This is a genomic window from Bradyrhizobium sp. CIR18 (assembly GCF_014198295.1).
Lineage (GTDB): Bacteria > Pseudomonadota > Alphaproteobacteria > Rhizobiales > Xanthobacteraceae > Bradyrhizobium.
Genome location: NZ_JACIHF010000009.1, coordinates 1 through 113,035, shown reverse-complemented (window position 1 = coordinate 113,035; position 113,035 = coordinate 1). Strand labels below are relative to the sequence as shown.

Annotated in this window: 112 protein-coding genes, 1 tRNA gene and 9 pseudogenes; 92 read left to right on the top strand and 30 right to left on the bottom strand. The window is 63.4% G+C overall.

The genetic code is table 11. The annotated features are described in order from the left end of the window. Positions 1-93 precede the first annotated feature (93 nt). From GGD65_RS25805 to GGD65_RS40310, 13 genes and pseudogenes are all read left to right on the top strand, one after another. Complete coding sequence (locus GGD65_RS25805; protein WP_183237007.1) at positions 94-1,296, top strand: cytochrome P450; 1,203 nt, start codon at positions 94-96, stop codon at positions 1,294-1,296. A 95-nt stretch (positions 1,297-1,391) separates the two neighbouring features. Further along, positions 1,392-2,990, top strand: coding sequence for a cytochrome P450 (locus GGD65_RS25800; protein ID WP_183237006.1), 1,599 nt, complete (start codon positions 1,392-1,394; stop codon positions 2,988-2,990). Next, entirely contained in the window at positions 2,977-3,822 is an 846-nt protein-coding gene (locus tag GGD65_RS25795) for an SDR family oxidoreductase (RefSeq protein WP_179734504.1), read from the top strand. The genes GGD65_RS25800 and GGD65_RS25795 overlap by 14 nt, the downstream gene beginning before the upstream one ends. Then, positions 3,822-5,165 (top strand): cytochrome P450, encoded by a 1,344-nt coding sequence (locus GGD65_RS25790; protein WP_183237005.1) that lies wholly within the window; start codon positions 3,822-3,824, stop codon positions 5,163-5,165. Before GGD65_RS25795 ends, GGD65_RS25790 begins: the two co-directional genes overlap by 1 nt. A 134-nt stretch (positions 5,166-5,299) precedes the next feature. Further along, positions 5,300-6,292, top strand: a complete 993-nt coding sequence (locus GGD65_RS25785) for a polyprenyl synthetase family protein (protein WP_183237135.1) — start codon at positions 5,300-5,302, stop codon at positions 6,290-6,292. A gap of 232 nt (positions 6,293-6,524) precedes the next feature. Then, positions 6,525-8,072 (top strand): hypothetical protein, encoded by a 1,548-nt coding sequence (locus GGD65_RS25780; RefSeq protein ID WP_183237004.1) that lies wholly within the window; start codon positions 6,525-6,527, stop codon positions 8,070-8,072. Beyond that, a complete protein-coding gene (locus GGD65_RS25775) occupies positions 8,069-8,971 on the top strand; it encodes a terpene synthase family protein (protein ID WP_183237003.1) in 903 nt (300 codons plus the stop codon). Before GGD65_RS25780 ends, GGD65_RS25775 begins: the two co-directional genes overlap by 4 nt. Further along, positions 8,958-9,383 (top strand): annotated as a pseudogene (locus tag GGD65_RS25770) (type 2 isopentenyl-diphosphate Delta-isomerase); the annotation flags it as partial. The gene GGD65_RS25775 and the pseudogene GGD65_RS25770, both read left to right, overlap by 14 nt. 912 nt (positions 9,384-10,295) lie before the next feature. Next, positions 10,296-10,544, top strand: coding sequence for a hypothetical protein (locus tag GGD65_RS25765; protein ID WP_179734497.1), 249 nt, complete (start codon positions 10,296-10,298; stop codon positions 10,542-10,544). Then, positions 10,544-11,044, top strand: a complete 501-nt coding sequence (locus GGD65_RS25760; RefSeq protein WP_183237002.1) for a hypothetical protein — start codon at positions 10,544-10,546, stop codon at positions 11,042-11,044. Before GGD65_RS25765 ends, GGD65_RS25760 begins: the two co-directional genes overlap by 1 nt. Positions 11,045-13,170: 2,126 nt before the next feature. Further along, positions 13,171-13,632, top strand: coding sequence for a hypothetical protein (locus tag GGD65_RS25755; RefSeq protein ID WP_183237001.1), 462 nt, complete (start codon positions 13,171-13,173; stop codon positions 13,630-13,632). A 5-nt stretch (positions 13,633-13,637) separates the two neighbouring features. Continuing rightward, a complete protein-coding gene (locus GGD65_RS25750; protein WP_179734490.1) occupies positions 13,638-13,793 on the top strand; it encodes a hypothetical protein in 156 nt (51 codons plus the stop codon). A 1,660-nt stretch (positions 13,794-15,453) separates the two neighbouring features. Further along, positions 15,454-15,751, top strand: a pseudogene (locus GGD65_RS40310) (IS3 family transposase); the annotation flags it as partial. Here the strand turns inward: GGD65_RS40310 and GGD65_RS25740 are convergent. After that, positions 15,748-16,307 (bottom strand): annotated as a pseudogene (locus GGD65_RS25740) (transposase); the annotation flags it as partial. The pseudogenes GGD65_RS40310 and GGD65_RS25740 sit on opposite strands and share 4 nt — an antisense overlap. 164 nt (positions 16,308-16,471) lie before the next feature. Here GGD65_RS25740 and GGD65_RS25735 point away from each other — a divergent pair. The 5 genes and pseudogenes from GGD65_RS25735 to GGD65_RS39970 all read left to right on the top strand — a co-directional run. Then, positions 16,472-16,606, top strand: a pseudogene (locus GGD65_RS25735) (DDE-type integrase/transposase/recombinase); the annotation flags it as partial. Positions 16,607-16,620: 14 nt separating this feature from the next. Then, a pseudogene (locus GGD65_RS25730) lies at positions 16,621-17,388 on the top strand (IS30 family transposase); the annotation flags it as partial. Between the two features lie 40 nt (positions 17,389-17,428). Beyond that, positions 17,429-17,699 (top strand): annotated as a pseudogene (locus GGD65_RS25725) (IS3 family transposase); the annotation flags it as partial. Positions 17,700-18,383: 684 nt separating this feature from the next. Next, positions 18,384-18,980, top strand: coding sequence for a hypothetical protein (locus tag GGD65_RS25720; RefSeq protein ID WP_183236999.1), 597 nt, complete (start codon positions 18,384-18,386; stop codon positions 18,978-18,980). 208 nt (positions 18,981-19,188) lie between these two features. Further along, on the top strand, positions 19,189-19,395 hold the full coding sequence (locus tag GGD65_RS39970) for a hypothetical protein (RefSeq protein WP_210317252.1): 207 nt from the start codon (positions 19,189-19,191) through the stop codon (positions 19,393-19,395). Positions 19,396-19,755: 360 nt separating this feature from the next. Here GGD65_RS39970 and GGD65_RS25715 read toward each other — a convergent pair whose 3' ends face one another. Beyond that, positions 19,756-20,163 (bottom strand): hypothetical protein, encoded by a 408-nt coding sequence (locus tag GGD65_RS25715; RefSeq protein WP_210317286.1) that lies wholly within the window; start codon positions 20,161-20,163, stop codon positions 19,756-19,758. Positions 20,164-21,442: 1,279 nt separating this feature from the next. Between GGD65_RS25715 and GGD65_RS25710 the strand changes: the two genes are divergently transcribed. The 7 genes and pseudogenes from GGD65_RS25710 to GGD65_RS25685 all read left to right on the top strand — a co-directional run bounded on the left by GGD65_RS25710 (position 21,443) and on the right by GGD65_RS25685 (position 26,559). Beyond that, the gene (locus GGD65_RS25710) at positions 21,443-21,832 is read left to right on the top strand and encodes a hypothetical protein (RefSeq protein WP_183236998.1); all 390 of its coding nucleotides are present in this window, start codon (positions 21,443-21,445) and stop codon (positions 21,830-21,832) included. A gap of 1,649 nt (positions 21,833-23,481) precedes the next feature. Further along, entirely contained in the window at positions 23,482-24,000 is a 519-nt protein-coding gene (locus GGD65_RS25705) for a hypothetical protein (protein WP_183236997.1), read from the top strand. Next, a complete protein-coding gene (locus tag GGD65_RS25700; RefSeq protein ID WP_183236996.1) occupies positions 24,000-24,587 on the top strand; it encodes a hypothetical protein in 588 nt (195 codons plus the stop codon). Before GGD65_RS25705 ends, GGD65_RS25700 begins: the two co-directional genes overlap by 1 nt. 134 nt (positions 24,588-24,721) lie before the next feature. Continuing rightward, positions 24,722-25,377: pseudogene (locus GGD65_RS41160) on the top strand (HK97 family phage prohead protease). Positions 25,378-25,432: 55 nt separating this feature from the next. Then, complete coding sequence (locus tag GGD65_RS40795) at positions 25,433-25,561, top strand: hypothetical protein (protein WP_283813703.1); 129 nt, start codon at positions 25,433-25,435, stop codon at positions 25,559-25,561. A gap of 309 nt (positions 25,562-25,870) precedes the next feature. Further along, complete coding sequence (locus tag GGD65_RS25690) at positions 25,871-26,179, top strand: hypothetical protein (RefSeq protein WP_183236994.1); 309 nt, start codon at positions 25,871-25,873, stop codon at positions 26,177-26,179. 176 nt (positions 26,180-26,355) lie between these two features. After that, on the top strand, positions 26,356-26,559 hold the full coding sequence (locus GGD65_RS25685; RefSeq protein ID WP_028182460.1) for a cold-shock protein: 204 nt from the start codon (positions 26,356-26,358) through the stop codon (positions 26,557-26,559). Between the two features lie 16 nt (positions 26,560-26,575). Here the strand turns inward: GGD65_RS25685 and GGD65_RS25680 are convergent, their stop codons facing one another. Together GGD65_RS25680 and GGD65_RS25675 are read right to left on the bottom strand one after the other, a co-directional pair. Further along, on the bottom strand, positions 26,576-26,938 hold the full coding sequence (locus GGD65_RS25680) for a hypothetical protein (RefSeq protein WP_183236993.1): 363 nt from the start codon (positions 26,936-26,938) through the stop codon (positions 26,576-26,578). Positions 26,939-27,175: 237 nt separating this feature from the next. Then, positions 27,176-27,358, bottom strand: coding sequence for a hypothetical protein (locus GGD65_RS25675; protein ID WP_183236992.1), 183 nt, complete (start codon positions 27,356-27,358; stop codon positions 27,176-27,178). 254 nt (positions 27,359-27,612) lie between these two features. On the opposite strand from GGD65_RS25675, the gene GGD65_RS25670 reads away from it, so the two are divergent. The 3 genes from GGD65_RS25670 (at position 27,613) to GGD65_RS25660 (ending at position 29,882) form a co-directional block, all read left to right on the top strand. Beyond that, entirely contained in the window at positions 27,613-28,788 is a 1,176-nt protein-coding gene (locus tag GGD65_RS25670; protein WP_183236991.1) for a hypothetical protein, read from the top strand. A 348-nt stretch (positions 28,789-29,136) separates the two neighbouring features. After that, positions 29,137-29,610, top strand: a complete 474-nt coding sequence (locus GGD65_RS25665) for a hypothetical protein (protein WP_183236990.1) — start codon at positions 29,137-29,139, stop codon at positions 29,608-29,610. A gap of 14 nt (positions 29,611-29,624) precedes the next feature. Next, on the top strand, positions 29,625-29,882 hold the full coding sequence (locus tag GGD65_RS25660) for a hypothetical protein (protein ID WP_183236989.1): 258 nt from the start codon (positions 29,625-29,627) through the stop codon (positions 29,880-29,882). 813 nt (positions 29,883-30,695) lie between these two features. Here the strand turns inward: GGD65_RS25660 and GGD65_RS25655 are convergent. The 5 genes from GGD65_RS25655 to GGD65_RS40305 all read right to left on the bottom strand — a co-directional run bounded on the left by GGD65_RS25655 (position 30,696) and on the right by GGD65_RS40305 (position 33,755). After that, positions 30,696-30,869 carry a hypothetical protein gene (locus tag GGD65_RS25655; protein ID WP_183236988.1) on the bottom strand — a complete coding sequence of 58 codons (174 nt, stop codon included), beginning with the start codon at positions 30,867-30,869 and terminating at the stop codon, positions 30,696-30,698. Between the two features lie 18 nt (positions 30,870-30,887). Then, a complete protein-coding gene (locus tag GGD65_RS25650; protein WP_183236987.1) occupies positions 30,888-31,220 on the bottom strand; it encodes a hypothetical protein in 333 nt (110 codons plus the stop codon). 39 nt (positions 31,221-31,259) lie between these two features. After that, positions 31,260-32,357, bottom strand: a complete 1,098-nt coding sequence (locus tag GGD65_RS25645) for a hypothetical protein (RefSeq protein WP_183236986.1) — start codon at positions 32,355-32,357, stop codon at positions 31,260-31,262. Between the two features lie 301 nt (positions 32,358-32,658). Further along, positions 32,659-32,877: a DUF6894 family protein gene (locus GGD65_RS25640; RefSeq protein WP_179739362.1), complete on the bottom strand. Its 219-nt coding sequence runs from the start codon at positions 32,875-32,877 to the stop codon at positions 32,659-32,661. 410 nt (positions 32,878-33,287) lie between these two features. Further along, the gene (locus tag GGD65_RS40305) at positions 33,288-33,755 is read right to left on the bottom strand and encodes a hypothetical protein (RefSeq protein WP_312017730.1); all 468 of its coding nucleotides are present in this window, start codon (positions 33,753-33,755) and stop codon (positions 33,288-33,290) included. Between GGD65_RS40305 and GGD65_RS40300 the strand changes: the two are divergent. Next, positions 33,708-33,940, top strand: a pseudogene (locus GGD65_RS40300) (IS630 family transposase); the annotation flags it as partial. The gene GGD65_RS40305 and the pseudogene GGD65_RS40300 sit on opposite strands and share 48 nt — an antisense overlap. Positions 33,941-34,446: 506 nt before the next feature. Here the strand turns inward: GGD65_RS40300 and GGD65_RS40295 are convergent. From GGD65_RS40295 to GGD65_RS25605, 3 genes and pseudogenes are all read right to left on the bottom strand, one after another. Then, positions 34,447-35,256: an effector protein NopP gene (locus GGD65_RS40295; protein WP_283813702.1), complete on the bottom strand. Its 810-nt coding sequence runs from the start codon at positions 35,254-35,256 to the stop codon at positions 34,447-34,449. A gap of 754 nt (positions 35,257-36,010) precedes the next feature. Then, a pseudogene (locus GGD65_RS25610) lies at positions 36,011-36,357 on the bottom strand (IS630 family transposase); the annotation flags it as partial. Between the two features lie 334 nt (positions 36,358-36,691). Further along, complete coding sequence (locus GGD65_RS25605) at positions 36,692-36,943, bottom strand: ImmA/IrrE family metallo-endopeptidase (RefSeq protein ID WP_183236984.1); 252 nt, start codon at positions 36,941-36,943, stop codon at positions 36,692-36,694. On the opposite strand from GGD65_RS25605, the gene GGD65_RS41000 reads away from it, so the two are divergent. Continuing rightward, complete coding sequence (locus GGD65_RS41000) at positions 36,884-37,228, top strand: transposase (protein WP_183236983.1); 345 nt, start codon at positions 36,884-36,886, stop codon at positions 37,226-37,228. The genes GGD65_RS25605 and GGD65_RS41000 overlap by 60 nt on opposite strands. A 147-nt stretch (positions 37,229-37,375) precedes the next feature. Here the strand turns inward: GGD65_RS41000 and GGD65_RS25595 are convergent, their stop codons facing one another. Together GGD65_RS25595 and GGD65_RS25590 are read right to left on the bottom strand one after the other, a co-directional pair. Then, positions 37,376-37,807, bottom strand: coding sequence for a hypothetical protein (locus GGD65_RS25595; protein WP_183236982.1), 432 nt, complete (start codon positions 37,805-37,807; stop codon positions 37,376-37,378). A 262-nt stretch (positions 37,808-38,069) separates the two neighbouring features. Next, positions 38,070-38,138, bottom strand: a tRNA-Ser gene (locus GGD65_RS25590). A gap of 488 nt (positions 38,139-38,626) precedes the next feature. Between GGD65_RS25590 and GGD65_RS25585 the strand changes: the two genes are divergently transcribed. The 4 genes from GGD65_RS25585 (at position 38,627) to GGD65_RS40995 (ending at position 39,921) form a co-directional block, all read left to right on the top strand. Further along, positions 38,627-38,926, top strand: a complete 300-nt coding sequence (locus GGD65_RS25585; RefSeq protein WP_183236981.1) for a hypothetical protein — start codon at positions 38,627-38,629, stop codon at positions 38,924-38,926. 161 nt (positions 38,927-39,087) lie between these two features. Continuing rightward, on the top strand, positions 39,088-39,249 hold the full coding sequence (locus GGD65_RS25580) for a DUF2934 domain-containing protein (protein WP_018318410.1): 162 nt from the start codon (positions 39,088-39,090) through the stop codon (positions 39,247-39,249). Further along, a complete protein-coding gene (locus tag GGD65_RS25575) occupies positions 39,246-39,431 on the top strand; it encodes a hypothetical protein (protein ID WP_020508686.1) in 186 nt (61 codons plus the stop codon). Before GGD65_RS25580 ends, GGD65_RS25575 begins: the two co-directional genes overlap by 4 nt. Before the next feature lie 211 nt (positions 39,432-39,642). Beyond that, a complete protein-coding gene (locus tag GGD65_RS40995; protein ID WP_183236980.1) occupies positions 39,643-39,921 on the top strand; it encodes a DUF2934 domain-containing protein in 279 nt (92 codons plus the stop codon). A 1,419-nt stretch (positions 39,922-41,340) separates the two neighbouring features. Here GGD65_RS40995 and GGD65_RS25565 read toward each other — a convergent pair. Then, entirely contained in the window at positions 41,341-43,128 is a 1,788-nt protein-coding gene (locus GGD65_RS25565) for a peptide ABC transporter substrate-binding protein (protein WP_026202016.1), read from the bottom strand. A gap of 326 nt (positions 43,129-43,454) precedes the next feature. Between GGD65_RS25565 and GGD65_RS25560 the strand changes: the two genes are divergently transcribed. The 8 genes from GGD65_RS25560 (at position 43,455) to GGD65_RS25525 (ending at position 51,349) form a co-directional block, all read left to right on the top strand. After that, on the top strand, positions 43,455-44,249 hold the full coding sequence (locus GGD65_RS25560) for a MetQ/NlpA family ABC transporter substrate-binding protein (protein WP_183236979.1): 795 nt from the start codon (positions 43,455-43,457) through the stop codon (positions 44,247-44,249). A gap of 152 nt (positions 44,250-44,401) precedes the next feature. Then, a complete protein-coding gene (locus GGD65_RS25555; protein WP_183236978.1) occupies positions 44,402-45,436 on the top strand; it encodes a putative FMN-dependent luciferase-like monooxygenase in 1,035 nt (344 codons plus the stop codon). Between the two features lie 35 nt (positions 45,437-45,471). Further along, positions 45,472-46,074: a CMD domain protein gene (locus GGD65_RS25550; RefSeq protein WP_018318415.1), complete on the top strand. Its 603-nt coding sequence runs from the start codon at positions 45,472-45,474 to the stop codon at positions 46,072-46,074. Positions 46,075-46,089: 15 nt separating this feature from the next. Further along, on the top strand, positions 46,090-46,668 hold the full coding sequence (locus tag GGD65_RS25545; protein ID WP_179739297.1) for an alkylhydroperoxidase domain protein: 579 nt from the start codon (positions 46,090-46,092) through the stop codon (positions 46,666-46,668). A 59-nt stretch (positions 46,669-46,727) separates the two neighbouring features. Further along, entirely contained in the window at positions 46,728-47,885 is a 1,158-nt protein-coding gene (locus GGD65_RS25540) for an ABC transporter substrate-binding protein (RefSeq protein ID WP_183236977.1), read from the top strand. 55 nt (positions 47,886-47,940) lie between these two features. After that, the gene (locus GGD65_RS25535; RefSeq protein WP_092253800.1) at positions 47,941-49,764 is read left to right on the top strand and encodes an ABC transporter permease; all 1,824 of its coding nucleotides are present in this window, start codon (positions 47,941-47,943) and stop codon (positions 49,762-49,764) included. Further along, positions 49,764-50,612 (top strand): ABC transporter ATP-binding protein, encoded by an 849-nt coding sequence (locus GGD65_RS25530; protein WP_183236976.1) that lies wholly within the window; start codon positions 49,764-49,766, stop codon positions 50,610-50,612. The genes GGD65_RS25535 and GGD65_RS25530 overlap by 1 nt, the downstream gene beginning before the upstream one ends. Beyond that, the gene (locus GGD65_RS25525) at positions 50,609-51,349 is read left to right on the top strand and encodes an ABC transporter ATP-binding protein (RefSeq protein WP_038950176.1); all 741 of its coding nucleotides are present in this window, start codon (positions 50,609-50,611) and stop codon (positions 51,347-51,349) included. The genes GGD65_RS25530 and GGD65_RS25525 overlap by 4 nt, the downstream gene beginning before the upstream one ends. A gap of 4 nt (positions 51,350-51,353) precedes the next feature. Here the strand turns inward: GGD65_RS25525 and GGD65_RS25520 are convergent, their stop codons facing one another. Both GGD65_RS25520 and GGD65_RS25515 read right to left on the bottom strand, forming a co-directional pair. Next, on the bottom strand, positions 51,354-52,868 hold the full coding sequence (locus tag GGD65_RS25520) for an ATP-binding protein (RefSeq protein WP_183236975.1): 1,515 nt from the start codon (positions 52,866-52,868) through the stop codon (positions 51,354-51,356). A 103-nt stretch (positions 52,869-52,971) separates the two neighbouring features. Then, complete coding sequence (locus GGD65_RS25515) at positions 52,972-53,790, bottom strand: YkgJ family cysteine cluster protein (RefSeq protein WP_183236974.1); 819 nt, start codon at positions 53,788-53,790, stop codon at positions 52,972-52,974. A 258-nt stretch (positions 53,791-54,048) separates the two neighbouring features. On the opposite strand from GGD65_RS25515, the gene GGD65_RS25510 reads away from it, so the two are divergent. Beyond that, positions 54,049-54,633, top strand: coding sequence for a LysE family translocator (locus GGD65_RS25510; protein WP_183236973.1), 585 nt, complete (start codon positions 54,049-54,051; stop codon positions 54,631-54,633). Positions 54,634-54,660: 27 nt separating this feature from the next. Here GGD65_RS25510 and GGD65_RS25505 read toward each other — a convergent pair whose 3' ends face one another. Next, entirely contained in the window at positions 54,661-55,725 is a 1,065-nt protein-coding gene (locus tag GGD65_RS25505) for a ketopantoate reductase family protein (protein ID WP_183236972.1), read from the bottom strand. A 375-nt stretch (positions 55,726-56,100) separates the two neighbouring features. Here GGD65_RS25505 and GGD65_RS25500 point away from each other — a divergent pair, with 375 nt between their 5' ends. Together GGD65_RS25500 and GGD65_RS25495 are read left to right on the top strand one after the other, a co-directional pair. Continuing rightward, positions 56,101-56,373: a hypothetical protein gene (locus GGD65_RS25500; RefSeq protein ID WP_157644278.1), complete on the top strand. Its 273-nt coding sequence runs from the start codon at positions 56,101-56,103 to the stop codon at positions 56,371-56,373. A 220-nt stretch (positions 56,374-56,593) separates the two neighbouring features. Beyond that, the gene (locus GGD65_RS25495; RefSeq protein WP_183236971.1) at positions 56,594-57,676 is read left to right on the top strand and encodes an alpha/beta hydrolase; all 1,083 of its coding nucleotides are present in this window, start codon (positions 56,594-56,596) and stop codon (positions 57,674-57,676) included. A 75-nt stretch (positions 57,677-57,751) separates the two neighbouring features. Here GGD65_RS25495 and GGD65_RS25490 read toward each other — a convergent pair whose 3' ends face one another. Next, complete coding sequence (locus tag GGD65_RS25490) at positions 57,752-58,231, bottom strand: MarR family winged helix-turn-helix transcriptional regulator (RefSeq protein WP_018318426.1); 480 nt, start codon at positions 58,229-58,231, stop codon at positions 57,752-57,754. Between the two features lie 510 nt (positions 58,232-58,741). Here GGD65_RS25490 and GGD65_RS25485 point away from each other — a divergent pair. Further along, on the top strand, positions 58,742-60,313 hold the full coding sequence (locus tag GGD65_RS25485) for a porin (RefSeq protein ID WP_018318427.1): 1,572 nt from the start codon (positions 58,742-58,744) through the stop codon (positions 60,311-60,313). 589 nt (positions 60,314-60,902) lie between these two features. Here GGD65_RS25485 and GGD65_RS25480 read toward each other — a convergent pair. The 4 genes from GGD65_RS25480 to GGD65_RS25465 all read right to left on the bottom strand — a co-directional run bounded on the left by GGD65_RS25480 (position 60,903) and on the right by GGD65_RS25465 (position 65,279). Next, positions 60,903-61,538 carry a MarR family winged helix-turn-helix transcriptional regulator gene (locus tag GGD65_RS25480; protein WP_183236970.1) on the bottom strand — a complete coding sequence of 212 codons (636 nt, stop codon included), beginning with the start codon at positions 61,536-61,538 and terminating at the stop codon, positions 60,903-60,905. 855 nt (positions 61,539-62,393) lie between these two features. After that, positions 62,394-63,719: a flagellar protein export ATPase FliI gene (gene fliI / locus GGD65_RS25475; RefSeq protein ID WP_179739275.1), complete on the bottom strand. Its 1,326-nt coding sequence runs from the start codon at positions 63,717-63,719 to the stop codon at positions 62,394-62,396. 42 nt (positions 63,720-63,761) lie between these two features. Then, positions 63,762-64,490, bottom strand: a complete 729-nt coding sequence (flgF, locus tag GGD65_RS25470) for a flagellar basal-body rod protein FlgF (protein ID WP_018318430.1) — start codon at positions 64,488-64,490, stop codon at positions 63,762-63,764. Positions 64,491-64,493: 3 nt separating this feature from the next. Continuing rightward, positions 64,494-65,279, bottom strand: coding sequence for a DUF1217 domain-containing protein (locus GGD65_RS25465; RefSeq protein WP_018318431.1), 786 nt, complete (start codon positions 65,277-65,279; stop codon positions 64,494-64,496). Between the two features lie 143 nt (positions 65,280-65,422). On the opposite strand from GGD65_RS25465, the gene motA reads away from it, so the two are divergent. The 37 genes from motA (at position 65,423) to GGD65_RS25280 (ending at position 96,093) form a co-directional block, all read left to right on the top strand. Then, positions 65,423-66,319 (top strand): flagellar motor stator protein MotA, encoded by an 897-nt coding sequence (gene motA, locus GGD65_RS25460; RefSeq protein ID WP_028145751.1) that lies wholly within the window; start codon positions 65,423-65,425, stop codon positions 66,317-66,319. Next, the gene (locus GGD65_RS25455) at positions 66,316-67,257 is read left to right on the top strand and encodes a flagellar motor switch protein FliM (RefSeq protein WP_092253785.1); all 942 of its coding nucleotides are present in this window, start codon (positions 66,316-66,318) and stop codon (positions 67,255-67,257) included. Before motA ends, GGD65_RS25455 begins: the two co-directional genes overlap by 4 nt. Beyond that, positions 67,238-67,552: a hypothetical protein gene (locus GGD65_RS25450; protein ID WP_018318434.1), complete on the top strand. Its 315-nt coding sequence runs from the start codon at positions 67,238-67,240 to the stop codon at positions 67,550-67,552. The genes GGD65_RS25455 and GGD65_RS25450 overlap by 20 nt, the downstream gene beginning before the upstream one ends. Before the next feature lie 76 nt (positions 67,553-67,628). Next, positions 67,629-68,018, top strand: coding sequence for a flagellar motor switch protein FliN (fliN, locus tag GGD65_RS25445; protein WP_018318435.1), 390 nt, complete (start codon positions 67,629-67,631; stop codon positions 68,016-68,018). A gap of 2 nt (positions 68,019-68,020) precedes the next feature. Further along, on the top strand, positions 68,021-69,061 hold the full coding sequence (locus tag GGD65_RS25440; RefSeq protein ID WP_018318436.1) for a flagellar motor switch protein FliG: 1,041 nt from the start codon (positions 68,021-68,023) through the stop codon (positions 69,059-69,061). Between the two features lie 13 nt (positions 69,062-69,074). Further along, a complete protein-coding gene (flhB, locus tag GGD65_RS25435) occupies positions 69,075-70,160 on the top strand; it encodes a flagellar biosynthesis protein FlhB (protein WP_179739269.1) in 1,086 nt (361 codons plus the stop codon). Between the two features lie 64 nt (positions 70,161-70,224). Next, positions 70,225-70,626, top strand: a complete 402-nt coding sequence (gene flgB / locus GGD65_RS25430) for a flagellar basal body rod protein FlgB (RefSeq protein WP_183236969.1) — start codon at positions 70,225-70,227, stop codon at positions 70,624-70,626. An 11-nt stretch (positions 70,627-70,637) separates the two neighbouring features. Next, positions 70,638-71,054 carry a flagellar basal body rod protein FlgC gene (flgC, locus tag GGD65_RS25425; protein ID WP_028145745.1) on the top strand — a complete coding sequence of 139 codons (417 nt, stop codon included), beginning with the start codon at positions 70,638-70,640 and terminating at the stop codon, positions 71,052-71,054. A 2-nt stretch (positions 71,055-71,056) separates the two neighbouring features. Further along, the gene (locus tag GGD65_RS25420) at positions 71,057-71,386 is read left to right on the top strand and encodes a flagellar hook-basal body complex protein FliE (RefSeq protein ID WP_183236968.1); all 330 of its coding nucleotides are present in this window, start codon (positions 71,057-71,059) and stop codon (positions 71,384-71,386) included. 17 nt (positions 71,387-71,403) lie between these two features. Beyond that, positions 71,404-72,192: a flagellar basal-body rod protein FlgG gene (gene flgG, locus GGD65_RS25415; protein ID WP_018318441.1), complete on the top strand. Its 789-nt coding sequence runs from the start codon at positions 71,404-71,406 to the stop codon at positions 72,190-72,192. A 13-nt stretch (positions 72,193-72,205) separates the two neighbouring features. Further along, the gene (gene flgA / locus GGD65_RS25410) at positions 72,206-72,682 is read left to right on the top strand and encodes a flagellar basal body P-ring formation chaperone FlgA (protein ID WP_018318442.1); all 477 of its coding nucleotides are present in this window, start codon (positions 72,206-72,208) and stop codon (positions 72,680-72,682) included. Beyond that, positions 72,679-73,809 (top strand): flagellar basal body P-ring protein FlgI, encoded by a 1,131-nt coding sequence (gene flgI / locus GGD65_RS25405; RefSeq protein WP_038950160.1) that lies wholly within the window; start codon positions 72,679-72,681, stop codon positions 73,807-73,809. Before flgA ends, flgI begins: the two co-directional genes overlap by 4 nt. Before the next feature lie 67 nt (positions 73,810-73,876). After that, positions 73,877-74,644, top strand: coding sequence for a MotE family protein (locus GGD65_RS25400; protein ID WP_183236967.1), 768 nt, complete (start codon positions 73,877-73,879; stop codon positions 74,642-74,644). Beyond that, the gene (gene flgH / locus GGD65_RS25395; protein ID WP_183236966.1) at positions 74,645-75,352 is read left to right on the top strand and encodes a flagellar basal body L-ring protein FlgH; all 708 of its coding nucleotides are present in this window, start codon (positions 74,645-74,647) and stop codon (positions 75,350-75,352) included. Positions 75,353-75,394: 42 nt separating this feature from the next. Next, positions 75,395-75,838 (top strand): flagellar basal body-associated FliL family protein, encoded by a 444-nt coding sequence (locus GGD65_RS25390; RefSeq protein WP_183236965.1) that lies wholly within the window; start codon positions 75,395-75,397, stop codon positions 75,836-75,838. Further along, positions 75,835-76,575, top strand: coding sequence for a flagellar type III secretion system pore protein FliP (gene fliP, locus GGD65_RS25385; protein ID WP_018318447.1), 741 nt, complete (start codon positions 75,835-75,837; stop codon positions 76,573-76,575). The genes GGD65_RS25390 and fliP overlap by 4 nt, the downstream gene beginning before the upstream one ends. Positions 76,576-76,816: 241 nt before the next feature. After that, complete coding sequence (locus GGD65_RS25380) at positions 76,817-77,722, top strand: flagellin (RefSeq protein WP_028145737.1); 906 nt, start codon at positions 76,817-76,819, stop codon at positions 77,720-77,722. A 263-nt stretch (positions 77,723-77,985) separates the two neighbouring features. Then, complete coding sequence (locus GGD65_RS25375) at positions 77,986-78,897, top strand: flagellin (RefSeq protein WP_018318449.1); 912 nt, start codon at positions 77,986-77,988, stop codon at positions 78,895-78,897. A 318-nt stretch (positions 78,898-79,215) separates the two neighbouring features. Continuing rightward, entirely contained in the window at positions 79,216-80,841 is a 1,626-nt protein-coding gene (gene fliF, locus GGD65_RS25370; RefSeq protein WP_018318450.1) for a flagellar basal-body MS-ring/collar protein FliF, read from the top strand. After that, a complete protein-coding gene (locus GGD65_RS25365; protein ID WP_183236964.1) occupies positions 80,838-81,530 on the top strand; it encodes a hypothetical protein in 693 nt (230 codons plus the stop codon). The genes fliF and GGD65_RS25365 overlap by 4 nt, the downstream gene beginning before the upstream one ends. A gap of 6 nt (positions 81,531-81,536) precedes the next feature. Next, positions 81,537-82,850 (top strand): MotB family protein, encoded by a 1,314-nt coding sequence (locus GGD65_RS25360; RefSeq protein ID WP_183236963.1) that lies wholly within the window; start codon positions 81,537-81,539, stop codon positions 82,848-82,850. Then, positions 82,847-84,025 carry a chemotaxis protein gene (locus tag GGD65_RS25355; RefSeq protein ID WP_183236962.1) on the top strand — a complete coding sequence of 393 codons (1,179 nt, stop codon included), beginning with the start codon at positions 82,847-82,849 and terminating at the stop codon, positions 84,023-84,025. Before GGD65_RS25360 ends, GGD65_RS25355 begins: the two co-directional genes overlap by 4 nt. Continuing rightward, positions 84,022-85,347, top strand: coding sequence for a flagellar hook-length control protein FliK (locus tag GGD65_RS25350; RefSeq protein WP_183236961.1), 1,326 nt, complete (start codon positions 84,022-84,024; stop codon positions 85,345-85,347). Before GGD65_RS25355 ends, GGD65_RS25350 begins: the two co-directional genes overlap by 4 nt. Then, positions 85,298-85,879 carry a transglycosylase SLT domain-containing protein gene (locus GGD65_RS25345; protein ID WP_183236960.1) on the top strand — a complete coding sequence of 194 codons (582 nt, stop codon included), beginning with the start codon at positions 85,298-85,300 and terminating at the stop codon, positions 85,877-85,879. The genes GGD65_RS25350 and GGD65_RS25345 overlap by 50 nt, the downstream gene beginning before the upstream one ends. A gap of 90 nt (positions 85,880-85,969) precedes the next feature. Further along, positions 85,970-87,202, top strand: coding sequence for a flagellar hook protein FlgE (locus GGD65_RS25340; RefSeq protein WP_018318456.1), 1,233 nt, complete (start codon positions 85,970-85,972; stop codon positions 87,200-87,202). A gap of 34 nt (positions 87,203-87,236) precedes the next feature. Further along, positions 87,237-88,715, top strand: a complete 1,479-nt coding sequence (flgK, locus tag GGD65_RS25335) for a flagellar hook-associated protein FlgK (RefSeq protein ID WP_018318457.1) — start codon at positions 87,237-87,239, stop codon at positions 88,713-88,715. Between the two features lie 3 nt (positions 88,716-88,718). Then, complete coding sequence (locus GGD65_RS25330) at positions 88,719-89,765, top strand: flagellar hook-associated family protein (protein ID WP_018318458.1); 1,047 nt, start codon at positions 88,719-88,721, stop codon at positions 89,763-89,765. A gap of 55 nt (positions 89,766-89,820) precedes the next feature. Then, the gene (flaF, locus tag GGD65_RS25325) at positions 89,821-90,165 is read left to right on the top strand and encodes a flagellar biosynthesis regulator FlaF (RefSeq protein WP_026202022.1); all 345 of its coding nucleotides are present in this window, start codon (positions 89,821-89,823) and stop codon (positions 90,163-90,165) included. Then, positions 90,165-90,575, top strand: a complete 411-nt coding sequence (gene flbT / locus GGD65_RS25320) for a flagellar biosynthesis repressor FlbT (protein WP_018318460.1) — start codon at positions 90,165-90,167, stop codon at positions 90,573-90,575. The genes flaF and flbT overlap by 1 nt, the downstream gene beginning before the upstream one ends. A 14-nt stretch (positions 90,576-90,589) precedes the next feature. Beyond that, entirely contained in the window at positions 90,590-91,012 is a 423-nt protein-coding gene (gene flgD, locus GGD65_RS25315; protein WP_183236959.1) for a flagellar hook assembly protein FlgD, read from the top strand. Further along, complete coding sequence (gene fliQ / locus GGD65_RS25310; RefSeq protein ID WP_183236958.1) at positions 91,009-91,275, top strand: flagellar biosynthesis protein FliQ; 267 nt, start codon at positions 91,009-91,011, stop codon at positions 91,273-91,275. The genes flgD and fliQ overlap by 4 nt, the downstream gene beginning before the upstream one ends. 77 nt (positions 91,276-91,352) lie before the next feature. Further along, a complete protein-coding gene (gene flhA, locus GGD65_RS25305) occupies positions 91,353-93,434 on the top strand; it encodes a flagellar biosynthesis protein FlhA (RefSeq protein ID WP_018318463.1) in 2,082 nt (693 codons plus the stop codon). Next, positions 93,431-94,183, top strand: coding sequence for a flagellar biosynthesis protein FliR (fliR, locus tag GGD65_RS25300; RefSeq protein ID WP_018318464.1), 753 nt, complete (start codon positions 93,431-93,433; stop codon positions 94,181-94,183). Before flhA ends, fliR begins: the two co-directional genes overlap by 4 nt. Positions 94,184-94,190: 7 nt before the next feature. Next, positions 94,191-94,610 (top strand): hypothetical protein, encoded by a 420-nt coding sequence (locus GGD65_RS25295; protein ID WP_179739212.1) that lies wholly within the window; start codon positions 94,191-94,193, stop codon positions 94,608-94,610. Further along, the gene (locus GGD65_RS25290) at positions 94,607-95,083 is read left to right on the top strand and encodes a rod-binding protein (RefSeq protein WP_026202024.1); all 477 of its coding nucleotides are present in this window, start codon (positions 94,607-94,609) and stop codon (positions 95,081-95,083) included. Before GGD65_RS25295 ends, GGD65_RS25290 begins: the two co-directional genes overlap by 4 nt. 42 nt (positions 95,084-95,125) lie before the next feature. Continuing rightward, positions 95,126-95,638, top strand: coding sequence for a flagellar biosynthesis protein FlgN (locus GGD65_RS25285; protein ID WP_183236957.1), 513 nt, complete (start codon positions 95,126-95,128; stop codon positions 95,636-95,638). Continuing rightward, a complete protein-coding gene (locus tag GGD65_RS25280) occupies positions 95,635-96,093 on the top strand; it encodes a hypothetical protein (RefSeq protein ID WP_018318468.1) in 459 nt (152 codons plus the stop codon). Before GGD65_RS25285 ends, GGD65_RS25280 begins: the two co-directional genes overlap by 4 nt. 365 nt (positions 96,094-96,458) lie before the next feature. Here the strand turns inward: GGD65_RS25280 and GGD65_RS25275 are convergent, their stop codons facing one another. Next, positions 96,459-97,229: a response regulator transcription factor gene (locus tag GGD65_RS25275; RefSeq protein ID WP_183236956.1), complete on the bottom strand. Its 771-nt coding sequence runs from the start codon at positions 97,227-97,229 to the stop codon at positions 96,459-96,461. A gap of 820 nt (positions 97,230-98,049) precedes the next feature. Here GGD65_RS25275 and GGD65_RS25270 point away from each other — a divergent pair. Next, complete coding sequence (locus GGD65_RS25270) at positions 98,050-99,006, top strand: hypothetical protein (RefSeq protein WP_183236955.1); 957 nt, start codon at positions 98,050-98,052, stop codon at positions 99,004-99,006. Positions 99,007-99,020: 14 nt separating this feature from the next. Here the strand turns inward: GGD65_RS25270 and GGD65_RS25265 are convergent, their stop codons facing one another. Further along, complete coding sequence (locus GGD65_RS25265) at positions 99,021-99,599, bottom strand: MarR family winged helix-turn-helix transcriptional regulator (RefSeq protein ID WP_018318472.1); 579 nt, start codon at positions 99,597-99,599, stop codon at positions 99,021-99,023. 658 nt (positions 99,600-100,257) lie between these two features. On the opposite strand from GGD65_RS25265, the gene GGD65_RS25260 reads away from it, so the two are divergent. Further along, positions 100,258-101,145 (top strand): dienelactone hydrolase family protein, encoded by an 888-nt coding sequence (locus tag GGD65_RS25260; protein ID WP_179739200.1) that lies wholly within the window; start codon positions 100,258-100,260, stop codon positions 101,143-101,145. A gap of 64 nt (positions 101,146-101,209) precedes the next feature. Here GGD65_RS25260 and GGD65_RS25255 read toward each other — a convergent pair whose 3' ends face one another. Then, positions 101,210-102,478 (bottom strand): serine hydrolase, encoded by a 1,269-nt coding sequence (locus GGD65_RS25255; RefSeq protein WP_183236954.1) that lies wholly within the window; start codon positions 102,476-102,478, stop codon positions 101,210-101,212. 120 nt (positions 102,479-102,598) lie between these two features. Further along, positions 102,599-103,447 (bottom strand): SDR family oxidoreductase, encoded by an 849-nt coding sequence (locus GGD65_RS25250; RefSeq protein ID WP_183236953.1) that lies wholly within the window; start codon positions 103,445-103,447, stop codon positions 102,599-102,601. A 146-nt stretch (positions 103,448-103,593) separates the two neighbouring features. Between GGD65_RS25250 and GGD65_RS25245 the strand changes: the two genes are divergently transcribed. Continuing rightward, positions 103,594-104,343, top strand: a complete 750-nt coding sequence (locus tag GGD65_RS25245) for an HAD family hydrolase (RefSeq protein WP_183236952.1) — start codon at positions 103,594-103,596, stop codon at positions 104,341-104,343. A 24-nt stretch (positions 104,344-104,367) separates the two neighbouring features. Here GGD65_RS25245 and GGD65_RS25240 read toward each other — a convergent pair whose 3' ends face one another. Then, the gene (locus GGD65_RS25240) at positions 104,368-104,775 is read right to left on the bottom strand and encodes a nuclear transport factor 2 family protein (protein WP_018318475.1); all 408 of its coding nucleotides are present in this window, start codon (positions 104,773-104,775) and stop codon (positions 104,368-104,370) included. A gap of 98 nt (positions 104,776-104,873) precedes the next feature. After that, on the bottom strand, positions 104,874-106,358 hold the full coding sequence (locus GGD65_RS25235; protein WP_183236951.1) for a mannitol dehydrogenase family protein: 1,485 nt from the start codon (positions 106,356-106,358) through the stop codon (positions 104,874-104,876). Positions 106,359-106,502: 144 nt separating this feature from the next. On the opposite strand from GGD65_RS25235, the gene GGD65_RS25230 reads away from it, so the two are divergent. The 6 genes from GGD65_RS25230 to uxuA all read left to right on the top strand — a co-directional run bounded on the left by GGD65_RS25230 (position 106,503) and on the right by uxuA (position 112,794). Beyond that, entirely contained in the window at positions 106,503-107,315 is an 813-nt protein-coding gene (locus GGD65_RS25230; protein ID WP_179739185.1) for a FadR/GntR family transcriptional regulator, read from the top strand. Between the two features lie 70 nt (positions 107,316-107,385). Then, positions 107,386-108,363 (top strand): sialic acid TRAP transporter substrate-binding protein SiaP, encoded by a 978-nt coding sequence (locus GGD65_RS25225; RefSeq protein ID WP_183236950.1) that lies wholly within the window; start codon positions 107,386-107,388, stop codon positions 108,361-108,363. A gap of 132 nt (positions 108,364-108,495) precedes the next feature. Beyond that, positions 108,496-109,074: a TRAP transporter small permease gene (locus GGD65_RS25220; protein WP_183236949.1), complete on the top strand. Its 579-nt coding sequence runs from the start codon at positions 108,496-108,498 to the stop codon at positions 109,072-109,074. A gap of 4 nt (positions 109,075-109,078) precedes the next feature. Further along, complete coding sequence (locus GGD65_RS25215) at positions 109,079-110,485, top strand: TRAP transporter large permease (protein ID WP_018318480.1); 1,407 nt, start codon at positions 109,079-109,081, stop codon at positions 110,483-110,485. Further along, entirely contained in the window at positions 110,482-111,531 is a 1,050-nt protein-coding gene (locus GGD65_RS25210; protein WP_179739182.1) for an L-idonate 5-dehydrogenase, read from the top strand. Before GGD65_RS25215 ends, GGD65_RS25210 begins: the two co-directional genes overlap by 4 nt. Before the next feature lie 72 nt (positions 111,532-111,603). Further along, a complete protein-coding gene (uxuA, locus tag GGD65_RS25205) occupies positions 111,604-112,794 on the top strand; it encodes a mannonate dehydratase (protein ID WP_183236948.1) in 1,191 nt (396 codons plus the stop codon). A 31-nt stretch (positions 112,795-112,825) separates the two neighbouring features. Here the strand turns inward: uxuA and GGD65_RS25200 are convergent. After that, positions 112,826-113,035 (bottom strand): transposase (locus GGD65_RS25200; protein ID WP_183236947.1); only part of this gene is annotated, 210 nt, incomplete at its 5' end.

The following is a 113,035-nucleotide window of genomic DNA, read 5'->3' as shown; positions in this document are numbered from 1 at the left end:
AACAGAAGTGAACGCAAGCGCACGTGAAGCCGCTGCCCGCAGCGCCTGCGGGCAGCTTCCGCCCTTTCATCGCTTAGAGAGTGAAGTGCCACCGTGTCCGAACAACCCCCACCCACGCTGCCGATGTGGCGCGTCGATCACATTGAGCCCTCGCCCGAGATGTTGGCGATACGCGCCAACGGTCCGATCCACCGCGTGCGTTTCCCGTCAGGGCATGAAGGCTGGTGGGTGACTGGCTACGACGAGGCCAAGGCGGCGCTGTCCGACGCAGCGTTCCGGCCGGCGGGAATGCCGCCGACGGCGTTCACCCCGGATTCGGTAATTCTCGGTTCGCCGGGGTGGCTGGTCTCGCACGAGGGGGGCGAGCATGCCCGGTTACGCACGCTCGTGGCGCCGGCCTTCAGCAGCCGCAGGGTGAAGCTGCTGGCGCCGCATGTCGAGGCGATCGCTGCGCAGTTGTTCGACAACCTGGCGGCCCAGCGCCAGCCCGCCGACTTGCGGCGCCACCTCTCCTTTCCGCTTCCGGCCATGGTCATCAGCGCGCTGATGGGCGTGCTCTACGAGGATCACGCCTTTTTCGCCCGGCTGTCCGATGAGGTGATGACGCACCAGCATGAAAGCGGCCCGCGCAGCGCATCGCGCTTGGCCTGGGAAGAACTGCGCGCCTACATTCGCTGCAAGATGCGGGACAAGCGCCAGGATCCGGGCGACAACCTGCTGACGGATCTGCTCGCGGCGGTCGACCAGCGCGAGGCGACCGAGGAAGAAGCGATCGGCCTGGCGGCCGGCATGCTGGTGGCGGGGCACGAGAGCACCGTCGCGCAGATCGAATGCGGCCTGCTGGCCATGTTCCGCCATCCGCAACAGCGCGAACGCTTGGTCGGCGATCCGTCCCTGGTGGACAAGGCGGTGGAGGAAATCCTTCGCATGTACCCGCCGGGCGCGGGCTGGGACGGCATCATGCGCTATCCGAGGACCGACGTGACCGTCGCGGGCGTGCATATTCCCGCGGAGAGCAAGGTGCTCATCGGCCTGCCGGCAACGTCGTTCGATCCGCGCCATTTCGACGACCCGGAAATCTTCGACATCGGACGCCAGGAAAAGCCGCACCTGGCGTTCTCCTACGGGCCGCACTCCTGCATCGGCGGGCCGCTGGCCAGGCTGGAACTCAAGGCGGTGTTCGGTTCGATCTTCCAGCGCTTTCCCGCGCTGCGCCTGGCCGTGGCGCCCGAAAAACTGAAGTTGCGCAAGGAGATCATCACTGGCGGGTTCGAGGAGTTCCCGGTGCTCTGGTGAGGTGCGGACGCCGCTGGGGGATCGCGATCGTCTCCGCGATTTGCCGGCGCGCCTGCCGCGCACCGGTCAGATCAGCCAGCCAACAGGTAACCAAGATGGACGTGCAAGAAACAACGGCAGCATGCCGGGACGCCTTCGCCGAACTGGCGTCGCCGGCGTGCATCCACGACCCGTATCCGTTCATGCGGTGGTTGCGCGAGCACGATCCGGTGCATCGCGCGGCGTCGGGCCTCTTTCTGTTGACCCGCCACACCGACATCTACTGGGCGCTCAAGGCCACGGGCGATGCGTTTCGGGGACCGGCGCCAGGCGAACTGGCGCGCTATTTTCCGCATGCGGCGACCAGCCTGTCGCTCGATCTGCTGGCCTCCACGCTAGCGATGAAGGACCCACCAACGCATACGCGTCTGCGTCGGCTGATCTCGCGCGATTTCACCATGCGCCAGATCGACAATCTGCGGCCGAGCATCGTGCGCATCGTCGAGGCACGCCTTGACGGCATGGCACCCGCGCTGGAGCGCGGGGAGGCCGTGGACCTGCATCGGGAATTCGCGCTGGCCTTGCCCATGCTGGTCTTCGCCGAACTGTTTGGCATGCCCCAGGACGACATGTTCGGGCTCGCCGCCGGCATCGGCGCCATTCTGGAAGGCCTGAGCCCGCACGCCAGCGATCCCGAGCTCGCCGCAGCGGACGCGGCCAGTGCCAGAGTGAAGGCCTACTTCGGCGATCTCATACTGCGCAAGCGCACCGATGCCCGCCACGACATTGTGTCAATGCTGGTCGGCGCACACGACGATGATGCCGACACGCTGTCGGACGCGGAGTTGATCAGCATGTTGTGGGGCATGCTGCTGGGCGGCTTCGCCACTACGGCTGCGACCATCGACCATGCGGTCCTGGCGATGCTTGCGTATCCCGAACAGCGGCACTGGCTGCAGGGAGACGCCATGGAGGTGAAGGCATTCGTCGAAGAAGTCCTGCGCTGCGACGCGCCCGCAATGTTCAGCTCCATTCCGCGTATCGCGCAGCGCGACATCGAATTGGGCGGCGTGGTGATCCCGAAGAACGCGGACGTGCGCGTGCTGATCGCGTCCGGCAATCGCGACCCCGACGCCTTCGCCGATCCCGACCGCTTCGATCCCGCGCGGTTCTACGGCACCAGTCCTGGCATGTCGACCGACGGGAAGATCATGCTGAGCTTCGGCCACGGCATCCACTTCTGCCTCGGTGCGCAACTGGCCCGGGTACAGTTGGCCGAGAGCTTGCCGCGGATTCAGGCGCGCTTCCCCACCCTGGCATTGGCCGAGCAGCCGACCCGGGAGCCCTCCGCGTTCCTTAGGACGTTCCGCGCGCTGCCGGTGCGGCTGCGTGCGCAGAGGGCTGAGATGTGCGTCGTGGTCGACCAGGATCTGTGCGGGACCAGCGGGCAGTGCGTGCTGACGCTACCGGGCACCTTTCGCCAGCGCAAACCGGACGGCGTGGCCGAAGTGTGCGGGGCGACAGTCCCGCAGGCGCTGCACGCCGCCGTGCGGCTCGCGGCCAGGCAGTGCCCGGTCGCCGCCATCCGGGTCATCGAAAGCGAAGCTAGCGATGACGAGCGCGCCAGCGCCGACAGTGCGCCTTCTCAGGCGGAGGCGGAGCAGCATGCCGCGAGAGACCAACGCAATCCAGGAGGACATCATGGGACGGTTTGAGGGCAAGGTGGCCGTGGTGACCGGCGCCGGGGCCGGTATCGGCAAGGCATGCGCCCTCGCCATCGCGCGCGAGGGCGGCAGAGTGGTGGTCGCCGACATCGATGGCTCGGCGGCCATGGCCTGCACCGCGCAAATCGCGGCCGAGGCGGGCCACGCGCTGACCCTGGCCATCGACATCGCCGAGGCGCAGGCGGTGGCAGCGCTGTTCGAGACGGCGGAGCGGCACTTCAGTGCGGTCGACCTGCTCGTGAACAACGCGGGCGCCATGCATCTGACTCCGCGCGACCGCGCGATCCTCGACCTGGACCTGGCGGTCTGGGACCAGACCATGGCAACCAATCTGCGCGGCACGTTGCTCTGCTGCCGGCAGGCCATTCCACGGATGATCGCCCGCGGCGGTGGCGCGATCGTCAACATGTCGTCGTGCCAGGGGCTCAGCGGTGACACCGCGCTGACGTCCTACGCCAGCTCGAAGGCGGCGATGAACATGCTATCGGCCTCGCTCGCCACCCAGTACGGTCATGCGCAGATCCGCTGCAACGCGGTTGCGCCGGGTCTCATCATGACCGAGCGTCTCCTCGCCAAGCTGGACGAGTGCATGCAACGGCATCTGCGCCGGCACCAGCTCCTGCCGCGCGTCGGCCGCCCCGAGGACGTGGCCGCGCTGGTGGCGTTCCTGCTCTCCGACGATGCAGCGTTCATCACCGGCCAGGTCGTGTGCATCGACGGCGGCATGCTGGCGCATGTGCCGACGTACGCCGACGGTGGCAACAGCCGCGCCGCGCGGCCTTCCGGCGAGACCGCCGAAGCGGCCGCGTCGGCGCGATGCTAATGGGCATGCTGCTCAACCCGCTGAACCGTCGGCATCGGCTGCGGTACGACATCCCGGTCGTGCCCGGCGCTTTCCCCTTGGTCGGGCATCTTCCCGCCGTCGTCTGCGACCTGCCGCGCCTGCTGCGGCGCGCGGAACGGACGCTGGGCCGCCAGTTCTGGCTGGACTTCGGCCCTGCCGGACACATGGTGACCAGTCTGGATCCGGATGCGTTCGCACTGCTCCGGCACAAGGACGTGTCCTCAGCGCTGATCGAAGAGATCGCGCCCGAATTGTTTGGCGGAACGTTGGTCGCCCAGGATGGCGGCGCGCACCGGCAGGCGCGCGATGCGATCCAGGCGGCGTTCCTGCCTATGGGGCTGACCCAGGCCGGCATCGGCGAGCTGTTCGCGCCCGTCATCCGGGCGCGGGTGCAGAGGTGGCGCGACCGCGGCGACATAACCATCCTGCGCGAAACCGGCGATCTGATGCTCAAGCTCATCTTCAGCCTCATGGGAATCCCCGCGCAGGACCTGCCGGAATGGCATCGCAAGTACCGGCAACTGCTGCAGTTGATCGTCGCGCCCCCGGTCGACCTGCCCGGACTGCCTTTGCGGCGCGGCCGCTCCGCCCGCGACTGGATCGATGCGCGGTTGCGCGAGTTCGTCCGCGATGCGCGTGAACATGCCGCGCGCACCGGGTTGATCAACGACATGGTGAGCGCCTTCGATTGCAGCGACGATGCGCTCGCCGATGAGGTCCTGGTCGCCAATATCCGCTTGCTGCTGCTTGGTGGCCACGACACCACCGCCTCAACGATGGCCTGGATGGTGATCGAGCTGGCGCGGCAGCCTGGGCTGTGGGACGCCCTGGTCGAGGAGGCGCAACGCGTGGGCGCGGTGCCGACCCGGCACGCGGACCTGGCGCAGTGTCCGGTCGCCGAGGCGCTGTTCCGCGAGACGCTGCGCGTGCATCCACCGACGCCGCTCCTGGTGCGTCGCGCACTTGGTGAATTGCGACTCGGCCAACGGCGCATTCCTGCGGGCACCGATCTGTGCATCCCGCTGCTTCATTTCTCCACCTCGGCGCTGCTGCACGACGCGCCTGATCAGTTTCGCCTGGCGCGGTGGTTGCAACGCACCGAGCCGATCCGGCCGGCGGACATGCTGCAGTTCGGTACCGGCCCACACGTCTGCATCGGCTACCACCTGGCATGCCTGGAACTGGTGCAGTTCTGCATCGCCTTGGCGCTGACCATGCACGAGGCCGGGGCGCGGCCGCGGTTGCTGAGCGGCGTCGAAAGAGGCCAGCGCTATTACCCGACCGCACATCCGTCCATGACTATCCGCATCGGATTCTCCTGAGCTGGCATCGCATGCCCCTGTGACGAGGCAGCGGCGCCGGCGACGCGCGGCATTGCTGCACTCGGCCCGCGCGCACGGTGCGACGCCGACAACACCGCGGCGGCTCGCCTGTCGGGGACAAGGACATGAAGAACATGCAGACCGGTTCCACGCCACAGAACGACAGAACTGGTGATTCCGCGCTAGGCGAATTGGGCGCTCAGGCGCGCGGCGCATCCGGCGGGCTGCTGCCCGAGATCTGGATGCAGGACGGCGCAAAGCGGGTCGAACACGTGCTGGCGCGTCTTCTCCGCGCCGAACATGAGGCCGAGCTGATGGCGGCGATGCGCTACGCCACGTTGCATGGCGGGAAGCGCAACCGCGCCTTGCTCTGTCTGGCTGCCGGCGCACTGGCCGACACGCCGGCGCACATGCTTGACGACGTGGGCGCCGCCATCGAGATGATGCACGCCTGTACCCTGGTCCACGACGATCTGCCCGCGATGGACGACGACGTGCTTCGCCGCGGCCTTCCGACCGTGCACGTCAAGTTCGGCGAAGCTACTGCGATCCTGGTCGGCGATGCGCTGCAGGCGCACGCCTTCCTGACCTTGGCGAGCCTGGATGCGCCGGGCGACAACCGTATCGCGCTCGTGCGCGAACTGGCACAGGCAGTGTCAGCCGAGGGTGCCGCAGGCGGGCAGGCCATGGATCTGTCGCTGGTTGGAAAGCACGTCGAGCTGGACAAGATCGTGGAGATGCACCGGATGAAGAGCGGAGCGTTAGTGCGCGCGTCCGTTCGCATGGGCGCGCTATGCGTTATCGCGGAGGATGCCGCGCACGCTGCGCTGTACTGTGCGCTCGATCACTACAGCGCCTGTTTCGGCTTGGCGTTGCAGGTGATCGACGACATTCTCGACGTGACAGCGGATACCGCAACGCTGGGCAAGACCCCCGGCAAGGACGCGGCGGCGCAGAAGCCGACCTGCGCGTCGATCATGGGAGTGCAGGCAGCACGTCAGTTCGCGCTGGATCTGTTGCGCAATGCCGGGGAGGCCATCGCGCCGCTGGGGCCGCGTACGGAACGGTTGGCGCAACTCCTACAGCGGGCCAACGCGTATCTGTTCAGGCACGCGCCATGCGCATGAGCGCGCCGGTGTCACCCTGTGCCGCTGCGATGAGTCCGCGGCGTTTATTGCAGCGGTTGCCTGCCGCGGCGCGCTGTGCGCAAGCCTATGCGGCGGACCGGCGCCAGCATCGGGTCGCCGCGCCGAAGCACGGTGGCCGTCCGGCGCTGCCTATGCGACGGGCCTGCGGCGGCATGCGCGGCGTCTGCCCAATTTTGGTTCTCGTCGACCGTGTGCAAAAGGAACATCCCGCGTGAACGCGCTGTCCGAACAGATCCTTTCCGACTTGCGCGGCCTGCTGAGCGAAATGAGCGATGGCGGCAGCGTCGGTCCGTCTGTCTACGACACGGCGCAAGCGCTGCGCTTCCACGGCAACGTCGCCGGTCGGCAGGACGCATACGCGTGGCTCATCGCGCAGCAACAGGCCGACGGCGGGTGGGGAAGCGCGGACTTCCCGCTGTTCCGCCATGCGCCCACGTGGGCGGCGTTACTGGCATTGCAGCGTGATCCTGTTCCTGGTGCTGCCGACGCGGTCCAAGCTGCAACGCAGTTCCTCCAGCGCCAACCCGATCCCTACGCGCATGCGGTGCCGGAAGACGCGCCCATCGGCGCGGAGCTGATCCTGCCACAATTTTGCGGTGAGGCCGCATCCTTGCTGGGTGGCTTAGCGCTTCCGCGCCATCCAGCGCTGTTGCCGTTGCGTCAAGCGCGCCTGGTCAAGCTAGGGGCGGTGGCGATGTTGCCGAGCGGCCATCCGTTGCTGCACTCCTGGGAAGCCTGGGGGACGTCGCCGACCACCGCATGCCCGGATGACGACGGCAGCATCGGCATCAGTCCGGCGGCCACTGCCGCCTGGCGTGCGCATGCCATGACACGGGGGCGCACGCCGCAGATATGGCGCGTCGACGCGTATCTGGAGATGGCATCACGGGCGACGCGCAGCGGCATCGAAGGTGTCGTCCCCAACGTCTGGCCGATCAATGTGTTCGAGCCATGTTGGTCGCTGTACACCCTGCATCTGGCCGGGCTGTTCGCGCATCCCGCGCTCGCCGAGGCGGTCCGCGTGATCGTCGCGCAGCTCGACGCCCGTCTGGGCGTGCGCGGCCTGGGCCCCGCCTTGCACTTCGCGGCCGATGCGGACGACACCGCCGTTGCGTTGTGCGTCCTTCACCTTGCAGGCCGCGCCCCGGCGGTCGATGCGTTGCGCAGTTTCGAAATCGGCGAGCTGTTCGTCACCTTCCCCGGCGAGCGCAATGCCTCGGTGTCGACCAACATCCATGCCCTGCATGCGTTGCGACTCTTGGGAAAGCCCGCCGCGGGCACCAGCGCGTACGTCGAGGCCAATCGCAACCCGCACGGTCTATGGGACAACGAAAAATGGCACGTTTCGTGGCTGTATCCCACCGCGCATGCGGTCGCTGCGCTGGCGCAAGGCAAGCCCCAGTGGCGCGACGAGCGTGCGCTGTCGGCGCTGCTGCAGGCGCAGCGTGACGACGGCGGCTGGGGCGCCGGTCGCGCGTCCACGTTCGAGGAAACCGCTTATGCGCTGTTCGCGTTACACGTGATGGACTGGAGCGAAGAGGCGACAGAGCGCCGGCGCATCGCGCAGGTGGTGGCGCGTGCGCTGGAGTGGATGCTCGCCCGCCATGCGGCGCATGCATTGCCGCAGACGCCGCTGTGGATCGGCAAGGAACTGTATTGCCCCACTCGGGTCGTGCGCGTGGCCGAACTCGCCGGGTTGTGGCTGGCGCATCGTTGGGGGCGGCGCGTCCTGGCCGAGGGAGCAGGAGCGGCGCCGTGATCCAGACCGAACGCGCGCTGCAGCAGGTGCTGGAGTGGGGGCGTTCCCTGACCGGGTTCGCCGACGATCATGCCGTGGAAGCGGTCAGGGGCGGCCAGTACATCCTGCAGCGCATCCACCCGAGCCTGCGCGACACCAGCGCCCGCACCGGTCGCGATCCGCAGGACGAAACGCTGATCGTGGCGTTCTATCGCGAACTGGCGCTGCTGTTCTGGCTCGACGATTGCAACGACCTTGGCCTGATCGCGCCGGAGCAGGTCGCCGCGGTGGAACAGGCGCTGGGGCAGGGCGAGCCGTGCGCGCTCCCCGGATTCGAGGGCTGCGCTGTGCTGCGCGCCTCCCTGGCCGCGCTCGCCTACGATCGTCGCGACTATGCTCAGCTTCTCGAGGATACCCGGTGCTACTGCGCGGCGCTGCGCGCCGGACACGCGCAGGCGGTAGGGGCGGAACGCTGGTCCTACGCCGAGTACCTGCACAACGGCATCGATTCGATCGCCTACGCGAACGTGTTCTGTTGCCTGTCGTTGCTGTGGGGGCTGGACATGGCGACCTTGCGCGCGCGTCCGGCCTTTCGCCAGGTCCTGCGGCTCATCTCCGCGATAGGGCGCCTGCAGAACGATCTGCATGGACGCGACAAGGACAGGTGGGCCGGCGAGGCCGACAACGCGGCGATCCTGCTGCTGCAGCGCTATCCAGCTATGCCTGTGGTAGAGTTCCTCAACGACGAGCTGGCCGGCTATACGCGCATGCTGCACCGGGTGATGGCGGAAGAACGCTTTCCGGCGCCGTGGGGACCGTTGATCGAGGCCATGGCGGCCATCCGCGCGCAGTACTACCAGACCTCGGCCAGCCGCTACCGCAGCGACCCTGCGGGGGGAGGCCAGCATGCGCCGGCCTGAACGCGCGGGAGGCGGCGGCGTGCGCGCTGCCGCGGTCCGATCCGACGCAACGCCGTCGTCCGATGGGATGGAGCGAGCAGGAGCGACACCGCCCTGGGCCGGCGCAAGGAGTGCTGGATCGGCGAGTGGCCCCGGCCACGGTCGCAGCCGGCTGGGAGCACTGCGCATTGCCCGGGTGGACCTGACGCAAATCGACCTGCGCGCCTCGCTGCTGGGCAAGACCATGCGCCCGCCGCTGCTGATCAGCTCCATGACCGGCGGCATGCCACGCGCTGAGGCCATCAACCGGCATCTGAGCGAGGCAGCGCAAGCCTTGGGGATCGCCATGGGCGTCGGTTCGCAGCGCGTGAGCTTGCAATCCCGCAACTCCCAGGGGTTAACGCGCACGCTGCGCCGCCTGGCCCCAGACGTGCAACAGCCTTCGCAGCCGTTGGGCGAGGACTATACCCGCACGCGAGCCGCGCGCTGGGCCGCTACGATGGCATTCTGCAACGACAATCGTCGACTCGAAATAGACCGCGCGGGTATGGCTCTCGCGCGTCGTTCATCGCAGCTCGGAGTAATGCTGGCCTTGCACCTTTACTGAGCCTTGTCCAGGATGGGGTTGCCCCAGGCGCCGAGTTCATGGGTTATCGTCAGCACCGCAATGCGACCGCGACGCCGCGCTCATTCGTTGGCCCTGCGAGCGGCCATGAATACGCGCTTGTCGCGGCGATGGACGCGCCGCACGTTGCTGCTGCCCTGGGAGAGCATCGCGAAGTGTTGGAAGCCAGCTTAGACCGTTTGACAGCACGCGAGATTGCCGCCGACCGCCGGGGCCTTCCGAAAGCAGGCCGAACGGGCGGTCGCCGCGCAGGATGCTGCACTGGCTGCGCTATCGGCCATGGAGGAAAGGCACGCGGCGTGGCATCACCACGGTCCGGCCCAATTTTGGATCAATACCTCCATAGCGCTATATTGGGGAGCGGCGAGACGTGGTGAGCGAGCGGAAAAGCAACGTTTGCACCGGACAGATCTTGATTGATGGTAGCCCGCTGCGCTGCAAGGTCCGCCACCTCACCGCGTCCTCGGCGGTCGTCCAGACTCCTAACGCGCCTTTCGTGCCCGCAGCCTTCGGCCTGCGCGTTCCAAGCGCGGACGTCGATACGATATGCACGGTAGTTTGGCGTGATGCACACCGCCTTGGTGTGACATTCTGAACTAACCGCCAACTTTCTTTCTGGACACGCGTCCCCGCGCGCCGGTGGGACCGTATTTATGTGCTTATCTCGACGTGACGTGCAAAACTTTGGCGCGCCGGCCACCCAACCGGCGTCGCCACCTCTTGAGCCGTGAAGCCGCCAATCGGCTTATTATTTCCACCAACATTCGCAACTTGACATTTATGGAGGATGGCCAATTGGCCACGCTAGATAGCGTGCTCGACGCATCGAGCGAACCATTGGCTTTCGCCGATCGCGCGGCTATAGCGTCGCTCGGCGGCTGCAAGAAGCCGATCTGCTACCACTCGGTGGTCCTGGCTACGCACCAGAACTTGCTCAACGCGACGCCGGCCCCCTGCTTGCCACGCTGATGTCGGCTCCGAAATTGCACGAGGCGGCGGAGCACGCACGCGCCTATTCCGCCATGACGCCAGGCGGCGCGGTCTTGTCGACCGATGCACCCGACAGCATTCCGCGCTCGGCGCTCGAATTTCTGGATTTGAAATCCGAGATCGCCGTCGGCCGGGCGCCCGAAGCCGTCGACGACATCCGCGGCCATCGTTTCGAGTTCGTGCATGGCTGGCGCGAGCTTTCAGCACATAGGCCGGAAGACAGTGTAACACGTTTCGTGTTGCCCGGCGCACTCGCGTCGCATCAACAGGCCCCGTATAGCATCGCTGGCCTCGTCAAGGGTGAGGTTTTTGCAAATCTCATAAGGATCTATTTTAATGGCAATTTTGAAAAAGAAACCCGCCGACGCATTTGTCTTCCCGACGCTTCTGGACTCGAGCCGGATACGCGGCGCTCTTTGCCAAACAGGCTGAACTCAGCGCCCTTCTTTCCGGCCTCCGAAAGGAAGCTGACGATCTAGACAAGAGGTTCGCCGAGCAGCCGAAGTCACCGCCTCTGCTGGAGTTCCGCGTCTCCTTGGGGATCCGGAGGATGCTGCGCCCCACCTCCGAATGCGCCGGGCAGAAGTTTCGGGCGAAATCACCAACGCCGAAACGGCGCTTGTGCATCGTGTGCACATCACGCCTGAGGCAGTGGTGCTATTCCGGAGGGGTATAGAACTGCAGCGCGGCCCGCACGACCCGTACGAACTGAGCAACCTAAAGAACGCCCTGGCTGCTGCGCTGGGCCGCAGCAAGTTTGCCGCCAGTCCGCTAGATCGTCAGCCACGATTGAGGCTGCGACCGTGAACCGATGGAGGTCGTGCTCGAACTGCAGGCGCAACTCCGAAAGAAGAGTCGGACATGACGACTAGCAATAACGTCGTCGACACCCGCCGGCCAGTTCTGCATGTCGTGATGCCACGCGCCGAGGTCGCGCGCGAGACGCGCTGCCGCGCGAGACCGTGACAGCCTTCCTGCGCCGCTCTGATTGGGCTACGCGTGGCCGCAAGTATGGCTGGCAGTTCAAGAAAGGTTTTCCGACCATCCTTGAGATGAACGGCGAGGCGGTGCTGCGTCGTGATTGGCGAAGTCGGGAGGCAACGGCGGTGCGAAGCAGGCTATTGGGCTGGTTGCGCTTGTCGCGGTAGCGGCGTTGCTCGTCCGTTGGGCGGTGCAATTGCGAGCGCGCTTGCCCTCCCAGCCATAGCCGGCACGGTTATCGGCGCGGGCATCGCCATTGGCGGTTCGTTCCATGTGAGTGCCGCACGGACAGTCAACTTTCAATTCAAGGAGTTTGATAATGTCGGCAGCTAACCTCATCGTCGCCTCAGACGGTGCGCATCTCGTTTCAGACGCGCTAGTCTGGAATACGGCAGATCAAACGATTACCGCGATCTGCAACAGGGCGATCTTGCTCCCTCAGTTTCGGGCTGCGGCGACGGTTCGAGCGGAGGCGTTCGTCGTTTTCCAGGCGGTCGGGCTCGCTCTATCGACGATGACCGCAGGCGGGTTTGCCGAGTTTAAGCAGACGGTTGGTCCAACGCTAATGGAGCTGAACGACCGGATGGACGCAATGGGCGCGGCGAGTCCATTCGAGGTGTCGGTCGCGGGAATTTCGGAACAGCATGGCCCGTCCGGTTTTCGGATTACGTCACTGGAGGCCGGTAGCGAGCACCTGGAGCCATGGCGAGCATTTGAGTTTCTGCGCGGCTTTAGTCCGTGCCCCAGCAATACCGAGGCGGACGAGCAAAAGATACGATCGGCATTGGCCACCGCACCGGCAAAACTTGAGGGACACGCCATCACCGTGTTGGAAACTCAGCGTGATATCGCCGGGCGAGACTACGTTGCCGCAAGCGGCATCAGCACGCGGATCATTCATCGGTGGCATGAAGATGTCGTTGGGCCCGCCACCGGACGAACGCGGCTGGATTGCCTTCCAACCATCCACCGGCAAAGTCAGGTGGAAAATCGATGGCAAATGGCTCCCATAGAGCAGCAAGGAATTTACATTGACGGCACTTTCAGAGCGGTGCGCCGGCAAAGGGCTATGGCGGAACGTCGACCTCGCCACGCACGATCGGCACGGGGAGTAAGGATCTCGCCAGCCAGGCCGGTCTGGCCTATCAGATCGGCGCGCGCGTTCGGGCGACGTCGAATGGCGATACAACCAAGTGGACGGAAGGCGTTGCGACCTACTATGATGGTGCGTCGCCATCAATGTCGACAAGATCAGCGGCAGTGGCACGCTGGTAGATTGGGATTTCAATGTTGCCGGTCAGTTCGGGGCCGGCGATCTGACGAGCGCGAACAACCTGTCTGAACTAACTGCAACAGCGGCGACGGCGCGCAGCAATCTCGGTATCAAACAAACCGTCCAGTTAGGCGCGTCGCAAGATTTCAATGCCGTTGTTGCTCCCGGCACTTATTATTCATCGGACTCGACCGGAACAAACACCCCGGCCGCAAGTGACTTCTGGTATCTGACGGTAGAAGCGTTCGGAGCAAGCACATACATCAAGCATTGGCCACGCGTGTTAATCTCCCGGCGAAACATATGTGCGCGTTTGCGTCGCAGGCACATGGGGGCTCATGGCGCCGCGTTATGACCGGCGACAACAACCTATCGGAAGTAGCGAACGCAGCAACGGCGAGGGACAATCTCGGCGTGCCGCAGACCTATGGACAGTGCCGATTGACACTGTCCGGCGGAAACCTGGTGCTGGCGCCTTGGAATGGAAATCTTCTAACGATCGCAGGCGCTCCGCAGATCGTTCCAGAGGCGGGCGTTTCGCTTGCGGCAACCGGCCTGATGCCGGGCACGACTTATCTCATTTGCGCTTATATGAATTCCGGCACGATGACGCTTGAAGCGTCAACGCCCGCTCACGCGACATCGACGAGGGCCGGCAACAAAGGCACCGAGATCAAGAGCGGCGATGGTACGCGGTCGCTGGTCGGCATGGCGCGCGTCATCACTGGCCCAGCATTTGCGGACACAGCGGCGCAAACCGCTCGTTGCCTCGTGGTTCAACCGGCGGCTGCCGGGGCGTCACGGGTGCGATAGACGGAGTGTCCACGGACACCGGAGCGGGCGCCTACACTGAGAAGACAGTCTTCAAGGCTGAGTTCGTCGCTTTGGCCGATGAGGTCATTGACGCTAAAATCACCGGGACAGTGACAAAACTCTACAAATGCGGGCGCGTGCGGTTTCGCGATCTTCTTTGACGGCGCGGTCGGAGATAACTGGGACGTCAATCCTCAAGGAGCGATGTACCGCATCCCAGCCTCTGGCCTCGCGACCCAGAAGGCGGGAACGGACGGCTACCATCATGTGTCGTTCGGCTTGCGCACCATAGGGGGCGGCGCAGCCTCGGCCGTCTATGGGCTGAAAGTATTGGCAACGGTTGGGTAGGGGCCGCGCGGGAAGACCAATGCCCAACAACGACTCCAACCGGCAGATCAGCCAGCTGCCGATGCCATCCCTTGGGGCGTTACCTCCAGCCCGATCCGGTCATCGGCTCAATACCAGCGGTTAGCAACAGTGTTTTGACAAATCCATGGTTTGTTCACAAAACATATTACGTGAGATTCTGAGCAGGCCCGCAGCGTGACGGCCATCTATAGCCGCCCGTCTTGTCAGCTTTCGGAAAGGTAGTCCGCGTAAAACGCCTTTGAAGTTAGTGGCGAGTGGCAGGGACAGCGCAATGCACCAGAACGGTCAGCGCCGAGTCATGTTCCCGCTAACTTCAAATGGTAGTGCGGGCGGGGCAGGGACAGCGTCTGATCCAACGCAACCGAACAGCGCCGAGTCTCGCCCGCAAGGCCTGCCACCTGAGACTGATCGCCAAGTCACCGCCTTGTTTTGGTAGTTGCTCTAGGGCATTCGTCCTGAGAATACACCCCTGTCAGCTTCTTGCCCCCGCTTGAAGCTGATAAGTTAGCGGCACGTGGCAGGGACAGCGCTTTATCGGTCCACTTCAAAGCGCCGAGTCACGTGGCCGCTAACGTTCCCAAATGCGTCCGCTACACGGTTAAGTAAAGCGGGTGGCGTTGCGGGAAAATCTGTCCCCATCTCGCGCCTGAGCGCCTGAGCGCCTGAGCGCCTCGAACTCGGATAAGGTCGAGAGAGAGCAATCCGCCACCGCGTCCATTTTTGAGCCGATAACTTCAACCTGGGATCGCCAATCGGCCAGCTGTTCTTCAGTTCGCTGTGGCCCGTACGTGTCTTCCGGTGTATGGCTTGGCCCACGGGACGTAGTCCGTGAATGCTTGGATTGCCGCTACCACTTCGGTCCTAGGCACGGCGGTTACTGGTATGAAGAGCCAGCTCGAACAGTCGCAGGTCGAGGGTTTTACTATGAGAGGCACGCGGGGATGCGGCAACCCACCGGTGCTGGTAGGTGCTTTCCGGTAGGTCTCACGATACTCCTTGATCGCACCCCTTGAGAATTTGAGCCTCTCGGGAGCAAAGGTGGCCAGCCTCAGTCTTCGAGGACGGGCTGGCCACCGAAGTTTGTGGCGCAAACCCATAGAGCAGTACGGGCCAACGGATGCACATATTCGAGCGGCACATCACGTCCCTGCGGTCGCAAGCGCTTGCGGTGCTTGCAGCCAATCAGGCCCGCGCGGCCGATCAGTCTCTGAGCCCATTAGACCGCGAAGCCGCCACATCTAATGTCGCCGAGGCTCAGGCAATGGTGGACATACTCGTTGCGTGAAACCCAATCTCGGGCCGAAGGAGGCCCGGAAAATCGCTGCACGCATACGCGCTCTTTTAGGGGCGCCGCGTGAGTGCAACCGGTTCGGGTGGGATGCCTGTGAGACTTTCGCTAGCGCGCCGCGCCCGCACTGCTCCCGGTGTGAGACTGGGATCATCACGCGGACGGCCGGCTATTACGCTTGGCGCGAACGCCCGGAGAGCACCCGCGCAACCTCCAATTCTGCGCTGCTGGCCGAGATCCAGCAGGTCCATCGCGAGAGCGGCGAGCGCTACGGCAGTCCCCGGGTCCATGCTCTCCTGCGGACGCAGGGACGTGGTGCCAGCCGCGGCCGGATCGAAAGGTTGATGCGGCGGCATGGCATTCGGGCGATCATGGCGCCGCCACGTCGGGTCCGCACCACAGTGTCGTCAGAATCTGCCGATCGCGCCGAACCTGATCGCACGCGACTTCACCGCCGCAGCCTTGGCCCATCGTCGATCCTTTCGCCGGCACATGCCGGCGGCCGTTCCACCGAACGGCGGGGCCCGGAATATAAGCTCCGCTCGGGGCTACAACGCCGCCGGCAAGTCTCTCCGCCACATAAGCGCGCAAGGTTGCGTTGAGCGCAAGCTTGGTCGACTTGGGCCGGCGGGCAGATCGGTCTGCATGCCATTGGGCAGTTGTGGCCCGATAATCCAACCCGCCGCCGCGGGTGGCCGCGTTCCGCCGCAATTCACCGGGAGACCGTCGAAGCAGCCCGTCCCAAGCGGCGCCTAATCTCCCGTATGGAACGGCCCTGCACCTTTAGAAGGGCGATTTCCTCGCGTTCAGCCAATGAAAGGTAGCGCCCGGAGAGAGGTTTGGCCGAAGATCTGAACATCGCTGGTGGCATGCCGCCTGCCTTTCGGAACAATCTGCTTCCGACAGGTTGCGATAAGCCGGCCTCAAGTGCAGCATCTTCGCTGCTCTGCCCCGTGGCAATCGCCTTCCAAAATCTATTCTGTTCATCGCGTCCGGCCACAGACGGCCGGCCTGGCAATGGCGCTCGCGCCTGACCGCGCCGAACGTCGAATTACAACTTTCATCGCAACCTCCAACTTCGCGGTGTTGCGACGACCGTTTAAATCCGCCTTGCACACCGCGATCGGAGTGGTGGATCAATCCGGCCTGCGGCCGTTGCTGCTGGATGGCCATCGCCAGTGCCCGAACCGGGTCTGGCTCGCCGATATCACCTACATCCCGACCGCTGAGGGTTCGTTGTATCTGGCGGCCGTCATGGATCTCTTCAGCCGGAAGATCGTCGGCTCGGCCATGCGCGATCATATGCAGGTCGAACTCGCATCCGCGGCATAGCATGGAGCCCTGAGCAGATTGCCCGACGCTTGCCGATCGACTTCCCGGACGACAAGACGATGCGCATCAGCCACGAAGCCATCTATCAGGCTCTCTTCGTACAGGGCCGCGGTGTACTACGCAGCGAGCTGACGGCCTGCTTGCGAACCGGGCGCGTGTTGCGCGTGCCCAGGGCGCGCGTACGCAGGCGAGGCAAGAACTTCGTCTCGCCGGCGATCATGATCAGTGACCGCCCCGCTGAAGCGGCCGATCGAGCAGCGCCGGGACATTGGGAGGAAGACCTCATTCTCGGTCTTGGCAGCTCGGCGATCGGCACGTTGGTCGAACGCACGACGCGCTTCACAATGCTATTGCACCTTCGCCGATTAGCGGGGCATGGCGGAAGCTCCACGCAAGAAGAACGGACTTGCGCTTACGGGACACGGGGCGGAAGCCGTGCGTGACGCGATCTCGCGCACCATCATCACTTTGCCCGAAGAACTATGTCGCACGCTGACTTGGGATCAAGGAGCCGAAATGGCTCAGCAGACCGCCTCAAGATCGATGCGGGCATCCAAGTCTACTTCTTCGACCCGCAAAGCCATTGGCAGCGCGGCACTAACGAGAACACCAACGGGTTGCTGCGGCAGTACTTTCCGAAAGGCACAGACCTGAGCATCCACAGCGCCGACGAGATATCCGCTGTAGCGGCGGCCCTCAACGCCCGACCTAGAAAGACACTGGGCTGGAAAACGCCGGCAGAAGCGCTTGACGAATTACTGTCATGAGTGAAAACAATTGGTGTTGCGACGACCGTTTGAATCCGCCCAATATGCCTTACACGCCTATCGCAATGCTCTCACGGGCGCCGGCATCACCCCATCGATGAGCCGCAAGGCCGATTGCTAACGACAACGCCCCGATGGAAAGCTTCTTCCATACCTTGAAGACCGAGCTCGTCCATCATCGCGATTACAAGACCCGCGCCGAGGCCCAGCGCGATATCTTCGCCTTCATCGAGGGCTTCTACAACCGAACCAGGCTCTATTCCGCCCTCGGGTATATCGCCCCGATCGAGATGGAGCTAAAAGCCGCCTAAACCCGTCTACGTTTTCGGGGGAAGATCATACTTTTCAATTTGGGACAATATTTCTTTGCGAGTGTCGATCGACAGCGCGGAGTCTTTCGCCAAAGAATTGGCGCGAATAACAGCGCCCGTCTCTTGAAGCATTTCAAGTACGACTTCGTATAATACCTGAACTGCCTTGTCTGTCGGTTTTTCCGCCACCCGGCTGAGCCTTTATAGTCTTTGCATTCAAGCCGACCAGAGCCGCGAAAGCAACCCGGTCACTCTGTCGCCCCGACTCAGGCGCGCACTTCTGCAGCGCAATTCTGCGCTTAGGAGAGGGTGCAATGGGTTTGAAGAATCCAGACGGGTTTATGGCCCGCCTCGAAGCTGGCTTCTCCCTGGCGGCGACCATCAACGGCAGGAACACTCCAGACGGGAAGAGGCGTCGCGGCCTTGGGACGGAGAGGGATCGTTTGTTGTCGTGAATTCCCCGAGTGGGGACAGAAAGCGCAGGCGCTTATTGTGCAGAATCCTAAGGCCGCTCAGAGGCGCAAGGGAGGCGCCAGAGGCGCCGATCAATCGTGCGGTCAGATCGTGATTCTAACCAGCCAGCGCGGCGCATCCCAGCCCATCGGGGAGTGCACCGAACTCGGAAGCATGTTCGGAGACTCGTTGAACGGGACTGGATCACCAACTCTGAGCAAGAGGCTCTTCATGAATATGCTCGTCTCGTCAGCAGCCATCGCCGCAGCGCCAGCCGTTGCCGCACCGCAGGAGTCGGCGCCGAGGACGTCGGAGATTGCGACCGATCACAAGGCGGTCTTGGAACGTATGGAGCAAGTTGTCGACGTGCTCCGAACACGCCATATCCGGCCGGGCTGGACCTTGAGTGCAGATCGCGCTGCGGCCTACTTTCGTCGGCATGTCCGGGGGCCTAGTTTTAGAGACGAAGATGAGGACACGGAAGAATTTCACCACGCTGCGAAATTCTTACATGCCCATGGCCAGTCGATCTATTGGGTCCTGTTCGGCGACCCAAGTTTTTTGATCTGTGGGCTCGCGGCGTCATGTTGCCCGGCGGAACATCCTATTCGTCGAAAGCGGCGGCAGACCCGATCATCGACGCTATCGAGGCTCATAAAGAAAGCGAGTGCAGACTACTCGGCAGCAATTCGCGACCTGGTGCCGGGGACACTCGATCCCGATCCGGAGAAGGAAGAAACGTTCAGCGATCGAGAAGCCGAAGTCAGGCACGAACTCGCCACAAGCGTGCCGACGACGTTGGCCGGGCTGCTCGCTGTCCTCACATAAGTCGAAGAGGTCTCTACCGGAAAACACTCGGAAGCGGCCGGCCGACAATGCTTTTGATAGGGACGACCTGATGAACTTGCTCGTCAGCGCCCAAGATTGCGTTCGGACGAACTCCCAACAGTCGGTTTAGCTAAAGCGCCAATCGCCCGCCGGTGAGGGGCGGCGGGAGAGCGCTCACGCGACAGATCAAGAAGCGCCGTGAGCGTCCGTGTTGCGTCAACTAGACGGGACAGAGCGGGACAGCCTGGAATTCAAGGGTTTTCGTCAGCATCAGGCGCAACATGCATTTCAGCAGCGAGAAACCGTGATGCTGTTGAAATTGCTGGCGATCCCAGCAGGACTGATAGAAATCAAGCAATTCAACAGCTTGATGCCAAGGTTAGGCAGTTTTCCAGCCTTTGTTTCCCATAGGTAAATTCGGTGATTGCCTAACCGGGCTGGGCGCGGCTGGGGCGGTCCCTCGGGTCCAAGACACAATCGCACAACCAAATAAATCGCCTTTAAGTTGTGTATCCCCGTAGTTCTCCGGATAAGAACACCCGTGGAAATTAAATAGGTCAGCATTTGTTCCCCAAGCGTGTATTTATAAGCGGAACACGTAGAAGTAAGGCCGCCTGAGTTGGGCGGCCTCAATCCCGCGGACAGCCCAGGAACGACCGGCAAGCGACTGGATTGGTGCTGTGCTCCGGCTCCATGCCCCCCGTGGCCCGGAGTAGTCCCAACGGTCCCAGTCGCTGCCAAGACGGCTGGGGCCGTTTTTTTCGAGATGGATTTGTTATTTGGGACCGAAAAGGCTGAGGAGCCCGATCGCGACGGGTATCAGGGCGACGCAGGCCCACAAAGCCGGCGCGCCAGAGTTTAGGCCGGCAATGAAGATCCCGATGCCAAAGCCGACGATAAAGGCCGAGATCGCATAGGCAGCTACTGTGTCCATCGGTCGACCCACAAGCAACTGGATCGATATCTCAAGGACGCGCCGCGGCAACAAACGTTCCAGCGCGCCGTCCTTTACCGGGCCAGGCTTGGCTTCCTGGCTCCAGCAGATTTTGGGGTGCCCGTTTAGCAAACGGGTCCGCGGAAGCCCACTAGTCATCACCGGTTCAACCACCAACCTGGGGAGACCTTCATGGGCAATCGCGCCGCTCGTCGTGCTTGGGCATCTCGCGTTCAGTCGGATGCTCACCTAACGGATCTGGACAAAAGGCTAGCGATGACGATCGCAGACATGGACAGACGTGGCTTTTCGCTATGTCGGATGGGCGACGATTTTTTCTTCCAACCCAAACCGCAATACGCGGCTAGCCTTACCTGAGAGCAAACATGAACATTATAAACCTGCGGCCTGTCGCCAACCGTGGCGGCGGGCGGTTTCGTGACGTCGCGATATTTGACGCTGAGGTCGTAGACGGACTTCGGATAATGGCCTGAAGCTGGCGCTAGCGCCGGACGGCAAGCGCTTTGTGTTCTCGCCTGGCCGCGAGGTGAGCGGTTCTGTACGTTCAAGGGCGACTATGCTCGCCTTCTAGCCGATGCCGCTTGGGAGAATGGGGGCCGTGTCGCCAGTGACAAGCGATAAAAAAACACACACCGGATTCCCTGAAGTATCAGTGGAAGTTGCTAGGCCTTGTACAGCGTTCCGATTGGGCAACCGGCCTAGACAAGTCGGTCGCATACGAGGTCATTGACAACTATTATTCAAAGTTCGGCAACAGCCGAACTAGCCTTCGTTATCTGGAGAAGGCGACCGGGGCTGCCCGCCAAAATGTCATCGTGTCATTGCGCCGGCTTTGCGAAAACGGTCCTTTTAGCGTTGCGCGCAAAGGCTCCGGTGTCAGGCCCACCGAATACAATCTACACTTCGACCAAGTAGCCGAGAGCGCTAGTGGTCATGCTGGCGTTACCACTGCCGGCGATTTCCCTAGCGGTCCTGCGCACAGGACCTCTAGTGGTCATGCTGACGTGACCGCTAGGGGCCTTAGTGGTCATGCTGGCGTAACCGAATCCGTCCTACATGTGGACGGCCTACAGGCCGACTTACATGATAGGATGAATGACACCCGCCCGCCTACGGCGCCGCTGCTCGGGGATGGCCTGGCGGCCACCCCAGCGCGCGGGTCGGCGGTGGAAGAGTTGCCGGCCTCCCAAGCAGAGCCAACCTTTGAAGCCCTATGGCGGGCCTACGCCCATGCCAAGGGCAAGAAGGAGGCGCGTAAGATATGGGATGCACTCTCCCGGCCCAGGTAGACCGGGCTGCCGTCATAGACGCTGCCAAGGCATGGCAGGCGTCGTGGGCTGCATAAGGCAAGCCCGACGCGCCGCGCTTCACCCTGGCGCGATGGCTGAACGATGAACGCTACGATGAGGACGCGCCGAAGGGCTTCATCAAGGTTGAGCGCAGCAAACTGAAAGCCAACAAACCGGCCAGCACCAGCATCGGCAGCAAAATCAAGCGATATACGATCGTGGACTATGCCGATGAGGGCAGCCCGTTTGCAGATTGGTTCGAGACGTTCACTTTCCGATCCGAGGACAGGCATGAATTCACGCGGCGTCTTCATGTTTTGAAAGCCAACACGCAATCCGCAGATGATGCGCCGGACTATTACCTGAAACAGGAAATTGCGCGAGCAGCCTTCGGCAAAGGCAACCCGATCAAGGATTGGGTCGGCCGTATAATCGGCGTCACTGAGGAGAAGGGCGAGTTGGTGTTTTGGTATTTGCCCGACGAAAATCCGCCACCAGATGAGCCCGAGCCAGCGACGCCACCAGAGCCGGTCCCACCATCGGTAACGCAGCCGGACGACTGGCCGGCCTGGATGGACGTTGAGTACGAATACGACGAAGAGGCGTGAGCATCGCGCGGCTATCGGGGCAGGGGGGCCACCGCAATCCTTCCGACCGGGGCCGCCAACTACCGGCCGCCCCCTCGCACGCGTCATCCCGCAGGTTTTCAAATTATTTTCCAGGGTGCAGCCGAGCTAGCGGCCACCCCACGAGCCAGCAAATGACCAGATCAGCACGTCAAGAAGAGATTCCTATGAAGCACACCCCGCTCGAAGCCCGCCTTGCCCGCGCGGACCGGCGCTCCGATTTGCGCCGCTTGCAAGACTACGCCGCTCCGCACGCACCTACGGCATGGTTCGCCGCTAATGACAACGAGGTCGGCAGCGCCCAGGTTGACCGGGTCGTGGAGATCCGGCCGAGCCCCCGCGAGCAGATACGGATTGCTGTGAAGGATGCAATCAAGACGCGTGGCGATTACGGCCCAATCACGCCCGCAGAGTTGGACGCGGCGGCCCGGCGCAACATCCGCTGGGAGGCGCGCGAGTGGCTTGGCAGCGATGGCAAGTGGCGACCAATGACGGAGCTATTCAGGCAATCCAAAGGAGGCCGCCGCGCAAGACCGATGAGGAGCGGCAGGCCGACAATGAGCGGCACCTTAGTATCCGCGGCAGTGGCGGATTCCGGAGCGGTCAAGTTATGTGGAGCGCGGCTCCGAAGGCGAGGATTACAGCCGGTTTCGGGCGGCCCATTGGGCGCAGGCCCTGTGTGCGTGTAATGATAATCGCAGAGTTGAGATAGACCGTGCTGGTCTGGGCTCTCGCGCCCCGTTCACCGCGGCTCGAAACAACGCTGGCCTTGCGCCCGCTGAACGCTGTCAGACGGGTATTGCTCGCGGCGCAGAGTTTCTGGGATATCGGCAGCACCGCAACAATACCGCGCGACCAAGGGCAGCTTCGATGGACCGGCGTGTGGCCCGGAGGACGCCCTTATTTCCACGCTAGACGCGCCACACGTTGCCGCTGCGCTCGGCGATCATCTCGCGGTATTGGAAGCCAGCTTAGACGGTCTGACCGCGCGCGAGATTGGTGCCGCGAACGGCTGGGGCGATGGCAAGGCAGGAGAGAGGAGGGCTGTGCGCGCTCAAGACAATGCTTTGGCTGCGTTGGCTTCGATGGAGAAAAAGCTGGCAGCCTAACAATGAAACCATGGTCCAGCCTCATTTGAGACTGGAATCGCCGATCAACATCCCCCGCGTTTATAAGCGGGGGGACGGCGAGACGTGGCAAACGAGCGGCGACGCAATGTCTATGCTGCGCAGATCTTGGTCGACGGCAGTCCTCGGCGGTGCAAGGTCCGCCACCTCACGAATTGCTCTGCCATAGTCCAGATCGATAACGCGCCTTTCGTGCCCGCGGCTTTCGGCCTGCGCGTTCCAAGTACTGGCCTGGATATTGATTGCTCGGTTGTATGGCGTGATGCGCGCCATATCGCTGTGAAGTTTCTGAACTAGCAGCCTGCTTTTTCGTAGACGCGCGTCCCTGCCTTCAAGTGGGACCATATTGACATGTAGGGATGTTGATCCCGACCTGACGTGCAGACTTTGGCGCGCCGGCCCCACAACCGGCGTCGCCTACTTTTTTCGGCCTTGAGCCGCGAAGCCGCCATGCGGCTTTTTCACCCCACCATAATCGACACTTTCCACTGAGGAGAAGAAAACGTGGCGAAACTCGCCGACGTGCTCGCCGCAGTCGACTCCCTCGGATTCGACCCAGCGCGAGTCAAACATATTGCCCGGCGCCTTAGTGAGGCCGGGAAGATCTCGTCTGGCGGCCCCGCACGGTCTCCTGAATTGAGCGAGGACGACGTCCTCCGCTTGATTATGGCCGTCGCAACCTCGCCAAAGCTTCGCCAGGCAGAACAGTCCGTCGAGATCTACGGAGCATTGACGCCGGCTGGCGTTCGTATCGCTGACGATACGCCCGACTCTATCACGCGCGATGAGGCGACTGCGATTGCGGTCGAGGTCGAGAAGGCCCGGGGCGGCGATACCGAAGCGCGGCGTTCATTCCTCACCTTCGTGCGGTCGTGGCCGGAAATCGTGATCGAGCGGCAAGGCGGCAACGTGGTGCGCTTCCGCCAATCGGGCGCAAACGATGGGCACAGAACAGCGACTACGATCCCGGTTGCTGCTGTGGCCGATATTCTTGATGACATTTTTGGAAAGGTCGCAGCCTGATGGCTCCGTTGAAAAAGAAAACCAATGACGAATACCGCGTTCCCAGCCTTGCGGAGGCGGACAGCGCATACGCTGACTTGATCGCAAAACGGATGGGGTTGGAGCAGAGATATTCCGAACTCAACACCCAGCGGTCGAAGCTACTCGGTGAAATTGCAGCGGCTAAAGCGGCTGGTGGCAAATACATTGCGCCTGCAGTCGCAGAATTGCTTGGTGGTCCGAAGGAAGGCACCAGCGTCGCCGAGCTGTCGCGCCAGCTGCGCGAAGTCGCGACCGAAATGGCACACATCGAGGACGCCCGGGAGGTATTGTTCCGACGTACTGCTGAGGCACGAGACGTAGCCAGTAAAACGGTATGCGTTACCGTACGCCAGGAATACCAACGACGCCTGACTGCAGTGTGCGAGGCCGCGCGGGCCTTGGAGGCCGCTCGCGAGGAGCATGACGCGCTGCTGGACGATCTGGAACGCGAGGACGTGCGCGTCGGTTACTTGGGACCAGTCCGTCCGTTCTTTCTCGGCGACCGTGGGCAGGGCCAGGTTTTCCACTTTCTGAAGGAAGTGAGGGAGGCCGGTCACAATGTTTGAACGAGCCACCGAGAAGCGGTCGCGTTCGAGGGAGCGGCGGCGCATCAAACTGCCAGGCAAGGCCGAGGCTTACGCCAACACGGATCCAATCGAGATCGCACGCGAACTACGGGCGAATTCAAAGCTGGGCAAGCGTGAGGCGAGGCTCGCCGCTGCGGAGGCAAAAGCGCGTGGCTGATAACGTGATCACGGGATTCGCTGTGGTATTCGGCGACGAAACGTTGATCGGCGGCGAATTCCGGGAGCGCATTGCTAGGGGAGCCTTCACTAGAACCCTGAAGGAGCGGCCTGACGTAGTCATGCTGCTCGACCATGACAGCGGTCGCGTATTGGGAAGGACGGCTGCGAAGACGCTTTGGCTGCAAGAGAACAGTGCTGGCTTGTACTTTTCGCTGACGATCGATCCGACGACTCCTGAAGGCCAAACGGCGCTCGGACGGTTGGCCGGCAAGATTGCCGCGGCTGCAGCTTCGGATTTCGAGTGCGTGCAGAGAAATGGGACGATGGTGGCGACCGACTGCCGCTCAGAACCATTACAGATGTTGATCTGTTCGAGCTGACATTGACCGCATTTCCAGCCTATCCAACCACAACCGCCTCATTGCGCGACCGCGAACCACGACGCAGCCCGACGCCGCATCGAAGCAGCGCAGCGGAAGCGTGGGATCTTAAAATGATGGTGCGGCTGGCCCCATGGGGAGGGCTGGGTCGGATCTCTCTGGCTTCGCGGCTCAAATACTGGCGGCCCCCCATTTCACGCGCATCTGCAATTCAAATTATGGGGCGTTAGAGGTTGCATTTCGAGCAAATGCATCCGTGCGTCCCTGCCTTAAACGGAGATATCGATGCCAATTTTCACAGCCATCGCGACGACTGCGTTAGCGGTCGCCGGAATCACTTCTAGCTACTGCGGCGAAGCGGAAATCGTAGAAATCGACGAACATGCCGAGGACGACGAGGGAGACGACGAATGACTGCGATCAACGCTTTCAAATCTGCGGACGCATGCCGTTTTTAGCAATGGCGCATGGCACGATCCGGCGACCGGCAAACTTGCCGGCATCGGCACGAAGGTTACGATTCTGCCTGAGTACAACGCGGTGCTTAGGATCACGGGCATTTCAATCATGCCGACGCTGTTATCGGCGTTGTTGATTGAAACTCCATTTGTCGACCTTCGTTCGCTCTCCGACGCAATGCCGAATCTCGCTAGGACATGCGTCGACCGAGGTAGGGCAGTAGGCCATATTCTGTCTGGCCGATGCGACGTCGTGCTAGCGGGCTTGTCGGCCGAAGCTGGCCCGTTAATTCACGTCACCGAATGTCACCTCGACCACGACCTCTTTAACGGAAGGGCGGTCAAACAGTACATCCAGCCGCGCGTGGACGGCTCAGCGGAGATGCGCTTTCCTGAGGACGGACTGCGTCTGTTGGAAGAGCAGTACTCCGCAAAGCTTAGCCGACCGGATGCAGGAACGTTCGGTAGTGTAACGGTTGGTGCACTTGTGGGCGCCTTCGCGCAAGAAACGCGGGTCGATGCGGAGGGTATCCGGATCAAGGTGCTGAAGCGGTGGGCGGACGAGATTAGATGACCCAACTTCACAATCTTCCGCCCGACCTCACTGAGCCGCCGCCTGACGCGCGCGGCTGGCTAGCTTGGCAACCATCCACGGGCAAAGCGTGGCGCAAGATCGATGGCGCGGCAACAGCCTTTCTTTCGTCGAAATTCAGGCACTAGTTTTGTTTTTTAGAAAATGGAGAATTCAAAGTGGCTATGGGGACAGTTAAGTGGTTCAACCCGACGAAGGGTTATGGATTCATTCAGCCGGATTCTGGTGGCAAGGACGTCTTCGTTCACATCTCGGCAGTTGAGAAAGCCGGCTTCACCTCCCTCGCAGAGGGCGCCAAAGTCAGCTTTGACGTCGTGAACAATCGCGGCAAGGACTCAGCGGAAAATCTAAGAATCGGCTGAGACGACCACGCGGTGCTCAAGCGGCGCCGCGCAGCGGCAAGGCGAGCTGCAATGCAACAGGACGGCTCGCGTTAGCCTGGACGAAGGCTTCGAGCGCTGACGTCAGGTCCAACCGTTCCCGAGCAGCACGTTCGGCCAACGCATCTGCAATGTCCTCAGTGGCATCGCGGGACCAGCCCTCGATGGCGTTGAACGCGACAATTCGGACGGGATAGGCGTATTGGCCGGAGAGCAAATCGCGCAGCACCGTTTCCCGGTCGGTGTCCTGCTCGTCTGTCTCGCGCCAAGCACAGCCTGCACGCGCGCCGAAATCTTCCAGCACCAAATAGATGTCGCGGTCGAGGCGATCCAGCGGGATAATCGAAGGCGACTGACGCATACGCATACTCCGATACTACTACTCGGTGCGGAGAGACGGCCCCGGCTGGCAGGGGGCTAGGGGTTTTGGGCCGGGGCCGCTCCGCCAACTCCGGGGACGAGCCGGCGCCGATTCAAGCCTAAGGCCGGCCAAGTGTTCCTTTGAAAACGCCGCAGAGGTGCATTTGCGGTCGACGTATGCGGTAGAACGCGCGAGGCGCGACCTTCCTAAGAAGTGGAGCTTATTAGCTCCCTCATATCACCGCTGATGCCCGAGCCCGATCCCCAGGACAATCGCCTTCTGACGTAATGCGCCTTCAGTTCGCTTAGTCATCTTAGCAATTTTTACAACAGGCGTCCGCGCCTTCGAGTGTGCCTTCAATTCTCTGATGTCTTCCTTGGTCCACTCACGGCGAACAGTCTTCTTGGTCTTCTTAGCCAAAACGCGCTCCTTCAATGGTGAGGAGGGCGGTCTAACACACCAGGCGCGATACGAAAACCCGCACGACGTTACGTAGCGCGCATTCACCTATAGGATAACAATGGCCAACGACTTAGTAGTTCAACTCGGCGCGAAGCTGGACCAATTCCAAAGCGATCTGAATCAAACTGGCGACATGGCGGATAGCGCTGTATCGCGGATTGAACAATCATTCGCGAGTCTCAACCCAACGGCGGGCGGCTGGAGCCTGATCGATGCGCGCCGATGTTCGCCGGGCACGCAGCGCACAACGCACGCCGAATCGCTTCGCTCGGTGTTGCCGCGGCCGTGTGACGGGCCTGATCGGCCGGCTTCTTGCTGCGCTCACCAAGGTCAACAGCGAGCTTGCCGATCTACAGAAGAACGCTGAATTTACCGGCCTGACGGCCGAGCGGTTTCAACAAATTCAGTTTGCGGCCGGGCAGGGCGGCGTCTCCTCCAAGGATTCCGTTGACGATCTGCGCAAGGTCGCATCACTTCTGGCGGACGCCAAGGAGAACGAAAACTCCCTGACGAAGCTGCTTGATGCGAACAATATCAAGTACAAGGATCGCAACGGTCAGGTTATCACCCTAAACCAGCTTTTGCCCATTGGCATAGATCTGATCAACAAGTTCGGATCCATTCCGGAGAAAACAAAAGCAGCACAGATGCTCGGCCTATCTGAAAGCTGGGTTGAAGCCATCCGCAATGGAAGCAAATCATTTGAGGCTATCGCGCAGAGCGCTGATGCCGCCGGCCTCATTATTGATGGCGCCACAGTCGCCAAGGCTGCTGCATTCGACCGAGCGTGGAAACAGTCTTCCGCGCAACTAGCTGCCCAGTTCAAGTCGACTGCCGCTGATATTGGGGGGTGGTTGGATGATTTGATTGAGAAAGCCAACGATCTTGTAAAAACGGCGGTTGAATCCCAGAACATCAAGCCTGGTAGCGGTCAGGAAACGTTCAACAGGTGGGCAGACGCCGCCGACATCCTACAGAAGAACTTGCGCAGCTTGCCGCAAGACGTTGACCAGATTACCCGCGCGATTGAGCATCTGAACGACTCGGGCAAGCCAGAGAACCTTCAGATTGTCGCCGGCCTGGAACTAATTCGCGCCAAGGCACAGCTCGCTCGCGACATGCCGCAGGCTGCCGCTGAGCAGCAGTCCAAGGTCGAATTTCCTGGCAGCGTTCCACTGCCGGCCTCGCGCCTATCGTCCGCCAACGACGCGGATCCCAACGCAGCGAAACTTCCGCAGCGGGGCAAAGATGGCGCCGCAGACGCTTATGATCGCGCGACCGAATCCATCATAAAGCATACGGCTAGGGCGATTGCGGACACTATGGCGGTAGGTAAAGGTGCAGCGGCTCAAGCCGAGTTGCGTGCCGGCCTGGAGGTTCGGCCATGAGCGCAATAAACGGTTTCGTTCGAGGTGACGCAGCATTCCTACTGACGGACGGCCTTTCATACTTCGAAGGGGTTCCAGACGATGTGAATCTCAATAAGGCTCATCGCCTGTGTCGGTTGAATGCCGTGGTGCTGCGACTGGACCGGCGCAGTTCGGCGAATGGCTATGGGGTCGTCTCGCCTACAAATCATTTGATAACTTGATCGAAACCGCGGAACTACAGATCACCCATCACTTCCAACGTTACGCACGCGAGTATCGCGATGGAGACGCGGCATCTTGCGTTGTGCTGGCTGGCTGGCATGAAAAAGAAGGTCGGCCCGCGAAAGATTGAGTGGGGGCTGATGCATGTCGAAAGTCGCATTTCAGTTACGATACGACGGACCCGCGCTTTCCGAGCATGGGATGGATGTCGCGGACTTGGCGCCAGCTCTTTTGGCGCTTGGCGAGCTAATTAAACGAGCAAATTTTGCAGTCAATGGTGATGCCTCAAAAGTAAACCTGATTGTTCAATCGGATTTCGAGCACAAGTGTTTCCAGGTTAATCTGGAATTGGTGCAATCCATTTTAAGCACCATCGGCTCATTCTTGACGGATGAGCACGCCCTTAAGAACGCTCAAACCATCGCTGGCTGGCTCGGCTTGATAGGGGTGCCAACGACTGCCGTTGGCCTGTTCGCGTATCTTACTCGGCGAAAGGGAAAGGAGGTTGAGAGTGTCACTCCTGTGCCCACCGATGGGACCACATCTCGACCACGGATTCCCACGGGACCGTTGCGGTCAGGTTTAAGGGCGATGGTGACGGCAACAGCGTCATCGTAAACCAGAACGTGTTTTTGCTTGGCGAAGACCCGGTAGTTCGAGAATACGCAGCAAAGGTTGTCTCGCCTCTGAAGCGTCAGGGCATTGATACTCTGCAGTTCAATCCGCAGTCCTCAGAAAGAGGGGTTTTGATAACTAAGCCGGATGCCGACGCCATCATTTCCGGCCGAGCACAATTGAAGGAAGCGGAGGAGGAAACCTTTGATCCACAGCCTATTGTGGCCCACCTTCAGGTAAGTCGCCCGGACTTTGAGCCGAAGGCTCATGTTTGAAGATTTCGGTACGGTGATAAGACTATCTCGGTAGATATTTCCGATACTGATATTGCTGATCAGGTGCGGTCGAGAGGCATCTTGGGACTCGCAGACACCTGGCGCGTGAGAATGCTCGTCACGGAAAAACGGACCTCGGCCGGAAACTACAAAAATGAGTATAAAATAGCCGAGGTCTTGGAGTTCATTCCAGGCCCTCGGCAAGGCGCATTTCGTTTCGATTCCGATGACGAAGGCGACGTCAGCGAAGAAACCTAGCCCAAGGGCTTGTTTAGCGGCCGACTAATGCAGATGGTCCGTAAGGTTTGCGAATCCAAAGTACACTAGGAGCAGATAGGCCAGCAGTAGACCTATCGGGCGCAAGAGCGCGATGATTAGCGAAGTTACCGTGAATCTCGATGCCGATGCCATCATCGCATTTGGAGCCAGGGGACGGAAGAACTTCTTGTCTAGCGACTACGGGCGAGTCTTCCGAAGCCACCAGAACCTCAATTTGTCACGGAGTGAGGGTTCTAACTCCAAACTAGAAACAAATGCATAGGCGACTAGATCCTCCAGATCGGATCGAAGCCTATTGAGCAGATCGATGCCGCCGTACCGGCCCACGCAAAGGAAGATATGGTCTTCATTCACCTGGCCAAGCGACGAAGTTGCAGGATAGAGAACGGTTGCGACCGACCCATCAATGCCGCTCATCGAATAGACCAAACTTGGTCCTTTCTCGATCGCGACGCCTCCGTCCAATCCTGCCGCCCACATTTTTCGCTTACCAAAATTGATCTGCAGGTGATCGTCCCCACCATCCTTATCAATTCAAAACGAAAATCCGGACTTCAGGTTGTCGAAGCGCTTGATTGATTTACAAATGGTTGGAATTCGAGCGATAGCTTGCCTGCGGAAATAGCTGAACTCGATCTGTCCAATCTCCCTACGGTGCTTGACTGCGTCGAAGATTGACGGCCGGTCGTTTGCGTTGCGTTCGCTCACCCAATGTCTCCTGACTACTTATTCAGCCTTCTTCTGGACCTTCTGCATCACCCACTCCATGATCGGATTGGGGTAACGAGCCTCGGTAGAGCCAGCATCCATTCGGGTAGCCGGGTTGAACGTTAGCTCAAAGAAGGCCGCTGCGGCGATTGCGTCCTTCATCTCGGGGGCTTGCTGCTTGAACCCTTCAACCGATGATGCAACGGAATACTTGAATGCGTAGTGCTCCCGTAAGCGGAAGAGCCGTTCATGGCGCGCCGCGGTGAAGCGTACTAGCCATATTCCGGGAACTAGCAGCAGTGCTCGTGCCGCGATTTGCGCGATGGTCTCGAAGGAAGAATGGTCGGCCATGCTCTTCGGCAGAAGGGGGTCGAACGAGAGTCCGGTGATCTACTTCAAAAGGATCTGCAACCCCGGGAAGACGTAGATGGCAATAGGGAGTGTTAGAATGATGAGAAGGGTGATACTTAGATAGAACGACCAGCGAGCGAAGAATAGTTCCCAACCAATTGTTTTCTGCAATTTTGAGAAACTGGCCGCGAGCCCCGCGTTGGTCGCGCCGCGCAGCAAGTTCTCAGAGTCGTCAATTAACCCGTTTGCTCTTTGTTGCGCTTCAGTTAGATCGCTCTTTAACTCCTCGTATTGGCTCTTTTGGGTCTCAAAAACGGCGGTTCGCAGCTTCGCTTCCTCGTCGAACTGATCGAAGGACGATTTGTGTGCCCTGATTGACGCCGACAATTCAGCTGCACTGGCTTCAATCGTGGTAAGCTCAGCTAGTTTCGCTGCGGCAGTTGCAGCGTTCTCATCGATTGACTTCCGCTCACTCTGTACCGCCTTGAGTATGCGGCTTATCTCCAACAAAGTTTCGTCAGCACTCTCGTGCCATTTGTTTATTTCCTCGCCAATAGATTTGATTCCATCAGTGTATTTGGCTGCTGTTGCTGCGAGATCAGAGATCTTGCCTGTCTGCGCTTCACCCAAACGCAGAATGTCCGACAATTCGTTTAGCTTTGGCGTTCGCACAACGAGCCGCAATTGATACCAGGCAGTGTAGGCCGCATCCATTCGGGAGAAAGCATTTCGGATGGACTTCGCAAGAGTGATGCCGTTGCCAGCCTTTGTAGTCACGACAAAGTTTTGTTCGTCAAACGATGCAAAACCACCTTGGTCTGCGACCGCGCGGAATTGCGAGTTCGCCCCTTCAAGGCTGGAGTCGAATTCTTTAAGGCGATCCCTCAGCGGCTCCAGGTATGCCTTTGGAATGAAGGCCCCGCCGTTCTTGACGGGCAATTTGGTCGTCATGGCGGCTAAGGCAGAGGCAGCGCCCAAGAATGTTGCAAGATCAAAATCAGCGGCGGGCAAAATGGCGTCGACTGGAAACACGCCATTTTCAGCAGCGAAGACCCGATGAGTTTCGCGCAATTCTTCCGTTCGAATTTCTACGCTTACTGCCCATTCGTTGATATCCGTGAGAAGAGACTCGTGCATCACGTTTTGCCTGGTAAAATCGTTATCTCGAAAGGGATGATGAGACCGCAACCGACGCGAGAGCACAAGCCGTAGTGCACCGGGCGTCCGAATCTTTAGTTGTGGATACCACACGACGATCTCTTTACAGCCCCGTCTCCAGGAGCGGCGCTTCCGCAGCGCGATTCTGCGCTTAGCCGAGGGTGAGATGACGAGCGCCAGGCTACCCTGTCGCTTTTGACAGGTGCGTCCGTCCTGAGGTGGGCGCATAAATGCCCAAAAGGCGAGGGCTATTGCTGCGCAACGCTACAGGGGATGACCGTCATAGAATGATGTCGATCGGGATGGCACAAATGGCGGCGTCGTCATCATCGATTACAAAGATCGAGTACCCCTTGCCTATTAGTTCTGGTCGGGTCTCGCGAATCGAGCGAGCGAGTTTGATGGCCTCTATTTGGGCTTCCGTTTCGCCAGGCAAATCATACGCTCCGAAGTCCGAAACAAAATGCGTATCAATGAGCTTGTAGGTAAAAAGAGGCATCGGGCTTGCCTGAGCAAATGCGAAAGCAAAGCCCCTGCTGGATTAACAGCAGGGGCTCGCGGATGGATGGCGCGAGGCTCGCGTGTGAGGTGTCGCCCCAAGGATCCGCATCACTGAAACAAGCAACCGGCTTCGTTGGCTCGCCGAAATATTGTGCAAGCCGCGCAAATAAAGGGCCCGGCACTCTTTTTCTCGAAGAGTCGCCGGGCCGGTCCGATCCGCCACGGCTTGGCCCTGCAAATGGCGTGCCTTGCCCGAACCTTTTGGCACCAGCGCTCTACTGGCCTGCGAGCGGGTAGGGGCTCGGTCCTGCTCATTTTCCAATAGAATTTGCCCGCATAAACGGTGCAGCCCGAACACGCGCGCGCTCTAGCATTGCTTCCTTCGCTTTTAGGGCAGCAAGCTCTGCCTCAAGCCGCTCGAAGATCGGAAGATAGACCTCGCCACCGTGTGGCGCGGTGCATTTCATGGGCCAACCGGTCGAGGCACCATTCCAGCGTGGCGACGGTGATTGGGTCACCGTCTTTCCATGGCGGGCTGCTCTTCGTGTGCCGTTTGGCCATTTGCTCGCTCTGGGGTGCTTCTGCCGCGTCCCCGAGCGTCAAGCCCGATTCGTGTCGGGACAACACCTCAGCGTTTACCAGCAGCTCAGTGAGCTCTGCCTTGCGGGCTTCAAGGCCACCAATCTTGTCCTTGAGCTGAGCGCCGGGCACGCCGTCTAGGATGGCTTGGATCGCTCGATCCAAGTCCCGCTGGACGCGCTCCAACTCTTTGCGTTGACTGACGATGTCAGCGCTGCGCTCAATGCGCAGCCGGTTCACCTCGCGGGTGTCCATCTCACGCCCACCAGTTCGTCCTGGCTCAATCAGGTCGAGCACTTCTTCGCGCTCCTCGATAAGAAGATCCGGCGCGGCATCTATCGCAGCGTCCAGCCCTGCGCGCAGACATTATGGACTTCATCAGTCATCACAATGCCCATCCCAAGCCATTCAAATGGACCAAGTCCCCCGACGACATCCGCGCTTCCATCGAACGCTTCTGCCGATACAATACTCAAGCCTAGGCATCGCAATGTCGCGAATTTCTGGTTCAGGACACTAAAGCAGAATGAGGTGGGTGTGCTGGCATCTCCTCCTTTGTTGATCTTTGCCATGCGTCCGCTGCCGGCGAGCCCGGGTGGATGGTCTCGTTGCTCGATGAGTTGGCCCGACACTTCTTGAGATTACCGCCTACGAAGAAAACGGCCAACGAAGCCCTCCTCACCCAGCGAACCGGAAAGATCCCGAGCCATTCTGATGGCGAGGACACAATGACGCTCGCGCCTGCCATAGGCAATCCGCTCCTCCCGCCCGGGCGGCAGTCGAAACCCCCGGCTGGAGCCTGGGGTTTTCTTTTGTGCTATTATAGGCACCAACTCTCGTAAACCGCCGCGGTGCGATCAGTACAGTGCACCTCACCGATTGAGCCGAATTGGCTTCGGCTTCGTTCCGTCAAGGCTCGATCGTAAGCCGCAGGTGTCGCTTGGTCTGCGCTCCTGCTCCACCTCAACGGATTGGTGGAGATCTCACGTCACATAAAGTCTCCATCCGAGTCGGACTCTGTTGAAGGTTCATCATCGCTCGGCATTTTGACTTTGGAGAGATACGCCGAAGAATTGGTTGCGCGCTGCCATTCACCATCCCTATATCTCCACTGTCTGGACTGGGTGGGATCAAGTACCATATCATTGTGATCTACATCAACGAAGCCCATTTGTTCTGCACGGGCTCTCGCTTCGTCATTAGCAGGACGCCAGTTCACCAGCGGCCGTTCGCCGTCTTGCCGTAGTTGGTGCTCGAGCAGAATATCGCCAGCGTTGCCGACGAGCGGATGAGCAACCTGAAAATCCACGATTGATGTGACGTTAGTTCGTCCGGGGAACTGTTCTCGCCACCCTTGGCTGGTGAACTCAGTCGCCATAGGAAATCCGGCTTCCGTTCTTTGGAGGCCGACGCTCCTATTTCCTAGTTGGTAGCTGTAATATCGGGCGGCATCAGAATCCCTTCGGATCCCGAAACTGCTAGCGACATCCGCGGTGCGCCTAGCTCTTTCGGACACAAATTCTGAGTATTCCTGCGGATTGTTGGCGATATGATTGATTTCTTCACCATGAAAGCTCCTCACCCGTTCCCGGAATTCGGCTTGGTCGATCTCAATAACGGGAGGTCTGGAAGTGAGGTAATAACTCGGCTGCGAGGATGAGCCGGCACCCGAATCCTGCAATCCCATTCTACCGAGCGCGTCCGCGAAATCGTCGGAATTCCTGTGCTCCGAGGAGCTTGCGTAATGATACTCATCATCGGATGGAACATCCGACCAATTGTTAATTCGACCGTCCATGACGACCACACTCCTATGGCTGTTGCATTGTGTTCAGGTCATTAGACCTGACTCCGCAGATAAGTAGCTTGGCTGTCCGTAAGCTGACGGCGACAAATAAACGGAATACTAAATTCGCTAAAACGATAGGGCGAGCCGGCGAGAGCGCAGTTCGGCGCCGCGCTCTCCGGAGCGTCTTCATAACTCGGCCGAACTTGAGATCAGCGTGAGCGAAGCTCCGTTCCCACGATGGACGCTCCATCAGGAATAGCCCGCGTCAGCAAACCTTTATTCGCGAGCTGTGTCGCATCTACTGGCGCTTCCGTCGACTGCACTCCGGCCTTGCGCCATTGGTGTCGAATGAGTTTGGCGATCTGCGCTGCAGGCGGCGTCTCTGCTACTTGCGCAATGGGTGGACCACTGTACGCCTACGACGAAGGCCGCCGGATTGACGCGTGCGCGCGAGCTATATGATGGCGTTGGGTGAGGATCAGGCGGCTTGCTGATCGCCGGAGTTGCCGGTTTGGCGCAGAAGCTTCCATTCCCAGGGCAGCAGTTCGTACAGCCGTGATGTAGGAAGATCGGCAATACGGGCGAGGACATCGGCTACACAATGATCTCGAAGGATCTGCTTGGCTGCGCGACGTCGCGAAACAAAGGCACCTGCGACAACCGCCTGAACATCCGGCGCGATGCGTTGGAAGCGTCGGTGCTCGGCGGGCTGCGGACGCATCTCATGGATCCCGAGCTATTCAAGGAATTCTGCGACGAGTTCATGCCAGCGCGGCCGTTTGGCGAGCCAGTAGCGGATCAGTGGGCCTTGTGCGTGGCGTAGTTGTCCATGACGAGATGGACATGGAGACCGCGGGAGACGGCGGCCTCGATCTCGTCTAGAAACTAGCGGAACTCTGCGGCACGGTGACGGGAATAGCATTTGCCGATGACCTTGCCCGTCGCAATGTCGAGCGCCGCGAAGAGTGAGGTCGTGCCGTGGCGCGTGTAGTCGTGGCTGCGTCGTGCGGGCTGACCGGGACGCATGGGCAACATGGGCTGGCTGCTGTCGAGCGCCTGGATTTGGGACTTCTCGTCCACACACAGGACGATGGCATGCTGGGGCGGGGACCCGACGGGAGAAGCGGTCGAGGACGAGCAATGACTATCTTGGCGTTCTCGCGCTTCGCTAACCCGTTGCGCTCTGGGACGGCAATGAAGCGAGCATTCGGGAGGAATGCCGTTTGATGACGGCGGCCAATCGGGGGGGCGTACTGGATCGTTCGAACCTAACTGGTCTTGAGGGCAGCAGTCTCACTCTTTGCGAGTGAAGGAGTTCGGTTTATGCGAAGATCCGCGTCTCTCTCCAAGGTTGGCGAGGATGCGGAATAATCGAAATTGCTCGATCCGCCAAAAAAGTTCCGCTTAGCCCGTAACATCCAATCGGCGCATTAAATGAGTACTTTCAGTCTGACGACAGCCTGATCTGCTTGCCCACGTGTTCTCGCCAGAGGCCGAGCCGCTTGATTCTGTAGTCGACCAATTCAGACGAGGTCCCGAATATCTCAGCGATCTGCTCCGAAGAGCGCTTCTTACTGACGGCAGTAACGATGGCTTCTTTCGGTAGGAGCGTTGCCGAGGCAAGATAGTATGCGTCGTGTTCTTCTGCCTTGTCGTAGGTGCGTCCGTAAGCGTCAGCGATAGGCGCAGTGCCCAAGTCGAACGGCTTGAGGTCGTGGACACGGGCCGGCGACGGCGCTGGTCCGAGGATGAGAGGCTCAAGATCGTCCTGGAGAGCTTGCAGGCGCCGCGCCAAGTCGCGGCAACAGCGCGGCGGTATGGCGTTTCGCGCTCGTTGCTGCTGCGATGGCGACGGTCGTTTCGTCGTTTCGGCCTGAGCCGAGGGATGCCGCCCAGCCTGGCTTTGTACCTGCAGTGGTGGTCGCGGAATCAGGCCGACGCTTGGTCCAGTCACGCCGGCCACCAGCGGCGGGGCGATTGAGATCGAGTTTGCGGCCGGGGCTCGGATGCGGATCACGGGCACGGTCGACACGGCGACGCTGAAGGCCGCCGTGGCGGCGCTGGCAGATGGACGCCCACGGTGATCCCCATCGCGTCGAGCGTGCGGGTGGCTGTTTGCGAGGATTCGCTACGTGCCGGCCGCGCCCTTGGGCTTGCGGGTCGGCTGAGCGGTGAATGGCTTTGCGGCTGCTGCGGACTCCTGCTGCTTTTTCTGCTGGGCAATAGCGGCAAGCTCCGCCTGTTTAGCCTCAGCCTGATCCTCAGGGACGAGCAGGTAGCCCTTTTCGGCCATGCAGCCACGTTGAACCGTGTCAGCCGCGTTGGACCGTTCGATAGACGCTGCGACGCCGGCTAGACCACCGCCAGAGACTGTGACACCCGACAGATTGGCTTTGTTGCGCTCACCTAGGCAGGCGGTGCCATCCAGCTCGAATTGCGTCCGAAGTGCTGGATTGTCCACTGCCTTTTGGCCATCCGCTCGAAGCCAAAGCATCTTAGGCTGAGTGGCACACCCGCCCAGCACGGCGCACAGCGCCCCCGCAGCAGTAAAAATACGCATGAAGTAGCCCCCCGGAACCCAACAGCAACCGTAGCGCGAGATCAATAGAAAGTTCGTCGTCGCGCTCGGCCAAATTGGAATCGCTGGCCATTCCGAAGAACAGACCGCGAAAGCGCGGGGTGCCGTGTTGCGTGGAGTAGTTCGAAGTGCCGTGTAACACCTTGAATTTGCCGCGACCGATTTGGAGCGCCGCGCAACACGGTTTGCGCTCGCAGAGCGAAGCCACAACGTAGCCAAGACATTGATTTGATGGATAAATTATTGGCGAATCCCGGCAGGGCTCGAACCTGCAACCCGCGGAGTAGAAATCCGCTAGTCGGCCAAGACGCCCCGTCTCCGCCAACTATCCTGTTGACCACTGAAATCCCGTAAACAATCTCCGCCAAAGGAAGGTCAAACAAGCGCAAACTCCATGATTTTGTTGGTCCTTGCGATTGCTACGTACATCCGGGACGAAGGGATCGCAGGTTCCGACCTTCATGCAAGCCAGGGGATTTCCTGTTGAACCAATCGCAATAGTCGGGTGTTGCGTGTCCGCGATTTGAACCTGCATCCGTCTAGGCAGGTTCCGACCAGGGAACCGGCCCGCCCAACCTGTGATAGCGGCATCGAATTGCGCTCGCTTTCGATCTTCCGCGACAGAAGTCGCTTTCGTCCGACTGGTAGCTCGAGGTCTTTCAACATTCTCTGTATGAGCGTAGAGCTTCGCCCCAGGGCTCACGAACTGCCTATGCGTAAAATTGGATCGAATATCGTAGAGTTGGGTGGTGTGTGGAAAGGCGGTAGCCCTCTCCCGCTACCAAAATCCCCGAGCTTCGCATGTCCATCCTCCAAGAGGCGTTGCACGACCTGCTGCGTGTCCTGACCTTTGCGGCCTGGGGATGTGCGGTCGTAATCTTGGCGATGGCGATACGACTGGCCTTCTTGAGAGCCGGGACGTTGCCCGAGTGGCGCGGCCTGCTGACGCTCAGGCGTCCGTTGGCGAGCGAGCTCTCGCGGGAATTCCACGCGGCCAATGGTCAGCTCATGCGCCTCATGCTTGCATTCGCCGCGGTGCTAGGCATCGGCGCCCTCCTGTTCTGGCTGGACGCCCTGTTCTTTCCTGTCTCAAGTAATTGATGAGCGCGCTATCGCCCGGCGCGCGCAACTAGGAACTCCCGCGCACGATCGAAGCTTGAATCCGCGGGCCAGCCTCGCCGCCGATCGCTGGCCTGCACGGCCCGCCTCCAAGCCCCCCATACCCCCCAGGGTGGGCCGTGCTTCACCAGAGGAGACGAGAATTGTCCGATCCGACCGAGCAAGAGATCAGAGAACGCGCGCACCGCTTGTGGGAGCAGGCCGGCAAGCCCGAAGGCCGTGAAGAAGAATTTTGGAATGCGGCCGAGCAGGAGCTGCGCAACGAGGAAAAGTCGAACACGCTGCGAACGCCGGATACGCTGTGACCGACAAGACCTGCCCATTCTGCCAGGGTCTGGGATGGGTCTGCGAAAACCATCCGCTCCGGCCCTGGAGCGAGAAGCTCGGCGGCTGCCGCTGCGGTGAGGGCATGCCCTGCACCTGCAACACGACTGAGGATCCGGAAATCAGAGTGGTGATCGTCGAAGCCGACACGACGTGGCACTAGCGGCGGCCCGCTCGGCTCGCAATGGTGCCGGGTAGGATGGGTAGAGCGGAAGCGAAACCCATCGTACTTCTTCTTGCCTAGCCCCCATGGGTTACGCTCCGCTCTCCCATCCGCCGCGCCGTCGCCGAGGGAACAGACCATCCCCGAAAGGAATTCAATCTCCGACCAGTACGGGCTCTGACAACATTCCTTTCCCACGGCAGTGTCGGCGGTGGACGAGCAGAAAAAGATAGAGCACCAGATCGAACTCGCCACGCGAGCGGCCGCGCTCGTCAGGGACGAAACCACCGGCCAGCGTTTCCGGAGTTTTGCCGAAGAGCTGAGGCGAAAGCTCCGCCGCATGATGCGGCGCGGCCAGGTGCGCGCACGCGCCTACGAGCTCTGGGAGCAGGCGGGCCGGCCGAGCAATCGTGACCTGGAGTTCTGGCTCGAAGCGGAACGGCAGGTGGAGGATGAGCGCGAGGATCGGAAGGGGGCGGGTGGTTCATAGGCGATAGATGCTGGCCCCGACCGAGGAGCATAGCATTCGGATCTTTGCAAGGCTGTCACGCCCGGGCTCGTCCCGCCTGCGGCGCCGAAGCCCCTTCGGCGCGGCGAAGGTCCGGGCATCCACGTTCTCAGTGCTGCACGGCAACAAAGAAAAAAGCCGCCGGGCTCTTCACCCTGGCGGCCTCAAAAGTCCCTAGCTGTCGATCGCCTCCGCAGCCTCACGCGTACCGCCGTTACCTTGTTTGCGGCCATGCGGGGTGTTTGTAGGCGAGGGGGCGTGATTCTGCTGTGACTTGAAGCACACAGTGGAAAAGAGGATGGGGACGGCTGGGATAATGTCGCGAGAGCGGGCAGGTAGTACTTGCGAAACCCGTCTTGCCCTCGCATTGGATACACCCAGATGGGTTTCGCTTCGCTAGACTGCGCCGCTGTATAGAGAATGCCTTCGCGCTGATTCCACCAATTGCCGAATAATACCTGAGAAGCGGGTTCTTACTGACGGTCAGATCAATGTGCAGGCGTTTCTTCGCAAACGTCTAAGTGTCTGACGAAGCCTGAGTGGAGGCAGTGCGTAGGATGGCGTCGGGCAGAACCCTACCCCTGTGTCGCCCCCCGTCAACCCCTCCCCATAAAAATATTCCACTTTACCGAAATTCGGTTTCGGCGTATGTCTCGCCCATCCCGGCTCATCCAAGAGGGGCGACTATGTGTCGTCACTGTCGCGAGCCGGGCTTGCGGTGGACGCGGCAGCGTCGGCACGAGAGGCGCGGGCAGGGCGGGTAGTCCCTGTGAGCCCGTAACCGCGTGCGACGAGCGGCGCTGTTAGGTTCGTCTCGTCTGCAGGTCGACGGCAACGTGCACAACGTCGTCGAACCCTGCGGCGAACAAGCGGGCCGTGCGTACGGCAAAACCGTGTGGTCCTGGCCGTCGTTGCTACGGTCAAGCCTTTCGCGAAGATGCGCGCGAGCCCAACCGGGCAGACGGCATCGTCAATTCGCGGGGCGAGGGAGGCCAGAACGAATGGTCGGCTCCCGGGAGATCACGGCATAAGCCGTCCGACCATCGCGCAGGGAAGGCCGAGTGATCGGCGACACCTGTATGCTGCTGTGCGGTCTCCTTTGCGCATTATTCGCGCAGCAGACCGCGGGTGCCTGCTGGCACCCGGCCTTCCCTGCGCCCTCTTGGCTTCTAGAGGGTGGAGCGACGAAGCAAAGCTCGGGTGGATTGAGCCGCGAGAGCGCGAAGGCGTGTCTGTGAGCTGAGCTGCGTGCCACACGCTCGATCTCGTAGGGTGGGCAAAGCGCAGCGTGCCCACGCCTTGTTGCTCATGGAGGGACATCGTGGGCACGGCGCGATGCGCCTTTGCCCACCCTACGGCACTGCACGTTGGGATGTGCATTGGACCTTCGCGCCGTGTCCTTCAAACCCGATACCACGCCGCCAGATTCCACGTGATGGTGTCCCAGCCGGAGATGTCGATCATGAGGTTGTTGGCGCCGGCGTTGACGATGGGGCGTGAGAGCAGCGGCAGGAACACGTGGGCTTCGCAGAAGATCTCATCGACCTTCATCAGCAGCGCGGCGCGCTTGACCGGGTCGAGCTCGTTCTGCGCGGCCTTGTAGGCCTTGTCGGCTTCGGGATCGGAATAGCGCGAGTTGTTGCGGCCGAGCCATTTGTTGTCCTTGGTGGCGATCTCCCAGGACACGCATTGGTTCAAGAGGCGCTCCGGATCGGGCTGCGGCTGCGTGGTGTTGTACATCTCCATGTCGGCATAGAATTTCGAGTAGGTGTCGGGATTGCCGACGTCGGAGGAGAAGAACACCGACGCGGTGACCGACTTGAGCTCGATGTCGATGCCGGCCTTCTGGCAGGCCTGCTTGATGATGGCCTGCGTCTTCTGGCGCGGCGCGTTGATCGAGGTCTGGAAGACGTATTTGAGCTTCTTGCCGTCCTTCTCGCGGATGCCGTCCGCGCCCTTCTTCCAGCCGGCCTCGTCGAGGATCTTGTTCGCCTTGTCGATGTCGAACTCGTATTTCAGCTTGGGCGACTTGAACTGCTTGGGCGCGTTGACGAAGCTCGCGGTGGCGATGCCGCCGCGGCCGTAGATGAACTTCTGGATCGAGTCGCGATCGATCAGGAGGTTGATCGCCCGGCGCACCGCGGGATCGGACAGCGTCGGGTGCTTGGACTTGACGCTGGAGCGCTCGCCGTCGATCTCGGTCCACGGGTCCGTCGTGTTGAGGATGATGAACTCGACATTGCCGGACGGCGTGATGTCGAGCTTGCCTTTGCCGCCCGCCTCCATGCGCTTGAGCACCTCCTCCTCCACCTGCATGTTCCAGGCGAAGTCGTACTCGCCGGTCTGCAGCACGGTGCGCGCCGCGGACACCGCATCGCCGCCGCCCTTGATCTCGAGCGTGTCGAAATGCGGCTGGTTCTTGATGTGATAGTCGGGATTGCGTTCGGCGCGGATCAGATCGCCCGGCTTGAACTCGACGAATTTGTACGGGCCGGTGCCGACCGGCTTCAGATTGGCCGGTGCCTCGCGCGACTTGGCGCCGGCATAGTCGCCGAAATGATGCTTTGGCAGGATCGGGCCGACCGAGCCGACGAACGGATCGGCCCAGAACGGCGTCGGCGCCTTGAAGATCACCTTGACGGTGTGGTCGTCGATCTTCTCGACCTTGATGTCCTTGTAGGATCCCGTGGTATAGGCCGCAGTTGCGAGATCGGCGGCGTATTGCCAGGTGAAGATGACGTCGTCGGCGGTGAAGGGCTGGCCGTCATGCCATTTGACGCCCTTCTTCAACTTCCAGACCACGCTCATGCCGTCGGCCGCAAGGCTGCCGTTCTGCTTGGTCGGGACCTCGGCGGCGAGGCACGGGATCAGGTTGCCCTCCTTGTCCCAGCCGGCGAGCGGCTCGAAGAACACGCGCGAGGCCATCTGGTCCTTGGTGCCGATCGCGAAATGCGGATTGAGCAGGGTCGGCGCCTGCCAGAACAGCAGCTTGAGCGAGCCGCCGCCGCCGGCCTTGGTCGGCTTGTACGGCAAGGTGGCATCCGCCATCGCCACGTCGTGCCAGAGCAGGATCTGGCTCGCGATCGGCGCTGCGATTCCGACCGCGGCCACCTTCTGGATGAACGAGCGCCGCGACAGCGTGCCTTGCTTCACCTCCGCGACCAGACCCCGGATTTCGTTCTCGTTCATCAGATGACCCTCCACCTCGAAGACAAATCGTCGCCGGCGGCCATCATGTTGCATCATGCACGGGGCGGCAATGCCGGCGTGACTGCCGGGCCATGCGACGAAATGACGATGGGGAGCGCCCTTGCGGGCCACGGCCCGGACCGCCACCCGGGAGCGGCGAGGGTGGTCATGGCGAAACGCCGGGGCTGCTTGCGCAGGCGCGTTCGTTCCCCACATCGGATCGAACGGAGAAGCGTTGTCCGCACCGGGCGGCAAATATGGTTTTCCATTTCATTGATTTCATCCGACGGAGAAGCGAATACGGTTCCAATCATTCTCGCCGGGCCATGGAGACCAAGATGTCGTTTCGCCTTCCCCTGATCCTCGCAACCGCGCTCGCCGCCTGGTCGGCAGCAGCCACCGCCGAGACCATCAAGATCGGCGTGACACCGGGCCCGCATGCGCAGATCCTCGCGGCCGTGAAGCCGATCGCCGCCAAGCAGGGCCTCGACATCCAGCTGCTCGAATTCTCCGACTATGTCGTGCCGAACGCCGCGCTCGATGCCGGCGAGATCCAGGCCAATTCGTTCCAGAACCAGCCTTATCTTGACAACCAGAAAGCCGACCGCGGCTACAAGATCGAGGCCGTGGGCCTGACCGTGAATTTCCCGATCGGCGTCTATTCGAAGAAGCACAAGGCCATCGCCGACATCCCCGAGGGCGGCAAGGTCTCGATCCCGAACGATCCGACCAATGGCGGCCGCGTGCTGCTGCTGCTGCGCGACAAGGGCCTGATCAAGCTGAAGGACGGCACCGGCTTCAAGCCGACCGTGCTCGACATCACCGAGAACCCGAAGAAGCTGAAATTCATCGAGGTCGACGCGGCGCAGGCGCCGCGCGCGCTCGACGACGTCGACGCCGCCGCGATCAACACCAATTATGCAACCCAGGCGGGCCTCGATCCGGTCAAGGATCCGATCCTGCGCGAGGATCCGAAGGGCCCCTATGTCAACCTGATCGCCGTGCGCACGGCCGACAAGGACAAGCCCTGGGTCAAGATCCTCGTCGACAGCTATCACACGCCGGAGGTCAAGGAATTCGTCCTGACCAAGTTCAAGGGCGCGGTGCTGCCGAGCTGGTAGGCAATCTGCCCAGCCAAAGTTCAGTAAAGCCTTGCGCAGGGGCGATCCCGGCGGACCATTGTGGGTATGAGCCCTGCGCAATGCCTGCTTGTCGGAAGCCGCAGTAACCGACATCATCGGCAGCCTGGCCATCCTCGCCCGACAGGGGTCGCATGAAACGCTTTGCAAATCTGAAACGCCTGGGGTTCTTCACGCGGCTTCTGGACGAGGCCTCGCCCGCCGACCGCTATCGCTTCGCGGCCGAGCAGATCGTGCGCGCCGAAAAGGCGGGCCTCGATTCCGCGTGGATCGCCCAGCATCACTTCCACGAGCGTGAAGGCGGCCTGCCGTCGCCCTTTACGTTTCTCGGCTACGTCGCAGCCCAGACCTCGCGCATCCGCCTCGGTACCGGCATCGTCACGCTGCCGCTGGAGAATGCGGTGCGGGTGGCAGAGGACGCAGCCGTGCTCGATCTGATCTGCGACGGCCGCTTCGAGCTCGGCGTCGGCACCGGCGGCAATCCGTCGGCCTTTGCCGCCTTCGGCCTCGACAGCGCCCAGCGCAACGAGATTTTCGCGCGCAATCTGGCGGTGGTCCGCACCGCCCTGGTCGGCAAGCCGCTCGAGGGCGGCGACACGATCTATCCGCAACGGCCGCAGCTGGACAAGCGGATCTGGCAGGCCACGTTCTCGGTGGCCGGTGGCGCGCGTGCCGGCAAGGCGGGCGATGGCCTGTTGCTCTCGCGCACCCAGCCGCGAACCAAGGAGGCGCCGCAGGCGACGCTCGCCGAGATCCAGAATCCGGTGATCGATGCTTATCTGGAAGCGCTGCCCAAGGGGGCAGAACCCCGCATCATGGCCTCGCGCAGCGTGTTCGTCGCTGACGATCATCGCGAGGCGTTGCGGCTTGCCGACATCGGTCTGCGCCGCGCGCTGCCGCAGTTCATGAAGGGCGGTCACGCCAAGCCGGGCGAGACGCTGGAGGAGATGATCACGGCGTTCGACACCCATGTCGGCGGCGCCGACGAGGTCATCGCCTCGCTGCGCACCGATGCCACGCTGGAGCGGGTGACGGATCTCGTGTTCCAGGTGCATTCGGTCGATGCCCCGCATCCCCATGTCCTGCGCTCGATCGATCTGGTCGCGGAGAAGGTCGCGCCGGCGCTCGGCTGGACCCGGACGGCGCCCGACGTGGCGCTGGCGGGCTGATCGGACATGAAGAGCATCGCGTTGCACGAGGGCGAATGATGAGTACGCAGGATATCATCGACACACTCGCCGGGATCGAGCCGGGCTCGGCTCTGGACGCCATCCGCGCACGGCGCCTGCAGGCGCGCGAGAACGCGCAGAAGAGCTATCTCTCGCTGTTCGAGCCGATCGACGCCGGCGATGTCTCGCTGGCCGAACGCGCGGCGGTCGCCGCCTTCGTGACCGGGCTCCATGGCGAGTCCCCCGTTGCCACCTTCTATCGCGACAAGCTTGCCGCAAACGCGAACGGTGCGCCCCTGCTGGAGGCGATCGACGCCGAGATCGCGCGGGGCAGGACCTCGGGTCCCTATGGCTCGTATCCCGCCGGCCCACTGTCGATCGAGAACACCGCCGGCCTGATCTATCGCGTCAGTGCCGCGAGCAAGCCGGCGCTTGGTGCGAAGCTCGCAGCAGCGCTCGAGCATGCACACCTCCTGGTGTTCCGGCCCCGCGATGCGGCGGCTAGCGACATGAAGGCGCTGCTTGACGCGGGCTGGTCGACCACCGGGATCGTCACCTTCTCCCAGCTCGTCGCGTTCCTGTCGTTCCAGGTGCGGGTCGTCAGCGGCTTGCGCACGCTCGCCGCCGTGAACGCATAAGAGGAGGCCGCAATCATGAGCGCCACCGTCAATCCGCCCGTTGTCTTCACCCAGGATGAGCTCGGTTGGGTGTCCTGGATCGAACCACTGCCCGAGGCCGAGCTGACCGAACGACACTTTAATGGCCTCGTCGATCGCTCCCGCGCCAAGTCGGAATATTTCCGCCTGCTGGTGCGCGATCCCGAAGTGCTGGAAGCCCGTACCAAGACCGACAAGGACATCTTCTACAACGTCGCCGACGGCCTGCCGCGCGCCGAGCGCGAGCTCGCGGCTGCGGCGACCTCACGCTATAACGGCTGCATCTATTGCGCCTCCGTGCATGCGCGTTTCGCCAGCACCTATTCCAAGCGCCGCGACGACGTGCAGCGCCTGCTCGACGAGGGCGTCAAGGCCGATCTCGGCGAGCGCTGGAATGCCGTGGTCAAGGCGTCGGTCGCATTGGCCGCAACCCCGATCGCGTTCGGGCCCGACAATATCGCGGAGCTGCGCCGTGCCGGTCTCGACGATGCCGAGATCGTCGACGTCATCAACGGCGCCTCGTTCTTCAACTGGGCAAACCGGCTGATGCTCTCGCTCGGCGAGCCCTCGAAGTAGGCAATCTCACCGGCACAAGAATTGCTGCTTGTTTCAACATTGAGTGGATGGAGCCGTGCATGAGCAACATCGATCGTCGTAGCCTGGTCAAGGGCTCGCTCGCCGCCATGATGGCGGGAGCGGCCGTCTCGCGCGGCGCCTTCGCGCAATCCTCCGAGCCGATCCTGCTCGGCGTCAGCGGTCCGCTGACGGGACCGAACGCGCAATATGGCACGCAGTGGAAGCAGGGCTTTGATCTCGCGCTCGACGAGATCATGGCGGCCGGCGGCATCAACGGGCGCAAGCTCGCCTACCAGTTCGAGGACAGCCAGAGCGATCCGCGCCAGTCGGTCGCGATCGCCCAGAAGTTCGTCTCCGATCCCCGAATCGTCATGGAGCTCGGCGACTTCTCCAGCCCGGCCTCGATGGCGGCCTCGCCGATCTATCAGCGCGGCGGCCTCGTGCAATTCGGCTTCACCAACTCGCACCCCGATTTCACCAAGGGCGGCGACTTCATGTGGAGCACGTCGGTCAGCCAGGCCGACGAGCAGCCGCTGCTGGCGGCCTATGCGGTGAAGCGTCTCGGCCTCAAGAAGCTCGCGGTGCTGCACCTCAACACCGATTGGGGCCGCACCAGCCGCGACTATTTCGTCAAGGCGGCGAAGGAATACGGCGCCGAAATCGCGGTCACCGAGGGCTACATCGCGGAGGAGCGCGACTTCCGTTCCACGCTGGTGCGCGTGCGCGACGCCAGTCCGGACGGGCTGATCCTGATCTCCTATTATTCCGACGGTGCGCTGATCGCCCGGCAGGCGCGGCAGGTCGGCCTGAAACAGGTGATCTGCGCCGCCAGCTCGGTCTACTCGCCGAAATTCCTGGAGCTCGGCGGCGAGGCGGTCGAGGATGTCCATCTCGGCACGCGCTATTTCCCCGAGGATCCCAGGCCGGAGGTGAAGAAATTCATCTCGGGCTTCAAGGCGAAATACGGCGGGCAGGAGCCCGACGCCTTCAACGCTTATTCCTATGATGCGATGAACATGGCGGCCGCCGTGGTCAAGATCGGCGGCACCGACCGCCGTGCGGTCCGCGATGCCTTCGCAAAAGTGAAGGACGTCTCCAGCGTCATCTTCGGCTCCGCGACGTTCGACGTCGAGAGCCGCCGCGTCAAGGGCGCCATGAATGCCGAACTGGTCGTGCGCAAGGGCCAGTTCGCGCTGTGGGACGGCAAGCCGACCTGATCTGTAGGCTGGAGCAACCGCTTCGGCCGACTTCATTCTACGCGGGGATCACCGTTTGTCTTCCTGGCTCGACTATACGATCAACGGGCTGATCGTCGGCAATGTCTACGCCCTCGTTGCGGTCGGGCTCGCGCTGATCTTCGGCGTCAGCCGGCTGATCAACTTCGCGCAAGGCTCGATCTATCTGGTCGGTGCCTATATCGGCTGGGTCGCCGTGGTGCAGCTGCATACGCCGCTGCCGCTCACCATCATCGTGGTCGCGGTGGCTGCCGCGCTTGTCGGATTGATCATCGAGCGGTTCGGCCTGCGTCCGCTGCAAAATTCGGTGCGCATCGCACCGCTGCTCGCTACGATCGGCATCAGCTTCGTGCTCGATCAGCTTGTCATGCTGACCTTCTCGCCCAATCCGCGCGCGCTGCCGAGCCAGTTGCCTGATGTCCGCTTCCAGGTCGGCGGCGGCACCATCGGTCCGCTCGATCTGCTCATTGCGGGCGTCGGCCTCACCAGTGCGCTGTTGCTGTTCGTGTTCCTGCGTTACTCCAAGCTCGGCTGGGCCGTGCGCGCGGCGTCGCAAGACCGCGACGCGGCGATGCAGATGGGCGTCGACGTCAACCGCGTCAATCAGGCGGTGTTCGGCATTGCCGCCGCGCTCGGCGGCGTCTCCGGCATGCTGGTCGGCATGTACTACAACCAGATCGACACCGCGATGAGCCTGCAGGCGACGCTCAAGGGCGTCGTCGCTGAAGTCGTCGGCGGCGCCGGCAATGTGCCCGGCGCGGTGATCGGCAGCCTGCTGCTTGGTCTCGTCGAGAGCTACGGCGTTGCGGTATTCGGCACCAGCTACCGCAATCTGTTCGCGTTCCTGCTGCTCGTCGTCGTGCTCGTGCTGCGGCCGAACGGCCTGTTCGCGAGCGCGCGGCAGGCGCCGCCCGAGCCGCTCACCGGCACCTTCATCGCGCCGAGCCGCCCGGTGCGCATTCCGCGCTGGGCGCTGCTCGCTGCGGCCGCGATCTTCGCGGTTCTGCCGTTTTTCCCGGTGTCGTTCTACGTGCTCCAGACCCTGATCAACGCCTGGCTGCTTGGCATGCTCGCGCTCAGTCTAACGCTGGTTGCGGGCACGATCGGCCAGGTCTCGCTCGGTCACGCCGCGCTGCTCGCGATCGGCGCCTACACCTCGGCGCTACTGTCAATGACCCTCTCCGTACCGGTGGGCCTTTCGATCATCGGCGGTGGCCTGATGTGCGCCGCGCTCGGCACCGCGCTGATCTCGCCGTCGTTTCGCCTGCGCGGGCATTACGTGTCGATCGCGACACTCGCCATCGGCGAGATCGTGTCCCTGGTGATCCTGAACTGGGAGAGCGTCACGCGCGGCCCGATCGGCATCTCCGGCATCCCGCCGCTGTCGCTGTTCGGCTACGATCTGATCAGCCCGACCTCGATCTACTGGTTCAGCTTCGCGGTGATGGTCGTGCTGGCGCTGCTGCAGGGGCGGCTACTGACATCGCACCTCGGCCGCAGCTTTCGCGCCATCCGCGACGACGACATCGCCGCGCGCGCCTATGGCCTCAGCCTGAACCGCTACAAGTCGCTGGCCTTCATCTTCGGCGGGTTCGCCGCCGGCGTCAGCGGCGGCATCGCCGCGCATCTGTATTCCTACATCAACCATGAGACCTTCAACACGCAGCAATCGATCCTGGCGCTGACCGTGGTCATCCTCGGCGGTCTCGGCAATGTCGTCGGCGCGATTCTGGGATCGGTGGCGCTGGTCGGCCTGCCCGAGGTCTTTCGGATCGCGGCGGAGTATCGCATCCTGATCTACGGCATCGTGCTGTTGCTGCTGGTGCGGTTCAGGCCGCAGGGCCTGCTGGGGACGATGTGATGGCGGAGCAGCACACGACCATGCTGTCCTTGCGTGGGCTGACGCGGCGCTTCGGTGGCCTCACCGCGGTCGACGCCATCGACCTCGATCTCGCCAGGGGAGAGCTCATCAGCATCATCGGCCCGAACGGCGCCGGCAAGACGACGCTGTTCAACCTCGTGACCGGGCTCGACCGGCCCGACGCCGGCAACGTGCACTTCGAAGGACAGGACATCACCGGCCTGTCGCCGGAGCGGCTGGCAGGTGAGGGCATCGCGCGCACGTTCCAGCTCGGCCGCGTCTTCGGCAATCTCAGCGTGATGGACAACGTCCTGATCGGCGCCCACACGCGGCTGCGTGCGGTGAAGCCGGCGGTGCCGGTGATCGGCCCGCTGCTGGAATTGGGGTTGGCGCTGCTGCGTCCCACCAGCGTCAGGGCTGAGGAAGAGCGGCTGCGCGAGGAGGTGAAAGCCATTCTCGCCCGCTTCGGCGAACGGCTGCTGCCGCGGATCGACCAGCCGGCCTACAGTCTGTCTTACGCCAACCGCCGCCGTGTCGAGATCGCACGCGCGCTGGCGCTGAAGCCGCGCCTGTTGCTGCTCGACGAGCCCACGGCCGGCATGAACCCGACCGAGACCGCGGAGATGCAGGCGCTGGTCGCCGAGCTCAAGGCGGAGGGGCTGACCATCCTCCTGATCGAGCACAAGCTGGAGATGGTGATGCGCCTGTCCGACCGCGTCATCGTCATGGACGAGGGCAAGAAGATCGCGGAAGGGCCGGGCGAAGCGGTGCGGAGCGATCCCAAGGTGATCGAAGCCTATCTCGGCCACGGGCTATCAGGGACGTCGGAGCAGGAGAGCGCAGCATGACGACGAGCGCCCCCGAACCTCTGCTGGCATTGTCGAACGTCAATACGTTCTACGGGCAGGCCCAAGTGCATTTCGATTTGTCGATCACGGTCGCGCGCGGCCACATCGTCTGCCTGCTCGGCGGCAACGCCAGCGGCAAGTCGACGACGATGAAGATCATCTTGGGCCTTGTGAAGCCGCGCTCGGGCGATGTCACGTTCGACGGCGCATCGTTGATCGGGCTGACCACGCCGCAGATCGTCCGTCGCGGCATCGCTTCGGTGCCGGAGGCGCGGCGGCTGTTCGCGGACATGAGCGTGCGCGAGAACATCCTGATGGGCGCCTTCGTGCGCAACGACCGCGACGCGGTGGCGCAGGATCTCGACAGGATGCTCACCCTATTCCCGAAGCTCGGTCAGCGGCTGTCGCAGCGCGCGGGCTCGCTCTCCGGCGGCGAGCAGCAGATGGTCGCGATGGCGCGCGCGCTGATGAGCCGTCCCAGGATGATCGTGATGGATGAACCGACCATGGGCCTGTCGCCGCTCTATGTCGACCGCGTGCTGGAGCTGATCCGCACCATCAATCAGGAAGGCGTCTCGGTGTTCATGGTCGAGCAGAACGCCAGCCTCGCGCTGGAGATCGCACACGAAGCCTATGTGCTCCAGACCGGCAAGATCGTGCTGTCAGGCCCGGCGCGGGCGCTGAAGGACGATCCTCGAATCCGCGATGCCTATCTCGGCGGCTCCGAGGCGGCGTAGCGCTTCAAGCCGAAGCCGCGCTCGCGAGCTGCTCCGCCGGCAGATCATCGCCATTGGGATCGCCCGGCGCAGTGGCCCAGGCCAGCTCGACCAGCGTCACGATCCGGCGTCCGCCGCCGTCGAGCTGGACCACGATCAGGCCCTGCTCCTCCATGTAGCCGAGCAGGCGCTGCGCCCGGCGCAGCGAATGCGAGCCATAGGCGCGCGCGATCGCGGCGTCGCCGGGACACGGCCAGCCTTCCTTCGCGGCGCGCGCGATCATCATGAACACGCCCTGCATGTCGTCGGGCAGGATCGAGGCGCGCAGCGACACGTCCTGCCAGGCGTCGTCATCAGTGAGATCGGTGCCGAGGCCGGCGCGCGCATGGGTCAGCATGCGGCGGAATTCGTTCAGGTCGGGCACGGCCGCCCCTAAGCCCTCGATGCGGCAGCGGACCACGAACTCCTGATAGAGCACGCCGATGGCGCGGAAGCCCGCGTCGGGCTCCGCCAGCACGGCGCGCAGCGTACGAGCCACGCGCTCGCGCCGCTCCGCGAGCTCCTCGGCGCTGACGGGCACCTCGACCATTTCGGGCCGGATCTCCGGCGTGGCGGCGGCCTTCGCGGCGCGGAGCTGTTCGAGCAGATCCGGCGCGGGCCGGCGCTGTGGCCGGCTGGCATCGGGCGGCGGCGCGGCCAGGATCACGGCGCGCATATCTTCAAGCGAGGATTCCGGCAGCGGCATCAGCCGCGGCGTGGAATTGCGTGGGCTCGTGTCGGTCGGGCCGATATGCAAACGCAGCGGGCGGCGCGACAGCGCAGGTCCCAGCGCCATGAACTGCCCACGCTCGAGATCGCGGAAGGATTCGGCTTGCCGCCGCTCCATGCCGAGCAGATCGGCGGCGCGCGCCATGTCGATGTCGAGGAAGGTGCGGCCCATCAGAAAATTGGAGGCTTCCGCCGCGACGTTCTTGGCGAGCTTCGCCAGCCGCTGGGTCGCGATGATGCCGGCCAGCCCGCGCTTGCGGCCGCGGCACATCAGATTGGTCATGGCGCCGAGCGAGAGTTTTCGCGCCTCGTCCGAGACTTCGCCGGCCACCGCCGGCGCGAACAGCTGCGCCTCGTCGACGACCACGAGCATCGGATACCAATGGTCGCGGTCGACGTCGAACATCCCGCCGAGAAACGCGGCCGCACGGCGCATCTGGTTCTCGGCGTCGAGGCCTTCGAGATTGAGCACGGTGGAGACGCGATGCAGCCGCGCGCGCTCGCCGGCGACCTGAAGGCCGCGCTCGGTGTGATCCTCGGCCTCGATCACGAGATGGCCGAAGCGCTCGGCCAGCGTGACGAAATCGCCTTCGGGGTCGATGATGGCCTGCTGCACCCAGGGCGCGCTCTGTTCCAGCAGCCGCCGCAGCAGATGCGACTTGCCGGAGCCCGAATTGCCCTGCACCAGGAGACGGGTCGCCAAGAGTTCCTCGAGGTCCATGGCGGCCGCGGCGCCCGCCGTGGTCTGCCCCATCTCGATTGCAACCGTCATGCCCGACTCAAGTCCCCGTCATTCGCGGACAGGGGATTATCAATCCCGCCGCGGCGCGTCGAGCGGCACGGCGCTGGTTAGGCCGCGTTGCCCACGGCGGCGTTCAGGCGTGATTCGATAGCCGTAAAAGTGCGGGCCGATAGGGGGCTTGCGGATCGTCGTCCTCGTTCGCCGGGATGACGCAAGAGCCGAATTCCTGCCTGATCCGCTCGATCTCGGCGATGCGCTCGTGCAACCGTTGCAAATGTTCCGGCGATGTCGCTCGCCAGAACCGGAACGTGTCGGCCGTCAGCGGCACGAAGGCCGTGCCGAACAGGGTCGGCTCGGGAACGACGGTGCGTCCGAGCAGCAGGAAGCGGTCGGCGCCGGAAACGATCAGGGTCGCATAGCCCCGGTTTCCGATCCGCCTGATGCCATTCAGCGACCATTCGGCGAGCTTGCTGAAATACGGCTCCTCGCGCCAGCGATCCGGGCAATGGTCGTCGACCGTGACGTTCACGGCATCCTGGCTGAAATGGACGATGATCCCCGACTTCGCCGGGAACCAGTCATCGTCGAGATGCCCTTGCAGCCAGGCGCAGACGAAGGAGCGGCACATCTGGGGGCGGCGGTCGTAGATGGTGCAGCCGGTGCCCGTCTGCCAGTGCTTGCAGAGCTGGTTCACAGGCTTGTCGACGGCGGCCACCTCGAGAATGTCGCAGCAGGCGTTGCACGATCCGCATTGCCGGGCGAGCGGCGCCGTCTTCGGCTGGCCGGCTGCCTTGAAGCCCTGGCCGTCGCGAACGAGCAGCTTCTGCTTCTCCAGCGTGTTCAAGGCGCGCTCGACCTTGAGACGGGACAATCCGGTCGCGTCGATGACACTCTTCATGGTTGTCGCGCCGGCCTCCACCGCGCGAGCGACCTGCAACGTCGACTGATCCATCTTCGATGACTTGTTCTTTCGCCCGTCAATCCGGCTATCGCGGGCAGGCTTGGAACCTGCCCGCAGCTGGCATCTGGAGTCTCTGCCGAAGCATCTCGGCGGCCTCCGTTACGTAAGGCCAGACCTCGCACGGATGCAACGTTTTCGCAAATCGGCGACCACGGGGGTGGGCGGATTCGGGTCGATTCCGGGCTTTGACGACCGGATTCGATGATGAAGATCAAACCAGCCTGGCCAGGGGCCTGCTAGCCTAGGCGCATGAGCTTCCTGACCTTCTTCACGGCGACCTATTTCCTGCTGGCCGTGCCCGGGCCGACCAACACCTTGCTCGCGACGTCGGGCGCAGGGATCGGGATCGCGCGCTCGCTTCATCTGCTTGTGGCGGAGCTCGCCGGCTATCTGCTGGCGATCGCGCTGTTGCGGCTGGCGCTCGGGCCCATCGTCATGGATATCCCGCTCGCGGCCGTCCTGCTCCGCGTCGCAGTGACCATCTACATCCTGTGCCTTGCCGCCATGCTCTGGCGGGTCAACACGCGCGAGCTGCGCGACGGTGCACCGGTGACGTTCGGCCAGGTGCTGCTCACAACCCTGTTGAACCCGAAAGCGCTCGTCTTCGCCTTCCTGCTGTTGCCGCTTGGAGCTGCGCCGCTTGAACTGTTGCCCTGGTTGGGCGCGATCGCGCTTCAGATTGTAACGGCTGGCGCCGCGTGGATCACTCTGGGCGCAACACTCGGCCGCGGCGCGCGCCGGCTCGGGCATCCCGACCTGGTCACGCGCACCGGCGCGATCACGCTTGTCACGGTGACCGGCCTGATCTGGCTTCAATCATTCCTGAGCGTGTGAGCGCCGACGTCGGTGGATGCGGCGCGCTTACTGCGCGCCGGATCCGCCCTGCACGATCTTCTCGTTCAGCTTCAGATCGACGGTCTCGACCGTGCGGTCGATCTCGGCGTTGGGCACGCCGAGCTGATGCGAGATCAGCTTCACCAGGAGGTCGACGCGCTCGATGAAGGGCGCGCCGCTCGCGACCGCGCGCGCCGCCGATGACGGCTTGAGCAGGCTCTCGGCGGCCTTGGCGTATTTCGCGAACGGCACCTGGTCCTGCGGATCGGCGCCGAGCTTGCGGGCGATGGCGTCGACATGGTCGTAGATCGTCTGCGAGCGACTGAGGTCGCCGTGCACGGCGTCGCGGATCGACTGCGGATCGTGCGGCGTGATGCAGCGGTAATTGCCGGTGAGCAGCATCGACCATTTCGCCAGCGGCACGAACAGGGAATCGAACACTTTCAGCTTCACCGGCACGTCGTGGCCGTCGAGCGTCACCGCATCGATGTCGGCCTCCAGCTCGCGCAGCACCTTGTTGTGCTTCTCGTCGGCGAACACCGACGCCTTGAAGTTGGTGGGCAGGCCGACATGCAGCACGTTGGCGGCTTCTTCCGGCGGACGGAACGCCTGCGGGTCGGGCGAGCACAGCGTCACCAGCCCCGGCTCGAACCGCTCCCACACCTGGGCATTGGTGTAGGCCTCTTCCAGATCCATGTCGGCGAGCGCCGGGATCCGCTTCAGATAGGGCAGCGGCGGCATGTTCATGATCGACAGGCACGGCAGCTTCGCCGCGGCGATCTTGACCATGAGAACGCGAACTGTGTGGTTGGTGTATTGCGGCTCCTGCATCGCAAGGCCGACCATGTCGTAGCGGGAGAGGTCGACATTGGCGGGGGTCACGGCGTCGAGCTTGCCGGGCAGGTTGCGCGAGAAGATCGCCCGGTGCACCGCCTCGTCACGCAGCTTGATGCGCACCTCGGTACCTTCGCGGTTGATCAGCTCCGCGGTCTTGGCGCGGCAGACCAGGGTCACATTGTGCCCGGCCATCAGCAGCTTCGTGCCCAGCAGCGAGCCGTAAGAAGCCCCGAGAATCAATATGTTGCGCGCCATATTCCGTCCCTTTGACAATGTGTGTGATTCTTGAGCCCCGGCCGTCATCCGCGGGCGAGTTGCCGGCATGTAAAGCGAAGTGCGCGGGGATGGCAACTGGGATAATGCATACAAGGCGCGCCAGGATCCCGGCGGCCGGATGGAGCGAAGTCCGGCAATACTTCGGCCTGCCGGCAAGGACCAGGCTTATGCCGCGCTCATCCGCTACGAGCCCCAATTTGTTGCCCGACGGGTCCTTGCTGTGCCGCCACCTGCGGCTGTCAATCGGCTCACTCAACGCCATACGGCTTTACCGAATCCGGTAGGCCGGAGGATGTCTCGCTCGTCCCGGCTCAGCGTGAGGTGCGGTCGTGCGTCGTCACATGTCGCGTGCCGATGATCGCCACGTCGGTTGGTCCCGCTGTTTTCTTCCTGTCACATTTGCCTTTCGGCATTGATGAAGCGGCAATCCGCCGCATCTCTCACCATATCGTGCTTTCACAATGCCGGCCTACGCAGGCATGTATTTTACGTCGGCGAAGTGAGTCATTTCAGTTCGCCGATCGCAACAAGAAAAGTCAGGGCCCGCATCGCAAGTCTGATCGCAAGACTGGCGGGGTGCGCGGCAAGCAACTGTGTTCAGCGATGGAGCTGGGACGTGACGATTGAGTTGGGCCGGCCTCGACCTTGGGCTCAAGCGGGCTGGTTTGGAATGGCGGCGAAAGACGTCGACGCGGCGGGCTGCCTCGCCAGACGCAAGCGCGATGGACGCGATCAGGGGCGGCGGCGATCGCATCGAGCAGGTGCGCGGGGCGCTGCGCAGAATGCAAAGCCGGCTAGTCTGGACGCAAGTCCGGGCAACCGTTGACCGCGCCGCTCGGGGGCTGACATGGAAGGTGATCATTGGCCTCACGGCTCGTGCGACGGCGCCGGGCAAAGCCTGGCGCGCTTGCGGGATCGCGCGTCCCAATTTTTCCAAAGCCTGTCCGTCGCGGAGCTTGGGCATGAGACGCACCGGCATCTGTGGATTTCGGACTGGTTGAAGGTCGCGGACGACTACCGGACCTTGGCCGAATCCGCGCACCAAAACCGTTCCGCCTGGGTTTCGCGGGAAGCGTGGCTGTGTTCGCTGACGGCCCTCGAAGTCGTCAGACGCTTGTCTTGTCCGGAAGATGTCGAAAGTGCCGGCCTCGCAGACGAGGTCGGCATCAGCCTGCGAGGTTTCGAGGCGGAGGCCGGACTGGCGATCGAGCGCGTCAAGATTGATTGCTTCGACCAAGGGGCGCTGGCCGGCTTCTTTCTGCCGGCGCTCCGTCGTGGGACTTCCGCGCCGACGGTCATCTGCCTCAGCGACGAGGACATCACCCTGGGCTCGATGATGAGCAGGCTGTTGCCGGCCTCACTCTGCGGGACCATGTCGCTCTTGTTCGTCGATGCCGGCAATTCAACCGTGCATCGCTCCTTCAAGCCGGAGCACAGGCTTCAGTGCTGGTTGGACTATCTGGAGGCTCGCCCCGATGTCGATGCGCGGCGGATCGCAGTCTATGGCGAAGGGGAGGGCGCCTCTCATGCGTCCCGCCTTGCCCTCTCGGATCGCAGGATAGCGGCCGCCGTGTGCGACGGTGGCCTTTTGACTCCGGTGATGCGTCGAGCATCGCTTCGCTGGATGACCGGCTTCGGGCAAGCGGTCCCCGACGGGGCCGCGACGGGTTCGCTACCGCCGTCGCGTCGACTCCCGTGCCCGCTGCTCATGGTCGTCGGGAGCCGCTCCATGATATGGGAGCAGGATGCCCTCGATCTGCAAGCCGGCTATCGGCAGACCGGAGCCGATTGCTCGGTCGTGGTGCCCAACAATGTCCGGCACCCGCTCGGCGAGGTCGAGAATTTCATCGCTGTCGACGACTTCGTCTTCGAATGGCTCGGCAGCAAGCTCGGAACGGCCCGTCAGCTTGACCCCGTGACCTATCTCTAGCCCTTGGGAGAATCGCATTTGAGCGCGGTGTTTGCCGCCATGCTTCGGGCGGTCGCCTCGAAGCCGAGGCGCGCGTCACGACACGTCGATAGCCAGCAATCGTGCCGCCAGCCGCGCGTTCCTGGCGATCGTTGCCAGCGCGGCATTCAGTTCAGCCAGGGTCTTCTCGTCGAGCTCGTTGAAGATGGTCGAATTCAAGGCGAGCTTTCTCTTGGATAGTTTTTCGATTTCCGTCGTGGCCTTCTCCGTCAGCGACATCAGAACGAAGCGGGCATCGTCCGGTGCCGGCCGCCGCGACAGGAAGCCGCCCTTTTCGAGGCTCTTGGTCTGGTTGGTCACGAAGGCCGGGTGGACCCGCAACTTGTTCGCGATATCGATGCCGGCGACGCCGCGCCCGTCGTCCAGTTCGGTGATCGCCATCAGGATCAGCCACTGCGGCTCGGTGATGCCCAGCAGTCCGGCCCAGCAGGTATGGATGTCCTCCAGCTGGGAGTGAATTTCGACGACGTTCCAGATGAAGTCCGTAATCGCCCTGTCGAGTTTCTTCTCGATCATGTGGCTGCCCCCCGTTTCCCTCAGTTCACTCTTTTAATGGGATATTGGGGAATCGTCTCGCATATCGCGCGTGGACAATTGTGGCGGACACCGCACGGCGGAAACGGTTCGCGGTTTAGTACTTGCAAAAAGCAATTAATTAAATTACGTCTCCTCCCACTCAATCTTTGCTGCTCTTGACCCTGTCGATGGACAGCGATGTGAGACCTCCAAGAAAGCCCTCGGGATGCCCCCTGAGGGCTTTTTCGTTTTGGATTAAAGAGTTAGTTGCCGTTCCGATCGCCTCTGTTGCCATCGGGCAACATCTCCGACGGAAGTTACGATTCACTAAATCAATAAATTGAGGCCGTTGTTTTTATAAACTATACGTGAAGCTACGACGGAGGGGGGGCACCTCACTGTCGTTTCAGTCCGGACCTTCAGTGCGGACCTGAATTGAACGGAAATTAAGTGGGTCAAGCGGCGTCCTCCGAGGAGCCGAGCCCCCTGAACCGACCTGGAGGTTTACTAATGAAGTTGACGAAAACGCTCTTTCTCGGCTCGGCTGCCGGCCTGATGGCCGTCTCCGGGGCGTTCGCAGCCGATCTCCCCGTGAAGGCCAAGGCCGTCGAATACGTGAAGATCTGCTCGCTGTACGGCGCCGGCTTCTACTACATCCCGGGCACCGACACCTGCATCAAGCTGGGTGGTTACCTGCGCGCTGAAGTCGCGTTCAACACCAACAGCAACTACGGCATCTCGAACGGCTCCCCGGCTGGTGCGCACAACCGCCTCAGCAACTACTACCAGATGCGCGCTCGTCAGGATCTCAACATCGACACGCGCACCGCGACCGAATACGGCGTCGTCCGTACCTTCTTCGACGGCGTGTTCACCTGGACCACCGGTGGCTATCAGGGCTCCGGCTCCGCGACGGGCGGCACGGTCTATACCGGCAACCTCGGCCTCAACACCTCCGGCGCCACCCCGGCGCTCGTTGGTTCGTCGATCAACGGCACCGACGGCAACACCTCGGGCGGTTCGCTCGGCGTGTACTACGCCTTCATCCAGTTCGCCGGCTTCACCATGGGTAAGGCCGTGTCGCAGTTCGATGCGCCCTGGACCAACTATCCCGGCAACAACATCGACAGCCTCGTCGGCGGTTCTGGCACGGTCACTGGTGTCAACCAGTTCACCTACACCGCTGACTTCGGTCAGGGCGTCACGGCTTCGTTCTCGGCGGAAGACGCGACGGCCTACTATCAGGCCGGCAACGTGAACCTGACCGGCGCGACCGTCGGCAGCATGGTCGGCGGTACGTACGGCACCAACGCCATCGGCGGCTCGCGTTCGCCGAACCTCGTCGGTATGGTCCGTGTCGACCAGGCCTGGGGCATGTTCCAGGCGTCGGTCGCTGCGCATGACAACCACGTTGCCTATTACGGCGCGAACGAGGCCACCGGTCACCCCGACGACAAGTGGGGCTGGGCGGTTCAGCTCGCTCTGTCGATCAAGAACATCCCGACCGGTGCGGGTGACGTGATCAACATTTCGGGCGTCTACACCGACGGCGCGACCCGCTACAACTTCCAGAACCTGGCGGGCAGCAGCTACTCGATGTTCGGCAGCTCGGGCGTCGCCTATCAGAGCGTCGGCTTCGCCTATGCTCCGGACACCGTGTTCGTCACGGGCGGCCAGCAGGAAACCGTCAAGACCTGGGGCTTCCGCGGCGCTTACACCCACAACTGGGATCCCTACTGGAACACCGCGCTGTACGGCGCCTACGCTCAGGCGCAGTACGGCTCGGTCGCCAAGACCGCTCTCTGCGGCGCTGGCGGTGCAGGCGGCGTGTTCGGCGGTCTCGCCGGTGTCACGGGTTGTAACCCTGACTTCGCCGTCGGCCAGGTCGGTATCATCACCCGCTGGACCCCGGTCAAGAACCTGACGTTCTCTGGCGACCTGAACTGGACCCGTCTCGACCAGAAGTACTCGGGCACGGTCGGTTACGCCGGTGCCGGCACGACGGCCAAGCCGGCCGCCCTGTACGAGCTGAAGGATCAGGACAGCGTCACCCTGCTGCTCCGCGCCCAGCGCAACTGGTAAGATCTTTCGAACCACGTGATGAACACCCGGCGGGAAACCGCCGGGTGTTTTTTTGTGCGCCCGCGTGATGCCTGACGCCCCGTGTTGCCCGGATCGAGCCAACGGGTCGCGTGAATGCGCTGCCCGATGGTGTAGGGACCGCTCGGCCCGCATCGCGCGCCGTCCCGGATTACGCTGGCGCTCCATCCGGGCTACGGCAACCGAGCCTGTTTCGATGCGCTGAGAATCGCGGTGCAAATATTTCGATTTACCGAAATTCGGTTTCGGCGACAGAGGTGATTGCAGGACGCTCGATCATTGCGAGGAGCTCTTGCGACGAAGCAATCCAGAATCCTTCCGTGGAAAGAGTTTGGATTGCTTCGCTGCGCTCGCAATGACGGCGTGGAGGGAGCGGGCGTCATAGCACTGCTCGCGCGCCCCGGACGCAGCGCAGCGTCTCCCTGGCGATGCGAAGCATCTGCGCAGCAATGTTGTCAGCGTTGCGGCTTGTCCGGGGACACGAGGGAACTGCATGCGTCGTTCAGAGACCGGCGCTGCGAAGTTGTCCGCGGGCTGTGCCGCAACCACTCGCGCGGAAATTGCGTGCGTCTCAGCCCTGGCTTGCCATCCGCGCGCGGTCGAGATGCTCCTCGATCTTGGGGCGGTCGCGGGTGCGCTCGAAACTGGTGCACAGCAGTTCGGTCTCATCGAGCGAGACTGGAGCGCGATACAGCCGGCACATGAATTCGGCGCTCGCGCGTCCTTTGGAGGCAGCCGGGCCGCGTTCAGCGAGAAACATGCAGTCGCGGCAGACGCTGGCATCGAGCCGCTGATGGGCCGCGTCGAGGTGATTGAGAACTTCGCGGAGCGAGTCGCGCAGCCTGACGCATTCGTCGTTTCCAAGCGAGGTGACCGCATTGACCACGTGATTGATCGGGTCGTGCTGGTTCAGGCATTTCTCGCCCTGGGCGGTGACGTGCAGGACGACAGAACGCTTGTCCTCTTGCGACGGCTTGCGCACCAGAAAGGATTTGCTCTCCAGCGTTTTCACGATCTGCGATGCAGTTGCTCTGGTGGCGCCGATGAAGCCGGCCAGCGCGGACGGCGTGCGCGAAAACCTGTTGGCGCGGCCGAGAAAGCGCAGCGCCATCCATTCGCGATCGCGCAATCCATGCTGATTGCCTTCGAAATACCAAGCCCTCGCCGCCTGAACCAGCAGCTCGACGGCTTCCCGTGCCAATGGCATGAATCTACCTCGTCCCCGGAACTTCGTCTGCGGCGCCCCGAAGCCGCTTTGCACCCTGGCCCGCGAAACCTTCGAAAGACATCGAACGGCTGCAGCTGTCCGGCGAATGCGTCGTGTCGCGCTCTCGTTCGTAGGAACGAATTATAGCGCGGCCGACCTGGACCGATGCGCGTCGCGTGCTTCGGAGTGACGAACTGCGTCGTTGGCATGCCAACAGCGTCGTCGCACGGGAGCCCGAGTTGCCGTCGCCAGCAGACGATGGATCGGAATAGTTCAACCGAAGCCCCTGAGTTCAAGTCACACGCAGACGTTTCTTATATTCCGTCGAAACGATGAATGAGCTTCTCAACAAAATCAAGTAGAGACGCTCGCGGAGCCCAGATGTCGTTGCAGGCGAATGTAACGTTCAAGACAATCTCGCTCATCGGGACACATGATAGTGAACGCAATACGCTGTCCGGCAAGCAGCATGCACTCAACTCTGCGACGCCATGATTGCACGGCGTCCTGCTGTCCGTGATCGACGCAAATTGATCGGAGCTTGTGCATGACGACGATGAGTTCGGCAGGTCATCCACAACTTGTGGGTGGAGCCGGAGAATCGTCAAGGGAACTCGGAGGAATTACACGCGCCGGTTGTCGATCGTTTGCTCGCAGAATCGCCGGTGCGGTCGCTTCCGGCGCGGTCGTCCGCTGCTCTCACCCGAGTGGTGGCCGCGCTCAGGGCGGAAAACCGGCGACGGCCGTGCGGCGCATGCGCGGGCGGCGTGGCGGCATGCGCAATCTCCTGTCGAAAACAACGGGCAGGAGCAGGATAGCGGCGCATGTTGCGGGCGGTCGCGGCCTCTCGCGCTGCTATTCGCCCTTGAGCATGTCTCGCAGCTCGCGGAACGGATCGGCACTCGGCGGAGCCGAAGCGTCCTGCCGCATCGCGCCGTAGATTCTCGGAACCATGTCGACCGCCTGGTCGAGGCCCGAATCACGTCCCGACTGATAGCCGCCCATCAGGCGAAGGTCGCGCGTGTCCTCGTATTTGGCGATCAAGGCGCGCAGCTTGCTGACCAATTCGCGCTCTTCGGGATCCCAGACGTTGTGGGCGAGGCGGGAGACCGAAGCCAGCACGTCGACGGCCGGATAGCGCGCCTGGTCGGCGATGTGCCTGGAGAGCACGATGTGCCCATCGAGCGTGCTGCGGATGGTATCGGCGATCGGCTCGTTGTGGTCGTCGCCGTCGACCAGCACCGAGAAGATTCCGGTGATGGTGCCGGCACCTTCCTCGCCGGGCCCGGCGCGCTCCAGCAGGCGTGGCAGATCGGTGAAGACCGTCGGCGCGTAGCCGCGCGCCACCGCAGGCTCGCCGGCGGCGAGCGCGACCTCGCGGGCGGCGTGGGCGAAACGCGTGATCGAATCGACCATGAGCAGCACCGATTCGCCCCGGTCGCGGAAATATTCCGCGACCGCCATGGCCGTCTTCGGCGCCAGCCGCCGCATCATCGGGCTTTCGTCTCCAGTCGACACGATGGTGACGGCGCGCTGGCGATCATTGCCCAGCACATCCTCGATGAACTCACGCACCTCGCGGCCGCGCTCGCCGACCAGGGCCAGCACGACGGTGTCGAAACCCTGGCTGCGGGCGAGCATGGCAAGCAGCGTCGATTTGCCGACGCCGGAGCCGGCAAAGATGCCGACGCGCTGGCCGGCGCAGATCGGCGCGAACAAATCGATGACGCGTACGCCGGTGCGCAGCGGCTTGTGCACGCGTGCGCGCTTCATGGCCGAGGGCGCCTCAGCCTCCGCCGAGACCGCCTGTGGGCCCGGCGTGAGGGGCCCCAATCCATCCAGCGGCGCGCCGAGGGCGTTGATGACGCGACCCTTCCAGCTCGGATCGGGTGCAAAGGACAAGGGCGGCATCCGGTAGGCGACCGAGCCGAGGCCGCCGGCGAACTGCCGGTCGAACGGCTTGGCGATGATGCCCTCGCTGTCGATTCGCACCACCTCGCCGATCTGCGGCTTGCCGCCCGAATTGACGCCGATGAGCTCGCCGAGCCTGACGAAGCGCGACAGGCCGGAGACACGGAAATGCGTCGGCGCGATCTCGGAGATCGCGCCGCTGACGCTTGCCAGGGGAGTGCTCTGCTGAAGCTCCAGCAGCGCCCACTCGAGTTGCCGAAGAGCGTTCAAGGAAACCGTCCAACCTCAATCTCAATGCGCGCGAGGCGCGGTCTACTTGCCGGGTTCGCCCAGCGTCCGGATTGCGTTCTGCAGCGAGCTTTCGGTGCCCTCGATCATCGAATTGGTGCCGTCGAAGGCACGCGAGGCCGCGATCAGCTTGGTCAATTCCATCATCGGATTGGCGCCGGAGCCCTCGACATAGCCTTGCTTGAAGCCGTCGCGGGAGAAATCGGCGATGGCGCTCGCAGGCCGGTCCGGCGTCACGCCGGAATTGCCGTAGCGCTCGAGATTGGCGTCAGCCGGAATGTTGAACAGGCCGATGGTGCCGATCTCGTTGTTGTCCTGGGTGATCGCTCCGCTGCGCGAGATCGAGATCGGTCCGCCGTTCGGGTCCAGCGTGATCTGCGCGCCGCCGGAATCGACGACGGGAAAGCCGCTTACGGTCTGAAGATCGCCGTTGGCGGCGATCTGGAGCCGGCCGTCGCGGGTATAGACCGTGCCGTTGGGACCTGCGAAGGCGATCCAGCCCTGGCCGACCACGGCGACGTCGAGCGGATTGCCGCTCTCGGTGATGTTGCCTTGCTCGCGCGAGATGATGTTGTCGCCGGGCGAGGAGAAGGCGACCGGGTTTGCGCCGGCCTTGGACAGCACGGTCTCGAACTTCACCACGTCGGTGCGGAATGCTGCCGTGTTGACGTTGGCGACGTTGTTGGCGATCGTCTGGAGGCGCTTTTCGAGGGCGACCTGGGCCGACAATCCCACATAGAGGGCCGATTGCATGGTCTACTTTCCGAACCGGAGGGACTGAAGTTTCGAGAGCATGTCGATATCCATGCTGGCCGAGCTGGCACCGCCGATCAGGACTAGCGCGGGATTGGTCGAATTGTCGCTCTGGGCCTGGGTCGCATCCCACATCGCCGCAAAGCGCTGCACGAATTTGGTGACCTTGGCCGGGTCCTGGAAATCGGTGAGCTTGACCCGGTTCGTGATCATCTTGGCCTGGGCGTCGATGTCGGCCGCGCTGATCGTCGAGGGCAGGCCCAGCGCGGTCTGAACCACCTGCGTCAACGCCTTGTCCGCGAGCACCTGGTAGGCGGTCGTGATCGTGGAGGCCTTGCGGGTGAAATAGAGCGCCAGCCGCAGGCCCTCGTTCTGGTCGCCGGCCTTCTGCTCCATCGTCTGCGTGACGTAATGCGTCGCCGTCCCGGTCGTGGCCTGGGTGGTCTTCGTCGCGTTGCTGCCGAGGGCGGCGAAATTGAAGGCGGTGGCGAATTCCCGGTAGCGGGTGTCGGTCAGCTTGTTGGCGAAGGTGTTCTTGTTCCCGACACCCTCGGTCAGCACCTTGCGCATGAACGCCTTGGCGTAGGTCATATCGCTGAGGCCAAAGGCCTTCATCGCGTAGGAATAGAGGCGATAGTCCTTCAGGAAGTCGTCGATCGTCTTCACGTTGCCGATATGGCTCAGGAAATAGTCGGTCTCGCGGCTGACGTCCGGCTGTGTCGCGACCTGCGTCAGCGACTTGCCCATGTCCTTGGTCAGTCTGGTGTAGTCCGCGATGGTGGATAGCATGACACGCGCCCCTCTGGCCGCTGTTGCGACGCCGCCCCAAGCTGCCGCCGATTGCTTGCGCGGGGCTGGCGAGGCGGGAAGCCAGCTTCGCGCAAGGCTCGCCGACTAGATATTCCCGGTGGGATTGGCGATGGAGCGGCGCGTTGGGCAGTTTCGTGGGGATTTTCATCACGGTAGCGGCGCTGCTCGGCGGATTTGCTGCCATGGGCGGGCATCTGGCCGTGCTCATGCAGCCGTGGGAGTTCGTGATCATCATGGGGACCGCGGTCGGCACCTTCATCGTCGCCAATCCGTGGAAGACGGTGGTGGATACCGGCGTTGCCTGCATGCAGGCCATCACCGGCGCGGTGCCCGGCCAACGCTACTACCTTGATCTGCTCGGTGCGCTCCACGCCCTGATGCGCGAGCTCAGGGGCAAGGGCCGCAACGAGGTCGAGGCCCATATCGACGATCCCGCGTCCTCCGAGATCTTCAAGGCGTTTCCGAGCGTGCTCGGGGATCCCTCGCTGCTCCAGTTCATCTGCGACTACGTCCGCCTCATCATCATGGGCAACGCGCGCACGCACGAGATCGAGGCGCTGATGGACGAGGAGATCCACACCATCGTGAAGAGCAAGCTGGCGCCCTATCATGCGCTGGTGACGGTGTCCGAGGCGCTGCCGGCGCTGGGCATCGTCGCCGCCGTGCTCGGCGTCATCAAGGCGATGGGCGCGCTCGACCAGTCGCCGAAGCTGCTCGGCGGCTTCATCGGCGCGGCCCTGGTCGGCACCTTCGCCGGCATCTTCCTGTCCTACGGCGTTCTTTCGCCCTTCGCGATCAAGATCAAGATGACGCGCGAGAAGAAGTGCCGGCCCTACATCATCGTCAAGCAGACGCTGCTGGCGTTCATGAACGGCGCCATGCCGCAGATCGCCGTCGAGCACGGCCGCAAGATGATCGCGAGCACCGAGCGGCCGTCGATCGACGTCGTCGAGAACGAGACGATCGCAGGTCCCAAGGCCGTCGTCACCGAGCCCGAACCCAAGGCTGCCCGCGCATGATGATGGAAGACGTCGAGGTCGATCAGCGCAAGCAGCTGCCGAACTATCTGCTGGACGCGGCCGGCATATCGATCGAACGCATGCCGATGCTCAATGTGATCTTCGATCGCATGGCGGCATCGTGTACCGACAGCCTGCAGCCGATGGCGGGAACGCCGTGCTATTTCTCGGTCAACGGCATCACCAACGATCCCCTCGGCGACATCATCAAGGACTACGAGGGCAACGCGGTCGCGGCGGTGCTCTATGCCGAGCAGTGGGACTCGCGCGTCATCATCATGCTGGACCGCGACTTCGTCTTCACGATGGTCGAGGCGATGTTCGGATCCGACGGCGCGGAACCGCCGCTCGATGTCGAACGCACCTTCTCGAACATCGAGATCCGCCTGGTCCAGGCGCTGTTCGAGCGGTTCGCCAAGGCGCTGCAGAGCGCCTTTGCCGGCACGTCGAACGTCACCTTCCGCGTCGAGCGGGTCGAGACGGCGATGGCCTCGCTGGCGATCGGGCGCGCCAGCAACATGTCGATCTGCGCGAACATGATGGTGCAGGCACTCTACCGCGGCGGCCAGATGTTCCTGATCATTCCGCACTCCGCGCTCAACCCGCTGCGTCAGAAGCTTGCAACGGTCACCGCCAGCGACGGTCGCGCGACCGATCCGCGCTGGCGCGAGCAGATGGAGAGCGAGGTCCACCGGACCGAGGTGACCCTGAGCGCGGTGCTCGACGAGAAGATGATTTCGCTCGAGGACGTCGTGAAGTTCAAGGTGGGGCAGGTGCTCGAGCTCGAGGCGACGCCGCGCACGCTGGCCCGTCTCGAGAGCAACAACCAGGTGTTGTTCTGGTGTCAGATCGGCCAGCTCGATGGCTATTACGCCATGCAGGTGGCCGATCCCGTCGATCAGAAACGGGAGTTCGTCGATGATATCCTATCTCGTTGATGCCGTGCTGCTGATCGCGCTCGCCTTCACCAGCATGCGGGTGACCCGCATGCACCGCGAGCTGGCGCGGCTGCGCAGCTACCAGGGCGAATTCTCCACCATCGTCCACGAGACCGCGGGCGCCTTCGACACCGTCATCACCGCAGCGCATGATTCCACCGCCAATCTCGGACGCTTAGCGAACGTGCTGACCACCAAGATCGATCAGGCCCACGAAGCGATCGCCGCGCTCGATGCGAGGAGCGGGCTCACGCCGGCCGCGACCGCAGGCGGCGCTGAGGTGAACAAGCACTGAAGCGAGAGCCGGCACAACCAATACGAGCGGAACGCCAAGGCGTTCCGGGAGCGGAAATACCAAGAGGCGATACCAGATGGCGCAATCCTTCGACTATGACTCTGCCACGCGAGCACCGGCCGCCGACGAGGGGCATACCGACACGACTCCGCTGGAGCGGCTCGCGGAGATCGCCGCGCGCACGGCGGAGGAGAGCGGCAAGTTCGCCAATGTCGATGCGATCTTGCGCATCCCGGTCACCATGCAGGTGGTGCTGGGATCGGCGACCATTCCGGTGGCGAACCTGATGAAGCTCGGGCGCGGCGCGGTGGTTCCGCTCGACCATCGGGTCGGCGAGCCCGTCGACGTCGTCGTCAACGGCCGCATCGTCGCCCGCGGCGAGGTGGTCGTCGTCGAAGAGGACAATTCCCGCTTCGGCGTCTCGCTCACGGAGATCGTCGGACCGCTGGGGCAGGGTGACAGCTGACCATGGCGGCACAGGTCGGCATCGCTCCCGTCAAGCAGCGAGGCGTTGCCACGCTGGGCGGTACGGAAAAGGTCGCGGCGCTGCTGCTGGCCATGGGCCGGCAGGCCGCCGCGAGCGTGCTTGCGCAATTCGAGCCGCAGGATATTCGCATCGTTACCAAGGCCGCGGCCGAGCTGCGGCCGATCACGGCGCAAGAACTCGAATCCATCGTCGAGGAGTTCGCCCAGCAATTCTCGATGGGCGCGAACATTCTCGGCACCCTCGGTGGCCTCGAGGCCGTGCTCGGCGACGTGCTTCCAGCCGACCAGGTGTCGGCGATCATGTCGGACCTGCTCGGCAATTCGAGCCGGTCGGTGTGGGACCGTGTCTCGTCGGTGTCCGAAAATTCGCTCGCGAGCTACCTGTCCAAGGAGCATCCGCAGACCGCGGCGCTGATCCTGTCCAAGGTCAAGCCGGCCTGCGCCGCCAAGGTCATGAGCCAGCTGCCCTCGAGCCTGCGCAACGAATTGATGCGGCGCGTGCTCAGCCTCAAGCCGATCGCCGATGACGCCATGAGAGTGCTCGAGAAGACGCTGCATGAGGATCTGACGCTGAACTTCGCCCGCAACCTCGGCGCCGACACTTACGCCCGCGTCGCCGACATCATCAACAAGATGGAGCGCGGACATATCGAGGACATGCTCAAGAGCCTGTCGGAGAAGCGGCCGAAGTCGGCCGAAGTGCTGAAGGAGCTGCTGTTCACCTTCGACGACGTCATCAACCTGGCGCCGAAGGCGCGCACCATGATCTTCGACCAGGTGCCGACCGACCGTATCGTCGTCGCGCTGAAGGGCACCGACAAGCATTTCCGCGAACTGATCCTGTCCGCGGTCGCCTCGCGCGTCCGCCGCGTCGTCGAGCACGAGCTCGCCATCGGCGAGCCGTCGAACCAGCGTGACGTGCTGGAGGCGCGCCGCGTCATCACCGACCTCGCGCTCGAGCTCGCAGAGAAGGGTGAAATCGAGCTCAATCCCGACCAGGAGGATGAGCTGGTCTTCCGCTGACCGCTGAACGGGCATGGCAGAATCATCCGATCAGGAGAGCAAGACAGAAGAGCCGACCGAGAAGAAAGTCCGTGATGCGCTCGAACAGGGCAAGATCCCGGTCTCTCGGGAGGCCTCTATTTTTGCCTCGATGGCCGCGCTGATGGTCATTCAGGCGTTCCTGATCGGCCAGGGCGTGCAGCAATTGACGCCGACGTTGAAGAACCTGCTGGACGATCCCGAAGGCTTCCCGCTCTCGACCGGCGCGGACGCGCAGAACCTGCTCACCGTGGTCGGCCTCCAGGCATTGCGCTTCCTGGTGCCGCTGGTCGTCACCCTCGGCGCGTTCGGGCTCGCCGCCTCGCTGCTGCAAAACGCGCCGCGCCTGGTGCTGGAGCGCATCAAGCCCGACCTGTCGCGAATCTCTCCGATCAGCGGCTGGAGCCGTCTGTTCGGAACGCAGGGACTGGTTGAGTTCGCCAAGTCGCTGTTCAAGCTGGCCGCGGTGACCTCCGTGGTCGCCTTCGTGCTGCGCGCATCGGAGGCGAAGGCGTTCGAGGCGATGTACACCGATCCGGTTGCGCTGCCGGAGATGATTCTCAACATCGCGATGCGGATCGTCTCGGCGATCTGCATCGCGACCATCGTCCTGGTGGCGATCGATCTCGCCTGGGCACGCTTCCACTGGCGGCGCCAGCTGCGCATGACCAAGCAGGAGATCAAGGACGAGCACAAGCAGGCGGAAGGCGATCCGCTGATCAAGGCGCGCCTGCGCTCACTGGCGCGCGACCGCTCGCGGCAGCGGATGATCGCGTCCGCATCGCGCGCGACGCTGGTGATCGCGAACCCCACGCACTTCGCGATCGCATTGCGCTACAAGCGCGAGGAAAATCCCGCGCCGCTCGTGGTGGCCAAGGGCATGGACGTGATCGCGCTGAAGATCCGCGAGGTCGCCGAGCAGAACCGGATTCCGGTGATCGAGAACAAGGCGCTGGCGCGCGCACTCTACGAGGCGGTGCAGGTCGATCAGGTGATCCCGGCGGAATTCTTCCGCCCCGTCGCCGAGATCATCTACTTCCTCCAGTCGAAGCAGGCGTCGCGGACCGAGAAGGTCCAGTAGAATTCAGAGGACGACGTCCGGCCCAACAGCTTGACGAAAGCTTAACGCCCTAGGCTTCTCCCGAATGGACCAGAACGGGGCTGTCGTGGGACCGCTTTATCTCTTCGAACTCGCATCGTCGCAGGCGCGGTACCTCGAGCTCCGCCAGTCGACCATCGCCACCAACGTCGCCAACGCCAACACGCCCGGCTTCAAGGCGCGCGACGTCGAGCCCTTCAACAAGGTGCTCGACGGCTTGCCGGTGAGGCTTGCGATGACGTCGCCGTCGCACATGCAGCTGGCCGCGGCCGAGACCGACACGCGGGCGACCGCGAAGAAGGACAGCTGGGAAGTGGTTCACTCCGGCAATTCGGTCAGCCTCGAGCAGGAAATGATCAAGGGCAGCGACGTCAGTCGCGATTACTCGATGAACTCGGCAGTCGTGCGGTCGTTTCACCGCATGCTGCTGTCGAGCGCGAAGAGCTGAGGTGAATTGAGATGCTGGACTCACTGCAAGCGTCATTGACGGTCGCGAGCTCCGGGCTCGAAGCGCAGTCGACGCGTATGCGCATCGTCTCGGAGAATTTGGCGAACGCGACCTCGACGGGGCGCACCGCCGGCGCCGATCCCTATCAGCGCAAGACGATCACCTTCGATGCTGCGATGGATCGTGCCTCGGGCTCGCAGCTGGCGAAGGTCAAGGAGATCGGGGTCGACACCACGCCGTACCGCGTGGAGTACGACCCGGGACATCCCGCTGCCGACAAGGCAGGCTACGTCAAGCTGCCGAACGTCAACATGATGATCGAGATGGCCGACATGCGGGAAGTCAACCGGTCCTATGAAGCCAATCTCCAGGTCGTGAAACAGGTGAGGTCGATGCTCGGCATGACCATCGACCTCTTGAGGAGCTGACAATGCTTGAGGCAATTTCATCCACTGCGATTTCCGCCGGGCAGGCGGCGAGCCGTGCGACCGAGGCGCAGGCCATCTCGCCGGCGGCTCCGACCGCCATTCAGTCCACCGGCGATGTCGGCTTCGAATCGGTGATGAAGCAGGTGACGACCGACGCGATCGGGACGCTGAAGGCAGGCGAAGCGGCGTCGATCTCGGCGATGCAGGGCAAGGAATCGACGCGCAAGGTCGTGGAGGCGCTGATGTCGGCCGAGCAGGCCTTGCAGACGGCGGTCGCGGTTCGCGACAAGGTCGTGCAGGCCTACCAGGAAGTCGTCCGGATGTCGATTTGATCTGAAGGAATGAAGCTGTGAAATCGCTCGCCATCGCGGCCACGGGCATGAACGCCCAGCAGACCAACATCGAAGTCATCGCGAACAATATCGCGAACATCAATTCGACGTCGTACAAGCGTGCCCGCGCCGAGTTCACCGATCTGTTCTACCAGATGGACCGCATGCAGGGCGTCGCGAACGTCAACGGTTCCTCGCCGATCCCGGAAGGCGCCAATCTCGGTCTCGGCGTCAAGTCGGCAGCGATCCGCAAGCTGCACATCCAGGGCGCGCTGACGCAGACCGGCAATCCCTACGATATGGCGATCAACGGCCGCGGCTGGTTCCAGGTGCTCGGCCCGAACAACGAGGTGCAATACACCCGCGCGGGCTCGTTCAACACCAATGCCAACGGCCAGCTCGTCACGATCGACGGCTATCTGCTGGATCCCGCGATCACAATACCGCAGGGCACGGTCGAGGTCACGGTCAACCAGACCGGCCAGGTCTTCGCCAAGCTGGATACCGAGGTGAACCCGCGCCAGATCGGCCAGCTCAACCTCGCCAACTTCGCCAACGAGGCGGGCCTCGAGCCGCTGGGCAGCAATCTCTACAAGGAGACCACGGCGTCGGGCACGCCGGTCGTCGGCCTGCCGGGCGATTCCGGATACGGCAAGATCAACCAGAAATGGCTCGAAGCCTCGAACGTCGACCCGGTCAAGGAAATCACCGAGTTGATCTCGGCGCAGCGCGCCTACGAAATGAATGCCAAGGTCATCCAGGCCTCGGACGAAATGGCCCAGACAGTATCGAAGGGCATGCGCTAGTTCCGGTGTCTCGATGTTGAACAGGGTGGGCCTGATCGTGCGCGGGTTGGCCGCCGTGCTGCTGGTTCTGGCTTCGGTGCGCCTTGCCATGGCCGAGGAGAAGCGGCTTCCCGTGCCGGCGGTTGCGATCCGCGCCGGCGAGCTGATCCGGGACGACATGATCACCGAGCGCGCCTTCGCGCCGAGCCTGCTCGGCGTTGCCATGTTTGTCGAAGGGCGCCAGGTCCTGGTCGGCCGCATGGCGCGGCGCGCGCTGTTGCCGGGCCAGCCCATCCCAACCAACTCGGTGGAAGACCCCTGGACCGTCGCCCGCGGCGCCATGGTCAAGGTCGTGGTGGAAGACAGCGGCCTGTCCATCGTCACTTACGGCTCGGCGATGCAATCGGGTGCGTCCGGCGCGCTCATCCCGGTGCGCAATACGGATACCGGGGTGATCATCAGGGGCGTGGTCCAGCCGGACGGCACCGTGAAGGTCGTGGACGGGTCATGACCAGAATCCTGCTTGCGCTCGTCCTGCTGCTTTCGGCCGCCAGCGCCCATGCCGCCGTCCGCATCAAGGACATCGCCGACATCAAGGGCCTGCGCGAAAACCAGATCGTCGGCTACGGCCTCGTCATCGGCCTGAACGGCACCGGCGACACGCTTCGCAACGCTCCGTTCACGGAGCAGTCCCTGCAATCGATGCTCGAGAACATGGGCATCAACGTCAGGAACGAGACCACGAGCACCAACAATCCGACGCGACCGACGACGCTGCGCACGCGCAACGTCGCGGCCGTGATGGTGACTGCGGACCTGACGCCCTCGATCGGGCCTGGCGAGCGCATGGACGTGACGGTGTCGTCGCTCGGCGATGCGACGTCGCTGCTCGGCGGTACGCTGGTCATGACATCGCTGCGTGCGGCGGACGGCGCCGTCTACGCGGTGGCGCAGGGCGCGATCACGGTCGCCGGTTACAGCGTCGGAGGCCAGGCGCAGAACGTCAGTCAGGGTACGCCGACGGCCGGGCGCATCCCGAACGGTGCGCTGGTCGAACGCGAGGTGCAGGGAAGTCTTCATGAGATGGAGTTCCTGGTGCTGCAGTTGAAGAACCCCGACTTCGTCACCGCAACGCGCATCCTGGACGCCATCAACCGGTACGCCGGTGGACGCTACCGCGCGCAAATCGCCTTCGAGCGCGACTACCGTACCATCGTGCTGTCGAAGCCGCGCCACATCGGCCCTGTCCGCTTCCTTGCCGAGATCGGGGAACTAACGGTCGAGCCGGATACGCCGGCCCGGGTGGTGATCAACGAGCGCACCGGCACTGTCGTGATCGGGCGCGACGTGCGGATATCGACCGTCGCCGTGACGCACGGCAATCTGACGGTTCGTGTCACGGAGATGCCCGTGGTGTCGCAGCCGGCGCCGTTCTCGCGAGGGCAGACCGTGGTGGTCCCGCAGACCGTGGTCGAGGCCAACGAGGCCGGATCTCAGGTGGCGATCCTCAGCGGGGTCGATCTCCAGCGCCTGGTGCGCGGGCTGAACCAGATCGGCCTGAAGCCGTCGGGCATCATCGCGATCCTGCAGGCGATCAAGACGGCCGGTGCGCTCCAGGCCGATGTCATCGTCCAATGATGCGCAAGCGTCGTGCAAGCTTGGTCGCTCAATGCTCGTGTCTCGACCGAGAATCGCACGCGGCCCGATGCTGAAGCTGGATCACAAAGCCAAACTCCTCCTGCTGGTCGCGGCATCCGTGCTCGCGGGCGCATCGCCCGTGCTGGCCCTGGATGAGGCCAAGCAATCGAAGCCGCTCAATCTGCTCTCCTTCGCGCGCGCCCGCGCCTCCGGCCCACAGAAGCCGCAGCCGGTCACGGCGATGCCTGGCGACAATGCGTCGATCCGGGCGACGGCATGGGCCGCCGAAGACCAGGGACCCACGACCACCGGCGCGGTGCCTGCTTCCCAGACGCCAGCGGCTGCACCTGCACCACCACCGGTACGTCCGGCCAAGCCCGGCAGCGTCACGGCGCCGCCGAAACCTGCGCCGCCACAGGCCGCGGTATCGGCGGACAACGAAGTGGCCCTGTTCTGCAGCAACGTCGCCGATCCCGCCGTCGATGCGAGGCTGGCCTGGCAGCTCAAGGAGCTCGAAAAGGCCGAGAGCCTGCTGCGCGAGCGCATTGCCGAGGTCGAGGCCAAGCGCGTCGAATACGAGAAGTGGATGGCGTTGCGCGATGACTTCCTGAAGAAGGCCGAAGCCAGCGTCGTCGAGATCTATTCGCGCATGAAGCCCGAAGCTGCGGCGACCCAGATTGCCGGCATGGCGGACGAGACCGCCGCCGCCGTGCTCGCCAAGCTCAGCCCGAGGAATTCGAGCGCGATCTTCAATGAGATGGATACGGCACGCGCGGCGCACCTCGCCGACCTGCTCGGCGGAATGCGTCGCGTGGATGACGGAAAGACCAAATAGATGAAGAAGCCGATCCTCATCCTCTCGCTCGTGCTGGCGTCCGCGCCCTTGGCCGGATGCTTCCATGATCCGTCCGAGGTCCTGACCGGCCCGCAAATGTCGCCGGTCGGCAGCGGCCTCCGGACCCAGGCCGATCCGATCCCGGTGACGCCGCGCATGCGCACGCCCGTCAGCTATCGCTCGACCTGGGACGACGGCACCGACCTCTACCGCGATCCCCGCGCCCGGCGCACCGGCGACGTCGTGACCGTGATCATCTCGATGCAGGACAAGGCCAAGCTCGACAACAAGACCGGCCGCTCGCGCGATTCGCAGGTCAAGTTCGGGCTCGACTGGCTGATGGATGTCGCAGGGTGGAGCGACAAGGGATCGGCCAACGCCAATCTCAGCACCAACACCCAGATCAAGGGCAACGGCCAGATCGACCGCACCGAGGACATCAAGCTCTCGATCGCGGCCATCGTCACCGACGTGTTGCCGAACGGCAATATGATGATCAGCGGCTCGCAGGAGTTTCGCGTCAACACGGAGATGCGCGTGCTCAACGTCGGCGGCATCGTGCGTCCGCGCGATATCTCGCGCACCAACACGATCTCCTACGAGAAGATCGCCGAGGCGCGCGTGTCCTATGGCGGTCGCGGAAATCTGTCCGACGTGCAGCAGCCTGGATGGGGACATCGGATCTATGACGCCGTGGCACCATTCTGAAGTCCGCGCCGGTCTGGCCGCACCGCGAGGGCAGGGGACGTGATGCGCCTGATTGCGGCCATCGTGGTGCTGACCCTTGTCGCGATCGGTGCGGGCGCGCTGGCCGGGCTGCATCTGTTCGCGGCCGCCGAGCGCGTCGCCGACGCGAAGAAAACCGCTACGCCGCCGCCGCTTGCCTCGAGCTACGCCGGCAGCGCGCGGCTCAGGAAGCTGTCCCCGATCGTGACCAATCTGTCCGCGCCGGCCAACAACTGGGCCCGCATCGAGGCCTCCATGGTGACCGAGAGCATGAGCGACGAGGATGCCGGCATCCTGGCCGCCCACATCAGCGAGGACATCGTCACCTATCTGCGGTCGGCGACGGTGACGCAATTCGAGGGATCGCGCGGGCTTCAGCATCTGCGCGACGACCTGACCGAGCGCGCCAATATCCGCTCGTCGGGCAAGGTGCGCGAATTGATCATTGAGACTCTGGTGATTCAGTGAGAGTAAAAATCCTGCTGCTCGCGTTGGTCCTGGTCGTGCTGCCCGAAGTGGCGCTCGCCCAGATTCCGGACCTCAACTCGCTGCTGCCGCCCGGAAACGGCTCGACCAGCGGCCGGATCATCCAGCTGATGGCGCTGATCACGGTGCTGTCGGTGGCGCCGGGACTGCTCATCATGGTGACGAGCTTCACGCGATTTGCGGTGGCGCTGTCGTTCCTGCGCGCCGGCCTCGGCCTGCAGACCACGCCGGCCAATCTGGTGCTGATCAGCCTCGCGCTGTTCATGACCTTCTACGTGATGGCGCCGACCTTCGATCGCGCCTGGGAGACCGGCGTCCAGCCGCTGATGAAGAACGAGATCTCGGAAGAACAGGCCTATCTGAAGATCACGGATCCGTTCCGTGAGTTCATGCTGGCCCATGTCCGCGACAAGGATCTGCAAACCTTCGAGTCGCTCGCCGCGGAGAGCTTTCGCAAGAAGTTCGACGACAAGCGCGTCGATTTGCGCGTCATCATCCCGGCCTTCATGATCTCCGAGCTGAGGCGCTCGTTCGAGATCGGATTTCTCATCATCCTGCCGTTCCTCGTCATCGACATGATCGTGGCGACGCTGACGATGTCGATGGGCATGATGATGATGCCGCCGACGATCCTGGCGCTGCCGTTCAAGATGCTGTTCTTCGTGCTGATCGACGGCTGGAATCTGCTCGCCTCCGGACTGGTGCGGTCGTTCTCGTAGCGGCGGCGAGCGTCGGCCCGGCGCGTTATGGTTAGCGGAAAGTAATATTAACCATATGATATTGCTGCGGAATTAAGGCCGATCTTAATCCGCCGGCAAGATTCGACGTGTTAGCAAGGCGTCACGGCGGGTTGGACCTCACCCACATCAGTCCAAAGGCATGATGCCGCCCCTCCGTACCGGTGCAAGTCCGGTATGTCCCCTGATGAAAATGTAACGCGTACATAAAGGGACATTCGCAATGTCAAGCCTGCTCACGAACTCGTCCGCCATGACCGCGCTCCAGACCCTGCGGTCTGTCAGCTCGCAACTCTCGACCACGCAGAGCCGGATCTCCACCGGCCAGCGCGTGGCTACCGCCGCGGACAACGCCGCCTACTGGTCGATCGCGACCTCGATGCGCGCCGACAACGCCGCGCTCTCCGCCGTCTCCGACTCGCTCGGTCTGTCGGCCGCGACCGTCGACACCGAGTACACCGCTCTGAACAAGGTCCTCGGCGACAGCAACTCCGGCCTGACCAAGCTGCAGTCGCTGCTGGTCGAAGCCAAGACCGCCGGTATCGATCGCAGCAAGATCCAGTCGGAAATCACCCAGATTCAGCAGGACATGAAGAACGTCGCAAGCGCGGCGACCTTCAACGGCGTCAACTGGCTGAGCACGAACGCCTCCACGCCGACGACCGTCAATCTCGTGTCGTCGTTCTCGCGTGTCGGCTCTACGCCGACCACCAGCTCGATCACGGTGACCGTCGCCAACTACTCGCTGTACACCTCGAGCACGGGCGGCATCCTCGACACGGTGAGCGGCAGCGCGTCGGTCGACAGCCTCAACATCGGTGCGCTGACCGACTCGGCTGCTGACCAGACCATTCTCGATGGTTACATCGCGAAGGTCACCGCAGCGATCGGCACGGTGTCTTCGGGCGCCGCCAACCTCGGCGCCATCAAGAACCGTATCTCGAACAACTCGGAGTTCGTGAAGTCGCTGATGGACTCGGTGGATCGCGGTATCGGCCAGCTCGTCGACGCCGACATGAACCAGGAGTCCACCCGCCTGGCGGCCCTCCAGGTCCAGCAGCAGCTCGGCGTTCAGGCGCTCTCGATCGCCAACAACAACAGCCAGAGCATCCTGTCGCTGTTCCGCTAAGCCTTCGACGATCTCGGGAGGGCCGCGCTTCTCGCGAAGCGCGGCCCTTTCGTTTGCCTGACCCGCGCACCGTGATTTCGGCTGCCCTGTTGCCGCGGGGGCACAGCGCCACAAGCCCCGCACAAGCTTCGCCGGCTAGTCTGGCCGTTACGACGGATTGGGTTTACGCGCATTTCCGCAGCCCAAAGGCATGATGCCGCCCTGTCGTACCGGTGCAAGCCCGGTATGTCCCCATCCAATCTGTTTTCAAAGGGACATCAAAGATGGCTTCCAGCCTGCTTACCAACTCCGCTGCAATGACTGCGCTCCAGACCCTCCGGAATGTCAGCGCCAGCCTGCAGACCACCGAAAACCGCATCTCCACCGGCCAGCGCGTCTCGACCGCTTCGGATAACTCGGCCTATTGGTCGATCGCGACCTCGATGCGCGCCGACAACGCCGCGCTCTCCGCCGTCTCCGACTCGCTCGGTCTGTCGGCTGCGACGGTCGACACCGAATACACCGCTCTGAACAAGGTCATCGGCGACCAGAACTCCGGCCTGACCAAGCTCCAGGCGCTGCTGGTCGAAGCCAAGACCGCCGGCATCGACCGCACCAAGATCCAGGCCGAAATCACCCAGATCCAGCAGGACATGAAGAACGTGGCCAACGCGGCGACGTTCAACGGCGTCAACTGGCTGAGCACCAACGCGTCCACGCCGACCACCGTCAACCTGGTGTCGTCGTTCTCGCGCGTCGGCGGCACGCCGACGATCAACACCATCACGGTGACGGTCGCCAACTACTCGCTCTACACCGCGACCACGGGCGGTATCCTGGACACGGTGACCGGCAGCGCGTCGGTCAACACCATCGGCATCGGTTCGCTGACCGACTCGACGGCCGACCAGACCATCCTCGACGGCTACATCGCGCAGGTCACCACCGCGATCAACACGGTCAGCCAGTCCGCCGCCAACCTCGGCGCCATCAAGAACCGCATCTCGAACAACACTGAGTTCGTGAAGTCGCTGATGGACTCGGTGGATCGCGGTATCGGCCAGCTCGTCGACGCCGACATGAACGCGGAATCGACCCGGCTCCAGGCGCTGCAGACCCAGCAGCAGCTCGGCGTTCAGGCGCTCTCGATCGCCAACCAGAACAGCCAGAGCATCCTGTCGCTGTTCCGCGGCTAAGCGGCGCTTTCGAAAACGACCGTGCTCCCTTAAGGGAGCACGGTCCCCGCCGTGACCGGCGGAGGTGGCGGCACAAGACGCCCGCAATCGATCTCCCGCCGTTGAATTTCATGCGATACGCCGCGGCCGATCGTGCGGCCATGCGTCCCGGCGCATGTAGCCGCTGGCCCGATTGCCTCGCCAGGGCTTCCTGTAAAATAGGCCTTCTTGTAAAATTGCAACGCCTCGCCTGCGAACTGACACATTCGTGTCCTCGCGCAACCTTCAGACAAGGTTGGCAGCGGAGTGTCCCGTACGTTCGCATTGGTACGAGGTCATATGCTCAGTCGTGCGCAGGTACAGCAACTGCTCAACAATCTGCTGGAGCTTGGGCCGCGACGCCTGATGGCCCTGGGCCTGATCGGTTTTGCCGTTCTCGTGACCGTCGTCGGCGGCGCGTACTATCTGAGCCGGCCTGAATTCGAGACGCTCTATACCGGCCTCACCCGCGAAGACGTGACGCGCATGGGCGCCGCGCTGCGCGAGCAGAACATCACCTTCGACGTCAATACCGCCGGCGACGCGCTCTCGGTGCGCCCGAGCCAGACCATGCAGGCGCGGATGCTGCTGGCCGAGAAGGGGCTGCCGACCAGCGCCAATTCCGGCTACGAGCTGTTCGACAAGATCGGCTCGCTCGGCCTGACCTCGTTCATGCAGGAGGTCACCAAGCTCCGGGCGCTGGAAGGCGAGATCGCGCGCACGGTGCAGTTGATGAAGGGCGTCAAGGCGGCGCGGGTGCATATCGTGCTGCCGGTGCGCGGCTCGTTTCGCGCGACGCAGCAGCCGCCATCGGCATCGGTCGTGCTGCGCACCGACGGCGCGATCGAGGCCCGCACCGCGCAGTCGATCCGCCATCTCGTCGCCGCCGCCATTCCAGGCATGAACCGCGACAAGGTGACGGTGCTGGATGCCGACGGTTCGATGCTGCTCGCCGAGGAGGACGAGGCGAGCGCCGCCCCGACCAAGATGGCGAGCCTGCAGAAGACGGTCGGCGGCATGGTGCAGGAGAACATCCGCAAGGCGCTGACGCCGTATCTGGGCCTCGATAATTTCGAGGTCAGCGTCGCACCGCAGCTCTCCACCGACAAGCGGCAGATCAACGAGACCGTCTACGATCCGGAAAGCCGGGCCGAGCGTTCGGTGCGGAACGTGCGCGAGAAGGAATCCTCGCAGAACGCCGACCGTTCGACGCCGACCACGGTGCAGCAGAACCTTCCCGATCAGCAGGTCAACGCCGGCGGCGGCAAGAACTCCAGCGAGGACAAGACCCGCCGCGAGGACGTCACCAACTTCGAGGTCTCGTCCAAGACCACGACGACGGTGAGCGACGGCTATTCGGTGAAGAAGCTCTTCATCGCCGTCCTGGTCAATCGGGCGCGGCTGGTCGCCGATCTCGGCGACAAGAGCAACCAGGCCATCGTCGACAGCAAGCTCGCCGAGATCAGCCAGCTCGCGGCGACGGCCGGCGGACTGGACAAGCAGCGCGGCGACCAGATCCAGGTGACGGCCGTCGACTTCATCGAGGGCTCGCGCGAGCTGGCGCCGGTGCCGCCGATCAGCTTCGTCGAGATGATCAACAAGCAGCTCGGCAGCGTCATCAACGCGGTGACGATCCTGGCCGTCGCGTCGATGCTGGTCTGGTTCGGCTTGCGGCCGGCGGTCAACGGCATTCTGACCCATCGCGCGGAGCAGGAGCAGGTGGAGGCCGCCGAGGCCGCTGAGATCGAGGCTGCTGCGGCCCTTGCATTGGCCGAGAGTCAGGACCCCGAGCTCAATCTCGTCGAAGATCTCGAAGGCAAGATGCAGCGAACGCCGCAGAAGCGACTGGAGCAGATCGTCCGGCTCGACCAGGCGCAGGCCGCAGCGATCCTTAAAGACTGGATGCGACGCGAGGAGGCGGCATGAACGCGGCAATCGGAAAATTCCTGACGCAGTTCGACGCGAACGGCCGGGCCAAATCACCGCCGCCTCCGCCGCCCAGGATCCAGGACGTGCTGACGAGGCCGAAGGAGGTCATGCGCGAGCCTTCGCCGCAGCCCCAGGCCCATTCGCAGCCGCTGCCGCAGTCGCCGTCTCCAGCGCCGAAGGCGGAAGCCCCGCCGGCCAATGTCCTGGACGACGCCTACCGGCGCGGCCATGCGGCCGGCGTCGCGGAAGGCGACGCCAGGCTTGCCGAGGAGCGCGTCCGCAGCGCGATCCGGCTCGGCGAGGAGCGCGCCAAATGGTCCGACCAGCAGGCGGTCGCGATCGTCAGCGGCTTCGAGACGGCTTGCCGCGAGATCGAGACCAACATCGCAAGCTCCGTGGCGCGGATACTGCTGCCGTTCCTCACCGAGGCGGTCCGCGACAAGGCGATCGGATCGCTGGTCGAGCAGATCGCGGCGCTGACCGGCAACTCGTCGGTGCCGGCGTTCAAGGTCACCGGCCCGAGCGAGCTGCTCGACCTCGTGAAGACGCAGCTCGAGGCGTCGAGGCGCACCGGCATCGAGTACGAGGCCGCCGACACCCTGGAGGTTCGCGTCGTGGCCGACCAGACCGTGATCGAGACGCAGATCACGGCCTGGAGCGAGCGCCTGAAGGAAGCACGCCGGTAACCCGCCATGGAAGAGGTCAAGCATGAACTCGTGATCGTCCGCCGGCGCAGCGCTTTCGCTGAGGAGGCGCATCACGGCGGCGTGTGGAAGATCGCCTATGCGGACTTCATGACCGCAATGATGGCGTTCTTCCTGGTCATGTGGCTGCTCAACGCGCTCAACCAGGACCAGAAGCAGGTCGTCGCGAGCTATTTCAATCCGATCCAGCTCGCGGAAAATGCCCCCGCGCCGAAGGGCCTGAAGAATCTCTCCAAGAAGGAGCCGACCTCGTTCGAAGGTCAGGACGGCAAGCGTCAGCCGGCCGGCTCGAACGAGGAACGTCGCGGCGACTCGCCGACGGCCGAGAAGCCGGCCTCCTATGAAGAGAAAGTCCTGTTCCGTGATCCCTATGCGACGCTCTCCGAGATCGCGAACAGCGCGAACCAGTCCACGGGACAGCGGCGCGCCGGCGCGCTGACGTCTGCCGAAGAGGATGGTCTCAAGGGCGGCGACGCCTACCGCGATCCCTTCGACCCCGGCTATTGGAAGCTGGCGCCGCAAGCATCCAAGGATGCCGATCGCATGATCGAGAGCGAGCCCAAGCCGAATGCCTCCGCGCGCGACGGCGCCTCAGGCACAAATCAGGGCGAGCCGCAGGCCAGTCGTGCCAAGGCGAACGATGCCGGCGGAAGCCTGGCGCCGAACGCGGATGCGTCGTCCGCAAACCTGTCGCCGCTATTGCCGCCGGGGCCCGCGCCGGCGCAAGCCCCGCGCGAGGGCAGCGCGCAAGCGAGCGTTCAAGCCAACGCCGCCGCGCAGGCGCGTCCCAACGATACGACGAAGGAGTCTGAGCCGCGCGATGCGGCGCAAACCCAGCAGCCGACCGTGAAGCAGCTTCAGGCCGCGATCGCGGACGCGCTATCTGACATCAAGGCGGGCGCCGGGCCGGCGGCCGAGGTGCGTCAGATCGAGGAGGGCCTCCTGATCAGCCTGACCGACGATGCGAGCTTCGGCATGTTTGCAGTCGGCTCGGCCGAGCCGCGGCCCGAGCTGATCCGCGTGATCGACAAGATCGGGCCGTTGCTGACGAAACGCCAGGGCATGATCATCGTCCGCGGCCATACCGACAATCGGCCGTATCGTTCTGAGACTTACGACAATTGGCGGCTGTCGACCGCCCGCGCGCAGATGGCCTATTACATGCTGGTTCGCTCCGGTGTCGACGCGCAGCGGATCGAGCATGTCGAAGGCTATGCCGACCGCCGGCCGAAGCTTCCGAACGATCCGGCGGCTGCTCAGAACCGCCGAATCGAGATCCTGATCCGTGAGAAGCGCCCTTGATCAGGCCGCTCCTCTGCGCCGTCCTGCTGCTCCTGCCGTTCACGGCAGCGAACGCGCTCGCACAACCCGCGCGCCAGTCGGGCGAGCCCTATGAGCTCGTCCGCGCGTTGCAGGCTGTGCAGGATGGCATCGCCAACGGTGACACCGCCGCGCATGGCAGCCACGTCGCGCTGATCCGGCAGATCGGAGAGAAGTTTCTCGCCGCCGATCCGGATGTGTGGAGCAATGCGCAGAACAGCCAGGCTGCAGTCATCTACTTGCTCAGCGGCGGCGCGCCGCAAATCGTCCGCAAGCTGCCGCGCGAAAAGATGAACGTCGACGAGCGGCTGTTCAACGGCGCGCTCGCCTATGTCGAGGGCCGTCAGGAGGAGGCGCGGGAGCTGCTCAAGGACGTCAAGCCGCGGACGTTGTCCTCCGGCCTCGGCGGACAGGTCGCGCTGGTCCAGGGCGCGTTGTTCGCGCGTTCCGAGGCATCGCTGGCGATCGAGCGTCTGGACGACGCGCGCCTGCTCCTGCCCGGTACGCTGGTGGAGGAGGCGGCGTTGCGGCGCGAGATCCTGCTGGTGGGGCAGGCGGAGGATTTCGATAAGTTCGAGTTCCTGGCGCTGGCCTATATCCGCCATTACCGCAACTCGATCTATGCTGGCGATTTCTGGCAGCGCTTTTCCTCGGGCCTGACGCAATCGAGTCTGGCGCTCGACGATCGCCGCTTCGCGCGGATCGCAGCGCTGCTCGAGCAGATTGATCGCGCGAGCCGCCTCAAGCTCTATCTCGTGATCGCGCGCGCGGCGATGGTGCGCGGGCAGATGGCCGTGACGCGGCTTGCCGGCGAGCGGGCGCTGACGCTCAGCGCCGACGCCTCGGCGGATCGCGAGCGGGCGCATTTCTTCCGCGGCGCCGCGCGAGCGCTCACCGACGAATATGACGGTGGTCTTGCCGAGCTGAAGGCAGTCGACCGGTCGAAGCTGCCCGAGCGCGACGTGCCCCTTATGAATGCCACGGTGCAGCTCGCGCTCGATGTTCGCAAGCCGTTTCCGGGCGGATCCGCCGTCTCGGCCGACAAGCCTCCGGCAACGCCGGCGCGTCTCGATCTGGCGTCATCGACCGTGACGCTCGCGCGCGCGCAGAAGCAGCTCGGCGAACTCGAACTCCTTACCAGGGACCGCCGCCCATGACCAAGCTCAGTGGAACCTCCGGACAGCTCTTCTCGGGTCTCGCCGAGAGCCTCAACATCCGCGGCACGTCGCGTTCGGCAAAGAGCGCCGGGGCCAAATCGCAGGCTGGCTCGTCGTTCAACGATCTGCTCCACACCGTCTCGAACCTCGCCAAGCAGGCACTCAACGATGAGGGCAGCGATACGACGGCGAAGGCCGGAGCGCTGCGCACGCGTCTGGCCCACCCAGCGGGCAAGGACAAGTCGAAGGACGAGACGGACGAGCGCACCGAGGCGACCGACCTGCTCAAGGCTGGCGACCAGACGACCGACAAATCGTCGGAGACGCAAAGTCCGGTCGATCATGATCCGAAGCCGGACGTTTCGAACCGCCCGAACGCTCCCGCGATCGTGGGACAGGATCTCGTTGCCGCATCGGCCGCGAAGCCGCAAATGCCGTCGCAGTCGGGCGACAGGAAAGACGTGCCCGCGCGCGACGAGCGCTCATCCGGGACGAGGCGTGAGGTTGCAGCGGCAGGCATGGCGAAGGCAACGACAGCGGATTCCGCGCCGTCTGCTGCCGTTCCGACCGGCGCGCGTGCACAAGGCGATGCATCGCAAGCCGCGGCCGCACAGCCAGGCAGCGAGGCTTCCGCCAAAGCCATGCCCGCGACCTCAGGCTTCGAGGCGGTCACGGCCAATGTCGAACGCGCCGCCAAGGTCTCGACGCGCGACGCTTTGCCCGAGACGACCAAGGTCACCGTGGTCCAGCAGGAGACCCATCTGCCCCCGGCGCAGTTCAACGCCCCGCAACAGGTCGCCAATGCGGTCGTCGCCGAGCTGAAGGACTCCGCAGCCCCGGCGGCGTCCGCAGCGCCCGATCTCGCAGCATCCCAGACCAATGCGCCGGATCAGCCGCTCAAGATCCTGACCATCAATCTCGAGCCGCCGGCGCTCGGCAACGTCACCGTGCGCCTTCGTCTCGTCGGCACCGAAGTGTCCGTCCACCTTGCGGCCGCGCGCAAGGACACGAGCCAGATGCTGGATCAGCAGCGCGACCAGATCCGCGATCTCATGCAGACGGCGGGTTATGTCGCCGACGTCGCGCCCGTGCAGCACGGCTCGCTGGATGGATTCCAGAGCGGCTCCGGCCAGTCGCAGCCGCAGCTCTCGGGCCAGCAACAGCCCTCGTCGCAGTCGCAAGGTGCGTTCGGTGGCGCAGGCACGTCGTCGGGGCAATCCGATGGCGGCGCGAAACAGGCCCGCCAGGAACGCCAGCCCCAGGAGACGCGTCATGACCAGGACGTGGGTCAGCCGAATCGTCGCGGCCCTGTTTATCTGTAATGCGGGCGCCGCGGACGCGGCCACCGACGTCGTGCGCCCCTGCGAGCGCGAGATGGCGCGCGCGGCCCAGCAGCATGGGATTCCGCTCGGCATTCTCTATGCAGTCGGTCTCACCGAGACCGGCCGCCGCGGCGCGCTTCATCCTTACGCCCTCGGCGCCGACGGCCAGACCGTGTTCGCCAGGGACATGGATGATGCGATCGCAAATTTCCAGGTCATGCGCAGCAAGGGCATCAAGCTGATCGATCTCGGCTGCATGCAGATCAATCATTACTATCACGGCGACAAGTTCGTCTCGGTGCGCGCGATGTTCGATCCCGCCAAGAACGTCGAATATGCCGCGCGCTTCCTGAAAGAGCTGAAGCAGCGCGAGGGCAGCTGGACCATGGCGGTGGCTCGCTACAATGCCGGCCCCAACAACCAGCCGGCGCAGAAGCGCTATGTCTGTCACATCGTGGCGCACCTCGTGTCGAGCGGTTTCGGCGCCTGGACCGACAAGGCGCGCTCGTTCTGTCAGCCGAAAACGACATGACGACGTGAAGTTGTGCATGGTTCCGAACCATCAGCCCCGCGCAAGCAAGATCCCCCATTGTAACTGCAACCTACCAAAGGAGCCCACTTCATGAGCCTGTATGGTGTTATGCGCACCGGCGTTTCCGGTATGAGCGCGCAGTCCAACAAGCTGTCGACGGTTTCGGACAACATCGCGAACGTCAACACCACCGGTTACAAGCGGGCTTCGACCGAATTCTCCTCGCTGATCCTGAAGAGCGGCTCCGGCAACTACGACTCCGGCGCCGTCGAGACGACCGTCCGTTACGCCATCAGCGACGCCGGGCATACGCAGTTCACGACGTCGTCCACCGACCTTGCCGTGCAAGGCAACGGCTTCTTCGTGGTCTCGAACGCCACCAATACGCAGCAGTATCTGACGCGTGCCGGCTCCTTCGTGCCGGACGCTCAGGGCAACCTCGTCAACGCGGCCGGCTACTACCTTCTCGGCCAGCCCGGTAAAGTGACCAATTTTTCGCAGAACAGCCTGGCTGGAATGCAGATCGTGAACATCGCCCAGGTCTCGCAGGTGCCGGTGCCGTCGACTGCGGGCACCCTGACGACCGGCAATCTCGATCCGAAGGCGGCTGTCATTGCCGGTCCGCCGGGTCCGGCGTCATATTCGTCGAAAAGCTCGATCGTCGCCTACAACAATATCGGTCAGGCCGTTACGCTCGACGTCTATATGTCCCACACCGCGACGGCGGCCGGCTCGGATACCTGGCAGGTTCAGGTCTACAATTCCGCGACGGGCACCTCGCTCGCCGCGGCCACCACTTTCACCTTCGACACCACCGCGACCGGAAAGGGCGCGCTGGCCGCGGCGAGCCCGACGGGCCTTACGTTCACGGTCCCGGGCGGCGCGGCGATGACCATGGACCTGTCGAACATGACGCAGGTTGGAGCCGACTTCAGCTTCAAGGCCACCGTCAACGGCAGCGTCCCCGCGGCGATCGACAAGGTCGATGTCGACGAGGCGGGCCACGTGACGGCGATCCTCAAGAACGGGCAGCAGCTGACGCTCTACACGATCATGCTCGCCGACGTCGCGAGCCCCGACAATCTGACGCCCGAGCCGGGCAACGTCTATTCGACCAACATGAATTCCGGCAATGCGCAGGCCGGGAATGCCGGCACCGGCGGGCTCGGCACGGTCCAGTCCGGTGCGCTGGAGGACTCCAACGTCGATCTCGCGGACGAGCTCACCGGGATGATCGAGGCGCAGCGCGGCTTCACCGCCAACTCGAAATCGTTCCAGACGGGCGCCGACCTGCTCGACGTCGTCGTCAACCTGAAGCGCTGAATTCTCCAGCGCTCACCCCCGGCAAGAGCAGATCATGTCCCTTACCGCCGCCCTCGACTCCGCTCGCGCCTCGCTCATGGCGTCGGGCATCCAGTCGTCGACGATCTCGCGCAACATCGCCGGTGCCAGCGCCACCGGCTATTCGCGCAAGATCGCCGTGCTGGACAACCTACCCGGCACCGGCGTCTATGTCGCGGCGATCCAGCGCGCGGCCAGTTCGGGCCTTTATTCGAACGTGCTGACCGCGACCTCGTCGTCGGCCAAGCAGAACGTGATCTATGACGGCCTGCAGAAGATCGCGGCCGCGACGGTGGACGATCCCGAGCTCGAGCAGTCGCCGACCGCCCAGCTCAACAAGCTGAAGCAGGCGCTGCAACAATTCGCTAACTCCACCGACAATGCGACCCTGGCGCAGGCCGCCGTGACGTCCGCCAAGGACATGGTGACCGGGCTCAACCAGGCCACAAGGACGGTGCAGTCGGTCCGCGAGGGGGCCGACGCCGACATGGCGAATTCGGTCGCCAACATCAACCAGCTGCTGTCCCAGTTCCAGACCGTCAACACCGCCATCGTAAAGGGCACGATCTCCGGCGACGACGTCACCGACTATCTCGACCAGCGCGACAGCATCGTCTCCAGGTTGTCGCAGGAGGTCGGCGTCTCGATGTCGATCCGGACCAATGGAGATGCCGCGCTCTATACCGACAGCGGCGTCGTGCTGTTCGACAAGACGGCGCGAGCCGTGAGCTTTGCGCCGACCAACGCCTATACCGCCGGCACCACGGGCAATGCCGTCTTCATCGACGGCGTTCCCGTGACCGGTGCCAATTCCGTCATGCCGCTTAAGTCCGGCAAGCTCGCCGGCCTGGCCCAGCTGCGCGACAAGGACACGGTCACGTATCAGAGCCAGCTCGACGAAATCGCGCGCGGCCTGATCGACGCCTTCAAGGAAAGCGACCAGTCGGCTGTCCCGACGCTGGCGGACCGGCCCGGCCTGTTCACTTATCCCGGCGCGCCCGCGATGCCCGCGAGCGCCACGATCTCGGTGGGCCTCGCCGGGAGGATCTCGGTTGCCGCCTCGGTCGATCCGGCCGTAGGCGGGAATCCGAACCTGCTGCGTGACGGCGCGATCAGCGGCGTTGCCGCCTATAATTACAACACGACCGGCAATGCCGGCTTCTCTGCGCGGCTGCAGCAGCTCATCAACAAGATGGAAGCGCCGCAACCGTTCGATGCCACGGCCCAGGGCAAGCCGAGCGGCAGCGTGATCGAGTTCGCGTCTTCCTCGGCGAGCTGGATCGAAAGCCAGCGCAAGACCGCCGACGACAACGTCCAGTATCAGAATACGCTGCTCGACCGCAGCACCGCGGCGCTGTCCAACGTCAGCGGGGTCAACATGGACGACGAGATGGCGTTGATGCTCCAGGTTGAGCGCACCTATTCGGCGTCATCGAAGATCATTTCCACCGTCGATGAGATGCTGCAGAGCCTGCTGGCTGCCGTGGGGAATTAAGTCATGATGAGCGCGAACTACATCTCGACCCTGATGCTGTCTTCATCGTTGAGGTCGTCGATCACGAACAACCAGAGCGCGCTGACCAAGGCCTCGAAGGAGGCGACCACCGGGCGTTTCGCCGATGTCGGCCTCGAGCTCGGCACGGGAACGGGCCGCGACGTGGCGCTGCGCGCCGATTTCAACTTCGCCGACCAGCTCGTCGACACCAACGAGCTGGTTTCGGGGCGCCTCGACGTGACCCAGAACCGGATCACGCAGCTCGGCAAGACCGCGTCGGAATTCCTCAAGAACCTGATCGCGGCCCGCGACGCCGACAGCGGCGCAAAGATCATCCTGCCGAGCGCGTCCGCGAACCTTCAGGACGTCATCGGCGCGCTCAACGTCTCCTACAACGGGTCGTATCTGTTCGGCGGAATCGATACGCAGACCGTGCCCATCACGAACTACACGGCCGGCTCGGCCAGCAAGAACCAGGTCGATGCGGATTTCCTGGCGACGTTCGGCTTCTCGCAGGCTGCGGCCGGTGTCAGCACCATCACGCCGGCGCAGATGCAGAATTTCCTCGACAACACCTTCGACCCCGAGTTCGCCAGCCCGGCCTGGAACGCCAATTGGTCGTCGGCCACGGACCAGACGCTGTCGAGCCGTATCTCCACGACCGAGGTCGTCGACAGCTCGGTCAGCGCCAACCAGCCCGGCTTCCGCAAGCTGGCCGAGGCCTACACCATGCTCACTGATCTCGGGAACACGAGCCTGAGCAAGGACACGTTTCAGGTCGTCGTCGACAAGGCCATCAGTCTGGTCAGCGGCGCGATCAACGATCTCGCCGTGCTCGGCGGTACCGTCGGCTCGATCCAGCAGCGGGTCACCGGCGCGACCGAGAAGCTGAAGATCCAGAAGGACATCCTCAACGACCAGATCGTCAAGCTGGAGGCGGTCGACCCGACCGAGGCCTCGGTCCGCGTCAACACCCTGCAGACCCAGATCAAGACGGCGCTCGCGCTGACCTCGCAGCTCCAGCAGATCAGCCTCATCAACTATCTCTAGAGCCGAGGCTCGCAGCCTCGTTTTGTTAACCGGTCTCCTGCGCAGAGTGATGCTGATGACGTTTGAAGCCTATGAATCGGTCGTCGACGAGAGCGGCTACGAGGCGCGGGGCCGCGAGCGGCAGGCGCTCAGCCTCGGCATCGACCGGCTCGAGCGGATTCAGCGAGGCGTGTTCCGCCTCGAGGATCTGGTCGAGAGCCTGCTCTATGTGCGGCGGCTATGGACGATCTTCATCGAGGATCTCTCGCACCCCGAGAACGGCCTTCCGGACAAGCTGCGCGCCGACATCATCTCGATCGGCCTGTGGGTCGTCAAGGAGGCCGATCGGCTTCGCGAGGAGAAGTCGAACGACGTGATGCAGCTCATCGAAATCAACCGCCTGATCCGAGACGCTCTTTGATGAAGATCTCCTTGCGGGCGGGCGAACGGATCTACATCAACGGCGCGGTGCTGCGCGTGGACCGCAAGGTCTCCGTCGAGCTGGTCAACGACGTGATGTTCCTGCTCGAAGGGCAGGTCATGCAGGCGTCCGACGCCACCACGGCGCTGCGGCAGCTCTACTTCATCGTCCAGCTCATGCTGATGAACCCGACCGACATCCGCGACGCCGCGGCGCTCTACGCCCAGCATCACGCGGCTCTGTGTGCGGTGTGCGAGAGCCGCGAGATGCTGGACGGACTGGGCGCGGTCGACGAGCTGGTCGAGGCGACCCGCTACTTCGAGGCGCTGAAGCGGATCCGGGCCCTGTTCCCGGTGGAGCAGGCCATCCTGGCCGGCGCCATCACCGAGTCCCCATTCCAGGCTGCCTGACAGCGGAGAGCTACATGAACGTCAACAGCGCGACCGACAGCACGAGCAAGTCGTCCAGTTCGACCGGCTCCACCAATTCGACCTCGAGCAACAGCGTCGACTACAACACGTTTCTTCAGCTTCTCGTCGCCGAGATGAAGAACCAGGATCCGACCAATCCGATGGATACCTCGCAATATATGAGCCAGTTCGCACAGCTCTCGACGGTCGAGCAGGCCATGCAGACCAACTCGAAGCTGGATGCGCTGCTGTCCTCGCAGTCGTTGTCACAGGCCAACGGCCTGATCGGGAAGACCGTCAGCTTCACCGACGCCACCGGCGCCAGCTTCAGCGGCAAGGTCGTCTCGGTCTCCATCAACACCGACGGCTCCATCGCGACCCTTGAGAACGGCACCAAGGTCGCGGTCGGGCCGGGACTCACGATCAGCCAGTCATGAACGAACGGGACGCTCTCGACATCGTCCAGGCTGCAATCTGGACCATCATCGTCGCCTCCGGGCCCGCGGTCGGCGCCGCCATGCTGGTCGGCACCATCATTGCGCTGATCCAGGCCCTGACCCAGATCCAGGAGGTGACGCTGACCTTCGTTCCGAAGATCATCGTCATTCTCCTGGTCGTTGCCGTCTCCGGCTCCTTCATCGGCGCGCACCTCTCCACCTTCACCGAGATGGTCTATTCGCAGATCGAGCGCGGCTTCTGATCCGCGCCGGCGATCTGCCACCATCCCCGCGTAAGCTTTGCCGGGCAGATTAGGGGTGGACCCCCTGCCGGTGACCCATGGCCGATACGTTAGCTGCTAGCCTGCCGACCCCACGACGATTGGGGGCCGACGCCTTTTTCGCCGGCGGTATCGTGGCCATGCTCACGATCCTGTTCCTGCCGATCCCGCCGATCCTGATCGATCTCGGCCTTGCGTTCTCGATCGCGCTGTCGGCGCTGATCCTGATGGTCGCGCTGTGGATCCAGCGACCGCTCGACTTCTCGGCCTTCCCGACCGTGCTGCTGATCGCGACCATCCTGCGGCTGGCGCTGAACGTCGCGACCACCCGCCTGATCCTGTCGCGCGGCGGGGAGGGCGAGCAGGCCGCCGGCCACGTCGTCGCCGGCTTCTCCAAGTTCGTCATGGGCGGCGACTTCGTCATCGGCCTGATCATCTTCGCCATCCTGGTCACCGTGAATTTCGTCGTGATCACCAAGGGCGCGACGCGTATCGCCGAAGTCGGCGCCCGTTTCACCCTCGACGCCATCCCCGGCAAGCAGATGGCGATCGACGCCGATCTGTCGGCGGGCCTGATCGACGACAAGGAAGCCCAGCGCCGGCGCCGCGAGCTCGAAGAAGAGAGCGCGTTCTTCGGTGCCATGGACGGTGCCTCGAAATTCGTTCGAGGCGATGCCATCGCCGGCCTGATCATCACCGCGATCAACATTTTCGGCGGCATCATCATCGGCGTCACCCATCACGGCCTGACGTTGTCGCGCGCCGCCGACGTCTACACGAAGCTCTCCGTCGGCGACGGTCTGGTGTCGCAGATGCCGGCGCTCATCGTGTCGCTGTCGGCCGGCCTCTTGGTCTCCAAGGGCGGCACGAGAGGATCGGCCGAGCAGGCCGTGCTGCGCCAGCTCGGCGGCTATCCCCGCGCGGTGTCGGCCGCCGCGCTGATGATGTTCGTGCTCGCCTTGATGCCGGGGCTGCCGTTGGCGCCCTTCGTGCTGCTCGGCGGCGTCATGGCCTTCGTCGGCTACTCGCTGCCGAAGCAGCAGGCGGCTTTGAAGCAGAAGGAGGACGCGCGCAAGGCCGACGAGCGCGCCCAGGCTGAGGCCAAGGAATCCGTCAAGGACCAGCTCAAGACCGCCGAGATCGAGCTGGCGCTCGGCGGCCATCTTTCGGTCCATCTGCTGGGCTCGCGCACCGAGCTGGCCCACCGCGTGGCCAAGATCCGCAAGAAGTTCGCCAAGCAGTACGGCTTCGTCATTCCCGAGATCAAGCTCAGCGACAATCTGTCGATCGACCCCAAGGGCTACCAGATCCGGATCCACGACACCCGCGTCGCCCATGGCGAGCTCAGGCTCGGCGAGGTGCTGGTGCTGGTCGACAAGGACGGCAAGCCCGACGTGCCCGGCGAAGAGGTGGTCGAACCCGCTTTCGGCATGAAGGCGCTGTGGGTGACGGAAGCCTTCACGGACGAAGTCAAGCGGCAGGGCTGCAAGCCGGTCGACAATCTGTCGGTGCTGCTCACGCATCTGAGCGAGGTGATCCGGGCGAACCTCGCCCAGCTCCTGTCCTACAAGGACATGCGCGCGCTGCTCGACCGGCTCGATCCCGAGTACAAGCGCCTCGTCGAGGATCTCTGCCCGTCGCAGATCTCCTATTCCGGCCTGCTGGCGATCCTGAAGATCCTGCTGGCCGAGCGGGTCTCGATCCGCAATCTTCACCTCATCCTCGAGGCGATCGCCGAGATCGCACCTCATGTGCGGCGCTCCGAGCAGGTCGCAGAGCACGTGCGGACCCGGCTTGCCCAGCAGATCTGCGGCGATCTCTCCGACAACGGCGTGCTCAACGTCGTCCGGCTCGGCAACCGCTGGGACCTGGCGTTCCATCAGAGCCTGAAGCGCGACGCCAAGGGCGACGTCGTCGAGTTCGACGCCGATCCGCGCCTGATCGAGCAGTTCGCGACCGAAGCCAGCGCCGCGATCCGCAAGTTCACCGAGAACGGCACCAGCGTCGTGCTGGCGGTGACGCCGGAAGCCCGGCCCTATGTCCGGATGATCCTGGAGCGGGTGTTCCCGACCTTGCCGATCCTGTCGCATGTCGAAGTCGCGCGCAGCGCCGAGATCAGGGCGCTCGGAGCGGTGTCGTGATCAGCGGCCTTGCCGACAGCGTGCTGGTGACGTTCATCGTGTTCTGCCGCATCGGCGCCTGCCTGATGCTGGTGCCCGGCTTTTCCAGCGTCAACGTTCCGGCCCAGGTCCGCCTGTTCGTCGCGCTCGTCACGACCTTCGCGCTGACGCCGATCCTGATCGCGGTGCTGAAGCCGCTCACGGACAACGCCGCGCCGCTGACGCTGGCGCTCCTGATCTGCTCCGAGCTCGTGGTCGGCAGCGTCATCGGGCTCGGCGGGCGGGTGTTCTTCCTCGCGCTCCAGACCATGGCGACCGTGATGGCGAGCGCGATCGGGCTCAGCAACATCCCGGGAACGCCGGTTGCCGACAGCGATCCGGCGCCGGCGCTGGTGCCGCTGATCATGGTGTCGGTCACCACGCTGTTCTTCATGACCGACCAGCATTGGCAGGTCCTGCGCGGGCTGATGAACTCCTACGACGTCTGGCGTCCCGGCGACAGGCTCGGCGGCGGCATGGCACTCGACCTGCTCGTCGGCCGCCTGTCGGAAGCATTCGTGCTGACGCTGCGGATCGCCAGCCCGTTCATCGTCTATTCGGTGATCGTCAACCTGGCGGTCAGCCTGATCAACAAGCTGACGCCGGCGATTCCGGTCTATTTCATCTCCGTGCCCTTCGTGCTGTTCGGCGGCTTCCTGCTGCTCTACCTCACGAGCGACGAGCTGCTGACGCAATTCATGCTCGGCCTCTCGTCCTGGCTGGCGGAGTGAGCCTGTGATGACGTCCCGCGCGGACAAGCTCGGCCGGATGGTTTCGCTGGTGAAGCTCCAGCTCCGGCTGTCCGAATGGCAGCTCGCGCAGCTGCGGCAGCAGGAGAGAAGCCTGCGGGACGAGCAGGAATGGCTGGTGGGAGCCCTGAATGATGGGAAGCCGCCGGCGGGATCGTCGAGCGATTCGATCGCGCGGCGCTTGAACAGGACGAGCGTCGGTGCGCGCGCGATCCAGACGCAGGCCGCGCAGCAGCTCGACCAGGTCCGCGCCGAGAGCCGCCGCGTGAAGCAGCTCGAGCAGGTCGCGAAGGCGGCGCTGGCCGACAAGCTCCGTGACGCCGAGAAGCGCTCCCTCGAGGAGATGACGGGAATAAGCCCAGCCGTGCGCGCGTGGACGCCACGGCCAGCCAATCGGAACAAGCCATGATCGTGACCGCGACGCCCGACCTCGTTCTCGACGTCCTCGAGGCCGCCGATCCCGTGACCCAGCGCGCGGCGACCGCGAAACTCGATGCACTGAAATCCTCCGATGCCGACTTCGCCGCCACGATGGACGCGGAGGCCGGCAAGGCGGCGGCGGCTGCCGAGCAGCCCGCCACGAAGGTTTCCGAGGCGCAGTCGGATGTGGTGAACGGGCCGCCGGTGCGGATGATCAAGGCGCCGGCGTCCGGCGAGGTGTACCGGAAGTTCGAAGCTTTCATCCTCCAGACCTTCGTCGAGACGATGCTGCCGAAGGAATCAGAGCAGGTCTTTGGCAAGGGCACGGCCGGCGGCGTCTGGAAGTCGATGCTGGCGGAGCAGCTCGGCAGCCAGCTGGCAAAGGGCAACGGCGTTGGCATCGCCAAGCAGCTGGCCGCCGCTAATCCGGCGGGGCCGAACGGTGCTGGCAAGGCTGGATGATGATCCTCGAACGGGTGACAGAAGTTGAAGGGTGGATTTCCTATGCAGGCACAAGACAGCGCGGCGGCCATGGTGATCGAGCAGCCGATCGTGGACACCGGGATGATGACGACGGAAGCAGCAGAAGCCGATGCGCTGCTGCCGGTGCTGCTGCCGGTCATGAGCGGCGAGGTCGTGGTCGACGGCGCGGATGCGGCGAGATCGGATGAAGTGCGCGGCCTGCTGGCAGCGATCGGCCGGCTCGAGAGCATCGTCGAGGAGGAGACGGTCGCGCTCACGACGCGTCAGAAGATCGATTTCGACGACTTCAGCGCGCGGAAGAGCCGGAGCATGCTCGAATTCGTCCGCCTGATGCGGGCGCGGATGCATCTCGGCGGCGACGTCGAGGTCACCGAGGAAATTCGGCGGCTGCGCGAGAAGCTCGAGCGGAATCGCTCGATCCTCGAAATGCACTACGACGCGGTGCGCGAGGTCGCGGGCATCATCGTCAAGGCGATCAAGGAGGCCGAGTCGGACGGCACCTATACCGGCCGCGCAGCACAGGACGGAAAATGATCAGACTGGTGCTGGCCGGGCTCTGGGTATGCATCCTCACCGCGGGCACGAGCTATGGCGTGGCCTATTGGAAGGAGAACGGCAGCCTGCTGCCGGCGAAGGACGAATATCTCGACGGGCTGCAATACCAGAAGACCCGGGCATTGAGCGTGCCCATGGTCGAGAATGGCAATGTGCAGGGCTATATCGTCGCGCGCTTCGTCTACACCGTGGAGGCGCGGACGATGCACCAGCTCAACGTTCCGCCGGAGCCGTTCGTCGTCGACGAGGCCTTTCGCAGGATCTATGCCGACGACCGTCTCGACTTCAGGAAGCTCGCCCGCTACGACCTCTCCATCCTGACGGCCGCCATCAAGCAGCGCGTCAACGAGCGGATGCAGGCTGACGTCGTCCAGGACGTCCTGGTCGAGGATTTCAATTACGTCTCCAAGGAAGAATTTCAGCAGAAGCCGTAGAACGTGATGCCGGGGCTATCGCATTTGGCGCTTTGCGCGAGCTGAGCGCGCGCCTCGTCCTTCGAGACGACCGCTTCGCGGTCTCCTCAGGATGAGGCTAAGCGGGCATCGACACTCGTCAAAACTGGCGCAACGCTCTCGGTCCTCATCCTGAGGGCCCGCCAACGGCGGGCGTCTCGAAGGATGGCCACAGGCGAAATCGCGCCCATATGCGATTGCCCTGCTCACCAGGGGTAGGGGAACGCAGCTCCATCGGGGCACTCGTAGGGTTCATCCCATCCGTCTCCCGCCCCGAACGTGCAACGGCCTCTGCGAAGGTGCTTCGCAGAGGCCGTTGTTGGTTTCGCCCGCAGGCTTGTGCCGTGTCAGTTGTTGACCGGATAGGCGGCCGGGACGGCATGCGCCCTGTTCAGGATGATGCCGACCTCGTCGAGCTCCTGCATCGGCACGTCGAGGGTCTCGCCGGCGGGGATGTCGAGGCGGTAGCCGACGTAACGCCGGGCCACGATCGCATCGAAGCCGAGGCGGTCGCGAAGCTTCTTGCGCAGCTTGCTGACGTGACTCTCGATCACGCTCTCGTCGAAGGTGGACTCGAAGATGCCGTAGACCGCGTTGAAGATCTGCGTCTTGGTGATCCACTTGCCGTGATTGCTGACCATATATTCGAGAATGCGCAGTTCGCGGCGGGGCAGGGTGAGGGCGTGGCCCGCGATCTCGGGGTCACGGCCGTTGAAGAAGACCTGGATCCTGCTCTCGCAGGGCCTCGGCAACTCGCCCACCCGGCGGCGCGCGATCGCGGCCGTTCGGGCCAGGATCTCGCGCAGGTGGATCGGCACGTGCACGACGTCGTCGACGCCCGACTCGAACAGCTCCAGCGTGTTCTTGAGCATCTTCTGGCCGCTCATGGCGATGATGGGAGCCGAGGAACGCTTGCGCATCGCCCGCGGCAGGCTTCCGCGGGCATCGCAATCCCCGAGAAGGAAGGCGTCCACCGCCGCCAGATCCGATTCACTGGCGGATTGCAGCCAGTCCCAGAATTCTCCGGAGGAGAAGCCGATCGACGATACGCCTTCGCGAACGAGCCCTCCGACATAGCTGTTCGCGACGCTCTCGCGATCATCAACGATAATATACATCAGTCTTTCGCCCCTGTTTCGCACCTGTCGCCGCCGGTTGGTTGTTGTGATGCCCGGCTCGGCAACGATGCTGTTTGACGACATTCCTTCCCGCGAACCGTTGTTATGGTTTCGATATTCGCGGGCAGCCCTACGCATTCAGTGCCTGCGTCTCGCAGGCCTGTTACTTCAACTCGATACTGAACGCTTACTGCGTGAGGCCCGGCGGGTGTCTTACGGATCACCTCGCGGGGCGGATTGAGAAACGACCTAGAACAGTTGCGCCAAGTTGCTCATCGCGTCCGAACGCCACTGAATCTGTGTCGATCTCCTCGCCAACTGGCGAGAATCACTTGAGTAAGACCGTAACAATTGCCGATTTCCGATCAAGCGTGCGTAACAAAGCGATTGCTACGTGTGCTTGATGCTGTTGGTTTGTTTCGGGTTGTTTCTTGATATATTCAAACGCATCAGTTGATTTGGAAACTAAACTAGTTCTGCATCGTGATGGGTCTAAGGTTCCGCATCCCCGTACAATCACAGCTATTTTAGGTGGTGTGGGGGATGAGGCATATCGAGGGGTTTTCAACCCGGGATTGACTCTCATGGACGTGTTTCCCCGTGCGACAATTCGACTCACGTGTGGCGGCGCGACTCCAGCTTGGCGAAATCTTGGCGAGTGTGTGTCTTTCGAGTCGCACTCTCGCCACGTGCATGACGCGATTGACTCATGTGACGTCGCATTGCGCGCGATGGAAAAGTTTTCGATGCGCACGTTTCAGGCAAGCTTCGGCAAATAACGTCACCGTTCGACAGATCGAACCGAACGGAGCATTTTCACATGTTGTCCGATGGACAAGCTCGTCCCAACGCGACCGCTGATGTTTCCGCGACGACGAAGCCGACTCCCGAAGCACGCGATACGAAGGACGATATGGCGCGAGCGCCCAGGCCCGCTGCGGGCGCAAAGCGGGCATCGGCCGCGGCAAGCGATGAAGCTCTCGCGAAGGAGGCACTCGAGGGGCTGAAACGTATTCGCGCCAAGGCGCGTCTCGACAAGATGGCGATCCCCAAGCCCGCGCCGACCGTGATCAAGCCGGCCGTGATCGTCGCCAAGCCCGCGCCGCCCCGTCCGACATGGGTTGCGCCGCTCGCAACATTGGCGGTCGCCGCCATGTTGGTGGTCTGCGCCTGCACCGGCGTGATCGCCTATCTCACCACGCAGCCCGCCCAGAACAACGTTGCAGCCAATACGGAGATCAGGAATCTGCGCGAGACCGTCGCGCATCTGCGCAAGCAGGTGTCGGGCGTGTCGGAGAATCTCGACGGCCTGCGCACCGCGGTGGATCAATCGAGCAAGGCGACCAATGACCGTTTCGGCAGGTTCGCCGAGAATTTGGACCGTATCGAGCGGGTGAGCTCGTCCTCGACAGTGAAGCTCGACAAGCTCGCTCAAGCGCAGGTTCAGACGCCGGCTCCGGCGCCGGCCATGGTGCAATCGCAGCCCTCGCCACAGCAAGGATCGATGCTGGCCTCGGCCGCAGCACCCGAGTTCACGGGCTCGGTGTCTCCGTCGGAGCGCGCGCCGGCGCCGCGGAAGGTGATCAAGGGCTGGTCGGTCCGCCAGGCCTATGAAGGCATTGCGATCCTGCAGGGTCCGAACGGCGTCATCGAGGCGGTGCTGGGACAGCAGGTGCCCGGCCTTGGCCGCATCGAGGAGATCAGGAGCGAGAACGGGCGCCTGGTGGTGGAGGCGAGCGGCGGTGTCATCTATTCGTCACGCAAGGCGACGCCCTGATCGAGGGCTGTCCTCTATTGGCGGTGATGCTCGAAGCTGGTGCATAGCAGATCGACCTCCGCCTCCGCGATCGGCGAGCGAAACAGGCGGCAGCTGAACTCGGCCGCTGCCTTGCTGTCGGTGGTGGTGCGCTCCTCGCGGAGGAAGATGCATCGCTTGCAGACGTCGGTGTGGTGCCGCTGCTCGGCCGCGTCCGACTGATCCAGCACGTGCCGGAACGTGTCGCGGAAGCGGATCTTGACCTCGTCGTCGAGGACGGCAATCGCATCGATCAGAACGCTGACGGGGTCGCGTACCAGGAACTTCTTGCCCTGCTGCGTCACGCTCAGCATCACCGAGCGCTTGTCGGTGGCCGAGCGTTTTCGTTCGATATAGCCCAGCCGCTCGAGCTCCCCGATGATGAACGAGGCGGTGCCGCGCGTGGTGCCGACGTAACTCGCGAGTGCCGAAGGCGTCCGGGAAAAACGGTTGGCGCGGGAAAGGAATCGCAGTGCCATCCACTCGCGGTCGCGCAGGCCGTGCTTGGTGCCTTCGAACCACAGGATTCGTGCGACTTGCTCCAACAGTTCAATCGATTCGCGAGCCAAATTCATTTCAATTCCAGATCGGATAAAGCTTTATTCAATTGAGCCTTGGGGTGCGCAATCTGTGTGGACGGAATGAAGTCCTCGCGTGACCCTTCGTCCGTTGCCGGACGGCGGACCGCGCGTGGGGAAGAAGCTCTCTCTGCAGAGATGGAACTTCCGGCCGTGGAACTAGGGCGTCACAAAGAAAGTTCGAGTAAATCGCACGGCTCAAGTCCGCTGAAAATTTCAATCAAATGACGACGGCTCGCACGTGATTGACGGTGATGTGCCGATGCGCGAGCAACATGATGTGTCATTATTGCCGCTGCGGTGTCCATTTGTTGCGAGTGAGCGCGTCGAATGCGCGCACACGCGCATCAGCCGCAGCAATTGGCGGTGCGGGCAGCCGTGAGAGAACCGTCTTTTTCGGTTAATGGATGTTGCGATGCAGTGCAGCTAGACGGTTAAGTCCGGCGCACGAGCGATGGGTGTCAGAGTGTCGTTGGGACTCGAAATAGTCAGCGCCATTCAACGTCGTGCAGCATTGGCAGCCACGGTCGCCTGGCACGGTCTGGCCTGAAAGCGCGCGTGCTCGCAGGCTGGTGATTTGCATCTCGCCGGCAACTATTGGCGAATGCGTCGCCCCCGGGGGGCATCAGCACAGGCAGCAGCAAGGGATAGACCGATGAGCTTCGAAACCACCATGACATCCGACGTCGTCGGGTTGACGAAAGCCGCCCCGGTTTCGCGTCGCGGATTCATGAGCGCCACCGCGGCCGTCGCCGCCGGCTACACGCTTGCGGCCGGGCCCGTGCGCGCCGAGGCGATCACGACCGACGCCAATGGTCTCCAGGTCGGTGACGCCAGGATCAAGGTCGGCTCCGAAGAGATGCCCGTCTATTTCGCCCGTCCCGCCGGCAATACCAAGGCGCCGGTGATCATCGTGGCGATGGAGATCTTCGGCCTGCACGAATACATCAAGGACGTGACGCGGCGCCTCGCCAAGCTTGGTGCGTTCGCAATCGCGCCTGACTATTACTTCCGCAAAGGCATCGATCTGACCAAGGTCGCCGAGGTCAAGGATCTGTTGCCGGTGGTCAATGCCAAGCCGGACGCGGAGCTCATGTCCGATCTCGACGCGACGGTGGCATGGGCAGGATCGCAGGGCGGTGACACGGTCAAGCTCGGCATCATCGGCTTCTGCCGGGGCGGTCGCACGGTCTGGGAATATGCCGCCCACAGCGGCGCGCTCAAGGCCGGCGTCGCCTTCTATGGCACCTTGGTCGACCCCGAAAATCCGCTGTTGCCGAAGAGCCCGATGCAGCTCGCCCCCGAGATGAAGGCGCCGGTGCTCGGCCTTTATGGTGGCGCCGATACCGGCATTCCCGTCGCCCAGGTCGAGCAGATGAAGGCCGCGCTCGAGCAGAGCAAGAAGACGGCCGGGTTCAAGATCTACCCCGAAGCGCCGCACGGCTTCCATGCCGACTACCGCGGCAGCTACCGCAAGGACGCCGCGGAAGATGCCTGGAAGCAGGCGCAGGCCTGGTTCAAGAAGTACGGCGTGTTGAGCTGAGCGCTGGGTCAAAACAAAAGGGCGGCCCGATCGGCCGCCCTTTTTCGTTCAGTGCGTGCCGATCTCACTTCACCATCGCACCATAGACGATGTCCTGAACCTGCTCGCGATAATACTTCCTGAGCTCGCCCGGCCCAGCCGTTCCCACCACGACGACGAGACGCTCCTTCGGGTCGCAGAAGAATTGCGTTCCGTAGGCGCCGTTCCAGGTGAACTCGCCGGGATTGCCGGGGACCGACGACAGCCCTTCGCTGGTGCGAACCGCGACCGAAAGGCCGAAGCCGAAGCCGCCGCGATGCGGCTCGACATTGCCCACGTTGTTCTTGATCTCGGGGCCAAGATGGTTGGTCGTCATGTGATGCACGGTCTTCGGACCGAGGATGCGCTGGCCGTCGAGCTCGCCGCCGTTGAGCAGCATCTGCCCGAAGCGGGCGTAGTCGCCGACCGTCGCAAACGAGCAAGCGCCGCCGCAGTCGAACTTGGTCGGGGTGTCGAGCAGCTTGATCGCCTGCGGCTTGCCCGTCAGCGGATCGTTGGCAAACGGGCGGGCGAGGCGAGGGCGCTGCGCGTCGGTCGGATGGAAAGTCGCGTCCTTCATGCCGAGCGGCTGCCAGACATTGGCGGCGAGATACTCGCCGAGCTTCTGCTCGCTCACCTTCTCGACGACGGCGCCGAGCACGTCGATCGAGAAGCCGTATTCGAATTCGGTCGAGGGCTGATGCGCCAGCGGCAGCTTGGTGATGCGGTCGATGAAGGCCTGCGTGTCGCCTTCGATCGCCGGCGCGATGCCGTCAGGGTATTGCCGCGCCACCGGGCTCGAACTGTCGGGACGGCCGCCATACATCAATCCGGACGTATGCCGGTAGAGATCGTGGATGAAGATCGGCGAAGCCTGCGGCTCGAGCTTGAGCGAAGCGTCCGCCTGGCTCACGCCGACCTTCATGTCGGCAAAGCCGGGATAGTAATCGGACAGCTTGGCCTGGAGGGGCAGCCGACCCTGCTCCATCAGCGTCAGGCCCGCGACCGCGGCCATCGGCTTGGTCATCGAGGCCAGCGCGAAGATCGCATCGATCGGCATCGGCGTGCCCTTGTCCGGATCGAGCATGCCGTAAGCCTTGTAGTGCACGAGCTTGCCGTCGCGCGCGATGGCGACCACCGCGCCGGGCACGCGCTTGGCGGCGATCTCGCGAGCGAAGAAATTGTCGAGGCGCGCAAGGCCCTGACTGGAGAAGCCGACATCGTCGGGTTTGGCTTCGGGCAGCGGCGCGGCGATGGCCGTGCCGAATGTGATGACGGCAGCCGCCGCCGCGATCATGGCGATCGTCTTGTTCATTATGTCCTCCCGCACGAGCTCGTTGTGTGAGCGGCTCGTTGCACGCCTAGATCACGACTGCACCGGCGCGAAGTCAAGCGCGGGCAAAGCATGTCTGGGACGCGCCGGGACGCCGGAACCCTATCGTGCTTCGCCTGCGTGCCACAGCGCATCGAGGCCGTGCCGATAGGTCGGGTGGACAAGCGCGACGCCGAGCTCGCGCTTCAGTCTCGCATTGGAGACGCGGGCGCTGCTGGCATAGAAGCTGCGCGCCATTGCCGACATCTCGGCGGTGGCGAACGCTTCTTCCGGCGGCGGCGCAACGCCCATCAGTTTCGCCGCATAGGCGATCACGTCCTGCGGCGGTGCCGGCTCGTCGTCGCAGACGTTCCAGGTCCCGCCGCCCTTGTGCTGAATCGCGGCCATGATCGCGCTCGCGATGTCGTCGACGTGGATGCGGTTGAAGACCTGGCCGGGCTTGATGATGCAACGCGCCGTTCCCGCTCGCAATGTCGCCAGCGCGTTGCGGCCGGGGCCGTAGATGCCCGCAAGCCGCAGGATCGCGGCATCGCCGTGCGCAATGTCCATCCAGGCCTGCTCGGCAGCAACCCGCATCCGGGCGCGGTCGAGGGTCGCCTGCGGCGGGGTGCTCTCGTCGACCCAGCCGCCGCCGTGATCGCCGTAGACGCCGATGGTGGAGAGATAGACGATCTTGCGGCGGCCCGCCGCCAACACGTCGCCGAACGCCGTGATGGCGGGATCGCCGCCGCTACCGGGCGGGATCGACACCACAAGGACGTCGGCATCGCGGACCTGCTCGATCGTCTCGCGTGCGAGGGGCTTGCCGGAGAAGGCGTGGACCTCGATGTCGGCAAGGCCGTTCCGCTGCGCGGGATCGCGCACGGTGCCGGCGATATGCGAGAAGCTGCCGCCATGTTTGCGGACGAAATGCCGGGCACTATAGCCGAGGCCAAGGATGAAGAGCCGCATGCGTCTCCCGTGCAGGTCGAAAGTTCCCGTCCGCGCGGTCGCGCGTCGTTTGCTCATAAGAGATTTTTGGGTCCGGCAAAAGATATTGCGATTTGTCTCGCCTTCTGCCTCGGGCGATGTTCGCCTGTCACAGGGAGGCATCGATCATGCAGGCAGAGGCGCTCGCTTTCGCCCCGGCGGATGCGCTGATCCGGCGCGCGAACGCGCTGATCTTCGACGTCGACGGCACCCTCGCCGAGACCGAGGAGCTGCATCGGCAGGCCTTCAACCATGCCTTCGCCCGCCACGGTCTCGACTGGCAGTGGGACCGCGCTCTCTACAAGGACCTGCTGCGGGTGACCGGCGGCAAGGAGCGCATGCGCGCTTACCACGAAAAGCTAGGGATCAGCCCGCCGTTGCCGGACGAGGCCATCGCCGCGCTTCACCACATCAAGACCGCGCATTACGCCGGGCTGATCGAGACCGGTTGCTGTCCCTTAAGGCCGGGCGTGATCGAGCTGCTCGCTGCGGCGAAGGCGCGCGGCCAGCGGCTGGCGATTGCGACCACGACCTCGCACGGCAACATCGATGCGCTGCTGTCGCAGGCGCTGGGGGCGAACTGGGCTGCCGAGTTCGACGCCATCGTCGCCGGTGACGATGTCAGGCACAAGAAGCCGGCACCGGACGTCTATCTGGAAACGCTGGCGCGGCTGCAGCTCGGCGCGGCCGACTGCGTGGCAATAGAGGATTCCGCCAACGGGCTGATGGCGGCCTCACGCGCCGGCATTCCGGTTCTGATCACGCGGAGCATGTTCTTTGCGGATGATGATTTTTCCGCGGCGCGGGCCGTGCTGGATGACCTGTCGGAACTCGGGGCCGCCAAACCAGAAACTGAAAAACAACCCCATGCACAGTAGATCACGCCCGCGTGTCCGCCACGTTCAGTGGACCCGGTGGCTCGTTCTATCGTCTTCAGCCTGCTCCACAATCTGCGCGATCGGGCTCGACTGATGGTGCACCAGGCGCCACTCGTCCCCGACGCGGCGAAAATGGTTCGCGGCGGCCAGGGCGGTGCCATCGACGATCTCGATGCAGAGCACGCGGGCGCTGTCGCCGTCGACGATGACCTGCGGCTCGGCGCAGACGATCTGCGGCCGCTCCGGGCTTTGCAGGATGTCGCGCCAGCTTCCGATCACCGTCGCGCGCCCGATGATGGCCGGCCAACCGGGATGGATGCAGGAGATGCCGTCGTCGTCCGCCCACATCCGTTCCATGCCGTCGAAGTCGCCGGTCGAAAACGCGGCATAAAAGGCCGCGTTGGCGGCGATGATCTTGCTGTCCTTTGCCATCGCTCTCGGGTGGGGCAAGGACAGGCAAAAATCAAGCGCGACTTCCGTTCGACCTTGTGTCCGATTTAGACCGCAGTGCAGCATTGCCCGCTCAGTGGTCAGGCCGAGACGAGCGTCTCCACGGCCCGCCGCGCACCTTCCTTGTAAAGACGGCCGAGCGCCGTGGTCACGGCCTCGCGCAGGCGCGGATCAGCACCCAGCGGCCCGAACACCTTCTGAACCCCGAGCAGTGCAGGCGCGAGCCGCTCGGCAACAGGCCCCGCCTCGCGCGCCAGCGCGGCGAATTCGGCGGCAAGGGGATCGCGCACGTCGATGGCGCGGCCTTGCTCGTCGAGGCCGGCGACATAGCGCATCCAGCCGGCCACCGCGAGCGCATGCGTTGCGATCGGCAGACCCCTCGCGAGGCGATCCTGCATCGCGCCGAGCAGCCGCTGCGGCAGCTTTTGTGAGCCGTCCATCGCGATCTGCCAGGTGCGGTGATGCAGCGCCGGATTGGCAAAGCGCTTGAGCAGCGAGGCGCGATAGGCGGCAAGGTCAGTGCCCGCAGGCATCGTCAGCGTCACCGCGGCCTCCTCCATCACCTGTGCGGCAAGCCGCGCGAAATGCGGATCCTGCATGGTGTCGGCGATGGTCTCATAGCCTGCGAGATAGCCGAGATAAGCCAGCGCCGAATGGCTGGCGTTGAGCAACCGCAGCTTCATCAGCTCGAACGGCTTGACGTCGGCGACGAGCTCGACGCCCGCTGCAGCAAGGTCGGGCCGGCCCGCGGTGAAACGATCCTCGACCACCCATTGCGTGAACGGCTCGGTCATGACAGGCCAGGCATCGCGCATGCCGAGCGCGTTCGCGACCGCATCGCGGTCGGCATCATTCGTCTCCGGAACGATGCGGTCGACCATGGTCGAGGGGAAAGCGGCATTATCCACGATCCACTTGCCGAGTTCCCTGGAGCGGAGCGCGGCGAACTGCGTCACGATCCGCTGCACGGTGTGGCCGTTGGCGGCGAGATTGTCGCAGCACAGCACGGTGAACGGCGGGGCCCCCAGCGCGCGCCGCCGCGCCAGCGCAGCGACGATGAAGCCGGGCGCCGAGCGCGGCGCGTCGAAATTGTTGAGATCATGCACGATGTCAGGATGCCGCTCGTCGAGATCGCCGGTCTGCGGCGTGTGGCAATAGCCCTTCTCGGTGACCGTCAGCGAGACGATACGAATGGCGGGATCGACCATCCGCTCGACCAACGCTGCCGGGCTTTCGCGTGCGACGACGCTGTCGAGCAGCGCGCCGATGACGCGGTGCTCGGTGCCTTCGGCGGCGCGCACGGCAACGGTATAGAGATGATCCTGCGGGGCGAGGGCGTCGCGCGTATCCGGGCTGCGCAGGCTGGCGCCGACGATGCCCCAGGACGCGGCTCCTGCGGCAAGACAATCGTCGATGACGACGGCCTGATGCGCGCGATGAAACGCGCCGAGGCCGAGATGCACGATGCCGGGCGTGATGCGCGACCGGTCGTAGGCCGGGCGGCGGACAGCTGGCGGCAGCCGGTCGAGATTGGCGCGGCCAAGGCGCATTGAACCTGGGCGCATGGACGTCTCCCCTTTGCTTTGCCGCTGCTTGACATGGCGCCCGTATCAGGTCAATGCTCCGGTCAATTGGTAAGACCAATTTTCCAAAATTGGCGGGCCGCGGGCATTTCGGGTGCCCCGCGCGACCCTTTCGGGAGGACCAGCGTGCCGCTGGAAGCTGTGGAGGCGAGAAGGCTTTACCGCCAGGTCGCCGATCAATTGCGAAGCCTGATCGACAGCGGCGAGTACGCGGTCGGCAGCCGCTTGCCGACCGAGCGCGAGCTCGCCGAGCAGCTTAGGGTGTCCCGGCCGACCGTGCGCGAAGCCTTGATTGCGCTCGAGGTCGAGGGCCGCCTGCGCATCCGCGTCGGCTCCGGCATCTATGTGATCGAGCCCGCTGCAATCGCCGCGCCCGCAGCCGCGTCCGTCATCGAGGGGCCGTTCGAGCTGCTGCGCGCCCGCGAATTCCTCGAAAGCGCCATCGCCGAACAGGCTGCGCGCGTCGCGACCAGGGACGACATCGCCCGCATCGACGCCTCGCTCATCGCGATGGAGAACGTCGAGCATCCCGGCGAAGCCTCGATGGTGCATGACCGCGCGTTTCACGTCGCGATCGCCGGCAGCCTCGGCAATGCCGTTCTGGTGCGCGTGGTCGGCGAGCTGTTCGACCAGCGCCTCAATCCCTATTTCGCGCAGCTGGCGCATTATTTCGAGAGCCCGGGCACCTGGCGCACCGCGCTCGACGAGCATCGCGCCGTGCGCGAGGCGATCGCGGCGCATGATCCGCAAGCCGCGCGCGATGCGATGCGCGCGCATCTGGCGCGGTCGCAGGAGCGCTTCGCGCAGAATTTCGGCGCCGAGAAAGCGGCGGGATCATCTTCGGGGCGGAGCCGCACCGCGCGATCCCCGGCGAAGCCGGCGGTGCCAAAGCGACCACCGAAGAAGCAGGCCAAGAGCGGCAGCGCGCGGCGGCGATGAGATTGTACGGTCCGCATCCGTGCCGGGGCGGGCGAACAAGAAGCAGACTTGAACGATGGAGGAAAAGTCGATGTTGAAGAAAATGACGATTGCCGCAGTGATGTCCGCCGCCGCGCTATTGGCTGCCACCCAGGCCAGTATGGCGCAGACCAAGCTCAAATGGGCCCATGTCTACGAGACCTCGGAGCCGTTCCACACCGCCTCGGTCTGGGCCGCGCAGGAGATCGGCAAGCGCACCAACGGGCGTTATGCGATCGACGTCTATCCGGCCTCGCAGCTCGGCAAGGAAGCCGACATCAACCAGGGCCTCTCGCTCGGCTCGGTCGACATCATCATCTCCGGCTCGAGCTTCGCGGCCAAGAGCTTCCCGCCGATCGGCGTGACTTATTATCCCTACACCTTCCGCGACGCCGATCATCTGCTCGCCTACACCAAGAGCGACATCTTCAAGGAGCTCGCCAAGGGCTATGAGGACAAGAGCGGCCACCACATCGTCGCGGTGACCTATTACGGCGTGCGCCAGACCTCGTCGAACAAGCCGATCAAGACCTGCGCCGACATGAAGGGCCTGAAGATGCGCGTGCCGGACGTGCCGGCCTATCTCGCGATGCCGCGCGCCTGCGGCGCCAACACTGCGCCGATCGCCTTCGCCGAAGTCTACCTCGCGCTCCAGAACGGCACCGTCGAGGCGCAGGAAAATCCGCTGACCACGATCGAGGCCAAGAAGTTCTACGAGGTGCAGAAGCACATCGTGCTGACCGGCCATATCGTCGATCACCTCAACACGGTGGTTGCGGGCGCGCTGTGGAAGAAGCTCTCCGACGAGGACAAGAAGATCTTCACCGACGTCGCCCAGGAAGCCGCCGCCAAGGCCACCGCGGAGATCAAGCAGAACGAGGCCAAGCTGGTCGCCTTCTTCAAGGAGAAGGGCCTGAGCGTGACCGAGGTCGACAAGAACGAGTTCCGCGACACCGTGCTGAAGAACGTCGCGTTCGAGACCTTCGGCTATCGCAAAGCCGACTGGGAAAAGATCCAGGCGGTGAAGTGACGACGTAGTCGTCATCCCGGGGCGGTCCGTAGGACCGAACTACGGTGCGCAATTGCGCACCTGAGAATCTCGAGATTCCGGGTTCGACGCGGACGCGTCGCCCCGGAACGACGATTTGGAGAGAGGTAACCCATGTCCACCGCCGAAATACACCGGCAGATCACCGCGGACGAGATCGCCCATACCTTCGAGGAGGAGGCGACGCCGAAGGTCGACCTCGGCATCTACGCGTTCGAGGACTGGGTGGCGCTCGCGATCTTCTGGGTGATGGCACTCGCCGTCTTCCTCCAGTTCTTCACCCGCTACGTGCTCAACGACAGCTACGCCTGGACCGAGGAGATTGCGACCTATTGCCTGATCGGCGTCGTCTTCATCGGCGCCTCGATGTGCGTGCGGCTGTCTCGGCACATCCAGGTCGATCTCGTCTATCGCTATCTGCCGCACCTCGTGGCGCGCGCCCTGTCGACGGTGATCGACCTGATCCGGATCGCCTTCTTCGGCTACGCCATCAAGCTGGTCTGGACTTACATCCAGATCATCGGCGACGAGCAGATGACGACGATCAATTTTCCCAAGAACTACGTCTATTACGCCGTGCTGCTCGGCTTCGTGCTGATGTTCCTGCGCTCGGTGCAGGCGGCGCTGCAACACTGGCGGCAGGGCTACTCGGTCCTCGAACGACCCGGCGCCTACGACGGATCGGAGATTTGACATCATGCTGCTGCTGCTCGGAGGCTTTCTCATCCTGATGCTGCTCGGCGTTCCCGTGGCGATCGCCATGGCCGCGTCGTCGCTGCTCTACATCCTGGTCAGCGGCGTGACGCCCGACGTCACGCTGGCGCAGCGCATGATCGCCGGCGTCGAGAGCTTTCCGCTGCTCGCGGTGCCGTTCTTCATCCTGGCCGGCAACCTCATGAACATCGCCGGCGTCACCGGCCGCATCTACAAATTCGCCGTCGCCCTGGTCGGCTGGATGCGCGGGGGCCTCGGCCACGTCAACATCATCGGCTCGGTGATCTTCTCCGGCATGTCCGGCACCGCGATCGCGGACGCCGCCGGTCTCGGCACCATCGAGATCAAGGCGATGAAGGATCACGGCTATTCCACCGAGTTCTCGGTCGGCGTCACCGCGGCCTCGGCGACGCTCGGCCCGATCATCCCGCCGTCGCTGCCCTTCGTGATCTACGGCATGATGGCCAACGTCTCGATCGGCGCGCTGTTCTTGGGCGGCGTCATCCCGGGCGTCGTGCTGACGCTGTTCATGATGGCGACGGTCACCTATTTCGCGCACAAGAACAAATGGGGCAGCGACACGCCGTTCTCCTGGCCGCAGCTCGGCTCGGCCGGCCTCGAAATCCTCATCGTGCTGTCTTTCCCGATGGCAATCTGGCTGATGGTGCTGGCCGGCCTCTCGGTCAACGTCGCCGTGGTGATCGGCCTCGGCACGTTGCTGGCAATCGACTGGTACTTCGACTTCTCGGCGGTGATGGCGCTGATGGCGCCGGTGATCCTGATCGGCGGCATGACGCTCGGCTGGTTCACGCCGACGGAGGCCGCGGTCGCGGCCGTAATCTGGTCGCTGTTCCTCGGCCTCGTCCGCTACCGCACCATGACGCTGCAGACGGTGGCGAAGGCGACGTTCGACACCATCGAGACCACGGCCTCGGTGCTGTTCATCGTCACGGCAGCCTCGATCTTCGCCTGGCTGCTGACGGTGTCGCAGGCGGCGCAGACCTTGTCGGACTGGATGCTCAGCGTCACCCACAACAAATGGGTGTTTTTGGCGCTCGCCAACGTCTTGATCCTGTTCGTCGGCTGCTTCATCGACACCACGGCGGCGATCACCATCCTGGTGCCGATCCTGCTGCCGATCGTGCTCAAGCTCGGCATCGACCCGATCCATTTCGGCCTGATCATGACGCTGAACCTGATGATCGGCCTGCTGCATCCGCCGCTCGGCATGGTGCTGTTCGTGCTCGCCCGCGTGGCCAAGCTCTCGGTCGAGCGCACCACGGTCGCGATCCTGCCCTGGCTGGTGCCGCTGATGCTCGCGCTGATCGCGATCACCTACATTCCCGAACTGACCCTCTGGCTGCCAAAATACATGGGACTCTCCAAATGACCTCCGTTGCTCTCGCCGCTACCCTGTTCGGTCCCGAAGATCTGCGCATGGTCGAGCATCCGCTCGACAAGCTGGCAGACGGCATGGTGCGCATCCGCTTCGGCGCCGGCGGCATCTGCGGTTCGGACATGCACTATTTCCGCCATGCCCGGACCGGCGATTTCGTGGTGAAGTCGCCGCTGGTGCTCGGCCACGAGATCTCGGGCGAGGTCGTGGAGATCTCCGGCGCGGCTGCGAACCTGAAGGTCGGCGACCGCGTCGCCGTCAATCCCTCGCGCTGGTGCGGCCATTGCGTCGCCTGCCGCGAGGGCCGGCCGAACCTGTGTGAGAACATCTACTTCATGGGCTCGGCCTCGAAGACGCCGCACATGCAGGGCGGCTTTGCCAATTACTTCGATGCGGTTCCCGCGCAGTGCGTGAAGATTCCCGATCACGTCTCCTACCAGGCTGCGGCGCTGGCCGAGCCCCTCGCGGTCTGCCTGCACGCGGTCGCGCGTGCCGGCAATATCGAGGGCAAGCGCGGCATCATCTTTGGTGCCGGCCCGATCGGGCTTCTGACCATGCTCGCCGCGCACCGCGCCGGCATGGCCGATATCACGGTGGCCGACATCGCGCCGGCCCCGCTGGCCTTCGCGACCAAGCTCGGTGCTTCGCATGTCGAGAACGTGTCGGCCGGGGAAGAGGGCCTGAAGGCGCAGGCCGCGTCGCGTCCCTACGACGTCGCGTTCGAGGTCTCGGGAACGGCCGCGGGCCTTGCGAGCGCCATTGGCATCGTCAGGCGCGGCGGCATCGTGGTGCAGATCGGCAATCTGCCGGGCGGCCAGATTCCGACGCCGTCGAATGCGGTGATGGCGAAGGAGATAGACCTGCGCGGCTCGTTCCGCTTCGGCTTCGAATTCTCAACCGCGGTGGAACTGATCTCCAATGGCAGCGTCGACGTGCTGTCGCTGGTCACCGCCGAGCGTCCGCTGTCGACCGCGCCGGATGCGCTCAGGCTGGCGCTCGACCGCTCGCAGAGCGTCAAGGTCGTGCTGACCGCGAATTGACTCTTGTTTTGAAGCGTTTTCTTCACGCGAACCGATACCCACTTCGCTCGAAAACGCTTTAGGAGATTGCGCATGATGCTCGAAGGCTGGCGCTGGTACGGGCCCGACGATCCTGTCTCGCTCGACGATATCAGGCAGGCCGGGGCGAGCGATATCGTCTCGGCGCTGCATCAGGTGCCGATTGGCGAAGCCTGGACACGCAAGGCGGTGGAGGAGCGCAAGAACTTCATCGAGCGCGGCCAGCCCGGCCGCTCGCAGCTGACCTGGTCGGTGGTGGAATCGATTCCGATCCCAGACGACGTCAAGCGGCTCGGCGGCAAGGCGACCAAGTCGATCGAGGCCTGGATCGCGAGCCTCGAAGCCGTCGCGGCTTCCGGCATCAAGATCATCTGCTACAATTTCATGCCGGTGGTCGATTGGTGCCGCACCGATCTGGAATGGGAGCTGCCGAACGGCGCCCGCGCCATGCGCTTCGACCAGGACCGCTTTGCCGCCTTCGAGCTGCATATCCTCAAGCGCCCTGCGGCCGTGCAGGATTATTCGCCCGAGCAGCAGGCGCGTGCGAAAGCGCTGTTCGAGCAGATGAGCCAGGCCGATATTGACTATCTCGTCATGGTGATCGCCAGCGCGCTGCCCGGCTCGACCACCGAGCCGATGACCATCCCGCAATTCCGCGATCGGCTGGAGACCTATCGCGACATCACGCCAAAGATCCTGCGGCAGCATCTCGCCGAATTCCTCGGGCGCGTGACGCCGGTGGCCGAGCAGCTCGGGGTGTCCTTGACCCTGCATCCGGACGACCCGCCGCGGCCGCTGTTCGGCCTGCCGCGTATTGCCTCCAGCGCTGATGACTACCAGGCGCTGTTCGACGCCGTGCCGTCCAGGGCCAACGGCATCTGCCTGTGCACTGGCTCGCTCGGCGTGCCCGCCGAAAACAATCTGCCTGAAATGGCCGAACGCTTCGGCCCGCGTATTGCGTTCGCCCATCTCCGCGCCACCAAGCGCGAGGCCGACGGGCTGTCGTTCTACGAGTCCGATCATCTCGACGGCGACGTCGACATGGTCGCGGTGCTCAAGGCGCTGCTCAAGGAGAACGCGCGACGCGCGCCGGACAAGCAGATCGTATTCCGTCCCGATCACGGCCACCGCATGCTCGACGACCTCGCCGCGACCAAGCGCACCAATCCCGGCTACACCGCAATTGGCCGCCTGCGCGGTCTCGCCGAGCTCCGCGGCGCGATCCGCGCGATCGAGCATCGGTGACGGTCTTCGCCTCTCCCCACGTGCGGCAGGGCTATCGCATATGGCTGAGGGTGGCCAAGAGGAATGCGTTGTCCCAGCCAGCGCGCTTGATTTTACGCCGGAGGGAAGCGCGATCCGGGTGGGTTCGCAGAACATTGAGGGCGAGCCTGCGCAGAATGGCGAGATTCTCGGGGGCGTGGTCACAGCGCGAGCGGTTGCCATCCTCAGCGAAATGGACGTCGAGAACCCAATGGAGCTGATT

What these genes read in the sequence shown, in the direction of transcription:
- GGD65_RS25800 (WP_183237006.1), top strand. Translation starts at nt 1,392, where the DNA reads ATGGACGTGCAAGAAACAACGGCAGCATGCCGGGACGCCTTCGCCGAA.
- GGD65_RS25795 (WP_179734504.1), top strand. Translation starts at nt 2,977, where the DNA reads ATGGGACGGTTTGAGGGCAAGGTGGCCGTGGTGACCGGCGCCGGGGCC.
- GGD65_RS25790 (WP_183237005.1), top strand. Translation starts at nt 3,822, where the DNA reads ATGGGCATGCTGCTCAACCCGCTGAACCGTCGGCATCGGCTGCGGTAC.
- GGD65_RS25785 (WP_183237135.1), top strand. Translation starts at nt 5,300, where the DNA reads ATGCAGACCGGTTCCACGCCACAGAACGACAGAACTGGTGATTCCGCG.
- GGD65_RS25760 (WP_183237002.1), top strand. Translation starts at nt 10,544, where the DNA reads ATGTCGGCTCCGAAATTGCACGAGGCGGCGGAGCACGCACGCGCCTAT.
- GGD65_RS25755 (WP_183237001.1), top strand. Translation starts at nt 13,171, where the DNA reads ATGACCGGCGACAACAACCTATCGGAAGTAGCGAACGCAGCAACGGCG.
- GGD65_RS25720 (WP_183236999.1), top strand. Translation starts at nt 18,384, where the DNA reads ATGAATATGCTCGTCTCGTCAGCAGCCATCGCCGCAGCGCCAGCCGTT.
- GGD65_RS25700 (WP_183236996.1), top strand. Translation starts at nt 24,000, where the DNA reads ATGGCTCCGTTGAAAAAGAAAACCAATGACGAATACCGCGTTCCCAGC.
- GGD65_RS40795 (WP_283813703.1), top strand. Translation starts at nt 25,433, where the DNA reads ATGCCAATTTTCACAGCCATCGCGACGACTGCGTTAGCGGTCGCCGGA.
- GGD65_RS25680 (WP_183236993.1), bottom strand. Translation starts at nt 26,938, where the DNA reads ATGCGTCAGTCGCCTTCGATTATCCCGCTGGATCGCCTCGACCGCGAC.
- GGD65_RS25670 (WP_183236991.1), top strand. Translation starts at nt 27,613, where the DNA reads ATGCGCGCCGATGTTCGCCGGGCACGCAGCGCACAACGCACGCCGAAT.
- GGD65_RS25665 (WP_183236990.1), top strand. Translation starts at nt 29,137, where the DNA reads ATGTCGAAAGTCGCATTTCAGTTACGATACGACGGACCCGCGCTTTCC.
- GGD65_RS25650 (WP_183236987.1), bottom strand. Translation starts at nt 31,220, where the DNA reads ATGGCCGACCATTCTTCCTTCGAGACCATCGCGCAAATCGCGGCACGA.
- GGD65_RS25645 (WP_183236986.1), bottom strand. Translation starts at nt 32,357, where the DNA reads ATGCACGAGTCTCTTCTCACGGATATCAACGAATGGGCAGTAAGCGTA.
- GGD65_RS25640 (WP_179739362.1), bottom strand. Translation starts at nt 32,877, where the DNA reads ATGCCTCTTTTTACCTACAAGCTCATTGATACGCATTTTGTTTCGGAC.
- GGD65_RS40295 (WP_283813702.1), bottom strand. Translation starts at nt 35,256, where the DNA reads ATGGACGGTCGAATTAACAATTGGTCGGATGTTCCATCCGATGATGAG.
- GGD65_RS25595 (WP_183236982.1), bottom strand. Translation starts at nt 37,807, where the DNA reads ATGCGTATTTTTACTGCTGCGGGGGCGCTGTGCGCCGTGCTGGGCGGG.
- GGD65_RS25585 (WP_183236981.1), top strand. Translation starts at nt 38,627, where the DNA reads ATGTCCATCCTCCAAGAGGCGTTGCACGACCTGCTGCGTGTCCTGACC.
- GGD65_RS25565 (WP_026202016.1), bottom strand. Translation starts at nt 43,128, where the DNA reads ATGAACGAGAACGAAATCCGGGGTCTGGTCGCGGAGGTGAAGCAAGGC.
- GGD65_RS25560 (WP_183236979.1), top strand. Translation starts at nt 43,455, where the DNA reads ATGGAGACCAAGATGTCGTTTCGCCTTCCCCTGATCCTCGCAACCGCG.
- GGD65_RS25555 (WP_183236978.1), top strand. Translation starts at nt 44,402, where the DNA reads ATGAAACGCTTTGCAAATCTGAAACGCCTGGGGTTCTTCACGCGGCTT.
- GGD65_RS25550 (WP_018318415.1), top strand. Translation starts at nt 45,472, where the DNA reads ATGATGAGTACGCAGGATATCATCGACACACTCGCCGGGATCGAGCCG.
- GGD65_RS25545 (WP_179739297.1), top strand. Translation starts at nt 46,090, where the DNA reads ATGAGCGCCACCGTCAATCCGCCCGTTGTCTTCACCCAGGATGAGCTC.
- GGD65_RS25540 (WP_183236977.1), top strand. Translation starts at nt 46,728, where the DNA reads ATGAGCAACATCGATCGTCGTAGCCTGGTCAAGGGCTCGCTCGCCGCC.
- GGD65_RS25530 (WP_183236976.1), top strand. Translation starts at nt 49,764, where the DNA reads ATGGCGGAGCAGCACACGACCATGCTGTCCTTGCGTGGGCTGACGCGG.
- GGD65_RS25525 (WP_038950176.1), top strand. Translation starts at nt 50,609, where the DNA reads ATGACGACGAGCGCCCCCGAACCTCTGCTGGCATTGTCGAACGTCAAT.
- GGD65_RS25520 (WP_183236975.1), bottom strand. Translation starts at nt 52,868, where the DNA reads ATGACGGTTGCAATCGAGATGGGGCAGACCACGGCGGGCGCCGCGGCC.
- GGD65_RS25515 (WP_183236974.1), bottom strand. Translation starts at nt 53,790, where the DNA reads ATGGATCAGTCGACGTTGCAGGTCGCTCGCGCGGTGGAGGCCGGCGCG.
- GGD65_RS25510 (WP_183236973.1), top strand. Translation starts at nt 54,049, where the DNA reads ATGAGCTTCCTGACCTTCTTCACGGCGACCTATTTCCTGCTGGCCGTG.
- GGD65_RS25505 (WP_183236972.1), bottom strand. Translation starts at nt 55,725, where the DNA reads ATGGCGCGCAACATATTGATTCTCGGGGCTTCTTACGGCTCGCTGCTG.
- GGD65_RS25500 (WP_157644278.1), top strand. Translation starts at nt 56,101, where the DNA reads ATGATCGCCACGTCGGTTGGTCCCGCTGTTTTCTTCCTGTCACATTTG.
- GGD65_RS25495 (WP_183236971.1), top strand. Translation starts at nt 56,594, where the DNA reads ATGGAAGGTGATCATTGGCCTCACGGCTCGTGCGACGGCGCCGGGCAA.
- GGD65_RS25490 (WP_018318426.1), bottom strand. Translation starts at nt 58,231, where the DNA reads ATGATCGAGAAGAAACTCGACAGGGCGATTACGGACTTCATCTGGAAC.
- GGD65_RS25485 (WP_018318427.1), top strand. Translation starts at nt 58,742, where the DNA reads ATGAAGTTGACGAAAACGCTCTTTCTCGGCTCGGCTGCCGGCCTGATG.
- GGD65_RS25480 (WP_183236970.1), bottom strand. Translation starts at nt 61,538, where the DNA reads ATGCCATTGGCACGGGAAGCCGTCGAGCTGCTGGTTCAGGCGGCGAGG.
- flgF (WP_018318430.1), bottom strand. Translation starts at nt 64,490, where the DNA reads ATGCAATCGGCCCTCTATGTGGGATTGTCGGCCCAGGTCGCCCTCGAA.
- GGD65_RS25465 (WP_018318431.1), bottom strand. Translation starts at nt 65,279, where the DNA reads ATGCTATCCACCATCGCGGACTACACCAGACTGACCAAGGACATGGGC.
- GGD65_RS25455 (WP_092253785.1), top strand. Translation starts at nt 66,316, where the DNA reads ATGATGATGGAAGACGTCGAGGTCGATCAGCGCAAGCAGCTGCCGAAC.
- GGD65_RS25450 (WP_018318434.1), top strand. Translation starts at nt 67,238, where the DNA reads ATGATATCCTATCTCGTTGATGCCGTGCTGCTGATCGCGCTCGCCTTC.
- fliN (WP_018318435.1), top strand. Translation starts at nt 67,629, where the DNA reads ATGGCGCAATCCTTCGACTATGACTCTGCCACGCGAGCACCGGCCGCC.
- GGD65_RS25440 (WP_018318436.1), top strand. Translation starts at nt 68,021, where the DNA reads ATGGCGGCACAGGTCGGCATCGCTCCCGTCAAGCAGCGAGGCGTTGCC.
- flhB (WP_179739269.1), top strand. Translation starts at nt 69,075, where the DNA reads ATGGCAGAATCATCCGATCAGGAGAGCAAGACAGAAGAGCCGACCGAG.
- flgB (WP_183236969.1), top strand. Translation starts at nt 70,225, where the DNA reads ATGGACCAGAACGGGGCTGTCGTGGGACCGCTTTATCTCTTCGAACTC.
- flgC (WP_028145745.1), top strand. Translation starts at nt 70,638, where the DNA reads ATGCTGGACTCACTGCAAGCGTCATTGACGGTCGCGAGCTCCGGGCTC.
- GGD65_RS25420 (WP_183236968.1), top strand. Translation starts at nt 71,057, where the DNA reads ATGCTTGAGGCAATTTCATCCACTGCGATTTCCGCCGGGCAGGCGGCG.
- flgA (WP_018318442.1), top strand. Translation starts at nt 72,206, where the DNA reads ATGTTGAACAGGGTGGGCCTGATCGTGCGCGGGTTGGCCGCCGTGCTG.
- flgI (WP_038950160.1), top strand. Translation starts at nt 72,679, where the DNA reads ATGACCAGAATCCTGCTTGCGCTCGTCCTGCTGCTTTCGGCCGCCAGC.
- GGD65_RS25400 (WP_183236967.1), top strand. Translation starts at nt 73,877, where the DNA reads ATGCTGAAGCTGGATCACAAAGCCAAACTCCTCCTGCTGGTCGCGGCA.
- flgH (WP_183236966.1), top strand. Translation starts at nt 74,645, where the DNA reads ATGAAGAAGCCGATCCTCATCCTCTCGCTCGTGCTGGCGTCCGCGCCC.
- GGD65_RS25390 (WP_183236965.1), top strand. Translation starts at nt 75,395, where the DNA reads ATGCGCCTGATTGCGGCCATCGTGGTGCTGACCCTTGTCGCGATCGGT.
- GGD65_RS25380 (WP_028145737.1), top strand. Translation starts at nt 76,817, where the DNA reads ATGTCAAGCCTGCTCACGAACTCGTCCGCCATGACCGCGCTCCAGACC.
- GGD65_RS25375 (WP_018318449.1), top strand. Translation starts at nt 77,986, where the DNA reads ATGGCTTCCAGCCTGCTTACCAACTCCGCTGCAATGACTGCGCTCCAG.
- fliF (WP_018318450.1), top strand. Translation starts at nt 79,216, where the DNA reads ATGCTCAGTCGTGCGCAGGTACAGCAACTGCTCAACAATCTGCTGGAG.
- GGD65_RS25365 (WP_183236964.1), top strand. Translation starts at nt 80,838, where the DNA reads ATGAACGCGGCAATCGGAAAATTCCTGACGCAGTTCGACGCGAACGGC.
- GGD65_RS25360 (WP_183236963.1), top strand. Translation starts at nt 81,537, where the DNA reads ATGGAAGAGGTCAAGCATGAACTCGTGATCGTCCGCCGGCGCAGCGCT.
- GGD65_RS25350 (WP_183236961.1), top strand. Translation starts at nt 84,022, where the DNA reads ATGACCAAGCTCAGTGGAACCTCCGGACAGCTCTTCTCGGGTCTCGCC.
- GGD65_RS25345 (WP_183236960.1), top strand. Translation starts at nt 85,298, where the DNA reads ATGACCAGGACGTGGGTCAGCCGAATCGTCGCGGCCCTGTTTATCTGT.
- GGD65_RS25340 (WP_018318456.1), top strand. Translation starts at nt 85,970, where the DNA reads ATGAGCCTGTATGGTGTTATGCGCACCGGCGTTTCCGGTATGAGCGCG.
- flgK (WP_018318457.1), top strand. Translation starts at nt 87,237, where the DNA reads ATGTCCCTTACCGCCGCCCTCGACTCCGCTCGCGCCTCGCTCATGGCG.
- GGD65_RS25330 (WP_018318458.1), top strand. Translation starts at nt 88,719, where the DNA reads ATGATGAGCGCGAACTACATCTCGACCCTGATGCTGTCTTCATCGTTG.
- flaF (WP_026202022.1), top strand. Translation starts at nt 89,821, where the DNA reads ATGACGTTTGAAGCCTATGAATCGGTCGTCGACGAGAGCGGCTACGAG.
- flbT (WP_018318460.1), top strand. Translation starts at nt 90,165, where the DNA reads ATGAAGATCTCCTTGCGGGCGGGCGAACGGATCTACATCAACGGCGCG.
- flgD (WP_183236959.1), top strand. Translation starts at nt 90,590, where the DNA reads ATGAACGTCAACAGCGCGACCGACAGCACGAGCAAGTCGTCCAGTTCG.
- fliQ (WP_183236958.1), top strand. Translation starts at nt 91,009, where the DNA reads ATGAACGAACGGGACGCTCTCGACATCGTCCAGGCTGCAATCTGGACC.
- flhA (WP_018318463.1), top strand. Translation starts at nt 91,353, where the DNA reads ATGGCCGATACGTTAGCTGCTAGCCTGCCGACCCCACGACGATTGGGG.
- GGD65_RS25295 (WP_179739212.1), top strand. Translation starts at nt 94,191, where the DNA reads ATGACGTCCCGCGCGGACAAGCTCGGCCGGATGGTTTCGCTGGTGAAG.
- GGD65_RS25290 (WP_026202024.1), top strand. Translation starts at nt 94,607, where the DNA reads ATGATCGTGACCGCGACGCCCGACCTCGTTCTCGACGTCCTCGAGGCC.
- GGD65_RS25285 (WP_183236957.1), top strand. Translation starts at nt 95,126, where the DNA reads ATGCAGGCACAAGACAGCGCGGCGGCCATGGTGATCGAGCAGCCGATC.
- GGD65_RS25280 (WP_018318468.1), top strand. Translation starts at nt 95,635, where the DNA reads ATGATCAGACTGGTGCTGGCCGGGCTCTGGGTATGCATCCTCACCGCG.
- GGD65_RS25275 (WP_183236956.1), bottom strand. Translation starts at nt 97,229, where the DNA reads ATGTATATTATCGTTGATGATCGCGAGAGCGTCGCGAACAGCTATGTC.
- GGD65_RS25270 (WP_183236955.1), top strand. Translation starts at nt 98,050, where the DNA reads ATGTTGTCCGATGGACAAGCTCGTCCCAACGCGACCGCTGATGTTTCC.
- GGD65_RS25265 (WP_018318472.1), bottom strand. Translation starts at nt 99,599, where the DNA reads ATGAATTTGGCTCGCGAATCGATTGAACTGTTGGAGCAAGTCGCACGA.
- GGD65_RS25260 (WP_179739200.1), top strand. Translation starts at nt 100,258, where the DNA reads ATGAGCTTCGAAACCACCATGACATCCGACGTCGTCGGGTTGACGAAA.
- GGD65_RS25255 (WP_183236954.1), bottom strand. Translation starts at nt 102,478, where the DNA reads ATGAACAAGACGATCGCCATGATCGCGGCGGCGGCTGCCGTCATCACA.
- GGD65_RS25250 (WP_183236953.1), bottom strand. Translation starts at nt 103,447, where the DNA reads ATGCGGCTCTTCATCCTTGGCCTCGGCTATAGTGCCCGGCATTTCGTC.
- GGD65_RS25245 (WP_183236952.1), top strand. Translation starts at nt 103,594, where the DNA reads ATGCAGGCAGAGGCGCTCGCTTTCGCCCCGGCGGATGCGCTGATCCGG.
- GGD65_RS25240 (WP_018318475.1), bottom strand. Translation starts at nt 104,775, where the DNA reads ATGGCAAAGGACAGCAAGATCATCGCCGCCAACGCGGCCTTTTATGCC.
- GGD65_RS25235 (WP_183236951.1), bottom strand. Translation starts at nt 106,358, where the DNA reads ATGCGCCCAGGTTCAATGCGCCTTGGCCGCGCCAATCTCGACCGGCTG.
- GGD65_RS25225 (WP_183236950.1), top strand. Translation starts at nt 107,386, where the DNA reads ATGTTGAAGAAAATGACGATTGCCGCAGTGATGTCCGCCGCCGCGCTA.
- GGD65_RS25220 (WP_183236949.1), top strand. Translation starts at nt 108,496, where the DNA reads ATGTCCACCGCCGAAATACACCGGCAGATCACCGCGGACGAGATCGCC.
- GGD65_RS25215 (WP_018318480.1), top strand. Translation starts at nt 109,079, where the DNA reads ATGCTGCTGCTGCTCGGAGGCTTTCTCATCCTGATGCTGCTCGGCGTT.
- GGD65_RS25210 (WP_179739182.1), top strand. Translation starts at nt 110,482, where the DNA reads ATGACCTCCGTTGCTCTCGCCGCTACCCTGTTCGGTCCCGAAGATCTG.
- uxuA (WP_183236948.1), top strand. Translation starts at nt 111,604, where the DNA reads ATGATGCTCGAAGGCTGGCGCTGGTACGGGCCCGACGATCCTGTCTCG.